The sequence below is a fragment of the Blautia difficilis genome, assembly GCF_014297245.1.
GTDB lineage: Bacteria > Bacillota > Clostridia > Lachnospirales > Lachnospiraceae > Blautia_A > Blautia_A difficilis.
In genome coordinates, this window is record NZ_JACOQG010000007.1 from 57,672 (window position 1) to 148,109 (window position 90,438).

At 41.7% G+C, this 90,438-nt stretch carries 79 protein-coding genes, 1 rRNA gene, 2 pseudogenes and 2 riboswitches (1 of these 84 cut by a window edge); of the genes and pseudogenes, 18 read left to right on the top strand and 64 right to left on the bottom strand.

Features of this window, described 5'->3' with window-relative positions; genetic code table 11:
• The 5 genes from yicI to H8Z82_RS06330 form a co-directional block, all read right to left on the bottom strand.
• Positions 1-1,701: the 5' portion of an alpha-xylosidase gene (yicI, locus tag H8Z82_RS06310; protein ID WP_186994605.1), read on the bottom strand. 654 nt of this gene lie to the left of the window's left edge; only the first 1,701 of its 2,355 coding nucleotides appear in the window; the start codon lies at positions 1,699-1,701; its stop codon lies beyond the left edge, outside the window.
• Between the two features lie 178 nt (positions 1,702-1,879).
• The gene (locus H8Z82_RS06315) at positions 1,880-3,142 is read right to left on the bottom strand and encodes an ABC transporter substrate-binding protein (RefSeq protein WP_186994606.1); all 1,263 of its coding nucleotides are present in this window, start codon (positions 3,140-3,142) and stop codon (positions 1,880-1,882) included.
• A 91-nt stretch (positions 3,143-3,233) separates the two neighbouring features.
• A complete protein-coding gene (locus H8Z82_RS06320; protein ID WP_019160520.1) occupies positions 3,234-4,073 on the bottom strand; it encodes a carbohydrate ABC transporter permease in 840 nt (279 codons plus the stop codon).
• Complete coding sequence (locus H8Z82_RS06325) at positions 4,073-4,951, bottom strand: carbohydrate ABC transporter permease (protein WP_019160519.1); 879 nt, start codon at positions 4,949-4,951, stop codon at positions 4,073-4,075. The genes H8Z82_RS06320 and H8Z82_RS06325 overlap by 1 nt, the downstream gene beginning before the upstream one ends.
• A 306-nt stretch (positions 4,952-5,257) precedes the next feature.
• Complete coding sequence (locus H8Z82_RS06330) at positions 5,258-6,274, bottom strand: LacI family DNA-binding transcriptional regulator (RefSeq protein ID WP_186994607.1); 1,017 nt, start codon at positions 6,272-6,274, stop codon at positions 5,258-5,260.
• 160 nt (positions 6,275-6,434) lie between these two features.
• On the opposite strand from H8Z82_RS06330, the gene H8Z82_RS06335 reads away from it, so the two are divergent.
• Positions 6,435-7,145, top strand: coding sequence for a glycosyltransferase family 2 protein (locus tag H8Z82_RS06335; protein WP_186994608.1), 711 nt, complete (start codon positions 6,435-6,437; stop codon positions 7,143-7,145).
• A gap of 248 nt (positions 7,146-7,393) precedes the next feature.
• Here the strand turns inward: H8Z82_RS06335 and atpC are convergent, their stop codons facing one another.
• The 8 genes from atpC to H8Z82_RS06375 form a co-directional block, all read right to left on the bottom strand.
• The gene (gene atpC / locus H8Z82_RS06340) at positions 7,394-7,807 is read right to left on the bottom strand and encodes an ATP synthase F1 subunit epsilon (RefSeq protein WP_055053358.1); all 414 of its coding nucleotides are present in this window, start codon (positions 7,805-7,807) and stop codon (positions 7,394-7,396) included.
• Between the two features lie 12 nt (positions 7,808-7,819).
• Positions 7,820-9,217: a F0F1 ATP synthase subunit beta gene (atpD, locus tag H8Z82_RS06345; RefSeq protein ID WP_008706999.1), complete on the bottom strand. Its 1,398-nt coding sequence runs from the start codon at positions 9,215-9,217 to the stop codon at positions 7,820-7,822.
• 5 nt (positions 9,218-9,222) lie between these two features.
• Entirely contained in the window at positions 9,223-10,113 is an 891-nt protein-coding gene (gene atpG / locus H8Z82_RS06350) for an ATP synthase F1 subunit gamma (protein WP_008707001.1), read from the bottom strand.
• An 8-nt stretch (positions 10,114-10,121) separates the two neighbouring features.
• Positions 10,122-11,621, bottom strand: a complete 1,500-nt coding sequence (gene atpA / locus H8Z82_RS06355) for a F0F1 ATP synthase subunit alpha (RefSeq protein WP_055053388.1) — start codon at positions 11,619-11,621, stop codon at positions 10,122-10,124.
• A 16-nt stretch (positions 11,622-11,637) separates the two neighbouring features.
• Positions 11,638-12,141: an ATP synthase F1 subunit delta gene (gene atpH / locus H8Z82_RS06360; RefSeq protein WP_186994609.1), complete on the bottom strand. Its 504-nt coding sequence runs from the start codon at positions 12,139-12,141 to the stop codon at positions 11,638-11,640.
• Positions 12,122-12,622 (bottom strand): F0F1 ATP synthase subunit B, encoded by a 501-nt coding sequence (atpF, locus tag H8Z82_RS06365; RefSeq protein ID WP_330607871.1) that lies wholly within the window; start codon positions 12,620-12,622, stop codon positions 12,122-12,124. Before atpF ends, atpH begins: the two co-directional genes overlap by 20 nt.
• 39 nt (positions 12,623-12,661) lie before the next feature.
• The gene (atpE, locus tag H8Z82_RS06370; RefSeq protein WP_019160512.1) at positions 12,662-12,880 is read right to left on the bottom strand and encodes an ATP synthase F0 subunit C; all 219 of its coding nucleotides are present in this window, start codon (positions 12,878-12,880) and stop codon (positions 12,662-12,664) included.
• Between the two features lie 220 nt (positions 12,881-13,100).
• The gene (locus H8Z82_RS06375) at positions 13,101-13,763 is read right to left on the bottom strand and encodes a F0F1 ATP synthase subunit A (RefSeq protein WP_186994611.1); all 663 of its coding nucleotides are present in this window, start codon (positions 13,761-13,763) and stop codon (positions 13,101-13,103) included.
• 368 nt (positions 13,764-14,131) lie between these two features.
• Between H8Z82_RS06375 and H8Z82_RS06380 the strand changes: the two genes are divergently transcribed.
• Positions 14,132-14,734: an SGNH/GDSL hydrolase family protein gene (locus tag H8Z82_RS06380; RefSeq protein WP_019160510.1), complete on the top strand. Its 603-nt coding sequence runs from the start codon at positions 14,132-14,134 to the stop codon at positions 14,732-14,734.
• A gap of 92 nt (positions 14,735-14,826) precedes the next feature.
• Positions 14,827-15,603, top strand: coding sequence for a GNAT family N-acetyltransferase (locus H8Z82_RS06385; protein WP_186994612.1), 777 nt, complete (start codon positions 14,827-14,829; stop codon positions 15,601-15,603).
• Between the two features lie 126 nt (positions 15,604-15,729).
• Here the strand turns inward: H8Z82_RS06385 and H8Z82_RS06390 are convergent, their stop codons facing one another.
• Positions 15,730-16,290 carry a folate family ECF transporter S component gene (locus H8Z82_RS06390; RefSeq protein ID WP_019160508.1) on the bottom strand — a complete coding sequence of 187 codons (561 nt, stop codon included), beginning with the start codon at positions 16,288-16,290 and terminating at the stop codon, positions 15,730-15,732.
• Positions 16,291-16,377: 87 nt separating this feature from the next.
• Positions 16,378-16,483: riboswitch (THF riboswitch) on the bottom strand.
• 200 nt (positions 16,484-16,683) lie between these two features.
• Between H8Z82_RS06390 and H8Z82_RS06395 the strand changes: the two genes are divergently transcribed.
• Positions 16,684-17,856: a hypothetical protein gene (locus H8Z82_RS06395; RefSeq protein ID WP_186994613.1), complete on the top strand. Its 1,173-nt coding sequence runs from the start codon at positions 16,684-16,686 to the stop codon at positions 17,854-17,856.
• Between the two features lie 166 nt (positions 17,857-18,022).
• On the opposite strand, the gene H8Z82_RS06400 is transcribed toward H8Z82_RS06395, so the two are convergent.
• Both H8Z82_RS06400 and H8Z82_RS06405 read right to left on the bottom strand, forming a co-directional pair.
• Complete coding sequence (locus H8Z82_RS06400) at positions 18,023-18,889, bottom strand: amidohydrolase family protein (protein ID WP_186994614.1); 867 nt, start codon at positions 18,887-18,889, stop codon at positions 18,023-18,025.
• Positions 18,890-19,028: 139 nt separating this feature from the next.
• Positions 19,029-20,180: an alanyl-tRNA editing protein gene (locus tag H8Z82_RS06405; protein WP_186994615.1), complete on the bottom strand. Its 1,152-nt coding sequence runs from the start codon at positions 20,178-20,180 to the stop codon at positions 19,029-19,031.
• A gap of 479 nt (positions 20,181-20,659) precedes the next feature.
• On the opposite strand from H8Z82_RS06405, the gene H8Z82_RS06410 reads away from it, so the two are divergent.
• The 3 genes from H8Z82_RS06410 to H8Z82_RS06420 are packed head-to-tail and all read left to right on the top strand — an operon-like array spanning position 20,660 to position 22,373.
• The gene (locus H8Z82_RS06410; RefSeq protein ID WP_019160504.1) at positions 20,660-21,166 is read left to right on the top strand and encodes an RNA polymerase sigma factor; all 507 of its coding nucleotides are present in this window, start codon (positions 20,660-20,662) and stop codon (positions 21,164-21,166) included.
• Entirely contained in the window at positions 21,167-21,661 is a 495-nt protein-coding gene (locus H8Z82_RS06415) for a hypothetical protein (protein WP_186994616.1), read from the top strand. It abuts the gene before it with no gap.
• 4 nt (positions 21,662-21,665) lie between these two features.
• Positions 21,666-22,373, top strand: coding sequence for a hypothetical protein (locus H8Z82_RS06420; protein ID WP_186994617.1), 708 nt, complete (start codon positions 21,666-21,668; stop codon positions 22,371-22,373).
• Positions 22,374-22,475: 102 nt separating this feature from the next.
• Here the strand turns inward: H8Z82_RS06420 and H8Z82_RS06425 are convergent, their stop codons facing one another.
• From H8Z82_RS06425 to H8Z82_RS06545, 25 genes and pseudogenes are all read right to left on the bottom strand, one after another.
• A complete protein-coding gene (locus H8Z82_RS06425) occupies positions 22,476-23,444 on the bottom strand; it encodes a biotin--[acetyl-CoA-carboxylase] ligase (protein ID WP_186994618.1) in 969 nt (322 codons plus the stop codon).
• Positions 23,445-23,520: 76 nt separating this feature from the next.
• Positions 23,521-23,742 carry a hypothetical protein gene (locus H8Z82_RS06430; protein ID WP_186994619.1) on the bottom strand — a complete coding sequence of 74 codons (222 nt, stop codon included), beginning with the start codon at positions 23,740-23,742 and terminating at the stop codon, positions 23,521-23,523.
• Between the two features lie 183 nt (positions 23,743-23,925).
• Positions 23,926-24,618 carry an LrgB family protein gene (locus tag H8Z82_RS06435; RefSeq protein ID WP_019160499.1) on the bottom strand — a complete coding sequence of 231 codons (693 nt, stop codon included), beginning with the start codon at positions 24,616-24,618 and terminating at the stop codon, positions 23,926-23,928.
• A complete protein-coding gene (locus tag H8Z82_RS06440) occupies positions 24,615-24,983 on the bottom strand; it encodes a CidA/LrgA family protein (protein ID WP_019160498.1) in 369 nt (122 codons plus the stop codon). Before H8Z82_RS06440 ends, H8Z82_RS06435 begins: the two co-directional genes overlap by 4 nt.
• A gap of 279 nt (positions 24,984-25,262) precedes the next feature.
• Complete coding sequence (locus H8Z82_RS06445) at positions 25,263-26,204, bottom strand: type I phosphomannose isomerase catalytic subunit (RefSeq protein ID WP_186994620.1); 942 nt, start codon at positions 26,202-26,204, stop codon at positions 25,263-25,265.
• Between the two features lie 119 nt (positions 26,205-26,323).
• Positions 26,324-28,036 (bottom strand): phospho-sugar mutase, encoded by a 1,713-nt coding sequence (locus H8Z82_RS17890; protein ID WP_186994652.1) that lies wholly within the window; start codon positions 28,034-28,036, stop codon positions 26,324-26,326.
• Positions 28,028-29,176 (bottom strand): annotated as a pseudogene (locus H8Z82_RS17895) (glycoside hydrolase family 130 protein); the annotation flags it as partial. The pseudogene H8Z82_RS17895 and the gene H8Z82_RS17890, both read right to left, overlap by 9 nt.
• A complete protein-coding gene (locus tag H8Z82_RS06460; RefSeq protein WP_186994621.1) occupies positions 29,166-30,344 on the bottom strand; it encodes an AGE family epimerase/isomerase in 1,179 nt (392 codons plus the stop codon). The gene H8Z82_RS06460 and the pseudogene H8Z82_RS17895, both read right to left, overlap by 11 nt.
• 329 nt (positions 30,345-30,673) lie before the next feature.
• The gene (locus H8Z82_RS06465) at positions 30,674-31,687 is read right to left on the bottom strand and encodes a LacI family DNA-binding transcriptional regulator (protein ID WP_186994622.1); all 1,014 of its coding nucleotides are present in this window, start codon (positions 31,685-31,687) and stop codon (positions 30,674-30,676) included.
• 27 nt (positions 31,688-31,714) lie between these two features.
• Positions 31,715-33,907 (bottom strand): alpha-galactosidase, encoded by a 2,193-nt coding sequence (locus H8Z82_RS06470; protein ID WP_186994623.1) that lies wholly within the window; start codon positions 33,905-33,907, stop codon positions 31,715-31,717.
• A 238-nt stretch (positions 33,908-34,145) separates the two neighbouring features.
• Entirely contained in the window at positions 34,146-34,604 is a 459-nt protein-coding gene (locus H8Z82_RS06475) for a metallophosphoesterase family protein (RefSeq protein ID WP_186994624.1), read from the bottom strand.
• 69 nt (positions 34,605-34,673) lie between these two features.
• A pseudogene (locus H8Z82_RS06480) lies at positions 34,674-35,900 on the bottom strand (endonuclease Q family protein); the annotation flags it as partial.
• A gap of 6 nt (positions 35,901-35,906) precedes the next feature.
• On the bottom strand, positions 35,907-36,494 hold the full coding sequence (locus tag H8Z82_RS06485) for a M48 family metallopeptidase (RefSeq protein WP_186994626.1): 588 nt from the start codon (positions 36,492-36,494) through the stop codon (positions 35,907-35,909).
• Positions 36,469-37,272, bottom strand: a complete 804-nt coding sequence (locus H8Z82_RS06490; protein ID WP_186994627.1) for an HD domain-containing protein — start codon at positions 37,270-37,272, stop codon at positions 36,469-36,471. Before H8Z82_RS06490 ends, H8Z82_RS06485 begins: the two co-directional genes overlap by 26 nt.
• Before the next feature lie 94 nt (positions 37,273-37,366).
• A complete protein-coding gene (locus H8Z82_RS06495; protein WP_186994628.1) occupies positions 37,367-38,338 on the bottom strand; it encodes a DUF3878 family protein in 972 nt (323 codons plus the stop codon).
• 240 nt (positions 38,339-38,578) lie between these two features.
• Positions 38,579-39,889 (bottom strand): alpha-L-fucosidase, encoded by a 1,311-nt coding sequence (locus H8Z82_RS06500; protein WP_186994629.1) that lies wholly within the window; start codon positions 39,887-39,889, stop codon positions 38,579-38,581.
• Between the two features lie 92 nt (positions 39,890-39,981).
• Complete coding sequence (locus H8Z82_RS06505; protein WP_186994630.1) at positions 39,982-42,483, bottom strand: transglutaminase domain-containing protein; 2,502 nt, start codon at positions 42,481-42,483, stop codon at positions 39,982-39,984.
• Positions 42,483-43,229, bottom strand: a complete 747-nt coding sequence (locus tag H8Z82_RS06510) for a copper homeostasis protein CutC (protein WP_186994631.1) — start codon at positions 43,227-43,229, stop codon at positions 42,483-42,485. The genes H8Z82_RS06505 and H8Z82_RS06510 overlap by 1 nt, the downstream gene beginning before the upstream one ends.
• 64 nt (positions 43,230-43,293) lie before the next feature.
• Positions 43,294-44,073, bottom strand: coding sequence for a DeoR/GlpR family DNA-binding transcription regulator (locus tag H8Z82_RS06515; RefSeq protein ID WP_330607874.1), 780 nt, complete (start codon positions 44,071-44,073; stop codon positions 43,294-43,296).
• A gap of 74 nt (positions 44,074-44,147) precedes the next feature.
• Positions 44,148-45,122 (bottom strand): ABC transporter ATP-binding protein, encoded by a 975-nt coding sequence (locus H8Z82_RS06520; protein ID WP_019160478.1) that lies wholly within the window; start codon positions 45,120-45,122, stop codon positions 44,148-44,150.
• A gap of 3 nt (positions 45,123-45,125) precedes the next feature.
• A complete protein-coding gene (locus tag H8Z82_RS06525) occupies positions 45,126-46,115 on the bottom strand; it encodes an ABC transporter ATP-binding protein (RefSeq protein ID WP_186994632.1) in 990 nt (329 codons plus the stop codon).
• Positions 46,116-46,127: 12 nt separating this feature from the next.
• Positions 46,128-47,027, bottom strand: a complete 900-nt coding sequence (locus tag H8Z82_RS06530) for an ABC transporter permease (protein WP_186994633.1) — start codon at positions 47,025-47,027, stop codon at positions 46,128-46,130.
• Between the two features lie 13 nt (positions 47,028-47,040).
• A complete protein-coding gene (locus H8Z82_RS06535; protein WP_186994634.1) occupies positions 47,041-47,961 on the bottom strand; it encodes an ABC transporter permease in 921 nt (306 codons plus the stop codon).
• Between the two features lie 165 nt (positions 47,962-48,126).
• Positions 48,127-49,737: a glutathione ABC transporter substrate-binding protein gene (locus H8Z82_RS06540; protein WP_019160474.1), complete on the bottom strand. Its 1,611-nt coding sequence runs from the start codon at positions 49,735-49,737 to the stop codon at positions 48,127-48,129.
• Between the two features lie 296 nt (positions 49,738-50,033).
• Positions 50,034-51,326: a M28 family metallopeptidase gene (locus H8Z82_RS06545; RefSeq protein WP_026076861.1), complete on the bottom strand. Its 1,293-nt coding sequence runs from the start codon at positions 51,324-51,326 to the stop codon at positions 50,034-50,036.
• 680 nt (positions 51,327-52,006) lie between these two features.
• Between H8Z82_RS06545 and H8Z82_RS06550 the strand changes: the two genes are divergently transcribed.
• The 3 genes from H8Z82_RS06550 to H8Z82_RS06560 all read left to right on the top strand — a co-directional run bounded on the left by H8Z82_RS06550 (position 52,007) and on the right by H8Z82_RS06560 (position 57,217).
• Complete coding sequence (locus H8Z82_RS06550) at positions 52,007-53,785, top strand: ATP-binding protein (protein ID WP_186994635.1); 1,779 nt, start codon at positions 52,007-52,009, stop codon at positions 53,783-53,785.
• A gap of 100 nt (positions 53,786-53,885) precedes the next feature.
• Positions 53,886-54,788 (top strand): AraC family transcriptional regulator, encoded by a 903-nt coding sequence (locus H8Z82_RS06555; RefSeq protein ID WP_243176409.1) that lies wholly within the window; start codon positions 53,886-53,888, stop codon positions 54,786-54,788.
• A gap of 161 nt (positions 54,789-54,949) precedes the next feature.
• On the top strand, positions 54,950-57,217 hold the full coding sequence (locus tag H8Z82_RS06560) for a glycogen/starch/alpha-glucan phosphorylase (protein ID WP_019160462.1): 2,268 nt from the start codon (positions 54,950-54,952) through the stop codon (positions 57,215-57,217).
• Between the two features lie 89 nt (positions 57,218-57,306).
• On the opposite strand, the gene H8Z82_RS06565 is transcribed toward H8Z82_RS06560, so the two are convergent.
• The gene (locus H8Z82_RS06565; protein WP_186994655.1) at positions 57,307-58,449 is read right to left on the bottom strand and encodes an MBL fold metallo-hydrolase; all 1,143 of its coding nucleotides are present in this window, start codon (positions 58,447-58,449) and stop codon (positions 57,307-57,309) included.
• A gap of 199 nt (positions 58,450-58,648) precedes the next feature.
• Here H8Z82_RS06565 and H8Z82_RS06570 point away from each other — a divergent pair, with 199 nt between their 5' ends.
• Entirely contained in the window at positions 58,649-59,284 is a 636-nt protein-coding gene (locus H8Z82_RS06570) for an endonuclease III domain-containing protein (RefSeq protein ID WP_019160460.1), read from the top strand.
• Positions 59,285-59,519: 235 nt separating this feature from the next.
• On the opposite strand, the gene H8Z82_RS06575 is transcribed toward H8Z82_RS06570, so the two are convergent.
• Both H8Z82_RS06575 and H8Z82_RS06580 read right to left on the bottom strand, forming a co-directional pair.
• Positions 59,520-59,810: a hypothetical protein gene (locus H8Z82_RS06575; RefSeq protein WP_019160459.1), complete on the bottom strand. Its 291-nt coding sequence runs from the start codon at positions 59,808-59,810 to the stop codon at positions 59,520-59,522.
• Between the two features lie 41 nt (positions 59,811-59,851).
• Entirely contained in the window at positions 59,852-60,661 is an 810-nt protein-coding gene (locus H8Z82_RS06580) for a DNA-3-methyladenine glycosylase family protein (RefSeq protein ID WP_186994636.1), read from the bottom strand.
• 185 nt (positions 60,662-60,846) lie between these two features.
• Between H8Z82_RS06580 and H8Z82_RS06585 the strand changes: the two genes are divergently transcribed.
• The 3 genes from H8Z82_RS06585 to thiC all read left to right on the top strand — a co-directional run bounded on the left by H8Z82_RS06585 (position 60,847) and on the right by thiC (position 64,045).
• The gene (locus H8Z82_RS06585; protein WP_019160457.1) at positions 60,847-61,125 is read left to right on the top strand and encodes a type II toxin-antitoxin system HicB family antitoxin; all 279 of its coding nucleotides are present in this window, start codon (positions 60,847-60,849) and stop codon (positions 61,123-61,125) included.
• A 189-nt stretch (positions 61,126-61,314) separates the two neighbouring features.
• Positions 61,315-62,316, top strand: coding sequence for a fibronectin type III domain-containing protein (locus H8Z82_RS06590; RefSeq protein ID WP_186994637.1), 1,002 nt, complete (start codon positions 61,315-61,317; stop codon positions 62,314-62,316).
• Positions 62,317-62,368: 52 nt separating this feature from the next.
• Positions 62,369-62,477, top strand: a riboswitch (TPP riboswitch).
• Between the two features lie 257 nt (positions 62,478-62,734).
• The gene (thiC, locus tag H8Z82_RS06595) at positions 62,735-64,045 is read left to right on the top strand and encodes a phosphomethylpyrimidine synthase ThiC (RefSeq protein ID WP_186994638.1); all 1,311 of its coding nucleotides are present in this window, start codon (positions 62,735-62,737) and stop codon (positions 64,043-64,045) included.
• A gap of 129 nt (positions 64,046-64,174) precedes the next feature.
• Here thiC and H8Z82_RS06600 read toward each other — a convergent pair whose 3' ends face one another.
• From H8Z82_RS06600 to H8Z82_RS06690, 19 genes are all read right to left on the bottom strand, one after another.
• On the bottom strand, positions 64,175-64,753 hold the full coding sequence (locus H8Z82_RS06600) for a thiamine phosphate synthase (RefSeq protein ID WP_186994639.1): 579 nt from the start codon (positions 64,751-64,753) through the stop codon (positions 64,175-64,177).
• Between the two features lie 36 nt (positions 64,754-64,789).
• Complete coding sequence (locus H8Z82_RS06605) at positions 64,790-66,610, bottom strand: DUF6320 domain-containing protein (protein WP_186994640.1); 1,821 nt, start codon at positions 66,608-66,610, stop codon at positions 64,790-64,792.
• Positions 66,611-66,626: 16 nt separating this feature from the next.
• A complete protein-coding gene (locus tag H8Z82_RS06610; protein WP_186994656.1) occupies positions 66,627-67,592 on the bottom strand; it encodes an alpha/beta hydrolase in 966 nt (321 codons plus the stop codon).
• 47 nt (positions 67,593-67,639) lie between these two features.
• Positions 67,640-68,371 carry a histidine phosphatase family protein gene (locus H8Z82_RS06615; protein WP_019160451.1) on the bottom strand — a complete coding sequence of 244 codons (732 nt, stop codon included), beginning with the start codon at positions 68,369-68,371 and terminating at the stop codon, positions 67,640-67,642.
• A gap of 197 nt (positions 68,372-68,568) precedes the next feature.
• On the bottom strand, positions 68,569-69,672 hold the full coding sequence (gene nagA / locus H8Z82_RS06620; protein ID WP_186994641.1) for an N-acetylglucosamine-6-phosphate deacetylase: 1,104 nt from the start codon (positions 69,670-69,672) through the stop codon (positions 68,569-68,571).
• Positions 69,673-69,697: 25 nt separating this feature from the next.
• Positions 69,698-70,441 (bottom strand): glucosamine-6-phosphate deaminase, encoded by a 744-nt coding sequence (nagB, locus tag H8Z82_RS06625; protein WP_186994642.1) that lies wholly within the window; start codon positions 70,439-70,441, stop codon positions 69,698-69,700.
• A 91-nt stretch (positions 70,442-70,532) separates the two neighbouring features.
• Positions 70,533-71,381, bottom strand: coding sequence for a MurR/RpiR family transcriptional regulator (locus tag H8Z82_RS06630; RefSeq protein ID WP_186994643.1), 849 nt, complete (start codon positions 71,379-71,381; stop codon positions 70,533-70,535).
• 11 nt (positions 71,382-71,392) lie between these two features.
• Positions 71,393-72,280: an ROK family protein gene (locus H8Z82_RS06635; RefSeq protein WP_186994644.1), complete on the bottom strand. Its 888-nt coding sequence runs from the start codon at positions 72,278-72,280 to the stop codon at positions 71,393-71,395.
• 90 nt (positions 72,281-72,370) lie between these two features.
• Complete coding sequence (locus tag H8Z82_RS06640; protein ID WP_173742707.1) at positions 72,371-73,285, bottom strand: dihydrodipicolinate synthase family protein; 915 nt, start codon at positions 73,283-73,285, stop codon at positions 72,371-72,373.
• An 18-nt stretch (positions 73,286-73,303) separates the two neighbouring features.
• Positions 73,304-74,278: a D-isomer specific 2-hydroxyacid dehydrogenase family protein gene (locus H8Z82_RS06645; RefSeq protein ID WP_186994645.1), complete on the bottom strand. Its 975-nt coding sequence runs from the start codon at positions 74,276-74,278 to the stop codon at positions 73,304-73,306.
• Positions 74,279-74,280: 2 nt separating this feature from the next.
• Positions 74,281-75,660, bottom strand: a complete 1,380-nt coding sequence (locus H8Z82_RS06650) for an ABC transporter substrate-binding protein (RefSeq protein ID WP_243176410.1) — start codon at positions 75,658-75,660, stop codon at positions 74,281-74,283.
• A 62-nt stretch (positions 75,661-75,722) separates the two neighbouring features.
• Positions 75,723-76,553 (bottom strand): carbohydrate ABC transporter permease, encoded by an 831-nt coding sequence (locus H8Z82_RS06655; protein WP_173742709.1) that lies wholly within the window; start codon positions 76,551-76,553, stop codon positions 75,723-75,725.
• Between the two features lie 42 nt (positions 76,554-76,595).
• Positions 76,596-77,477 carry a carbohydrate ABC transporter permease gene (locus H8Z82_RS06660; protein ID WP_173742710.1) on the bottom strand — a complete coding sequence of 294 codons (882 nt, stop codon included), beginning with the start codon at positions 77,475-77,477 and terminating at the stop codon, positions 76,596-76,598.
• Between the two features lie 53 nt (positions 77,478-77,530).
• Positions 77,531-78,220 (bottom strand): N-acetylmannosamine-6-phosphate 2-epimerase, encoded by a 690-nt coding sequence (locus tag H8Z82_RS06665; RefSeq protein ID WP_186994646.1) that lies wholly within the window; start codon positions 78,218-78,220, stop codon positions 77,531-77,533.
• Between the two features lie 582 nt (positions 78,221-78,802).
• A complete protein-coding gene (locus H8Z82_RS06670) occupies positions 78,803-79,639 on the bottom strand; it encodes an alpha/beta hydrolase (protein ID WP_019160448.1) in 837 nt (278 codons plus the stop codon).
• Positions 79,640-79,690: 51 nt separating this feature from the next.
• Positions 79,691-80,959 carry an amidohydrolase family protein gene (locus H8Z82_RS06675; protein ID WP_186994647.1) on the bottom strand — a complete coding sequence of 423 codons (1,269 nt, stop codon included), beginning with the start codon at positions 80,957-80,959 and terminating at the stop codon, positions 79,691-79,693.
• Positions 80,960-81,033: 74 nt separating this feature from the next.
• Positions 81,034-81,288 carry a sporulation transcriptional regulator SpoIIID gene (spoIIID, locus tag H8Z82_RS06680; RefSeq protein ID WP_019160446.1) on the bottom strand — a complete coding sequence of 85 codons (255 nt, stop codon included), beginning with the start codon at positions 81,286-81,288 and terminating at the stop codon, positions 81,034-81,036.
• 61 nt (positions 81,289-81,349) lie between these two features.
• Positions 81,350-83,308 carry an EAL domain-containing protein gene (locus H8Z82_RS06685; protein ID WP_243176411.1) on the bottom strand — a complete coding sequence of 653 codons (1,959 nt, stop codon included), beginning with the start codon at positions 83,306-83,308 and terminating at the stop codon, positions 81,350-81,352.
• A complete protein-coding gene (locus H8Z82_RS06690) occupies positions 83,244-84,917 on the bottom strand; it encodes a GGDEF domain-containing protein (RefSeq protein ID WP_186994649.1) in 1,674 nt (557 codons plus the stop codon). Before H8Z82_RS06690 ends, H8Z82_RS06685 begins: the two co-directional genes overlap by 65 nt.
• Positions 84,918-85,211: 294 nt before the next feature.
• Here H8Z82_RS06690 and H8Z82_RS06695 point away from each other — a divergent pair, with 294 nt between their 5' ends.
• From H8Z82_RS06695 to pepT, 4 genes are all read left to right on the top strand, one after another.
• Positions 85,212-87,209 carry a M28 family peptidase gene (locus H8Z82_RS06695; protein ID WP_456298239.1) on the top strand — a complete coding sequence of 666 codons (1,998 nt, stop codon included), beginning with the start codon at positions 85,212-85,214 and terminating at the stop codon, positions 87,207-87,209.
• A 19-nt stretch (positions 87,210-87,228) separates the two neighbouring features.
• Positions 87,229-87,894 carry a GNAT family N-acetyltransferase gene (locus H8Z82_RS06700; RefSeq protein WP_019160442.1) on the top strand — a complete coding sequence of 222 codons (666 nt, stop codon included), beginning with the start codon at positions 87,229-87,231 and terminating at the stop codon, positions 87,892-87,894.
• 141 nt (positions 87,895-88,035) lie between these two features.
• A complete protein-coding gene (locus H8Z82_RS06705) occupies positions 88,036-88,410 on the top strand; it encodes a BlaI/MecI/CopY family transcriptional regulator (protein ID WP_019160441.1) in 375 nt (124 codons plus the stop codon).
• 150 nt (positions 88,411-88,560) lie between these two features.
• Positions 88,561-89,778 (top strand): peptidase T, encoded by a 1,218-nt coding sequence (pepT, locus tag H8Z82_RS06710; RefSeq protein WP_186994650.1) that lies wholly within the window; start codon positions 88,561-88,563, stop codon positions 89,776-89,778.
• Positions 89,779-90,215: 437 nt separating this feature from the next.
• Here the strand turns inward: pepT and H8Z82_RS06715 are convergent.
• Positions 90,216-90,438: ribosomal RNA gene (locus H8Z82_RS06715) — 23S ribosomal RNA — on the bottom strand; the annotation flags it as partial.

The following is a 90,438-nucleotide window of genomic DNA, read 5'->3' on the forward strand; positions in this document are numbered from 1 at the left end:
TTCCTCATCAAACAGCCACGGAACACGATAGCTCTTGGATCCGTGGAGACGGCTGTGTGTGGAAAGGAGACCAAACTGCAGCCAGCGTTTGTACACATCCGGGGCCGCTGTCATTTCAAATCCGCCCATATCATGACTCCAGAAAGAAAATCCTGATAAGGTAAAGGACAAACCGCCTCTTAAGCTCTCAGCCATGGAAGCATAGGTTGCAGAGCAGTCACCGCCCCAGTGAACCGGGAACTGCTGTCCGCCTGCTGTTGCACTTCTTGCAAAAAGAATAGCTTCTCCTTCTCCTTTTACTTCTTTCAGAAGGCTGAATACAGTTTTATTATAAAGGTATGTATAATAGTTATGCATGGAAACAGGGTCAGATCCATCATAATATTTCACATCTACAGGGATTCTCTCACCAAAGTCTGTCTTGAAGCAGTCAACACCCATATCAAGCAGACCTTTCAGCTTATTCTGATACCATTTTACTGCGCCCGGATTTGTAAAATCTACAAGTCCCATTCCCGGCTGCCAGTTATCAATCTGTTTTACGCCCATTCCGTCTGCACGCTGTAACAGATATCCTTTTTCCATTCCCTCTTTGAAGAATGCCGTTCCCTGTGCAATATATGGATTGATCCATACGCATACCTTCAGACCTTTTTCTTTATAACGCTTCAGCATTGCAGGTACATCCGGGAAAATTCTGGAATCCCATTCAAAATCGCACCAGTGGAATTCTTTCATCCAGAAGCAGTCGAAATGAAATACACTCAACGGAATATCTCTGTCTGCCATTCCCTGAATAAAGGAATTGGTAGTCTCTTCATCATAGTTGGTTGTGAAGGATGTGGACAGCCATAATCCAAAGGACCATGAAGGCGGCAGTGCAGGTTTACCTGTCAGATCTGTATATGTTTCCATTACACCTTTGATGTCATCACCATAGATCACATGATAACGGATTTCTTCCCCTTTTACAGAAAATCCTACATTCTCAACTTTCTCGCTGGCAACTTCAAAGGATACATTATCACTGTGGTCAACGAATACACCGTAATGTTTACTGGTTACATAGAAAGGAATATTTTTATAGGAAATCTGGGAAGCTGTACCGCCATCCTCATTCCATATATCCACTACCTGTCCATTCTTTACGAATGCTGTAAATCTCTCACCAAGCCCATATACGCATTCACCTGGGTCAAGAGAAAGTTCTGTTACCATATATGGCTGATACTGAGCTGCCATATAGTTTGGTTCCGGGAACTTGGTCAGTACCGCTCTGTCATACTGCATATATCCCAGGTTACGGAATCCGATATTTGTAAGAACTTTTCCGTCTGCTTCATATGTGATCTTGAAGTCTTTTAAATCTACTCTTACTGTCATTCTTCCGGCTCTCATCACAGCTTCCTCTTCTGTGATCTCAACCTTTGTTTCCTGTGGATCCTCATTCAGCTCATATCTGGGCTCACCCTTTACATAGCCTTCATAATGATAGCTTCTTACACTGATAATGTCTTTACGTGCAGAAGTAAATTCTGTAGTGATAGTTCCTACATCCAGAGCACCGCCTCTGTCTGTGATCTGCCGGAATGGAGAAACAATTCTCATTCCTCCCGGAATTGCTTCAGCTGTAAATGCCTGAGATGCATAGGACGCATTGGCTCTTTCATTTTTTTCCCAATATCCTTCTGTAAATTTCATCTGATTTCTGATCTCCTTTTCTATAAAACAATTCTTTTTTATTCTCTGTTATGCAAGTCACGGTACAACAAAGAATCCTGCTTGCAGGATTCTCCGCCTGCGACGGGTCGCTTCAGTGACATAAAATAAGGGGAAGAAGCATAGCTTCTTCCCCAGTTATCATCTTTGTCTGCTAGTCTTAGTTTGAAGCCCCGTCAATTTCCTGATATTTCTGTTCAATTGTGCTAATTGTATCTTCTTTGGAAGCGCTGCCTTCTACATATGCCTGCATAGCTTCACCAAATGCCTGATGGAAGCTGTCTGTAGAGTAAATTATTTCGAGAGGAGCCGCACCTTTTTCTTCAACGGAAGCAGAACCCTGTTTGATTACTTCATACTCTGTATCAAAGTCACCCTTAATTGGCGGAACTACACCTGCAACATCTGTGAACCATGCTTTACCATAGTCAGAGGTATACCACCAGTTCAGGAAGTTCAGAACGATCTCCTGATTTTCGGAATCTTTGCTTACACGAAGTGCCTGATCTGATCCTGTGATAACCTGGCAATGAGAAGCATCTTCATCTACCGGATATCCTGCAAATGCAATCTTAAGGTCTGGATTAATCTTCATCAGATCACTTTCAACCCATGCGCCCTGTCCAATCATAATAGCTGCTTTTCCAGCTGCAAGTGCTGCTTCTTCACCACTTAAATCTGTTTCCAGAGGTTTCTGATCTCCGTTATCCTTTACCAGATCAATAAATTCAAAGAAGTTATCTGTAAGGATTGGATAATTTTCCAGAGAATCTGATCCATCTTCAAATCCTGCTACCATTTTTTGCACATCATCAGATGCTGCATCTGCAAAGTGCTGGAATACATGTTTAAATACCCACCATTCAGCATATCCACTTGTAAATGGTGTAATATCTGCTGCTTTTAATTTCTCTACACAATCTTTTAACTCTGTCATAGTTTCCGGAACTTTTTCAACGCCTGCCTTATCCAGAAGATCCTGGTTGTAGATCAGTCCGAAATAGTTTCCTTTGATTGCCATACCATAACAGCCTTCTCCATTGGCATCTTTCATAGCTGCTGCTACATTGTCGTCCATAGCATCAACCAATGGCTGTCCTGTAAGATCAAGAGAATATTCTTTATATGTTTCGATTTCTTTTCCTGATGTGGAGGAGAAGATATCCGGGCACTCACCTGAGTTAAGTTTTGCTTTTAAAAGTGTAGGATAGTCGTTCTGTGTTGTCTCGTAGTTGATAGTAACACCTGGCTCTACATTTTTGTACTCATCAATAAGAGTTGTGATGGCATCTGCATACTCCGGCTGGGAGATAAACATATAGATTTCGCCTTCGTCATCACCTTCTGCATGAACTGCTACGCTTGAGAACATAGTAGTTGCCATTGCTGCACAAAGCATTACACTGATCAGTTTTTTCTTCATCTTAAAATCCTCCTTTTGATTTTGATTTCATTGCTTTATTCTGTCCGGCATGAAACCAACCGGTCATTTACATATTATAAATTTCAGATCATCAACCTTTTACTGCACCTGCAACAACACCCTCTACAATATACTTCTGCAGGAAAATAAAGATAATGATGGATGGAAGTACTGCCAGCACCATAGCTGCCATTGCGTAATGCCACTGTGTATTGAACTGACCTACGAATGTATAAGCGGAAAGCACCAGCGTCTTGGTCTCATTTGAACTGTTGACCATAAGCAGTGGAAGAAGGAAGTCATTCCAGATCCACATTACATCGATTACGATGACTGTAAAGGTTACAGATTTCAGGAGCGGGAAAATAATAGAACGATAGGTACGGAAGGTTCCTGCACCATCGATAAATGCACTTTCATCCAACTCCTTGGGAATTGTTGACATAAAATTCCCATAAATAAATGCTGCCATGGGAATACCGAATCCCCAGTACTGTATTCCAAGTCCTACCTTGCTTCCGGAAAGATTTACTACGTTCATAACTTTCAGAAGTGTGATCATAATCGTTTGGAACGGGATCAGCATAGGCGTTGTGATCATAAACTGTGCAAATCTGGTATATTTGTTTTTCTTTCTGCTGATGATATAAGCAGACATAGAAGAAAATATGATGATTCCCACAATACCGATCACGGTAATGATCACGTTGTTAAGGAACAGCTTGCCATACTTCATTTTGTCCATTACATAGGTGTAATTGCTCCATTCAATCTTACTGGGAAGTGCGATTACATCCATAATAACTTCGCCAAAGGGCTTCACTGAGTTAATCACCATCAGAAATACAGGGTAAATATAAATCAACGCCAGGATAAGCATTATAATTGTCAGTACTATCTTTTTCGTTTTCTTTCTCTGGGCCATTGTCATTATAAATCTACCTCCCTGCTATGCATAGCTTTTAATACCAGCTGTGTGATAACCAGGATGATCACAAAGAATACCAGTGCCTTGGCAGATCCCAGACCATAATTATTATTCTGGAAAGCTTCTCTGTAAATATCAAGTGTTACACTGTATGTAGATCCTCCCGGTCCACCTTTGGTAAGTGCCAGGATAATATCAAATACCTTAACGGCATTTGTCAGGGACATAAATACACAGGTTGTAATGGACGGTCCCAGAAGAGGAAGTGTAACTTTGAAAAATTTCTTCCAGGAAGTAGCCCCATCTACTTCTGCTGCCTCAAGCACATCTGTAGGAACTGCCTGAAGTCCTGCAATATATAAAACAATATAGAAGCCAAGTGCCTGCCAGATACCTACAAAGGCCACTGCATAGAATGCGAGATGACTGTCACCCAGCCAGCTGAGATTTAAGAATCCCAGGTGTGTTTTTTCAAAAAGTGCTGCAAATCCCTGTGAAAAAATGAATTTCCAGATGAAACCTACGATTGTCATACTCATGATATACGGAATGAAGAACATACTCCTCATTACATTCGCAGCCGGAATCTTCTGTACAAGAGCTACTGCGATTGCCAGTGCAAGGATATTTACCAAGATCATGAAAACAATGGTATACTTGCCGGTAAAGATCAGGCTCTGCAGGAAATCTGAAGAACCACTGAACAATTTCTTAAAGTTCTCCAGTCCGATAAATTTCGGTGATTTGGAAATTCCGTTCCACTCTGTAAGTGAGTAGTAAAGGCTCATTACAAAGGGAATGTAAAATACCAACATTACAAGAAACAATGACGGAACTGTAAAAGCCGCACATTCCAGATATTCTTTTTTCTTTCTCTTCATATCTGTCTGTCCTCCTCTATTCAGTGATTGCAACTTTTGCTGCTGTTTTGCCTCAAACAGCAACGTTCGTTTGTCTTATGCATTTAATATACTTCGCTTTATGTGAATTGTCAACATATTTTCGTCTTCTATTGTGTATATTTTTATAGGTTTTCTACATAACCTATAAAAAGTCAAATTAACCTGTTTTTGTGAATCTTATCTAAATTTTCTCGTAATCTTTACTTATTTCTCCACTTTAGCTTGTTAAAAATATACAATTTTTGCTTTCGTCACTTTGCCAATCCCAGTACTCCGGAGCCTCTTTTATGGCTTAATTTTTACACTTTCCCTTTCCACCAGCTGTACTCCAGTCATATATACATTCTTTTCACACTTTTCCCCGTGTATAAGTTTCATCAGCACATCCACTGCTGTCTCCGCTTTTTCTCCTACATCTACACGGATCGTAGTCAGGCGAGGATAAACAATAGTGGCAAATACATCATCGTCCATCCCTGCTACAGAGATTTCCTCCGGAATCTTCGCCTTATTCCTGTGAAGAAAAGAGATCATCTCTGCCGCATTAATATCTGCAGAAAAGAACAGAGCCGTCTCTGTTCCCACATATTTCAAAAAATCCTGATAACATTTCTCTCGTTCTACATCATTTCCGGGCAGACGTTTCTCTTCCAGAAGAACATCTCTATCTGCATCACGTACTGCCTCCATTACCCCCAGAAAACGCAGATGATCCGCACCATGATTTTCATTTGCCAGATACACAATTCTTTTCATACCCTGTCTGATCAAATATTCTGCCATCTCTCTGCCGCCCTTTTTATCTTCAGACGTAACCTGATAATACTCCTCATTCCCTTCCGGCATTTCATCCATATCAATGGACACTATGGGTATTTCAGATAATCCGGCTATTTTTTTCAGATGTCTGTAGGGCATAGAAATCGTAATGATTCCATCTACATTCCAGCCAACTGTCATCTTCTCAATTTCCTCTACATTCTTATCCGAGAAAATCATAATATAATATCCCTTTTCTCTCAGAAGCCTCTCCAGGTGTCCCAGTATATTCCCATAAAATGGTGTCTCATAAGCAGAGCCTCTGGCAAACTTCGGCGTTGTAATAAGAATACAGATAATTCTGGAACTCCGGTTGGTCAATGCATTCAGCCCCAGTCTTGGGATATAATTATTTTCTGCCAGCAGCCTTTCCACCTTCTCTATAGTTTCAGCTGAAACCCTGGCATTTTTCTTGTGCAGAACATTGGAAACTGTAGTCGTGCTTACCCCTGCCTGTCTGGCAATCTCTTTTATCGTAACCATAAAAAACCTCCCATCCTTTGGGTTAAGTATAATACACTGTGCCATAGAATAGCTAGAGTAAATTTATATATCGGTTGCCAGCAAAGAACTATCAAGGTATAATAAAAGAAATGCAACAATCACTCAGATACATGGAAACAGAAACAAGGAGAAATCATACATGTCTTCATTATTTATCGTAATTCCCGCATACAACGAGGCAGAAAACATAGAACGCACAGTCAGTGAATGGTATCCCATCGTAGAGTCCCACAACAAAGAGGGACAATCCCGTCTGGTTATCATTAACGATGGAAGCAAAGATCATACATATGAGCTGATCTGCAAACTGGCACAGACCCGCCCTCTCCTGATCCCTCTGACCAAGCCAAACGGCGGCCACGGTTCCACCGTTCTCTACGGTTACCGCTACGCCATTGAACACAAGGCTGACTATATCTTCCAGACCGACTCCGACGGCCAGACCAACCCCGATGAATTTGAAGCCTTCTGGAGAAAAAGAAACACCTACAATGCCATCATCGGAAACCGCAAAGTCCGCGGTGACGGAAAATCCAGAAAATTCGTAGAAAACACAGTCTGCCTTCTCCTTCGCCTGATCTTCGGAGTAAAAATCCCGGATGCCAACGCCCCCTTCCGCCTGATGCACACAGACCTGGTAAACAAATACATCCACCGCCTCCCCAAAAACTACAACCTCCCCAACATCATGCTCACCACCTACTTCGTATACTACAAAGAAAAAATAACCTTCCTCCCCATCACCTTCAAACCCCGCCAAGCCGGAACCAACTCCCTCAACCTAAAAAAAATCACCAAAATCGGCTACCAGGCAATCAAAGACTTCCACACCCTAAAAAAATCTATGTAGATAGACAAATATCGAAAGCTGATCCATCTGTATTTCAAAGCGTATCCCCATCCCCCAAACTCCCCACTACCGAAAAAAAGCCACCGCCAAAACGCGGTGACTTTTTTGACCCAACCCAGCAAATCAGTCAAGTTAACAACTTTCCCCATAAAAAAACCTTGCGCTCCCAAAAAAAGCGCAAGGGGTGTCCAGAGGGGACGCTGCTCAAGCGTCCCCTTTGGGATTTTCCTACATTTATCCAAATGTACTCATATCTCTTTATGACTCGTAACCCTAAGTCGTGCCATAGCTCTGGACAGAGCCAGCTGATTCATATGATACTCCTGAATACTCTGCTTCTGTCTCATCTGCTCTTCTGCTCTTTCCTTCGCTTCCTGTGCCCTGCGGATATCAATCTCCTCAGGACTCTCTGCTGTCAGGCAGAACAACTTCACACGGTTATTGATCATCTCCACAAACCCACTGCTCACAGCCAGAATATGCTTTGTACCATCTGCTTCCTCGAAACGCATTTCGCCCGGAATGATAGCCGCAACAATATTCTCGTGCTGTGCCAAGAAAGCCTGCTCACCGTCAACAGCCGGAATTGTCAGGGTTTTGGCACGTCCTGCAAACGCCAGCTTATTACTGGCATAAATCTCAAGACCAAATGTATCTGCCATAAAATCCGCTCCTTATTCCTGACCCATCTCAGTCTTTGCTTTCTCGATGACATCCTCAATTGTACCAACATTGAAGAAAGCATTTTCCGGATACTGATCCATCTCACCATCAACGATTGCCTTGAATCCACGGATGGTTTCTTTCAGAGGAACATATTTACCCTTGATACCTGTGAAGTTCTCAGCTACATGGAATGGCTGGGAAAGGAACTTCTGGATCTTTCTTGCACGGAATACAGTGCTCTTATCTTCTTCAGAAAGCTCTTCCATACCAAGAATAGCGATGATGTCCTGAAGTTCTTTATATTTCTGAAGAATTTCCTGTACTTTACGTGCTACTTCATAATGTTCTTCACCTACAACATCCGGCTCCAGGATACGGGAAGTAGATTCCAGCGGATCAACAGCCGGATAAATACCCTGCTCTACGATCTTTCTGGAAAGAACGGTTGTTGCATCCAGATGAGCGAATGTAGTTGCAGGAGCCGGGTCAGTCAGGTCATCGGCAGGTACATAGACAGCCTGTACAGATGTTACAGAACCATCCTTAGTAGAAGCGATACGTTCCTGAAGTTCACCCATCTCAGTAGCCAGTGTTGGCTGATAACCTACGGCTGAAGGCATACGTCCAAGAAGGGCGGAAACCTCGGAACCAGCCTGTACGAAACGGAAGATATTATCAATGAAAAGAAGCACATCTCTGTGTTCCTCATCTCTGAAGTACTCAGCCATTGTCAGTCCGGTTTCAGCAACACGCATACGGGATCCCGGCGGCTCGTTCATCTGTCCGAACACTAAGGCTGTTTTTTCAAGAACGCCGGACTCTTTCATTTCTGACCATAAGTCGTTACCTTCACGGGAACGCTCTCCAACACCTGTGAAAATGGAGTATCCGCCATGCTCTGTGGCAATGTTCTGGATCAGCTCCTGAATCAGGACTGTCTTACCAACACCGGCACCACCGAACAGACCGATCTTACCACCTTTTGCATATGGTGCAAGAAGGTCGATAACCTTAATACCTGTTTCCAGGATTTCTACAGCCGGTTTCTGATGTTCGAAATCCGGCGGATCTCTGTGAATGACCCATTTCTGTTCTCCCTCAAGGGAAGGACCATCATCTACTGTATCACCAAGTACGTTAAATAAACGTCCCAGTGTCTTATCACCTACAGGAACCTTAATGCCGCTTCCTGTGGCGATGACTTCTCTGTCTCGCTGTAAGCCTTCGCTTGCGCTCAGCATAATGCAGCGTACCATATTGTTTCCCAGATGATGGGAAACTTCCATTACACATCTTTTACCGTTGTTCTCTACCTCAAGGGCATCCTTAATCTCAGGAAGATTTCCATCTTCAAAAACAACGTCTACAACAGGTCCCATAACCTGTACAATTTTACCTTTGTTCATCGTCGTCACTTCCTTTTTTGTGCTTTTGCACCGCTGACAATCTCAGTGATTTCCTGTGTGATGGCAGCCTGACGCGCACGGTTGTACTCAATGGATAATTCCCTGAGCATCTTCTTTGCACTGTCCGTAGAGGACTGCATTGCCATCATTCTGGCATTATTTTCACTGGCATACGCTTCTACAAGACATCCATAGATCAGACCGGTCAGGTAATTGGGGATCATGGTATTCAGAAGTACATCGGCTGATGGTGACAGCACAATTTCCTCCTGCGGCATGTCCGCAAGCATTGCCTGATTTGGCAGGAACTCTGCCTTCTTCAATGGAAGAAGCTGCATATTCACCGGCTCCATTGCAACTGCACTCTGCATCTCCGTATAGAAAATACGGACTTCGTCCAGTTCTCTGTCCAGGAACGCTCTGACAATCTCCTCTGAGATCAGACGCGCTCTGTGCATGGTCGGTTTCTGTACTGTATATGGAAAGTTCTCTGCGATATCCATATGTTTCTTCGTGAAATACTGACGGCCTACCATACCCAGCACATAAAGCTTGCAGTGCTCATGCTCTGCCATAAACTGTTCTGTCATTTTCTGGATATTATGGTTATAGGCACCTGCCATACCTTTATCACCGGTAACTACGATACAGCCGATCTTACGGTCTTCCTCTGCGATCTTATGACGGATACTGAAAAAAGGATGCTCTGTATCCGGCATATGACGCAGGATTCGGGAAATTGCTGCCTGCATATTATAGTAATACGGCTCTGTATCGGACAGGATTCTTTTGGCCTTCTGCATCTTGGATGAAGAAATCATATACATGGCATTGGTGATCTTCATGGTGTCCTGAATGCTTTTCATTCGAGTCTGAATCTCTTTCGTACTGCCCATATCAACACCTACCTGCTCTTATCTGCAAATTCTTCTGCCACTTTCACGATCTTTTCTGCCAGTTCATCCGGAAGCTGTCTCTTCTCCTCGATCTCTCTTCCGATTTCCGGATAAGCACTGTCAAAGTAGTCCAGCATATCTCTCTGATACTTCTTCATCTTCTTAGTTTCCACGTGCATCATTGCCTTGTGTGTTGCCGCACAAAGAGTGATGACCTGCTCATGAAGACTTAACGGACTTGAAAGCGGCTGTTTCAGAAGTTCCATAAGTCCGCTTCCGTATTTCAGCTGCTGAGTTGTAGCCTCGTCCAGATCAGAACTGAACTGTGTAAAGATTTCCATCTCACGATACTGAGCCAGATCGATACGGACACTTCCTGCTGCTTTCTTCATGGCTTTTGCCTGTGCAGCACCACCAACTCGGGATACGGAAAGACCTACGTTAACCGCCGGACGCATACCGGAGTTAAACAGGTCACTCTCCAGGAAGATCTGACCATCTGTGATGGAAATAACGTTTGTAGGAATATATGCGGAAAGGTCACCTGCCTGTGTCTCAATGATAGGAAGTGCGGTGATAGAACCACCGCCGGCCTTTTCATTCAGACGGCTGGAACGCTCCAGTAATCTGGAATGGAGATAGAATACATCTCCAGGATAAGCCTCACGTCCCGGTGAACGTTCCAGAAGCAATGACAGTGCACGATATGCAACTGCATGCTTGGATAAATCATCATAAACCATCAATACATCTTTTCCCTTGTACATGAAGTACTCAGCAAGTGCAGTACCTGCATAAGGAACAATGTACTGAAGTGGTGCACAGTCACTGGCTGTAGAGGAGAATACTGTTGTATAGTCCATAGCACCATGTTTCTCCAGAGTAGATACGATCTTAGCTACTGTAGAAGCTTTCTGTCCGATCGCAACATAGATACAGATTACATCTTTGCCTTTCTGGTTAAGAATGGTATCCAGTGCAACGGAAGTCTTACCTGTCTGTCTGTCACCGATGATCAGCTCACGCTGGCCACGGCCGATCGGGAACATGGAGTCAATGGAAAGAATACCTGTTTCCAGCGGAACTGTTACAGATTTTCTCTCAATGATCCCAGGTGCCGGATTCTCTACCGGACGATACCCGTCTGCCTTAATCTCGCCTTTACCATCGATCGGTGCTCCCAGAGCATTTACAATCCTTCCGATAAAAGCGTCACCTACAGGCACACCTGCCTGTTTCTGGGTTCTTGCCACCTTTGTTCCTTCTTTGATTCCTGTATCTTTACCGAACAGGATACATCCGATGCTGTTTGCACGGATATCCTGAACCATACCTTTCAGACCATTCTCAAAGGTTACAACCTCGCCATACATAGCATGATCGATACCATGTACCGTGGCGATACCATCTCCGACGGAGATGACTGTTCCTACTTCCTGGTCCTTGCTGATTTCGTCATAATTCTTAATTTCTTCTTTCAGAATCGAAATGATTTCATCTGGATTCATTGCAGCCAACTTTTATTCACCTCCGTGTCAATTTCTGTCTTAAATTGTTGTAACGTCCGCGGAGACTCCAGTCGAACTCTTTGTCTCCGGCAGAAAGAATGAAGCCTCCGATCAAAGATTTGTCTTCTCTGAGAGTAAGGATTACTTCCTTTGCTCCGAATTCCCTGCGAAGGAAATCTTCCATCTTCTCTTTCTGGGCTTCTTCCGGTTTTGTTACATATGTGAGAACAGCTTTCAGGATTCCTTTCTGTTTACGGCTGTAATTGCCGTATGCTTCCAGGATATCATAAATGCTGCTGATTTTCTGATATTTACAGGTTACCTTCAGGAAATTTTTCATCTCCTGTGGAAATACCCTGTCAATTACATGTTCTTTTTCTTTTAAAGAAACCAGCGGATTCTCAAGAGCACCCTTTAACTGCGGGGTACTCCTGAAAATCTTTTCTGTCTCTGAAACAGCTTCTTCCGGGACAGAAAGCTCATATAATGCTTTTGCATAATTAATGCATGTTTCCGTCATTGGAATCACCTGCCTCTTTTATAAACTGGTCATAAAGGGACAAATCCTGCTGACTGCTGTTTTTCTCTCCCATGATCTTAGAGGCTGCATCCAGCGCGATCTCTGCCACTCTGCTTTCCATAGCCTTCATAGCATTTTCCTGCTCTGTCCTGATATCTGCCTTTGCTTTATCAAGCATTGCGCCGGCCTGTGTATTTGCATCTTTTACAATACGCTCAGCCTGTACTTTTGCCTCATCCTTTGCCGCATTTACAATACGCATGGATTCGTCTTTCGCAGATTTCAGTGCATCTTCATATTTACCTTTCAGTTCATATGCCTGTTCTTCTGTATCTTTGGCACTTGCGAACTGCTGGTCGATCATGTTTTTTCTCTGCTCCATCACATTGAGGATCGGACCAAATAAGAACTTTTTCATTAAAAGATAAAGAACAATCAGGTTGATAATCGTAAAGACCACGTTGATATTAATTTCAATCACCGGTCCCACCTGCCTTTCTACTTATTCTTTATCCATCAATTAGCCAAGCATGATAACGATCAGAAGACCGATAACGAAACCGTAAATAGCTGTTGCTTCGGCAAGGGCGCATCCTAAAAGAAGTGCTTTACTGATCTTGCTTTCTGCTTCTGGCTGTCTTGCGATTGCTTCTACTGCTTTGGATGTTGCCATACCAATACCAATACCTGCTCCGATACCTGTCATAACTGCGATTGCTGCTCCAATAGCTACTAACATAACTTTTTTCCTCCTGTTGTTTCAATAAATTGAATGAATGATGTCAGGGACAAAATATTGCCCGTAACCTGATATTACAGATCTTTCTTCGTAATGTGCTATCCTGCCGATATCCGGACAGCTTTTTTGGGGGTACTGCTCATAACTGCTGTCTCATACTTTATGTCTCGTATCTTATGTCCCGTATGTGATGTCATAATCCTGTATGAACAGTAAGCTTTTATTCAATAGCTTCTTTGATAAATAAAGAAGTTAAGAATACAAATACATAGGCCTGAATGAATCCGTCAAAGAAATCAAAATACAGGCTGAATGGAATAGGAAGAATTGCCGGGCATATAAACTCAAGAAGTTTCATAACCACATAGCTTCCTAATACATTACCAAAAAGTCGCATACAAAGTGATGTAGGACGAATGGCGATCTCCAGAATATTGATCGGCAGCATAACCGGTGAAGGCTCTGCAAAGCTTTTAATAAATCCTTTCAGACCTTTCTTATGAAATCCTGCATACTCGATCAGAAAAATACTTGTAAGCGCAAGACCAATCGTACAGTTTAAATCCTTTGTAGGCGGTACAAATCCAAACACACCGAAAATGTTTGCAATTCCAATGTAAATGACAACTGTCATCAGATAGGGAATATATATTTTTCCCTCTTCTCCAAGAATATCCTTAAAGAAGTTATGGAGAAAACCAACTCCCGCTTCTAATAAAAGCTGTTTCTTACCAGGGTTTTCCACACTTAGATTTCGCACAAGCACCAATGACAAAATTAAAAGCACTGCCATGATGATCCATGTCACTGCTACTGATTCTGCAATTGGTATTCCACCAAACACCGGTATGGTAAAAACTGTCTTACATTGAAGTTCTTCCATTAACGTGCTTGCTAAATTACCCGTCTCTTTTCCCTCCTTTTTTTACCGGATCTCCGGAAAGCTATCTCCCTGAGATTCAGGATTTTGAGTTTATTATATTCAAAATCGTTAAAAAGTCAACAACTATTCCGACTATTATCAACAAAATAATTATTTTTTTTTATATATTTTGCACAATGAATTTTTATTACTTCGTCAAAATCATACTTTTTATCATGCACTTTAACAAAAATCGGTGCATTTTTATTGACCCAACTGTCACCCGGTGATATTATTTTATATATTTTTTATATAAAATTTATATCGCAAAACATACCAATTTTCAAACAGGTCATACCAATTTCTTTATACTCGGAAAGGATTATTTTATGCATATTCTATGTCTGGGCGACAGCATTACCGACTGCAATCATTTATTTGAAGATTTTCCCCTTGGAAACGGTTATGTACAGCTTCTCGCAGAAAAGCTCCCATACAACGTACAGATCAAAAATCACGGAATAGACGGATTCACAGTATCACGTATTCTCGAAAACATTCAAACTCACCGTATTTCCCTTCATCGCAATCCGATTATCACTCTGCTGGTCGGTATCAACGATATCGGATTAATCATGAACACACACCGCACAGAGGAACAAAAACAACAAATGCTGAAGGAATTTACTGTTCATTATAAAGAATTACTGAAACTGCTCACTGCAGATGCACAACAGGTGATTCTCATGGAACCGTTTATCTTCCCTTGTCCGGCTGAATATCAAAACTGGATTCCCTATGTCCATGCCATGTCTCAAAAGATCCGCAGTCTTTCCTTCCAGTTTTCACTTCCTTTCCTGCCTTTACAGGATTATCTGAATCAAGAAGCTTCTGTAAAAGGTTTTCCTGCTGTTACCACAGACGGCATCCATCTCACTGCCCTGGGTCACAGCCTGTTAGCTAAACGTCTGTATCCTTTGCTGAACGTTTAAGGGCAGAAGAAACCATAATGTTTTCTTGCATATCACTGTCCACTTCTGTATAATCTGGATATAAATTAATCCGAAAGGAGTTTTCCTTACCTATGGAAACCACTATTAAACAAATTGAAGATATGTCTCTGAACGCCTGGCCATCCCACAAAATGGAGCTGTATGACGGCTGGATTCTGAGATTTTCTTATTTTTATACACACAGAACCAACAGCGTAGAACAGTTTGGTAATTCCACTCTCACATGGAGAGAAAAAATCCCCTTTTGCGAAAGTGAGTATAAACGCCTTGGAAGTCCGGCTGTCTTCAAGATCAGTCCCCTGGTCTCTCCTGACTTTGATTATGTCCTGGAAAACCGTGGATATGCCATACAGCACACTACCAATGTTATGGCAATGAGCCTGAAAACTGCCCGGATAGATTGCCCTTACCCTAATGTCTCTTTCTGTGAAAATATCCCTCTTGAATGGATTGAAAGTCTGTTCCGTCTGAAAAATACCACCAATCCGATTCACCGGAAAGTAGTTCCATCCATGTATCAGTCAATCCTCAAGGAAACCATCTGTGCCTCTGTCAGTATAGACGGTCAGATTATTGCAACCGGTCTGGGAATATTGGACAGAGATTACATCGGTCTCTATGCCATCCATGTAAAAAAAGAATACCGCAGACAGGGATATGCCCGTCAGATTTGTACCGGACTTCTGAAAGAAGGCATAAAAAAGGGTGCCCAAAATGCTTACCTGCAGGTTGTAGAGGGAAATAAAAATGCCCGGGCACTGTACAGATCCCTTGGATTCCAGCAGCTCTATACCTATTGGTTTCGGGTACAGCCGGACGAAAATGGTAATTTTCCACCTGAAAAATAATTTACCGATTATCTATAAAAAAAGAAGTGCGTTCTGTAATTTTTTTCCTCTTACAGAACACACTTCTTTTCAGTTTACTTTTTCTTTTTGGGGAATCAATGAATGTATATTTTCATAATCGTTTTGTTACACTGTTTTCTTATTCAGTACTGCCGGTGTCACATTACCTGCAACCATAGCAGTCAGAGGACTGAAATACAGCAGACAGGTAAGCACACAGTAAATAGGGATCATAATTACAAACTGCACCAGTCTTCCAGGCATGATTGCATAAAAATTATATCCAAGCATAATTACCAGTCCTGCTGTTGTTAATACCAGAGAACTGAGAATTGCAGTTATCACAATAGAAATACAGATAACAACTGTTTTTCCTGTTTTCTTTTTGTTTGCGAACAGTGGTCTTGCCAGTGCCGGAAGAACTCCCCAGAGAATGGCTGCAACTGTAATAAATGGGTTTACAGCATATCCTTTCATAAAGCATCCGATAATATCTGCACATAATCCACAGACTCCGCCCGCTATAGGTCCCAGCCAAAGACCGGCCAGAATTGTAGTTACACTTCCTACAGAAATACGATATGCCCCAAGGTCAATGACCAGAACTCGTGTCAGTACCAGATGCATAGCGATCAGAAGTGCCATAAATACCAATGTTTTTACGTTCCATGTTTGTTTTTTCTGCATAATAAAAACACCTCCATAATGTGTTTATAAAATAGAGTAGTTACCATAAATAATAATCCCTCCACATTATGAGATGTCCTCATATGTAGCAACGGGTGCGGAAATCATATCGTAAGCAGCTTGTCACTCTGCTTTTCGTTTCACGGCGACTCCCCAGCCTATGAACACTTAACGCATAAAATCCTACTTCGCTATTATTTACTTGAGAAAAGTATATCATAAACTATCAAAAATGCAATATCTAATTGTTATTATTTTATCAAATTTTTTCAACCCCCCTATGGAAATATCAAAGGAAAAAATGAGTAAAAAAAGAAAAATAAATCTCAAAACCCTTACAATATATGTTATGATAATTGCATAAATGACTTTTCTGGAGGATCTGCAATTATCATGAAAAAACTGCTCTCTGTCTGTGCCTGCACCGTTCTTAGTTTATCTCTGAGCGGATGCTCTCTTGGAACTGTATTGGAACAAATCACATCAACCGGGGATGTTTCCGTGGAAGATCCATCCTCTCCGGAATCTGCCACAACTGAACCCAAAAGCAGAGTCTATATGGATGAAATATCAGGTACTCTTCAGGATTTTTCCGGAAGCCAGCTGATTCTGAATAAAGGAGAAGCTTCCTATGTATTCAATCTTTCTGGTGCCACTTTGGAATGTAAAGATGGTATGATCACAGGCGATGAGATCAGCGTAATCTATGAAGGACAGCTTTCCGGTACGGATACCAGTACCGTACAGACTCTGAAAGTAGTAGATGAATTTCATCGTAAAAGCAAATTGAAAAAGCGCACGGCCCATGGGCAGGTCCTTTCCCTCACTGCCAATACCATAACTCTGAAATCCAAAAAAGGAAAAACTGCTACCTATCCGATCACCGGCACAGAACAATATTATCAGAACGGAATCAAAGAGGGGGACTGGGTATATCTGCGTTTTAAAGGAAAATTCCCCGATACCTCCCAGGACTCTTCCGCTTCTCTCAATGCCAGCCACTTAAAGGTATTGAGTATTTCTGATCTGGAAACAATCGTTATCCCGGATCCAACTCCCACACCACCGCCGAATCCGGAGGAAACTCCCGAGGAGGCTGCCGGTAAAGAACAGCAGTTTCTGGCAACTATACAGGGGGTTAACCTGAACACCCTGCAGATTCTCCCTGCCGGAAGCAGCACAGTCCAAAATCTGGATATGTCCTCCATTCCCGTTTATTTCAAGGGCGGTATTGCTCCCGGCTCCCATGTAAATGTCACCTATAAGGGTGTCCTGCAGCCGGATACCCTGGAAGGGATCCAGATCCTGGCAGTTACAGGAGAAGATCCTGACACCATTGATGACAAACATATTTCTTTTACAGTTACAGGCGTCATTACCGGCAGTACTGCCAATACCATTACTGTACAGACAGATGATGGTGCTGTAGATACTTTCCGCACAGAAGAACTTCGGAACAGCTCTGAAGCCAGTCTGGAATACGGAGATTATGTCCAGGTAACCTTTCATCCCTCCAAATCTAAAGCTTCCAATATCTATACTGCTGTACAGATACAGAACACGTAAAATATCTTATATATAATATATAACTAAAAATACAGCAGGTATTTTTCATCTATTTCCAGACAGAACTTCCTGTCACCCGGATATTAACCGAATCAAGCAGGTAGCGAAGCGGATTGCGAATATCCGCTTGACTAATCCGTATTCGATGAAAATACCTGCTGTATTTTCAACTGTGAAATTTCTTTTTTATGTTCTCTTCTCCTTCCTTCAGCCAGGCATACACTTTATCACTGCATCCCAAAATCTCTTCGAAGGCATGGATCTCATCCTGTATTCCCTGCCCATGGTACACTCTATATGCCCCCGCATCACTTCCGGCTGCCACATGAATTCCCATTTGAAAGGCTTTACGGACATTTTCACTGGCACTCTGGATAATAGGAAATAAAGCAGCATCCTCATATCGTTCTGAACCCAGCAAATTTATCACTGTCACAAGGGTAGGCACCCAAACAGTACTGCTTTCCGCCAGCATTTCCAGCGTTTCCCCGTCCATATAGTTACCATGCTCCAGACTGTCTACCCCGGCTTTCAAAGCAGCCCTGACTCCATATACCCCATTGGTATGAGACATCACTCTCATTCCCTCTTCATGGGCAATATGAACCATCTCCCTCACTTCATCTGCTTCCAAAGACATTCCGGTAATTGCTCCATGATTATTAAAATCCAGGATTCCGGTAGTCATGATTTTGATAAAATCAGCTCCCTGTGCTTTTGCCTCCAGAACTCTCCGATGGAATTTTCCCATAGTATCAAAACTCTTTCCCACAATAGCGCCATAATATCCTTCCTTATGTATGGCAAATACAGGTGTCCTGTAATCAATTCCATACTCCGGTGCCAGCTCCTTTGCCCGCCTGGAAACTCCCAGTCCATCCCCTCCGTCACGCACAAAAGTAATACCACGCTTTTGATAAGCTTCCAGATGTTCTCTTATGATCTTATCGTCCGGTCCATTTTTTTGCATATCAACTGCATGGCGGTAATTCACGCCATCCATAATGATATGCGCATGACATTCTCCAAACATTTCCCGTTTCTCTTCCTCTTCCCTGCTACTTTCTTAACTCGAACCATAGAGTCAGACGGATAAACTCATCCGCTTCGCTATGCAACTCTATGCTCAATAACCGCTCCGCAGTTTTACTTAATCTTTTATCTACAATTTTTTATTTTTCAAAAAAATTTCGGATTTCGTCTTCTGTTGCCTGCACAGACCCCTGGACAAAGAATGGTTTTCCACCACCTCTTCCATTTAATGCAGCATTCATTTCCTTTGTATACTGGCGTAAATCCCCGTCAATCTCTCCCATAGCATACTTATAGCTTCCATCTTCATTTCTGGAAAATACTGCACAGCAACCCTCACAGGTATTCATCACTACATCCGCAAGTTTACGTACAGAATCTGCTTCCAGACCCTCTTTAAAGATCAGTACGCTTCCGGCACCTTCCCACTTCTTTGCCTCTGCCCGGAACATCTCTTCCTCCATACGTGCAACCAGGCCCTTCATACGGAAATTCTCGTCCTGCAGACGCTGTACTGCCTCCGCTGTTCTGTCCATCTTTGCAGAAAGCTTCATGGAAATCTGATGATTCTGCTCATTCACCATATTCAGATAATCCAGCACACGTTTACCGCAGATCATCTCCATACGGATGCCATCGTGAAATTTCACTACAGAGAGAAGCTTCACCATTCCGATCTCGCCTGTATGAGTTACGTGAGTACCACAGCAGGCACATACGTCTACTCCCGGGAATGTCACAATACGAACCTGTCCTGTCAGTTCCTTCTTACTTCTGTAATCCAAAACCTCTAATTCATCTGCTGTGGGATAAGTAATCAGTACTTCCTTATCCTCCCAAACTCTCTCATTCACTTCCCGCTCAATTTCTGCAAGCTGCGCATCATCCAGCATACCATTCAAATCTACAGTGATCACATCGCTTCCCATATGGAAACCTACATTATCATAACCATACTTCTCATGAATAATACCACTGACCATATGCTCACCGGAATGCTGCTGCATCAAATCAAAACGACGCGCCCAGTCAATCTTTCCTTCAACCCTGGTTCCCACTTCCAGTGCTTTATCTATATAATGAAGCAGCTCTCCATCTTTCTCATGAACCTCCGTCACCTGTGCATCACCCAAAATTCCCACATCACTCGGCTGACCACCACCCTCCGGATAAAAAGCACTCTCATCCAGAATTACAGCGAAACCTTTCTTACGCTCCCTGCACTCCAGAACTGTCGCGGTAAATTCTTTTTTATACACATCTTCATAATATAAACGTCTTGTTTCTGTCATAATCTGTCTCTCCTTGTTAATCTGTCATGTTATCTGTCATATTCCCCCGCATTATCTTCCATATAAACATAAATGCTGTATTTCATTCCAATCAAGTATAGACCAAATCAAAAGGGTTCGCAAGACTGTCCCCTAGAGATATTTTTATAAAAATCCGTTAATCCAAGCAGCCAATAACCAGCGCAGAAAAATAGTTTGTTTTGTGTGCATTTGCAGGATACTTAGATATTCTTAGCTGGCCAAAATCTGCGTTATGAGAAAAATGACACACTGTCTGAGCCGCTATGCGGCGAGTTTGTGGCATTTTTCTCATGCCTTTAGCAGATTTTTGCCAGCTTAGAATATCTTAGTGTCCGAAACCGCACACAAAACAAACTATTTTTCTGCGCGTCCCCTTTTTCTCAAAATTCCTCCAATATCTGAATCCATTCCCCCACCTCCTGCGTTATAATTAAATGAACAGGGAAAAGGAGACAGCAATGATCACAGAAAAACAATATCTGGAATATCTGATTAAGCAATACCAGAACTTAATATATTCGATCTGCCTGAAATCCGTCGGCAATCCATTTGATGCCGAAGATCTTACTCAGGAAGTATTTCTGTCTGCCTATAAAAACCTGTCCCGTTTTGACGGCACTTATGAAAAAGCCTGGCTAAGCAAGATTGCTGTCCGAAAATGCCTGGACTATCTGAAAGCAGCCGGGCGGCGAAGTATTCCAACAGAAGACACCTACTTTTCCCAGATTCCGGACCGACAATCCTCTCCCGAGGATGAATACATGAAAGCTGCATCCAATACTCACGTAGAAGCATTGTGTATGCAATTGAAAAGTCCCTACAAAGAAGTCGCTTACGCACATTTCTGCAGGGAACTGTCCGTACCTGAGATTGCACAACAGACAGGAAAAAATCCGAAAACAATTCAGACACAGCTCTATCGCGCAAGGGCAATGCTGAAAAAGATGCTTGAAAGGGGTGATTAGATGCATATTGATAAGAAGGATTTAATAGAATTTGACAACGGAAATATGAACACACAGGAAGTCATTGAATTTCTATCACATCTTGATCACTGCGATTTCTGTCTGGACCAGATGATGGAACAGGAAGACAGCAGTACGGATACTGCTCCTTCCTATCTGATGGAACAGATTCTGACCAAAGCAGACTCCGGTGAAGTACAGCTTGCCCGGGCAGCAAATAAAGCATCCCGCAAAATGCAGCTGCTCCATTACAGTCTTCAGACTGCTGCCGGTGTGATAGTTGCCCTGCTGCTTTTATTCAGTATCCCCAACCTGGATTTCACTTCCTTACATCAGGATACTTCCTCTCAGATAGACAGAACATTGCCAGAACATGAAAACGGCAGGCTCTACCAGTTCACCAGAGAACTTGGCCAGAACATTGGTGATGGCACCAGTTCTTTTATAAAATATATCAGTGATTTTTCCAGCAAATTAATGAATGGAGGCAAATAAAAGTATGCAAAAACAAAAACGTGGATTCTGGCTTTTTATCTTTTCCCTGATTCCAGGCGCAGGAGAAATGTACATGGGATTCAAAAAACAAGGAATCAGTATTATGTTCTTATTCTGGGGTGTCTTTGCCATCGGAGCATGTACCGGAATGGACTGGCTTGTGTTTCTGATTCCGATCATCTGGTTCTACAGTTTCTTTAATGTGCACAATCTGAAATCTCTTTCTGAGGAAGAGTTTTATTCCATAGAAGATTCCTATGTTCTTCATATGGATGAACTGACAGGAGATATCAGTTCCCTGCTTAAACATCACAGAAATTTAACTGCAGTTCTGCTGATTTTTCTTGGTGCTTCTATTCTGTGGAACAACCTGATGGATTTCCTCTATATGATCTTACCCGGCTATCTGGCTGATGTTATCGGTAGATTCACATATCATCTGCCACAGCTCGTAATTGCAGCTGCTATCATTTTTGCAGGAATTTATATTCTCACCCGCAAGAAGGATGCATTGGATGAAGAACACCATGACAGTTCCGATGAAGAAGAACACTACTGGACACCATATCGTCCATACCAGCAGGACATGAGAAATGCAGAAAATGTTGAAACTTCTGCAAATACTACTGATATAACAGACACCAACAGCCATCCTGTATTAAAAAAAGAAATTTCCGAAGAGCTCAAAGATACTGATAGCAGTACCAATTAGCCCTGAACCCAAAATGAGATTCAGATTTGCGATTGTACATTACCCGCAAATCTGAATCTCATTTTTATAGCAGTTGGGAAAACAATGCAATTTTCCATATAGCTATATAGTCACCGAAACTTCCCCAAAGGACAATACTGTCTCCTGCCCATCCTCTTCCCGTACTTTCAGCCTTCCGTCCCTGCATATCTCCAATGCAAATGCCTGCCTGGAAGAGGTTCCGTCTGTAATTGTGATCTGATGTCCCGGGATCATGTTATGTGTCACATAATCCGGAGATAGTTTCAGATCTGCTGTCTCTTTTCGCAGCTCGTTCACAATCATTGCTGTCAATTGATTACGGTCTGTCCGTTCTGCATCTTCTTTTGTCTCATAAAGAGCTCCAGCTATACTTCTTAATTTCTGCGGCAGTTTCTCCTGATCCAGGTAGAGATTCAATCCTATACCAACTACCACAAACTCAATATTTCCACTTTCAAAATCTGTGACAGCCTCTGTGAGGATTCCACAGACTTTCTTTCCTTTATAAAACAGATCATTAACCCATTTAATATCAAGCTGGATTCCACAGATCTGCGCAACGGCTCTGTAGACTGCCACTGCTGCCGCTGTTGTGATCAGTAAGCTGTCCTGTAGGGTTCCCTGGGGTTTCAGGATCACACTTATATAAAGCCCGGCATCTGCAGGGGAATAAAATTCCCGCCCTCTGCGTCCTCTTCCCGCAGTCTGACTTCTGGCAATGACAAAGGCTCCATGTCCTGCTTTTCCTATCATCGCTTCTTTCTTGGCAGTCTGGTTTGTAGATTCCAGCTCATCGTAAATATCTACTTTAACCTCCGGATCATCCAGAAACAGACGGATTCCCTCCTGGGACAACCGATTTGTATCCTTTGCCAGCATATAACCCTTATTAGGTCCTGCCTCTATGATATATCCGTCCTCCCTGAGTGATTTCACTGCTTTCCATACTGCTGCCCTGGTACAGCCCAGCTCACCTGCAATCCGCTCTCCGGAAATCACTTCTCCCTTATACTTTTCCAACATTTCCAGCAATCTTGATTTTACCGTCATATTTTCCCCTTTACCATTATTTCATGAGTGAATGTTATATATGACATGTTACATCATAATATGCCGGACAGCAACCTTAATTATCAGTCAGTACTGCAACAACTCCCGAATATAAAACCAAAAATCCCAGGATCACCGCAATCGTATCAGCAGAGTGAAAATCAATATTAAAGATCATCCCACCGACAATCATTACCTCCAGTGTTACGATCAGTCCCAGAATTACTGCCATTGTTCTGGAAAGCTTGCGGCTTTCTTTTTTTCCTGTTCTATGTGTGGTGCTTGCTGTATTTGTCATCTCATTGTCCTCCTCAGTCTTGTACCGAACATATTTTCCGAACATATATTCGCTTTCAAGTATCATACCACACCTTATCCTAAAATGGAAGTACTTTTCGAACATTTGTTTGTAAAAAATAACTGTCATGTTAACTCCTTAAGCTCTACTTAAGTTCCTTAACATGACAGTCCCCTATATTACTTACATAAACTGGGCAAACACAGATGCTCCTATAACGGTCAGCAGACCGGCTACTGCAATTGCAAGACTGCTCATGGCGCCTTCTATTTCACCCAACTCCATCGCCTTGGCAGTACCAATGGCATGGGCAGAAGTTCCAAGTGCCAGTCCCTTAGCGATGGGTTCTTCTATATGTGCCAGTTTGATCACAGTCTCTGCGATCATATTTCCCAGAACACCGGTAATGATAATAACTGCAACTGTAATCGTTACTATACCACCCAATTCCTCGGAAACGCCCATTCCGATGGCAGTAGTAATGGACTTCGGAAGAAGTGTTACATACTGCTCATGGCTCAGACTGAACAGCTTTGCAAGAATCAGCACACTGACCAGACTGGCAAGTACACCGGAAACAATTCCAATGATTACGGCTTTCAGATTCTTTTTCAGAAGTTCCATCTGCTGATACAACGGAACTGCCAGACAGACCGTTGCAGGCGTGAGCAGGTAGCTGATATACTGACCGCTCTGATTATAGGTGTCATAATCAATATGCAGTAAACAAAGCACCGCTATTACTGCAATAATCGCAATCAGAAGCGGATTAAAAATTGCCATCTTAAATTTTCTTTTCAAAAGAAGTCCTGCCTCATATGCGATCAGGCTGATCGCTGCGCCAAAAAACAGGGAATTACTCATAAATTGTGTCATGATCTTTTCTGTCCTTTCTTTCTGTCCCTACGAATAACTGCCTGTGTGACACGACCTGTCACAACCATTACCACAACTGTAGTGATCACTGTGATCAGAATGATCGGCACACATACCGGTTTCAGTATGCCCCAGGCTGTCAGTAATCCAACACCTGCCGGAATAAACATAACCGGCATAATCTCTATGAGAAATTCAGATGCTTCTTTAACCTGTTCCAGCTTGATAATGTGTGTTCCCAGTGCGATCAGCATGATCACCAGTCCGTACACACTTGCAGGTACAGGAAGCGGAATCAGGACATGTAATGCCTCTCCCATTGCAGATAACAGTAAAATAACCCAAAATTGTCTTACGTATTTCATTTCCAGTCTCCTCTAATTGTCGTTTCCCTAGGATTCAGAAACATTTATCCGTTATTGGTCTAACCAATCTCGGTTCGTTACGTTTTTTTATTATAACGTATTCAAAATAAATTGCAAGGCTGTTTCTGCTGAAATCCCGGAATTTCACATTCTCTAAGTAGTATGTTTTCCAAAAAATACAAAAAAGCTTCTGCAAATCCTATTGTTTTGCAAAAGCTTTTTTCATCATCTTATGACATTTAAAAAAAATGATACAGAAAATGCATTTTTATCACCTGATCATACAGTGGTAAGCAGTGCCTCCATATCACCTTCCAGCTCATACTCGCCGGAACCTGCTGTGATAAAGATACTGTCACCCTTCTTCACTTCCATAGTCTGGCCGCTTGCAGTGATCTTACCTGAACCACTCATAACCAGTACACTTACGAAAGAAGTGCCGTCAGCTTCTCCTGTCAGTTTCTTTCTTCTCAGTCCGTCCAGGATCACTTTGTCTACTGTGAAATATTCGCAGGATGCAACGTGTGGTCCGAAATCCCTGTCAGTAGCTGCAGGCTCACGTTTTGTCACCTGGAGAGCCTTGTCTACATGAAGTTCTCGCTCTTTTCCGTCCGGTCCTTTACGTCCATAGTCATAAACACGGTATGTAACATTGGAATTTTGCTGGATTTCAGCGATCAGGCTTCCTGCTCCGATGGCATGGATGGTGCCCGGATCAATAAAAAGTACGTCACCCTTATGGATTATTACTTTATTCAGAACATCTGTGAGAGTATGATTGCGGATACGTTCCTCGAATTCTTCTTCAGAGACTTCTTTTGCAAATCCGTAGAAAAGGCTTGCCCCTTCTGCCGCATCCATCACATACCACATCTCGGTTTTTCCATACTGCCTTTCATTTTTCAGTGCGTAAGCATTGTCCGGATGTACCTGAATGGAAAGATCTTTTTTCGCATCAATAAATTTGATCAGAACCGGAAACTGCTCGAAGGACTGGCAGTCAGTTCCCAGAATCTCTTTCCCGTTTTCATCAATATACTGCTGCAGAGTTTTCCCTGCATATTCTCCGTTTACAATATAACTTGGTCCGTCCGGATGACAGGAAAGCTCCCAGGACTCTGCCAGAGGATCCCTGTCATATTCAATCCCAAACTCTGTTCTTAATCTTGTGCCGCCCCAGAGATAATCTTTACAGCTTGGTTTTAATTTAAAAATTGCCATTTGTAAATTTCCTCCATTTACTTCAGGCACGCCTGAGAGATTCTCCTGCGTGCCCTTTTTCTTTTCTATCTGTCTACTATTTTACTTAGCCAGACAGATATTTCAAGTTTTTTATGTAATTAAAGTTCCACAACAGCCTTGGATAATGCTTCCAGTTTTTCTTCAGCATCCTGTGCGTCTGCGCCTTTCACGCCTGCATAGTATTTAATCTTCGGCTCTGTTCCGGATGGTCTTACACAGAACCATGCACCATCCTCCAACTCAAAGTACAGTACATTGGATTCCGGAAGTGTCAGTGCAGAAATTTCGTCTGTTACGATATCTGTGCGTACGCTCTTCTTATAATCCTCAAGCGCAGTTACCTTGAACGGACCAACCTGTTTCGGAGGCTGATTTCTCAGCGCATCCATCAGACCATCAATTTTTGCTTTTCCTTCTGCTCCAGGGAAGGTCTGGAAGAAAAGGCTTTCTTTATAGAATCCGTATTTCTGATACAGCTTCTCCATCTGCTCGCAGAGAGTGATTCCTTTTGATTTATAGTAAGCTGCTGCCTCGCAGAGAGCCATAACAGCTACAACTGCATCTTTGTCTCTTGCATGGGTACCTTCCAGACAGCCGTAGCTTTCTTCGTATCCGAAGAGGAATTCATGGTCGTGATTCTGCTCGAAGAATTTGATCTGCTCACCAATGTATTTGAATCCTGTCAGTGTCTCGATCAGTGCCACATTGTATTCTTTCGCAATAGCTCTTGCCATTTTTCCGGAAACAATCGTAGTTACAACAGCACCATTCTCAGGAAGCATACCCAGTTCTTTTCTCTGGGAAAGGAGATATTCCAGGATCAGCATTCCGGACATATTTCCTGTAAAACTTTCATACTCGCCGGTTTTCTCATTCTTTGCATAAATTCCAAGTCTGTCTGCATCCGGGTCAGTAGCCAGAACAATGTCTGCATCCACTTCTGCCGCAAGCTTCAGAGCCAGTGTAAATGCGTTCTTATCCTCCGGGTTCGGATAGCTTACTGTCGGGAAATCTCCGTCAGGAAGTTCCTGCTCTTTTACTACATAAACATTGTTAAATCCAAGTTCTTTCAGTACACGTCTTACCGGAATGTTTCCTGTTCCGTGAAGAGGTGTATAAACGATCTTCAGCTTGTCTGCCTGCTCTTTGATGGCTTCCGGGCGGAGAACCAGTTTCTTAAGAGCTTCCATATATTTATCATCAATTTCTTCACCGATCACTTCATAAAGACCGGCTGCCTTTGCATCTTCTTCAGACATAGTCTTCACCTGAGCAAAGTCTGTGATTGCCTGAACTTCTGTAATAATCTGTTTATCCTTAGGAGCTGTGATCTGTGCGCCGTCCTCCCAGTAAACTTTGTATCCATTGTACTGTGGCGGATTGTGGCTTGCAGTTACAACCACACCTGCTGTGCAGCCTAACTCACGAAGTGCGAAGGAAAGCATTGGTGTGGGACGAAGGGACGGGAAAATATATGCCTTAATTCCGTTTGCTGCCATGCACAGAGCTGTCTCTTTTGCAAATTCCGGTGACATATGTCTGGAATCAAAAGCGATGGCAACACCCTTAGCCTGAGCATTCTCTTTGATGATAAAGTTTGCCAGACCCTGAGTTGCTTTTCTTACTGTATAAATGTTCATACGGCTAGTGCCGGCACCCAGGATTCCTCTCAGTCCGCCTGTACCAAATTCAAGATCTTTGTAAAATCTCTCTTTGATCTCCTGAGGATCATCTGCGATGGCTTTTAACTCGGCTCTTGTATCTGCGTCAAAATACTCATCCTCACACCAGCGCTGATAGGTATTGTTCATGATCAGTTCGCAGCGCTGTTTTACACAGTCAGGGGAACGATGAGGATCTCTTGGTGTGTTGAACAGATAATCTTCCAGTTTGTCAATCGTAGTAGTTGCAACATGCATTCTGGTATCGCAGGAAGCATAATAGATGTAAACATCTCCGTTCGCCTTTGCAATAGCGCCGTTTGTAAATACTACATTGGAAACATCTCCGACTCTCTCTTTTCCAAGTGGTACAAGAAATACACCGGATGGTTCAGCGATCACTTTGGAAGGATCATTCAAATCTGTTCCGAATACATAGAGGACATAACGAAGTCCTGCCGCTGTATTTCTTACACCGTGAGCAATATTGATCCAGCATTTCTTACCTCTGATCGGCACTGCACCTGCACCGTTCTTGGACTCTGTCAGAGTATGATAAATTCTCTTGCTGATAATCTTCTCTTCATCGATCACTGCATGTTCGATATCATCACAGAGACCAAATCCGATTCCTCCGCCGCTTCCTGTTTCAATAAAACCGTCCATAGGCCGTGTGTAGAATGCATATTTTCCGTCTACAAATTCCGGATGAAGAACTACATTTCTCTGCTGCGGGGAATGAAGTGTTTTCAGATTATCAAGGCGCTCCCATGTCTTAAGGTCTTTTGTTCTTACGATACCTGCTTCTGCAACTGCTGCGGAAAGATCCGGATTTGTTTTATCCTTGCTCTCAGAACAGAATACACCGTAAATCCAACCATCTTCATGTTTGGTCAGACGCATGTCATATACGTTTGTTTCTTCCGGGCAGGTATCCGGAAGCTGTACCGGATAATCCCAGAAATGGAATCCGTCGATTCCTGTATCGCTCTCTGCTACTGCAAAGAAAGATTTACGGTCATTTCCCTCTACGCGGACAACCAGATAATATTTTCCGTTCAGCTCAATAGCACCGGAATTCATCACTGCATTGATTCCGAGACGTTCCTGAAAATTGGGGTTTGTCTTCGGATTCAGGTCATATCTCCATTCAACCGGCGCAAATTCTCTTGTCAGTACCGGATACTCATAACGATCATAAATTCCATTATAAAAATCTGTTTTCTGATTTTTTCTTGCGATCAGTTTTTCTACTTTCGCTTTTTCAACGTAATACTGTTTATTCAGCATTTTTCATCCTCCTTATTACTTCCATACACATACGCCCGTTGTGATACGGGCATTTCCATGGTTCTACAATAGGTCCGTCTCCAGGTGTGTGGTCTTCCTTTACATACCAGAACCACTCAGAACCTTCTCTTGGATCCAACATATAAGTTTTAATATAATTCCATTCATCCTCTGCTGCCTGTAAATATTCCTTTTTCTCCGGATCCTTCTGATATCTGTTCAGGAAGCCGATCACTGTCTCTGCCTGCACCCACCAGATTCTCCTCGTATCATTGACCCCGTTTTCACATTCATTCATCAGAGAATGATCCACAAAAGCTCTGTGATAAATATTTTCTGCAATCTCTGTTGTGATCGGTGTGATCTTCGCGGTATATTTTTCATCATCCAGTACTTCCAGACCTCTGTCCATCAGCCAGGAAGTCTCTATGTCATGTCCATAGGAATACAGATCAATCAGACTGTTCCAGGTTCTGTCAAAAAATACTTCCTGTCTGCCAAGTTCTTTGTTATATACCTTATCTGCAAAAAGATCCATCATAAAACGAATCCTGTCTCCTGTAAACGGATCCTTTGTCACACGGTACAATTCTGTATAAGCCTCAAAAACATGAAGCAGGGTATTCATCGTTTTCTCTGCAATAATACCATTCTCAGAAAGCTTGTCATTTTCTTCCGGCTCAAATTTGCGGTTAAAAGCTTCCAGATATCCATACTCATCCGTACATCTGTCCTCGATCACCTTCTGAAGACCTCTGGCAATCTCCAGTGCTTCCTTGTTTCCTGTTGCATCATAATAGGAAGAGAGAGCATAAATTGCGAATGCCTGATTATAGGTATGCTTCGTTGTATCTGACGGTTTCCCGTCATAAGTGACTGACCAGAACATGCCGCCATATTCTCTGTCCAGACATTTCTCCTTCAGAAATGCATATGCATGATCTGCATCCTCTTTCAGTTTTTCTTCTCCAAGTGTCATATAGGCATTGGCAAAAAACCACAGGATTCTGCTGTTTAAGATACATCCCTTTTCATAATCCTTTTGCACCTTAAGGTCATAACCCATGTAACCATAAAAACCGCCGTATTCTTCATCCCTCAGGTTTTCCCAGAAAGGAATCAGCTTCTGTGTTAATTCCTCTTCGATTTCCTTCACAAATGTACCCATTTTTCTCCTCCTGTCATTCTGTTCCGTGATACAGTCCTTACATTTATTTCTGCCTTCATTTTACTAGCTCATAGAAATCTTTGTTTCTGTTTTACTAATTTGATTTTACCATCATTAACTTAATTATCAATCTTTAATTGCTTAAAAACAAAGGTTTGTAAAAAGTACAAATATTTAAGTTTTATTTTTGTATATTTATCACAATAAAAAAGCTCACAGGCAAACCACTTTTCTTGATTTTCCTGCAAGCTTCAATTATTAATATTTAATTTTTAACAGCTTGTTTTTATGTTCTATATTTAATTTTATATTTAGTTTTCAAATTTCCGCTAAATCTTTTTCCGTACACTTTCCTTCTCTACAATCTTTCCGGAAACAACGCTCAGACCTCGTCCCGAAGCAGGGTTCTTAATCTGTTTTAATGCCTTTTCCAGTGCAACCTTCACCATTACCTGGGTATTTACCTCATAACTGGTAATTTTTTTATCAGGAAATCCCGGATACAGATAATTGTCAAATCCAACTACTGAAATATCTTCCGGTACACGATATCCCTGTTTTTCCAGTTCCACGATCAAATTTCCGGCTGTAAGGTCACAGTTGCATACAAAGGCTTCCGGCATATGTTCCGGCAGCTTAATATTTATAGAAACACCTTTCTCATCACGATCTTCGATCAGCCATTCTTCCGGCAGAACCTGTCCATGTTCTAACTGTGCTTTATAAAAACCACAGTAACGGTCCATGATACTGCTGGTCACATGAATAGAACCAACATACGCCATCTTTGTAAATCCCTGTTCAAACAGATATCCTGTCATCAGGTACATTCCATAGAAATTATCTGCAATAACTGCATCTTTAGCCAGCTCTTTGTCATAGAAATCCAGAAATATTACCGGCACATCAGTATGTTTCTTCATAAAATGAATATATTCCCTGCTGATTTCCCCCATTACGATCAGAGCATCCACGGTATGTTCTTCCTGAATTCTCGGAAGGATAAAATTCTCCTCCATATCCTGCTTCAGTATTTCCACTGCAGCCATGCAATTCTTATCAGTAGCAACCAAAGCAAGCTCCTGATACATTTTCCAGTAAAAAGTAGTATATGTAGCCAAATATCTCTCAGAAATAATAACACCGATATTGCGCAGGCCACCTTTATTTCTTTCACGTTTGGCTGCTGCCGTCATCTGATGATAACCCAGCTCATCTGCCACCTTTTGGATTTTCTCCCGCATCTCATCACTAACGCCCTTATTGCCGGCCAGAGCATTATGAACAGTTACTGTACTGACTCCTACCTTTGCGGCAATATCAGCCATTCTTACTTTTCCCATTACATTATATGTCCTTTCTTATCCCCTTTACTCAGTCACTTTCACAAAATGATACAGTTTACTTTTAAAGTCTCCCCAGAATCCTTTCACAAGGAAACCACACTTCATCAACATCTCGCCTGTATATTTCTCTTCGGTTCCCTCAAGTGCATAGACAGCTTCCGTATCAAATCCCTGCAGGAAGATTCTTCTACTATGGGCATTGGGCGTGCTGAGTACATGCACATAAGTTACCAGAACTTCGCTCTTATCTTTTGCAGCTACTGCCCAGCAGTCATACAGATGATTCTCTCTGTAGGAAGCGATTCTGTAGTAGTCACCCTCACGTACCAGTTCATGATATTTGTGGTACATCTTTGTCTGCTCTGGGATCATCTTTCTGTCTTCTTCCGGAATCTTTGTCACATCCAGTTCGTATCCAAAGGTACCTGCCAGTGCCACATGTCCTCTTGTCTCGAAGGGCGTCTCCCTGCCAACTGTATGGTTCGGGCAGTCGCTGACATGAGCGCCCATGGTAGATAACGGATAGATCAGAGAAGTTCCTTCCTGGATCATCAGACGCTCGATGGCATCTGTGTCATCAGAACACCAGATCTGTGGACTATAGTATAACATACCCGGATCGAAACGTGCACCGCCTCCGGAGCAGTTTTCCAGAAGGAGATCAGGAAATTCTGTAACCAGTCTCTCCTGCAGTGCATAAACCCCCAGAACATAACGATGGAAAAGTTCCTGCTGCTCTTCCGCTCCCAGATAAGTGCTTCCCAGGTCACTTAACTGACGGTTCATATCCCATTTCACATAAACAATATTTGCACTCCTTAAGATAGAAGCCACGCTTTCATATACATAATCCAACACTTCCGGCCTGGAAAGATCAAGGACGTACTGCTGCCTACTCTGTGTTGCTTCTCTTCCAGGAATCTGGATTGCCCATTCCGGATGCGCCCTATAAAGATCAGAGTTAGGAGAAATCATCTCCGGCTCAAACCAGATACCAAACTCAAGGCCGATCTTGTTTACTTCATCTACCAGATATTTCAGTCCGCCTGTGATCTTGTCTGTGTTAACTTTCCAGTCACCAAGAGAACAGTTATCGCTGTTTCTCACGCCAAACCAGCCGTCATCCATAACCAGCATCTCAATACCGCAGGACTTCGCTTCTCTTGCGATATCTAACAGTTTATCAGTATTAAAATCAAAGTAGGTGGCTTCCCAGTTGTTGATCAGAATTGGTCTCTTCTTATGAAGATATTTGCTTCTGATCATGTGGCTTCTGTAGAAATCATGATAACTTCTGGTCATTTCTCCCAGGCCTTCATGAGAATAAGTCATAACAACTTCCGGTGCCTGGAATTCCTCTCCAGTTCTCAGAATCCAACCAAATTCCTCTTTATTAATACCCATTACAGCACGCACAGAATCAAACTGGTTTAACTCTGCCTGTCCGATAAAGTTTCCGGAATATACGAAATGCATTCCGTAAACTTTACCCTGCTGCTGAGTTGTTCCCGGTGTCACCAGTGCCAGGAACGGATGCTCCTGATGGCTGGACTCTCCTTTTGTGGAAGATACCATCTGTTTTCCGTAGCGGAGTGGTCCTTGCTGGATATGACGTTCTCTCGCCCAAGAACCATGGAGTGTCAACATCTCGAAATTCTCATTGTCCATGTCCAGACATGCACTGTAGATTTTCTCAATTTTAAGCTTCTGAGCTCCCTTATTAATTAAACGTACACTTCGGGTAATTACATTTTCCTTCTCAAATACAGAATAGCTCAATACCACCTGCAGTCCCAGAACCTCATCCTCACAAAGAATATCCAGTGTCTGTACCTCATCCTCTGTGCCAAAAGATGCCGGAAGTCCTTTGAGAGCTTTTTTACCATTATAAATTTCATGGGAAACATAGTGTATCTCGCATCCCATCTGTCCTGCTTCCTTACGCACATTCAGGCAGCTTTCACGGTAATCTCCGATTCCTCCTGTGGGATATTCCATTGGAAAGCTGTCCAAGAAGGAAGATTTCTCTCTCTTGTTTACAAATGGTGTGTACGGAGGCTCCTCCATACGCAGCATGTAATTCTCTGCAGCTCTATATAACCGATCTCCGTAATAAATATGTCCCAGATATCCTTCCGGAGTTAATCCCATTAAGTAAGTACTTGTTTCCGTATCCAGACGGAAGATTTTCTTGTCTTCATTAAACTGAACAGCCATTTCTGCTCCTTTCTGTCATGCACCCACTGTGCTCATCGCTTCCGCAATACTTTGATTTGCAGGTTCCTGTCTTTGATTTTAGTATACTTAATAATTAATTTTCAGTCAACTTAATGATTTAAGTTCTACAAACTTACCAAAAACAAAGTGGAAAAACTGACAGATAGAACAAAATAAAAACTTCTTTTCGAAAACTCATGATTGATTTTCAAAAAGAAGTTTTGCTCTGATATTTATACTACTTTTTCGGAATCATGGCAACCTTTTTCCACTGATAGGTTCCATTATCGACTGTCATTACTGCCATGGTAATCTCCTGGTCGAAGCGTCTGGGGCCGCAGCTTCCCGGGTTTAGCCATAGACGGTTGTCTATCATTTTTTCAAAGTATTTATGGGTGTGTCCGAAGATGACTACCTGTGTGTCTTTTAAGTCCCAGTCCACATCTTTTTTATTGTGGGTCATGAAAAATTTTACCCCTTCTATGGTGAAGTGTAAGGTTTTCGCCATTCCTTCTGCCCAGTCCTTGTCGTTATTTCCGCGGACTGCATAGATGGAGCCCATCATACGAAGTGTATCCAGGATTTCCGGTTTGTTTACGTCACCTGCGTGGATAATGCAGTCACAGTCTTTTAAGATTTCCAGTATTTCCGGTCTGAGCAGACCATGGGTATCTGAGATAATTCCTATTTTCTTCATATATTATTTCCTCACCGATTATTCTCTTATAGGCAGTTTTCTAATTTCATCATTCCATGTTTAATTTTCATCAAACAGTTGTATTTTTCCATATTCACCATCATAACCCGGAATTCTGTTCACATTTCCGGTTCTTACATTCTCAATTCCTTCTGCAATCCGTTCTCCTGCACAGGATTTAATATCTTCTGACGGTACGTTTCGCAGAATGTCGAATTCTGTTCCCAGTGTCTGAATCATCTGTTCAAAACACCCCTGCACTTTCTTACTTGCAGTGGAATATCCCATACATGCAGAGATTACTTCCGGCAGAGGTACAAGGCTTTCATATTTCTTACCATCTTCTTTCACAAATCCTTCCGCTCTGTCTGCAAGCTGCTCTACTCTGTGATCTACACCCATGGTCAGCTTCTTTCCACAGACAGGACAGATTCCACCAAGACGTTCTGCTTCCACAGGACTTAATGATATACCACACTTTCGGTGGCCATCGAAATGATATTTCCCCTCTTCAGGAAAAAATTCTACTGTTCCTTCCAGTCCTTGGCCAGTCTGAATTGCCTGATAAAGTCCCTCATAGGAACAGTCAATATCCAACAGATTCGCCTCACGTCCCAGCTTAGACGGAGAATGTGCATCTGAATTGGATACAAGTTGATAGCGGTCCAGTTTGGAAATTCTCCAGTTCATAGCCGGGTCAGAGGAAAGTCCGGTTTCCAATGCATGCACATACGGTGTCAGTTCCTCGAAACATTCCTCTACAGAATCAAATCCTGATTTCGCACCTAATACAGAGAAATGGGGTGTCCAGATATGAGCCGGGATCAGAATTCCTTCCGGGCATACATCCAGCATCATTTCCAGGAGATCATGACTGTCCAGACCCAGAATCGGGCGGCCGTCAGAGTGAATATTTCCGATTTTCTCCAGACGCTGTGCCATAGCATCTGCTGCCTCCAGACTTGGAAGCAAAATCACATTGTGTACTTTTCTGGTCTTTCCGTTTTTCTTATAAATAGAACTGATTTCCCCGGAAACAACAAAGCGTGTTCCTTCTCCCGGAAATTTCCGGCTATCTTCTTTTACATATTCATCTCTGAGACGATACAGGCCGTTTCCCTCTGAAACAAGTCTCTCCTTCAGTTCTTCTCTCCATACCGGATGCGTGAAATCACCTGTTCCAATCAGAGAAATTCCTTTCTTTCTCGCCCAGAAATCCAGATTCTCAGGCGTACCTTCTTTACTTGTCGCCATGGAAAATCTGGAATGAATGTGCAGATCAGCTATTGTTTTCATTATTCATTATAACCTCCATCCATTCTCTTTCAGCCATAACTTGTACGTTTCATACTCCGGCATTACTTTTTCGACCTCGTCCCAGAATGCCTTCGAATGATTCATCTCTTTCAGATGGCAGAGTTCATGTATCACTACATAATCCAGCACTTCCGGCGGTGCAAGTATCAGTTTCCAGTTAAAATTCAGATTCTTCTCACTGCTGCAGCTTCCCCATCTCGTTTTTTGCTCTCTGATGGTGATATTGCGGTAAGAAACGCCCATGAGTCTGGCAAAATAAGAAGCCCTTCTGGTAATTGTTTCTTTCGCTTTTCGTATATAGACATTCCGTTTTGCCTCGCTCAGATCTGCACTCAATGGCTTCTCTTCCCTGTATTCTTTTGTCCGTTCCAGACATCCCAGAACCCACTCCTGCTTCTGGTTTACAAATCTTTTGATCCGCGGCAGACCTGTACGGAGCGGTGCACGGACAATCACATTTCCGTCCCTGCGTACCTCCAGAGTCATGGTTTTTCTGGCACTTCTTATGACCTGATATTCAAATTCTCCGCAGGTGAATTTCTCCTGATTATTTTTTGTTTCGAATTCTCTCATCCATATATTTCTCCATCTCTGTTGCCAGAATGTCCATCTTTTCCTGTGTTTCCGGTAATGCATAGGGAACTCTGTCCTTAATCCGTTTCACATAATCATGTTCACGCATAATCTCATAGGTTTCTGGGAAATTGATATCATAATACTGTGCAATATAGGAAATCCAGTAGTCCACTTTCGAAACCCTGTCTGAAGATAATACAGATTCCCTTGCCATACAGGACTCCCACACCTTTGGTGCGATCACTCCTTCACCGACACCCTTCGCATCCACTCCCAGAAGTGTTTCCATGGACTCTTCCAGCTTTACTCTGCAATTATCCAGCTTGTCTGCATCCCGAATTAATTTTGCATGAAGCAGAGTTCTCTCATCCGTAATTCCTTCCAGTTTGAAGTCACTGTGCTTCTCAATCGCAGTGCAGATCAGACTGTCAAACCTGTCATCCTTCACAAATCTGCGGATCATTTTCTCCGGTCCGAACAGAAGCTGTGCTCCATATGCTGCATGCTCCATAGTTCCCGGTTCAAAGCTGTCAAATCTCCTGATCTGTTCAAATCTGCCAATATCATGGAGCAATCCGATTACCTTTGCCAGTTGTACATCTTCCTCTGTTAATCCCATACGGCGGGCAATGTCTTCTGCAGCATCAACCACTCCATAAGTATGTACGATTTTCAGATGAATCTTATCATCCGCTCTGTCATATTCATCCAGATATGCTTCAAAAGCAGCTTTCGCTGCATCAAAATCTCTTGTTAAGTCTAATAATTTATCCATTATTATAATCCCTTCTTTATTCCTATTTAGACTACTTTACACAAAAACAACTAATATATACTTTGCATAAATTATAAGGGCTTTATCCAAAGAATTACATTTTCTCAACCATTATTTTCTGCTTCCATATACCTTTTCTCACAATCATAAGATATACCTGAAACGATATGGAATCACAGTCATAAATGAAAGGTTCTTCTCTGTAGATCAGAGTCTGAACATTCTCTGCTTCCAATTCTTCTTTTCTTCGTTCCGCTTTTTTCATCAATTCATGCAGATACTTATTCTGTTTCCTGCCAAAATCTCTATCCGGATAGACCGAAGCTGCTTCCCTGATTTTTTCTCCCAACAGAGTAACCACCGGTAAATGACTTCTCTTACAAAGCATTCCTGCAATTTTTCTGGCATTTGACATATCCGGATTTATTTCATATCGTCTGAGCATTTTTCCCATTTTTTCATCTCCCGCTTCCGTTGCCAGTTCCTGCATAACTGCCAGTGCTTCCGCCGTTACCTCCCATGGGTTGTCCACCGGAACAATATACTTCTCCGGTACTGCCGGATAAAAAAGATAATTTAACGGTGGGAAATCACGCAGCATTGCCAGCTTTCGTTCCTGTTCAGTGCAATATTCTTCTCCCAGATACTCATATTTATCACGCAATATAGCGATCTGATACTCCATTACCCTGAGATTTTCATATCCCTTCACCCAGAAATGTCCCAGCTCTCCATAATTATACAAATGTGTTTCCAGCAAAATATCTTCAAAAAATACAGTAAACACATTCCGCCCCTGATGAACCACCAGAATATACTCTGCCTCACATAAATCCCTGTCTGCCTTCTCTAAAGAGCCTTCAAATTCCCCTTCATAATCCCTGACATAATTTCCTGTCATCCTGGCATTTTTCAAAACCAGAAAGCTCTCCACCGCATCATTCATCAGGTAGATCAGACGTAGCTCTCCACTCTCTGTCTGTCCGGTAAAACCGTCCGGAATATCCACAAACTCACACAGTTCCTGCTCCAGAAGCAGATTTAATTTTTCAAAATTGTCTTCCATTGTTACTCCCCTGTAGGATCATTTTGTTCTTCAGAAGCTCCTACTTTATTTCCAGGTAACTTTTCCACCTTTTATATTCATAGTAAACACTTTATCACAACGGAGTCTGATGTCTATACAAAAATTTAGCTGATTATTGTATGGCTGTCAATCCCCTGGACTTTTTTTAATTACTGGCAGCAAACAAGGGGCTGTTTTTCAGGACAGCCCCTTGTTCTTCATTTCCATATCCGTTTTAGTTTATTCTTCCATTTCCACTTCCAGTACATAGTCTACCGAATCCGGTAATACAGGGTCCGGTCCCAGGTCTACAAATGCAATGTCAGGGTAATCACTGTGTACCCATGCTGTAGACAGAGGAACTTCATGTCCGTCAGCCAGTGAACGTACTTTCACGATCTTATTCTTGTCAAATCCGATCAATGGCAGAGGACCTAATGTGTTCTCATAAATATGTACATAATATTTATTACCCTTTCTGGTGACACGTCCATAATCCGGTTTCGGGATATCATTTGCAGGAACACATCCATAAATACTGTCATGATTATATTTCATCCAGCGTCCGATCTCAGCCAGGATATCAGAAGATTCCTTCGGGAATTTACCCTTTGCATCAGGACCTACGTTCAGGATCATATTTCCGCCCTTGGAAACACATTCTACCAGCTTTTTGATCAGCATGGAAGCCGGTTTGTAATAATGATCATTTGCACAGTATCCCCAGTTATTGTTCATTGTAAAGCATGCTTCCCATACCATAGGATCGCCGTTTTTATCACAGATACCTTCCGGCGGAATAATCTGTTCAGGGCTTACAAAATCACCATGATATGGCTTCGGATCACATTCATACAGAGAGCCCCTTCCCTCGCCGCTTACTTCCAGACGGTTATCAATGATAACTCCCGGCTGTAATCTGCGGACCATATCGATCAGTCTTGTTGCACCCCATTTCTCACCTCTCATATCATCATAGGAGAAGTCAAACCAGATAATATCGATCTTTCCATAATTTGTACAGATCTCCTCTACCTGATTGTAGAGATATTCTGTGTAACGTGAAAAATCTCTGTTCTCATTACTGCATTCAGGATGATTTCTCATAGGATGGATCCTGTCTCCGTACTGTGGATAGTCCGGATGATGCCAGTCAAGTAATGTGAAATAGATTCCCACTTTCAGTCCTTCTTCTCTGAGTGCTTCCACATATTCACTGATCAGATCTCTTCCTGCAGGTGTATTTGTTGCCTTATAATCTGTATATTTACTGTCAAATAAGCAGAATCCATCGTGATGCTTTGCTGTCAGGACCACATATTTCATTCCTGCTTCTTTTGCTTCTTTTGCCCACTGCTTCGGGTTATAATCCCTTGCATCAAACTCTTTCATAAAAGGAAGATATTCTTCCTCCGGAATTTCCTCTGTACTGCGTACCCACTCTCCTCTTGCAGGGATAGAATATAATCCCCAGTGGATAAACATTCCAAAACGTGCTTCCTGATACCATTTCATACGTGCTTCATATTCTTCTCTGTTAAACTGATACATAATCTATATCTCCTGTATTCATATGATTATTTAACCTTCTGCTCCGGATCTGTATCTGCCGGACAGCCTTGCTGCTCACCCGATTTTTGTCATCACATCAGTCTGAGCAGCATATCTCCGGTTCCCACATTATAACCGCTGGTCGCATAGATTCCATTGAGACTTCCATTGGTCACAATGATCAACGGAAGTTTATCCGGATCTACATACATACGTCTTCCAAGGGTATTGATGATCTCTGAAAAATCATCATAATAAATCTGAACGTTCTTCAGTTTTTTCAGGGCCTTTGACAGTGTAGGAGTTTCCAGAGCATCCTTGCTTCTCACTACAAAAATAATCTTCTCTGCATATCCTGCAAAAGCTTCTTCCTGCTCCATCATTTCATTCAGGATATGTTCTGTAGGTTCTTTCTCTTCTTCCAGGAATGCAAGGATATGCTTTCCATCGGCAGTAAGCTCTGAAGCTTTTACTGTACTTCCATCTTCTCTTCTCAGAGTAAATTCCGGCATGGAAATATTCTCCAACATATCTTCCAGATCTGCCTCTCTTAAAACCAGATCTATCTCTTTTGTCTCTCCAGGCTGGATCTCAAAATGATATTCATTTGCAAACATATTTCCATTTGGAAGTCTGTTTGAAGTAAGGATTCTGTACTTTCCGGATTCCAGTGGCAGATTCATATGCTGGTTTTCAAATGCCTCTGTACCCAGTTTCAGAGACACATATCTGCCATTTTCCAGTTTTGCAATACTCCAATTCTGGAAATATTTCCATTGTGTATCTTCTCCCGATTTCAGGATCAGAGTACTGTTCTTCTCTGTCTTTGCAAGTACGGGAACAAACTTTTCGTTTTCCATATATTCCATGGAACGGTCATGAGGGTTCAGACGTGCCGGAACTCCCAACGTTCTTGCCATTGCAACAAAAAGGATTTTCTTTGACAGGAAGCTTCCTGTACAGGTATTAAGACATCCTGCAGGTGTTGTGATCACACTTGAACGTTCTTTCTCAGGTCTGGAAACAACAGCTTTCTCCACCAGCTTCCAGATTTGGGATGGATCATTTCTCAGCTCCTGCTTCTCATCTCTGGAAAATTTGTTCTTTATCTCTCTTCTGTATTTCTGAAGGACCTCATCATCCACTCTTGGATTCAACACATAAGATACAAATGTATCCCTGTTCATCATACCATGATACGAAATCGCAAGATCCAAGTGCTCTTCAAGAACATCACTGAGACAGTCTGTTCTGTCTTTCTCTGTCAGAACGTTAAGAAGATCCTCTCTGTACGAAGCAGCAACAGCTTTCTCTATTCTGTTTACCTCTTTCTGAAGGAAACGCTCACACTCCGGATTTCTCCAGTTTCTTACCTTCTGCTCTCTGTGTGCATTGGCAGCTGCCAGACGTTTATTTCCTCTTTCCTTCTGTTCAGAATCAGGCATATCTGTATTTACCGGTGCATCATGAGGAGCAAACATATCTGCTGCTGTCCACTTCTCATATCCTGCATTTTCTCCTGCAGTCTGATGCCTCAGACAGATTTCACAGCTGTCCTCTGTCTCTGTGTTCATTGCTTTCTCAGCATGAAGCCATTCTTCGTTACAGCATGCTCTTACAGAAATATGCAGACTTCCAAGACCTGTTGTCAGTACAGCCCTGCCATTCTCGTCTGTTTCTTTCTCTGCAATCGGTGCATACTCAGAATAATTGAGTACCTCAAAGGAAACCTCAGCTCCCTCCACTGGAAGTCCCTGATCATCTTTTACAGATACAGTAATCTCCTTTGTAACTGCATATCTTTTCAGTTCATTCAGCATGGTTACCATGCCATCTCTGCCTATTACTTCACCTTCCGGGATCTTTGTATCAAATATACGGGAATGGATCATCATTGCCCTTGAGGATGCGTTAGTAAACCAGCCTTTATTCAGGATTTCTTCCGGTTCACAGGCTCCCAGGAAATACCATTTACCGTCACACCAGATTTCCACCCACGCATGATTATCATCACAGTGAGACCATTTCGGTGCATATACCTGACGTGCAGGCACACCTACACTTCGCAGTGCATTAACTGTAAAAACAGACTCTTCCCCACATCTTCCATTGCCTCTGCGATATACAGAGAGTGCAGATAAAGTACGGTCATCCGTACAATGATAGGTTGCCTCCTCTGCACACCAGTAGTTCACTTCCAGAGCTGCTTCTCTGAAATTCATTCCCTGTATTCTTGTTCCGATCTCTGTTCGGAAAAAGGTTCTGCAGGGTGCGATCTCTTCTTCATTTACTCTGTGAAACAGTACATAATTCAGAAAAATATCCTCAGGCATATCTGCTATCTGTGGATTCTCTTTCCACAGCTGTACACCGTTTTCAGCATAATCCAGAAATACTTCAAACGGATAGTTTCCAATATCACTGTACGGCATAAATGCATATAAATACTTGCATGCAAGCGCCACCTCTTCTGTACATTTCTGTATTTTTTCATCTATAGACGCAAAAAACCGGGGCAGACTCTTTGTCTGCTCCAGGTAATTCTTTTCAATTCGCTCCCTGTTCTCCTTCAAAAAAATCTTCGGTTCTGCCATCATAATTCCTCCAGAACTTTCTTTGCAGCACGGATACTGTCAACGTCCGTACGCCATATCTCATATTCACTGATCATTGGAAGTCCCATATTAACTCCCTCTTTCCGAAACTGCATCTCACTGTCGATCACATGCTTTCCTGTCATATGGTAAGCCCTTATCCCCGTAAGCGGATAGAGTTGTCGGATCACCTCTGCACCAACACCACTTCCTGCCTGGATCGTAATACGTCCTCTGCTCTTCTCCTGCAGTTCTTTCAGAAGATCTGCTCCCTGCAGACATACATTGCGCTGTCCTGAAGTAAGGATCGTATCAATTCCCAGTGAAATTGCCTGTTCCATAGTTTCCAGCGGATCAACGCACACATCAAAAGCTCTGTGGAGTGTTACTGACATATCCCCTGCAGCCTCCATAAGCTCCTTCATCTGTTCCATGTTTAATGTGCCATCCGGTTTCAGCACCCCAAATACTACACCTTCAGCACCCATTTTTCTGAAATCTTCTACTGCACTCTTTATTATGGAAAACTCCGCATCTGTATAACAGAAATCTCCAAAACGCGGACGGATCAGGGCATGGATCCTGATATCCGAACGCTTTCTTACCTCTTCAAAAAGCCACGGTCCCGGAGTGGTTCCGCCTATTATCAGATTACTGCAAAGCTCCAGTCTGTCTGCACCTCCTGAAGCCGCTGCCATGGCAGATTCCACGGAATCCACACAGGCTTCCAATATGTATTCTTTCACGTACTTTCCTCCATCTTCTTCATCAGGATCAATTAAATAAAATTATCCTGTTTATCAAATTCACTTAAAACAATTTCACCCCAGCTCTTTCCAGTGTACTCACGATCGTGTCATCCGGAAATTCATCTGTAACGATTCCGCTGATATCATCAAAATACGCAAACTTATAAGAATCATTAAAATAAAACTTTTCTCTCTCCATAACGACATATTTATGTCTGCTGCTGTGCATAGCCGCCTTCTTTGTCAATCCGTCCTCTACCCCCAATGTAGTAATTGCACAATCGGTCATGTCCACACCGCAGCTTCCTATAAATGCACGGTCAAAACTATATTGCTTCATCACTTCTATGGCCGCAGCCCCCATAAAACCATTCACTGTCCGGTACATTGTCCCCCCGGTACCAATAGCAGTGATCGATGGATTTGTAGCAAGGATCTGCAGAATATCGATCATATTGCTGACAACTACCACTCTCATATTTGACGCAGCAAGAAGCTTTGCCAATTCTATATTTGTGGTAGAAATATCCAGGAAAATCGTCTCATTATTCTTGATCAGCTTAAATGCTTTCGCCGCAATTGCTTTCTTTTTGTCAAGGTTATAATGGCGTCTGTCTACTACATCTCTTTCCAGCGGATAATCCTGTGAAAGAATCGCTCCACCGTAGGTTCTCTTTAACTTTCCGGCGTTTTCGAGAATTTTGAGGTCTTTACGGATACAGTCCTCTGTAACCTGAAACTTCTCACTTAATTCCTTAACCTTGACCTTTCCGTTTTCACGAAGACATTTCTCTATTGCGCTTTGTCTTTCCTCAGTAAACATAGCCCCTTCTTTCCTCATCTCTTTATGATGATCCTTTATATTTTGTCCTGACCAGATATCTGTAAATCACATCTCTGATTCAATACTACTGTTTATTCCGTAAGTTCAGGATAATGACATTTTACAATATGTCCGGGTGCAATTTCAACAGGTGTGGGCACTTGTGTCTTACATTTTTCTGTACAATGCGGGCATCGTGTATGGAACAGACATCCACTTGGCGGATTGCTTGGACTTGGAAGATCACCTTTTAATGTGATACGTTCCTTTGTCAGATCCGGATCCGGGATCGGCACTGCAGAGAGGAGTGCTCTGGTATATGGATGTCTTGGATTTGCATAAAGCTCTTTCTTTGGTGCTGTCTCTACGATCGTACCAAGGTACATAACACCAATTCTGTCTGAGATCATCTCAACAACACTCAGGTCATGAGAAATGAACAGGTAGGTAAGATTAAAATCTTTCTGCAGCTGCTGCAGAAGGTTCAGTACCTGTGCCTGAATGGAAACATCAAGTGCTGATACAGGCTCATCTGCAATGATCAGCTTTGGCTGTACAGTCAGTGCTCTGGCGATTCCGATACGCTGACGCTGGCCGCCTGAGAATTCATGAGGATAACGTTCTCCGTGAGATGGGCTTAAACCTACGGTTCCCAGAAGTTCATGAACCTTCTTAAGTCTCTCACCTGCACTCATATTTGTATGGATCAGAAGCGGCTCACCGATAAGATCCTGAACCTTCATTCTTGGATTCAGGGAACCATATGGATCCTGGAATACCATCTGGATGTCAGAACGTAAAGAACGCATTTCCTTCTCAGTAAGTTTGGAAATCTCTTTTCCCTCAAACCAGATCTCGCCGGAATCCGGTATGATCAGATGATCGATCAGTTTACCTGTGGTAGACTTTCCACAACCAGACTCTCCTACCAGAGAGAAGGTTTCGCCCGGATAAATATCAAAAGATACATCATTTACAGCATGGACAAGTTTCTTCTTGCTGAACATTCCTCCGTTCGCCTGGAATGTTTTTTTCATATTTTTTACTGATAATAAGGGCTCGCTCACTGGTTATGCCTCCTTTCCACTCTTGTTCAGCAGATGACATCTGCATTTTCTTGTGCCTGCCTCATTGATGCTTACAAGCTCCGGCTCCTGCAGATGGCAGATATCCGTCGCATATTTACATCTCGGTGCAAATTTACATCCCTTGGGCATCACAGACAGATCCGGTACACTTCCCGGGATAGACGGCAGGGATTCCACACCGCTTCCAAGCTTTGGCACAGAACCGATCAGACCCTGTGTATATGGATGCTTAGGATCTGCAAACAGGTCATGTACAGGTGCCTCTTCCACAATACGTCCCGCATACATAACAACAACTCTGGAACACATTTCTGCCACAACACCAAGGTCGTGTGTGATCATCAGGATACCTGTATTTTTCTTGGCTCTGATCTCCTCCATCAGCTCCAGGATCTGTGCCTGAATCGTAACGTCAAGAGCTGTTGTAGGCTCATCTGCGATCAGAAGCTCCGGCTCACAGGACATTGCCATAGCGATCATAACACGCTGGCACATACCGCCTGAAAGCTGATGCGGGTAACTCTTCAGTGTCATATCCGGCTCAGGGATACCTACAGATTTCAGTACCTCAAATGCTCTGTTGTGTGCTTCTTCTTTTGAGAAATTATTGTGAAGAAGGATTGCTTCTGTCAGCTGTTTCTCAATTCTCATACATGGATTCAGAGAGTTCATAGGCTCCTGGAAGATCATGGCAACTTCACGTCCTCTGATCTTTCTCATACCTTTTTTATCTTCCTTGAGAAGATCCTTCCCATTGAGCAGGATCTCTCCGTTGGAAATCTTACTGTTTCGTGCCAGAAGTCCCATAACTGAAAGGGATGTTACAGATTTACCGCATCCTGACTCTCCTACCAGACCAAGGATCTCACCTGGCTGGATAGAAAAACTTACGTTATTGACTGCTGTCACCCATGTCTTATCTCTTTTAAACTCCGTGCGGAGATTCTTTACTTCTAATAATTTTTCTGCCATGGCTTCTTCCTCCTAGTTCATCTTTGGATCCAGGGTATCTCTGAGACCGTCGCCCAGCAGGTTAAATGCCAGAACTGTAAGGAAGATCAGAATACCAGGGAACAGTACCATATGAGGAGCTGTGTTCAGATAGTTACGTCCTGTGGAAAGCATGGAACCCCAGTCAGGCTCTGTAACATTCGCACCAAATCCCAGGAAACTTAAGGATGAAGCTGCAAGAATCGCAGTACCTACACGCATTGTAAAGTTAACGATCATGGACTGGATAGTTCCGGGGAAAATGTGTACAAACAGAATTCTCATATTTGAACATCCCAGAGAACGGGCTACTTCCACATAAGGAGCCTGTTTTACGGAAATCGTAGCACTTCGTATGATTCGCGCAAATGACGGCACTGTAAATACCGCAACAGCGATCATAACGTTCACCATACCCTGTCCGATGATAGCAACAACTGCGATTGCAAGAAGGATATCAGGGAAAGCAAAAAGTACATCACAGCATCTCATGATCAGAGAATCTATAATTCCTCCATAGAAGCCTGCGATCAGTCCAAGGACAACACCAAGGGCTGTACCGATAATGGTAGCTGTCAGCGCACATGTCAGGGAAAGTCTGGTACCGACCATCAGACGTGAAAATACGTCCTGTCCGTATTCATTGGTTCCCCAGATATGAGCTGCGCTGGGTCCCTGCATCATAGCTGTGTAATCAGGTGCCTGAGGATCATACGGAACTACATACGGTCCTATGATCGCCATCAAAATAATAAAAACAATAAATGCCAGAGAAATCACTGCTGTTTTTCTCTTCATGAATTTCTTTACAAATTCTTTGAACTTGCTCTGTGCCTTAGGGAGTTCTTCGGCAGCAGCAAGGTTAATAGTTGATGTTGTATTCTTATCTGCCATCTTCTCTCCTCCTCTATTCATAACGTACTCTTGGGTTAATTACGCCATAAAGAACATCTACGACCAGGTTGATCAGGATATATTCTGTAGCAAAGAACAGAAGCAGTGCCTGAACTACCTTGTAATCTCTAAGCTGGATGGAGTCAACAAGAAGACGTCCAAGACCAGGGATAGAGAATACAGTCTCAGCCATAACAGATCCGGAAAGAAGACCACCGATCTGAAGTCCAGCTACTGTTACGATCTCGATCAGAGAGTTCTTAAATGCATGACGCATAACTACCAGTGATTCAGAGAGACCTTTTGCACGTGCTGTACGCACATAATCCTCACGCATTGTCTCAAGCATGGAGGATCTGGAGAATCTGGCAAGTACAGCCATGATTCCTGCTCCCATTGTGAGTGATGGAAGAATATAGCTCTTCCAGGTCTCCAGTCCGCTAGTTGGAAGCCATCCCAGGCCTACTGAAAAAAGCTGGATCAATTCCAGACCTAACCAGAAACTTGGAACAGATATACCTGCAATTGCTATTACCATACCTACATAATCAAGGATCCTGCCATGAAAAACAGCTGCGATGATACCGATAGCAATACCGATGATTGCTGCCCAGATCATGGATGAAAAAGTCAGCATAATAGTTGGTTTCAGTCTTGGTGCGATTGTTTCTGCTACTGTTTTACCGTTTTTAATAGAATTTCCAAGATCTCCTGTAAAAAGACCTTTCATATACTGACCATACTGTACAAGTAACGGCTCATCAAGTCCCAGCTGTTCACGTACAACTGCTACGTCTTCCTTTGTTGCATCCTGGCCGGCTATCAGTCGTGCCGGATCACCAGGGATCATATGGATAAACATAAATACTACAAATGAGATAACCAGAAGCAGCGGGATCGTGCTTACCAAACGTTTACCTAAATAACGTCCCATAGTTTTCCTCCTTATCATTTATATTGATTCTTTTCCTGTATTTCAGTTTTTTATTACCGGAAATCCGGTTATTTTTACTTAAGAATGTGTTTGAAAAAGGTTTTAGAATCAGAGAACTGCCATAGTAAAGCTTATGGCAGTTCTCCTGATTGAACATCTTTGTTATTACTGTGCTAAAGTTGCATTTGCGAAGTTGAATGCTCCGTCCGGAGATACATATACACCAGACAGGTAAGATTTTGTAGAGTAGATAATCTGGTCGTTACCGAGGAACAGCCATGGGCAAGCTTCCCATGCGATTTTCTGAGCATCGCCATAATATTTAGCCTGTTCTTCTTCATTTGCAGTTGCAAGACCTTCATCCAGATCTTTGTCAAAGTCAGCATCGTTGAAGTATGCTGTATTTGCACTGGTTGGAGGACACATGGAGCTGTAGAGCAGAGAACGTAAGGAACCATCCATTGTGAAGTCAGATGCGGACCAGTTTACATACCACATATTGATCTCAGCTTCATCTTTGTCAACATAGATCTTATCACCTACTGTTGCAGGCTCCATCGGCTGAACCTCTACTTCAATACCGATCTGAGCAAGCTGCTGGGAAATAAATGTCATACCTTTGATTTCCTGAGTTGTGTTATCACCCCAGAGTGTAAGCTTGAAGCCATCTTCGTATCCTGCTTCTTTCATAAGCTCTTTTGCTTTTTCCACATCATATGTGTAAGCTTCCTGCTCTTCGTATCCACCGATGATAGACGGAACTACAGATGTAGCAGGTTTTCCGTATCCTGAATACATTAACTGGATATATGCATCTTTATCAATTGCATAGTTCATAGCCTGACGTACTTTTACATCAGAAAGCTGTTCCAGATCCATATTCAGAGTTACATATCTCATGATGTTTGAATCTGCTGTAAGAATGTTAACGTCATCTGTTCCTTTGATTGCTTCAATCTGATCAGATGGTGTAGGATAAATGAAGTCTGCCTCACCTGTCTGAAGCATAGCTGTACGTGCACCTGCTTCCGGAACTTCTCTGATTGTTACTGTATCAACGCCTGGTTTCTCTCCCCAGTACTCTTCGTTGCGTGCAAAGCTTGTGTGATCTCCTTCTTCCCATTCTGTACATACATATGGGCCTGTTCCGCATGGATGATTCATGATATCATTGCCATACTCTTCAAGAGCTGCCGGGCTGATCATACAGAACTGTGTCAGACGGTTGATAAATGGAGCCCATGCTTTTGCCAGTTTGATAACTACTGTGTAATCATCCGGTGTTTCAATACTCTCTACACGAGAAGTTTCAGAACCGTCTGCATTAGCAATGATAAAGGTTCTTCTCTGACGAAGGTTATTGTCCTTGTCAACTACACGGTCATAGTTTGCTTTGAATGCTGCTGCATTAAAGTCTGTTCCGTCCTGGAACTTAACACCCTGACGAAGCTTAAAAGTATAGGTAAGGGAATCATCGGAAATTTCCCAGGATTCAGCCAGTTTTCCTACCAGCTCCTGATTGTCATCGAAAGAAACTAATGTTTCATATACACCACGTGTAGCAGAAATTGCATTTGTGTCCGGAATGTTTGCCGGGTCCATGGAACTTACGCTTCCTTCAATAGCGATCACCAGATCATTGTCAGATGATTTGGAATCTTCATTTGTGGCTTTAACGATATAGCCATTCTCATCTGCTGCGAAAGCTGTTGCTGACATGGAAACTGCCATTGCGCCTGCAAGTGCTGCTGCCAAAACTTTTTTGTACATTTTCATAGTTTTTTCTCCTTTTCTCTCTGTACATTGTTGATTAGTTACAATCGTGCAGTTAATTTTAGGTACAAAAAAAGTGTTTCTATATTTTTGTCTTAACTTGAGTTCAAGTATAGCAGTATGCCATCGTATTGTCAATTATTTTATCGTATTTTATATCACTTTGTTGGTATTGTACCAATAAATATGGATATTTTTGGCATAAATCACCATAAATCAATCCGTAATCATTCTTGTTTATTATTATTTTGTCGATTTTATCTTCTTATTACAATTCACCGTCACTTCACCGAAAACACTTATGCAAAGTATTTTTCCAACTGACTGATAAAATTCTCAGGCACTTTTCGTTCAAAGGGGAAGTTTTCCCTGTTTCCCAACTCCTCTGCAATATATCCCAGAAGGATCGCACTTCTCTCCAATGACCAGTCTGACAGTAACGCAATGGTATCATGACGGGTATGCATACCAAAACCATCCCTGTTTAAAGTCATAGCCGGAATTCCCTTCCTCGCAAAGGTGTTGGAATCGCTTCCCCATATCTGATTCTTCACTGACATTCCAATCCCGATTTCCTGTGCCATATGAGTAATCAGCTCACAGACAGAAATATCTGCTGTTACTCCCACAACAGTTCCTCCTACGAGCTGTCCGGCCAGATCCACATTCATATTAAAGCGATGAGCTGCCAGTTCCTTCTCATGAACCCTGATATAATTCTGGCTTCCCAGAAGGCCCTTTTCCTCTGCCCCAAACCATACAAACTCAATCGTTCTGCGCGGTCTGTATGACTTAAAATATCTACAGAGTTCCATAATAATAGCTCCGCCTGCCATATTGTCATAAGCTCCCGGTCCCTCAGGCACAGAATCATAATGTGCAGTAAGAGTCAGGATTTCTTCCCCTTTATCAGTTCCTTCTATGCGCGCTACCACATTACGAGAAGTACGTGTGATGATTTCCTGCCGGACAGTCAGACATACCTGGGATGCACCTTTAGTAACCAGTTCTACTGCATCCTTATAGTGAATGCTGATTCCCGGCATTCTTTTACTGTATTTTTCGGCTTCTTTCTCTATGTCTTCAAGAACCTGCTGATCTTTTTCTCCTTGCAGATTTCTGGGCAGACTGTAGGCACGTGGAGTCAGATCAACTCCTTCATCCAGCGGTGTTCCCGCTATACTGATAAATCCAACTGCTCCGGCTTGCTGCAGCTTCTGATACATTTCTACTCTCACCACTTCATTGACCATTACAATTTTTCCCTTTGCATAGGAAAGATTGATATCATCTCCATTTTCCGCATACAAGAAAGCCGCCTCTGTCCCCTCTTCTGTGGTATTTCCGCATCTACCATATCCGGTCACTGTATATTCCTTTCTGTATGGCTTTGTAACGGTCAGTGTTGCCTTTTTTATCTGAAAAGCAGAAAAGGCAAATTCCTCCAGATGACTCTCCACCCCAAAACTTCCCAACTCTGCTCTGATCCGCTCTGCTGCTTTTGCCTCGCCTTCTGTTCCTGCCTCCCTGATATAATCAAAATCTGCCAGAAACTCCATCTGACGTTTTCCGCTGATTTCCTTTGTATTCATAATACTATACCCTCTCTGATCTCATACTTATTTTTTAACCGGTGTTATCTTTTACATTATAATCATATATAACGATGTTCTGCAATCCCAAAAAGCAAACAATCCCCGGAAACCATTTCCGGCCTCCGGGGATTGTTCACACATCATCATCGTCCAATATAAATATTTTTTGTATCTTTTTTCTCAATTACTTCGTAAACGCTGCTTATATATTGTTTTTATAAAACGATCTTTCTCATAATATTTTCTTTTCTTCTTCCATGGAAACCAGATGATTTCAATATATATGCAGCGTTAAAAGTTTTTCAGGATTTTTATTTTCTCCTTCGTTTCCATATACCGATTATATCACGAACCTTCCATCTATAACCTTTATCGACATAAATAGACATAGTTTGCTACATATTTAGCACCTTTTATTGTTACTGTTTCCAAAAACACAAGGAACAGTGACTATTGCACAATTCGACATTTAGCAGTATGATAATTCCATGTATTTCACCAAATATTTCCATATACAAAAGGAGTCCCAACCATGAATCTTGCTATCTGTGAAGACAATCCACAGCATTACAAAATCATCTGCTCCATTCTCAGGGATTTACCGGAAAACACTTTTATCAGTCTGTAAAAGATTCCCTTGCTTTTATGAAACTTGTACATCACAAAGAGGTAGAATCATGAGCGAAACTGTCATTAATCTTTTCCTGGATATTCTTGCAGCCGTTTATACCAATTTTGCAATCCTTTATTTTTCCAGACGGCTCCTTCCTGTGAGGAATAAAATCTCACTGTTTTTCCTGCTGTTCCTTTTCACTTTACCCATGAGCCTGTGCTTCTTGATGAAGAGAAGCGCCCTCAGCGGAGAATTTACACTCCTGATTCAAATTCTTATCCTGGGTTGTGTTTTTATTGGATTCCATGCCTCTTTTCTGCAAAAACTGGCTGTTTATTTTATTTTCGTACTATTAGAAACCTGTGCAGAGATCGTTGCTTCCAGCGTTTTTCTTCAGATCCATAATCTGCTGTTCCCCACTGTCATATATACTCCCTCCACTCTGAGATCCCAGTGCTCCCCTGTAGAATTCCTGATCATCCAATTCTTCAATATGGCTCTTGGATTATTCCTGATGAAAAAAGTGGCCCATATTTTGCAGCAGTGTTTCAGCTACCTCAAAGCCGTCACTTTCTTTGAACTACTTTCTCCTGTCATCCTTCCGGCACTGGCCAATAACCTGCTGGCACTTCCATGCTCCCTTTTTCTTAAAATCTTTTTCTGCATTTTGTATTGGATATTATGTATACTGGGATCTTTTCTGTTTTATGGGGCAATCTGCACCTTGCGCCTTCAACATGAAAAGCATATCTGCCATCAGCAGGAGGCTCTTCTTCTGAAGGAGCAGTTAAATACATCTAAAACCCTAAGTGCAGAATATGCCAGCCTGCGTAAATGGAATCACGATATAGAGAATCACCTGTTTTCTCTGTCATATCTGATAAATACCCAAAATTACATCGAAGCAGACAAATATCTGGGATCTGTGCTTTACCAGAAAGCAGCTCCCAGTCATACTTTTGAAAAAACAGATTCACCATCCGCAGACTTTACAGCAAATCCTTCCCAAAATCAGTTCCGGTCAACCCCTCTGCTTTTCATCAGCACTTTTCTGTTTCAGCTTACTTATTTCCTGGCCACACTTTACCCCCAGGAAACCAGCCTGGAATTTTTTATCCTGGGAGTTCTTCTGGTTTTTATCTGCATCATTTTCTACCAAACACTAAATGACCAGTTAAAAAAAATCCAGCTAGCTTCTCAGTTCTCCATGCTCCAAAAACAGCATCAGATGGAGCAGGAGCAGATGGAGCATCTTCATTTCCGCACAGAAGAAACTTATACACTGCAGACAAAAACGAAGTCTGCCCTAACACATATCCAGAACTTATTAAGCAATCACAAATATTCGGAAGCAGCCGCTGCCCTTGATCGTTTCAGCCATGCTTTTCAGAAGGAACGTTTTCATCCTTATTGTCAGGATAACCTGATACAGGCAATTCTGGAGGGAAAGAAACTTCGGGCAGAACAGTATCATATTCAGGTTTCTTATGAAATATTTCTGCCTGATAAACTTTCCATAGAGATCACAGATCTGTGCAGTGTATTTTTTAACCTGATGGACAATGCCATAGAAGCCTGTCTCCAGTCCGACAGCCAGAAACCTTTTATCCGTCTATCCACAGAATTTTCCGGAGAATGTCTGTCCATCTATCTTCATAATACCAAGAATCCGGAACTGATTTTTAACCATCAGACTACCAAAAAGGAATCTTACAATCCCTTACCCTCCCATGGATTTGGACTGTCTATCATAGAGGATATCTGCCGGAAATATGACGGAGCTTACCAGTGGCTTGACCGCACAGACCACTTTGACTCCATTGTACTGCTGAAACTTTTATGAGTGCTCAGGCATTTCCTGTCCATTTTTGTATTTGACATCCCAGTTTGATTCTCTCATAATAGAAATAACAAACCTGTCAACAAATATATCTTATTGAGAAATGGAGATTTTTTCCATGATGATCACTCCTCAAATTGAAGTCGATGATACCCTGAAAGAGTTAAGCTCTCACGGCTCCTTCGAACTTCCCATAGAAACCTATACAGACAACTGCCAGATCTTCCATTCTCTCTACAACCACTGGCATGACGAGATGGAACTGATCTATATTGAATCCGGCAGCGGACTGGTCCGTCTGAATAAAGAGATCCTCCGTGTCAAGGCCGGTGACCTGATCATTGTAAACCGTGGAGTTCTCCATGGCATAAAAACAGATCTGAAGAATATCCTTTATTTCAGGAGTATTGTTTTTGACCTGAATTTCCTGTCCGGTCCAGCAGGAGATTTATGTCAGGAACGTGTCATTTCCCTGCTGATGGAAAATCAGGCGGAATTTACCCATATTATTTCCAGATCTGATGACAATTACGGGAATATCTGCCTGCTTTTTGACAAGATCCATACCTGCCATAAAGAAAAAAAGCCATATTATTTCGTAAAATTAAAGGCTCTGTTCTTCAGCTTTTTCTACGAAATGCTCATGGGAAATTACATCACTCCCGCAGATAAGGAAGAGAACAAGAGTCTTGCTTCTATTAAGAAAATCCTGGACTACATCAACCTCAATTATTCACAGTCACTGACCGCTGCAGAGCTTACTGCACTCTCCAATTACAGTGAATACTACTTTATGAAACTGTTTAAGCAATATACCGGCAAGACCCTGATTGCCTACATTAACGACCTACGCATTGAGAAATCAAAACCTCTGCTTCTGCACTCTGATTCCTCTGTCACAGAGATTGCACTGGAAGTAGGCTTCAATAACACCAGCTACTTCATTAAGAAGTTCCAACAGGCAACCGGAATGTCCCCTCATAAGTTTCGCAGAAACCTGTCATAAAATCGCAATTTTGTTGTATTTTTTCAGATTGACTGCTGATATAGTTATAGATGTCAGCAGGAAAGCTTCTCCTGCCGGCAAAACCATACACAATTCAAAATATCAGAAATCTATAACAACTCATACAAAACACATATTCATTTTCAGAAAGGGAGATTACGATGGAAAATTTAGAAAAACTCATCTATGACCTGTATAAGAAAAACGCACGCCAGTGCACAAATGAAGAAATTTACAATGCATTATTAATTTATACCAAAAATCAGCTCTTCGAAAAAGGCTATCAGGACGGAAAGAAGAAAATTTATTATATTTCCGCAGAGTTCCTGATCGGTAAATTATTATCCAATAACCTGATCAACCTGGGAATCTATGATGATGTTGCTGCATTCTTAAAAGAGAATGGAAAAGCTATCGCTGACATCGAAGAAGTGGAACCGGAACCATCTCTTGGAAACGGTGGTCTTGGACGTCTGGCAGCATGCTTCCTGGATTCCATCGCAACTCTCGGTCTTCCGGGCGAAGGTATTGGTCTGAATTATCATCTGGGTCTTTTCAAACAGCTCTTTGAAAACAGACTTCAGAAGGAAACTCCGAACCCATGGATTGAAGAACACAGCTGGCTTACACCTGCAGGTGTTTCCTATACTGTACCGTTCCGAGGATTTTCACTGAAATCTTCCCTGTACGATATCGATGTTGCAGGCTACAATAACAAATCCATCCATCTGCACTTATTTGACATTGATCTGGCAGATGAATCCATGGTTCACGATGGAATTTCCTTTAACAAAAAGGACATCCTTCACAACCTGACACTGTTCCTGTATCCGGATGACAGTGATGATGACGGACGTAAGCTCCGTATCTTCCAGCAGTATTTCATGGTATCCAATGCCGCTCAGTTCATCCTGGACGAAGCAACAAAGAAAGGCTGCAACCTTCATGACCTTGCAGACTACGCAGTGATCCAGATCAACGATACTCACCCAAGTATGGTCATTCCGGAACTGATCCGTCTCCTGACAGAGCGCGGAATCGACTTCGACGAAGCTGCTGAGATTGTATCCAAAGTATGTGCTTACACAAACCATACCATCCTCGCAGAAGCTCTGGAAAAATGGCCGATGGACTACCTTCTTGATGTAGTTCCTCACCTTGTACCGATTATCGAAAAGCTGGATGAGAAAATCAAAGCAAAATATCCACAGGAAAATGTAGCCATCATTGACAAAAATAATCTGGTTCACATGGCACATATGGATATCCACTATGGATTCTCCATCAACGGTGTTGCTGCCCTGCATACAGAAATCCTGAAAACAAGCGAGCTGAAAGCTTTCTATGATATTTATCCGGAGAAATTCAATAACAAGACTAACGGTATCACATTCCGCCGCTGGTTAATGCACTGCAATCATCCGCTGACAGACTATATTACCTCTCTGATCGGTGATGAGTTTAAAACAAATGCAACTGCACTGGAAAATCTCCTGAAATATAAGGATGATGACGCAGTTCTGAACAAGCTTCTTGAGATCAAAACAGAAGCTAAGAAAACCTGTAAAGAATTTATCCTGTCCAACACAGGTGTTGAAATTGATGAGAACAGCATCTATGATATCCAGATCAAACGTCTCCATGAGTACAAACGCCAGCAGTTAAACGCTCTGTACATCATCAGCAAATATCTGGAAATCAAGGGTGGAAAGAAACCATCTCAGCCTGTAACCTTTATCTTCGGTGCAAAAGCAGCTCCTGCTTATGTAATCGCAAAGGATATCATTCATCTTCTGCTTACACTTCAGGATCTTATCAAAGATGATCCAGAAGTTGCACCATACATGAAGCTTGTTATGGTTCAGAACTACAATGTATCTGCAGCTGAGAAATTATTCCCTGCATGCGATATTTCTGAGCAGATCTCCCTGGCTTCCAAAGAAGCAAGCGGTACAGGTAACATGAAGTTCATGCTGAACGGTGCTGTTACTCTGGGAACTATGGACGGCGCTAATGTTGAGATCAGTGAACTGGTCGGTGAAGATAATATCTATATCTTCGGTGAATCCAGTGAGAAAGTTATCGAGCATTACGAGAAAGCAGACTACTGCTCCAGAGATATCTATGAAAATGACAAACGCATCAAAGAATGTGTTGACTTCATTGTAAGTGAAAAGATGCTGGCACTTGGCCACAAGGAAAATCTGGAAAGACTGCACCACGAACTGGTAAGCAAAGACTGGTTCATGACACTGCTTGACTTCAACGATTATGTTGAGAAAAAAGATCAAGCACTGGCTGATTATGTCGACAGAAAAGCATGGGCTAAGAAGATGCTGGTTAACATTGCAAAAGCCGGATTCTTCTCTTCTGACAGAACTATCGAACAGTACAACAACGATATCTGGCACCTGACACCGGCAAAATAATCCAATATATTTTGTGATTGTATAAAAATCCATAAAAATTCAACAGCAGGCATTGTATATTCGCGCTGGAATATACAATGCCTGCTGTTTTATATATCTTTATAATAGGATGGCGAGATCACATCTGCCTCTTTACAGGAACAACCGTTCTCATAACAGTCGCAGCAGTCACAGTTAGAACAATACATATGAGTGTCCGGTATATAGAAAAGGCCACCATAGAGAGGGGAAGTCCTCAGTTCCCTGGACTGGGTTTTGCTGTTTGCAAAATGGATTCCATTGGAAATCATCATATTTTCAGGCTCATATCCGGAGAAATTAAAATAATGATCCTGGGTTCCGTGGTGAGGAACCTTGATACACCAGTAATGTTCATATAACGGCCACTTCCCGTCATAATTATCTGCGATCATTTGCATATGCTCCGGCTGCACATCGCCGGTAAACAAAAGATTCAGCTCTCCATCCCTTGCATTCTGAAAAACAATGCTGATCTTATGCTTAAACTGACGCAAATTCACCTGATTCCTGTTTAGCCAGGTAAGCAGCTCCTTAAATTCAGGAAGAGCTTTGATCCTGCGAAATTCACGCTCATACACATATGCCCTGATATTTTTCTGATTATTCTCTAAAAGTACTTTTCCCTTATCTGTCATCGACCAGATAATCTGTCTCAGCTTTTCCGCAAAATCCAACAATACGTCCATAATCTCCGGAAATTTTTCTTTCAGCAGATCATAAACTTCATTCGTTTCCCGCTGTGTCACATAAGCGTCCGGCCATAAGGCCTGATATTTTTCCTCAAATATTTTCCCCCTGCCCAAAAGCTCCACAGTCTGGGTCTGTCTCTCAAGCAAGGCATCTATCAACGCAAATAAGCTGACCTGCCGGCTTGGAAGACAGGAATCCTTAACCAGATCTGCCAGCAAAAGCAGCACCAGCGTCCTGCTCATTTTTTCCTCAGAAAAGACATCCGGCAAATAAATTTTCCCAAAATCAAAGGAACTGTCCTTATTTTTCATCATATAGAGAAGCCCTGACAGGTGATCCATATGAAAATGCGTCAACAATAAATTTTTACATTCTATGGTAGATAAATCCGATATGATCAGATCAAAGATCTCACGTCTGGGTCTGCCTTCTATCCTGCTGTTATTCGTTCCGAAATCCACCAACAGGCTCTTTTTTCTGTCCCGGAGACAATAACAGTCTCCGAACCCTACATTATACATTCGTATTTTCATTGCTTTTCCTTTTGTAAGTATTGAATTAATTCTATAGTAATTGTAATATAGGAAATTTGAAAATGCAACCTCACAAATAACTATTGTCTGGCCTGAGATTAACTATTATAATAGCAATCAGTAAGTTGTATCCGAAAAAATAGAAATCTGTCCATTGGGACAAATAAGAAATGGAGCGATCATACATATGACAAAGCAGGATTTAGCCCTTGAGGTGATCAGACGATTAAAAAAAGAATATCCGGATGCAGATTGCACCCTGGATTATGATGATGCATGGAAACTGCTGGTAAGCGTACGGCTGGCTGCACAGTGTACAGATGCCCGGGTAAATGTAGTGGTACAGGATCTGTATGCCAGATATCCGGATGTAGCAGCCCTTGCAGAGGCAACCCCGGAGGAAATTGAAGAAATTGTACGCCCCTGCGGTCTGGGAAAAAGCAAGGCCAGGGATATTAATGCCTGTATGAAGATTCTCCATGAACAATACAATGACAAAGTACCGGAAGATTTTAATGCCCTGCTGAAGCTTCCGGGGGTAGGAAGAAAAAGTGCCAACCTGATCATGGGAGATGTATTCGGCAAACCGGCAATCGTGACCGACACTCACTGTATCCGTCTGTCCAATCGGATCGGGCTGGTCCATGATCTGAAGGATCCTAAAAAAGTGGAAATGGAGTTGTGGAAAATCATTCCTCCGGAAGAAGGCAATGATCTCTGCCACCGGCTGGTCAATCACGGCCGGGAAGTATGTACTGCCCGTACAGCTCCATACTGTGACAAATGCTGTCTCAATGATATCTGTGAAAAGAACGGGGTATAAATCAGAGAACTTCTATTATCCCATCCGCTTTCAGAAGCCTCTCCTGCGCATTCCACCGCTTAATTCGCGGACAGGCTTCTGCCAGATATAAGTGAGCGCCACAGCTCTTCACTGGCCGGAGCTATTTATGCTCCACACAATACACGCCTTTTCGCACCAGCCACAGGAAGCACCATAAGAAAAGAAATAAAATAAATAATCCGCTCTATTACGTTAAGTTGACTATAACATACTTTCAGTTTTTTTGCTCCAGACTTGCAAAAAATAATTCATAAAAATCATCTTCTCCCTCCAGCTTAGGCGAATTCTCTCCGCCGCCATTAGTACTTCGGCGCATGGTTGCATAAAATTCCTCCCCTGCTGTGATCAGATCCATTTCATAAATTTCATATCCCAATTCCCGACATTTACTGCAAAAAGCAGCCAGTGGATGTGTATCCTTCCTGGTATTCATCAGTTCCTGCCGAATTTTCTCATCCTTTAATGCCATTTCCCGTAATTCATCAAGCATTGCTCCAATTTCCATTTTGTCCTCCTCGTCAGATTTGCAGTTTGTTCAGGTAACCTTTATGAAACAGTTAACTCATAATAAAAAATATACTGCTGCATCACCCCTTTACAGTCACGATATCTCCTGTTTGGAAATCCTCTTTTGTAATGTTCCTCCAACACCTGCCGAATATGTGTATCTACAGGAAAAGCCTCCAGCTGATGCAGTCCAAACAGGCAGATACAGTCAGCTACCTTTTCTCCCACTCCATATAGCTGCAAAAGCTCTTTGCGGGCTCTTTGATATTTCATATCATATAGTTTGTCCGGATCAAAATCTCCAAATACCACCCTTCTGGCAGTATCCAGCACATATTTGGCACGATATCCCAGGTTACACTCCTGCAGCTGCTCCTCAGTAGCCTTTGCCAATGCCTGTGCTGTGGGAAAAGCATAATATTCCACACCTGTGCTGCTTATCTTTTTCTCTCCAAATTCCCGGCAGATATTTTCAATACATTTTTTGATCCTGGTAATATTATTCTGCTGGGAAATAAGGAAAGAAATGATCACTTCCCAAAGATCCTGCTGTAAAATCCGGATACCGCTTCCCATCTCACCGGCAGCTTTCAGATATTTATCCCTTGGATTGATCCTGTTTATGTATTTCCCATAATCACAGTCCAGATCGAAATAGCGAATCCAGAATACAACAAAGTCCAGTTCCGGACAGAAGAAATTAACGATCCCCTTCTCCTGTGTCAGCTCCAGATACATATCTCCGGCGATCACCCGATATCTGTTTTCCCCGATCTGCTCCATCCGGAAACACTGTCCTGACCTGCAGATCTGTCCCAGGTCAAAATTGTCCATTTCAATTGTCAGCATAGCTTGATCTCCCATCAGATTACCACTTGGCAATTCTTTTTATCACTTGATGAATGTATGAATGTATTATATACTATTTCCTGTGTAAACGTAAACCAAAACACATAAAAATATGATTCCTTTATATAATAAACACAGGAGAAAATCATAACATTACATTATAACTTTTGAGAGGAGCTAAGCTTATGAAATTTATATATCCTGCGGTTTTCCGCAAAAATGAATCCGGCAGATATCATGGATTCTTCCCTGATCTGGCATGCTGCGAGGCAGAGGGAGACTCTCTGGAGGATGCCATTGACAATGCCAATGATGCTGCTTACAACTGGATCTATGCAGAACTTATGGAAGACGAAATGGATCTTCCCCCTGTTTCTGATGAATCCGACCTGACACTTCAGGAAGGGGACGTTGTGCGTAACATCCAGGTTACCATCCGTATGTATGACGGGTGGGATGAATAACCTGCCGGTTATCCCTGAAAAACGGTCAGGCTTCCTGGATCCTGTCCCGAAATCTTAATATTAAAAATACAGATATAAACTCCCATATGTTATAATCAGATAAACATAACTCTTTACTCCGTAAAAAATACTGATTATCATCTGCGGAGTTTTATTTTTTCTCACAATTCTTCAAAAGGAGGAGATTTTATGAAGATGAAAGGTTTAAAAAAATTACTTGTGAGCCTGGGACTTTGCGCTGTTCTGACTGTTGGCATGTCCACAGCTGCCTTTGCCGATTCCACTGAAGCCATCCTGGCTCCCGCACCGGAGGAAAGCAGTATTCCGGAAGCACCTGTACTTTCCACTGAAGAGGTTGACAATGCCACCTATGTAGGCTCAACCTCCAATATTGTCCAGACTGCCGCTACCGAAACTTCTATTTCTCTTGCCTGGAACAAAGTAGAAGGGGCTACCAAATATACCATCCGGATCAAATCCAGCAATGGTGCAGACAGCTACAAGGTTCTCGGTACCACTTCCAAAACCAAATGCAAAATTAACAAGCTGAAACCCGGAAAGGCATACACAGTTGCCATCCTTGCAGGCAATGACTCTGAAGAATCCACCACTGTCACCACGATCATCTGTGCTACATTATACAAATCCGTTGGTATTAAAACCTCCTATTCTTCAGACAAGGGATACACCTTCAACATGAAAACCGTAACACCTTATAATGCAATCACAGGATACAAAGTAGCATATACCAGCTACAAGACCAAGAAAACAACAACCAAATTTTACAATAACCGCTACACCTTCACACTTCCGTTACAGAAGGATGCCTTCTATAAAGTAGAGATTTATCCATATCTTACTTTACAGGGCAAGAAATTTGTCAGCACTACCCCAACTACCAGATATGTAGCCAAGGGTATCGTACCTAAAAAAGCCGGCAACACACGAAACAGCATGACCATCAAATGGAACAAGGTGGCCGGTGCCCAGAGCTATACGGTTTATGTCAAATATCCCGGCAACAGCTCCTACAAAAAGGCTGCAACAACCAGTGCCAATTCCTTCCGCTTAAATAACATGACTCTTGGCACCCGCTATTACGTCAAGATCGCAGCAAACAAAAAAGTAGGAAAAAAGACCTGGCAGTCCGACAAAAATTCTGCATATTATCTTTATCTCCGCCGGGTATGATTCTTTTACAACCAAGGCTTGACAGATATAACAAACAAGAATATACTAAAAAAACAGATAAATGGGGAGCTTGTAACAGCAGGCTGAGAGGAAGTCTTCAACTTCGACCCTTATACCTGATTTGGATAATGCCAACGTAGGGAAATTAACCGTAGTTCTGTCCATAATAATGACAGCTGCGATTAAATTTAAGTTCTTCGGGACTGCTATACGCTTGTTGGCGCATTGCAGTCCCTATTTTTTTCGGCAGACCGGGGGCACCACTCTCTGCCAGGCTATTTGTAGCAGATTAATAACTATCATACGAATATGCGCAGGTGCAAGTCCCTATAAAATAGGGGGCGCAATTCATTTCAGCTTACTGCATACAACAGAAGAAGGCAGTAACAGGCCCGCAGTGCAGGGCAAGGAGGAAAAAATGACACAGTACACAACACAGATGGACGCAGCCCGTCGCGGAATCATCACACCACAGATGGAAATCGTGGCAGAAAAAGAACACTTTGACGTAGAAGAATTAAGAGAACTGATTGCAAAAGGACAGGTAATCATTCCCTGCAACAAAAATCACAAAAGTATCAGTCCAAGTGGTGTCGGTGCAAAACTGACTACCAAGATCAATGTAAATTTAGGTGTTTCCAGAGACTGGAAAGACGTTGATATGGAATATGAAAAAGTACATTCTGCAGTAGAAATGGGAGCAGAAGCCATCATGGACCTCAGTTCCTACGGAGATACCAGAAGCTTCCGCCGCAAGCTTACCTCTGAATGTCCGGCAATGATCGGTACTGTTCCGATCTATGATGCAGTTGTATATTATCACAAAGCACTTGGCAAGATCACTTCCGAAGAGTGGATTGATATTGTACGTATGCACGCAGAAGACGGTGTGGATTTCATGACGATCCACTGCGGTATGAACCGTGCCACTGCTGCTCGTTTCAAACAGAATAAACGTCTCATGAATATCGTTTCCAGAGGCGGTTCCATCATGTTTGCATGGATGGAAATGACAGGAAAAGAGAACCCGTTCTATGAGCATTTTGATGAGATCCTGGATATCTGCCAGGAATATGATATCACCTTAAGTCTGGGTGATGCATGTCGTCCGGGATGCCTTGCAGATGCAACAGATACTGCTCAGATTGAAGAGCTGATCACCCTTGGCGAGCTTACAAAACGCGCCTGGGAGAAGAATGTACAGGTTATGATCGAAGGACCCGGACATATGCCGATGAACCAGATCGCAGCCAATATGGAAATCCAGAAAACACTGTGCCACGGTGCTCCTTTCTATGTACTTGGACCTCTTGTAACAGATGTTGCTCCCGGATATGACCACATTACTTCTGCCATCGGCGGCGCTATCGCAGCCTATTCAGGAGCTTCCTTCCTCTGCTATGTAACACCGGCAGAACATCTTCGTCTGCCTAATGCAGCTGATGTAAAAGAAGGAATTATTGCAGCTAAAATCGCAGCTCACGCAGCAGATATTGCTAAGGGAGTTCCTGGCGCAGCTGACTGGGATTACAAGATGAGCGAAGCAAGAAAACGTCTTGACTGGGAAGAAATGTTCAGACTCAGCATGGATCCGGAAAAGGCAAGACGCTATCGTGCAGAAGCAAAACCGGAGAAAGAAGACACCTGCAGTATGTGCGGAAACTTCTGTGCTGTTAAAAATACCAACCGTATTCTGGACGGAGAGATTGTTACCATTTTTGATGAATAATCCTCCAAAAGATCCAAACAGAAAATCATAATCACATAAATATAAAAAGCCGCATTTTCACAGGCACCATATTTGGTTAATCCCTGTGAAATGTGGCTTTTCTATTATATCTTATATCTATTATATCTTTTATATCTTCATCATATCTGACATAATACAGCCACCTGCTGCACCATTCCTCATAACCTGAAACAGCTGATCTGTCCCCGGATGAATTCCTCCTATTGCATACACCGGAACTGTCACTGCCTTACAAACCTCTCCCAAAAACTCCAGTCCTCTTGGCGGAAGTCCTTTTTTACAATTTGTTGTATAAATATGTCCTGCTGTGACATAGGTAGCCCCTAACTGCTGTGCCTTCAGAGCATCTTCCACAGAGTGTACAGAACATCCTGTTTCCTGAAAATCACCCAGCTTTCCCTGATATTTTTCAAGGAGAAATAATGGCAGATGGATACAGGGATGTCCCAGTTTTCTGGCTGCCTCCACATAAGTATGAAGGATGCAGGAAACCTGATATTGTCTGCAGATTCCCAGCACATCTTTTGCCAAAAGGAAATATTCTTCCTCTGGCAGATCCTTTTCCCTCAGGATCAATGCTTTTGGATGACAGGCACAGACACGTTCTATCTGCTCCAAAAATGGACGTTCACACAGAGAACGGTTCGTCACTGCAACCACATTTTTATAAAATTCGAAATGATACATATCCTTTATATCTCCATTTTCTTCCCTGTATTTTTCTTACATCCTAAGCTTTTTATGAAATTCCCGTAAGGTATCCTTCTTGCAGAAAATAAACAATGCTGCCAATGTCAGAATGCTGATGCCTGCACAGATCACAGATGGGTATACAAACTTCACAACTCCCATCCATGCCAGAATCATGGGAATTAATCCGGCAATACATGCCTGCACAAGATAAAACAGATATTCTTCCCGTTTCAGACGGTTTACTCTTGCAATCACCGGAACAGAAAACTGAACCGACAGAACTCCAAAAGGAAGAATAAAATCCACAGACCAGCCTCTCCATCCGGTAAACCGGTCCCACAAAATGGCAATCACAGATATGAGCAGCAACTGCCAGATTTCATTTTTTAAAATATTTCTTCTCTTGGAATAAGCTACCATAACAACCAGCCAGGCGCAGGCACATCCTGCACCTGCAAACCAGGACCAGTTCAGTGTTCCCGCTGTCATAATATTGATCATACCGCAGATAACAGCAACTGCCAGACACAGAAAACTAAAGGTCTGCACAATCCTTTGATTTTCTTTTCTTTCCAGTCTCTGCTGTTCGCCGCAGCCGGGAAAATCCTTCTTTAACTCTCTGTGGGGAATTTCCTCCTCACTTAACATTCTCCGGAAGTTTCTCTGAATACTGTCATCCGGTATTTTGGAAGTAAATCCCAGCACCATCTCATCTCCATAAGAACAGGAACACATCTGCAGGGAATTAGTACTGGCAAAAATCCCAAAATGCCGAATATATTCTCTATACTCCTCAGGAAGACGTATAATACCAATATTAGAGTAAACAGCAGTAATACTTCTGCTTCCCAGATTCGCTCCGATCATCAGAAAATATTTCTTAATTTCCAGAGGAACGGCACGGACAAATATATTTTTCTCAATCCTTACATAGTCATTCATATGCATGGCTATTTTATCTTTTTCCAGTTCCTGTTCAAACTGCCGCTTTACATCCGTCAATACTTCTTCAAAGGTTGTTGTATCAGAAAAAGTATAACCAACCTCAATCCATCCAAAGAAATTTGTCATGGACTGGGACGGAAAATAATTTCTCAGGTTTACAGGTATCATCAGTGTCACCGGACGCTTCTGCTGGTTCTTTGGGATCTCCTCACGGATAGAACAGAGCATCACCGCTGTAAGCAGCACTGTTATGGACACACCGTAGGAACGAGCCTTCTGATGAACCTCTTTTACAGAAAGAACCACTTCCGAGATATGCATATCTGAATGGATCAGCTTCTCCCCCTTCAGCTTTACAGCTGCTTTTTTCTTCTCCCTGTTCTTTGGAATATCAGAGGAATAATACTGGGAAAAGCTATCTTCCTCTATGTTTCCGCGACCTGTTTTCTTATCCCTTCCTATCTCCGGAAAATTCTCCTTTGGATGGGCCAGAATAAGATAATTCTGTACAAGCTCCTGGAGAAAATGCATGGCCCCGGTGCCATCTGTCAACGCATGAAATACTTCAAAATTAATTCGTTCTTTATAATAGCTCACCTGAAACAGCAGGGATTTTTTGTCTGGAATATACAGACGACTGCAAGGCGGCTCTGTCTCCGGTTTTACCAATGCTCTGATATCGCAGTGCTCCAGATAAAACCAGAAAAGACCCTTTCGCAATACTGCCTGAAACAATGGATATTTCTCCATAGTTCTGTCCAAAGCCTGCTGAAGAATATCACTGTCTACTTCCTCCTTCAGCTGACAGTAAAAACGAAAAACTCTTGTATCATTTTCCCCTGTTACAAGTGGAAATGCCAGAGCTGCATTATCCAGTTTTCTCCAATTAGAATATTCTGTTCTCATATTTTTCGCCTTCCGGTCACTTTATCTTTTCATCATTGATACTCAGATGCAGAATTTTTTCATAGCTTGCGTTCAGAAATTGATTAATATATCCAAAGCTTTCCTGCACATGCAAAAACTTAAATCCCAACGCAAAAAATCCGTGAAATGCACCGCTTATTCTACGGATTTCCACCTGATTTCCTGCTTCCCGCAGTTTCTTTCCATATGCCTCTCCCTCATCGCGAAGAGGGTCATATTCAGCTGTAAGGATAAGGGTTTCCGGCAGATTTTTAAGATTTTCTTCAACAATTGGGGCAAAATATGGATTATTTCTATCTGACGGTGAACTTTGATACAAATTAAGATAATCCTCCATTTTTACAGCAGTCAAAAGATAATCACTGCCATTTTCCTGCACAGATCTAAAGGGAGATTTCTCTGTATAACAGTTTCCCAGTGCCGGATAAATCAGAATCTGGCGTCTGGGCATGAACTCTCCCCGGTCTCTTGCCATGAGACACACTGCAGCTGCCAGATTTCCCCCTGCACTATCACCTACAATTGTAATTTCCTCAGGATCTGTATTTATGATCAGCTGATTCGTATATAATGCCCTGGTTGCAGCATAACAATCCTCCAACGGTATCGGAAATCTGTGTTCAGGCGCCAGCCTGTATTCCACTGATACCACAATATGAGCAGTAGCCTGTGCCATTCTGGAACAGACGCGGTCATAATTTTCCACGCTTTCCGTCACCCAGCCGCCTCCATGAAAAAACAACAATACCGGAAAAGTACTGCCCTCCTCAATTCCTGCACTCATAGCATTCTCTGTTGGAAAATAGAGGCGTATGGGAACTACATGTTCTCCATTGTATACCTTTGTATCCATTTTTTTCAGAAAAATCCTTGTTGCATCCAGTTGCTTAAGATCTGCCAGTCTTCTGGACGTTTCCACCTCAATGTTCCCGACCGATAATGCATGGAGAATTGTTTTCATTGTCTTTGATATCAATGCTTTATCTTCCTTTCTGCTGTACAAATGAATCAGTCATGCCGCTCTGCTGTATTCCCATAGGTTTCACAGAATCTGGCTGCAAACGCAGGCACTTCATCATGTACATACAAATGTGAAATATCACCAAACGCACTCATTCGGAAAGCTGCAATTCCCTCTCTCCGCTCTTCTGTATTCAAGGTTGTTACAGAACTCGGGGCAGCACATACTCCATGCCACAATACCATCGGAGATATATTCAGCAAATGGCTGAGCAGCACACATTCCAGTCCAAAATGACAGAAAAATACAAGTGTATCTTCATTACTCTCTACTACTTTATAACAATGCCCATCCCTCACATATCCGTGCTTTGCAAGCAGTTCATCGAGCTTTCCTGTCACATAATCATAATGCCCCTTCAGATCCGATGCCAGCATTCTTTCATTTTCAAACCAGTGATCATACTGATAGAATCTCTCATCCCTTGTCCAGTCCTGCGGCAGCCAGTCCCAGGGAATAATCTTCTTATCCGTTACATCCGGCCGATCGATCAGTACGTCAAATTCTCGCAGCCAGTCACATTCTGTGGCTGTTCGGTTCATCTTTTTCAGGGTAGGAGAAGCAGTATCCTTTGCCCTTCCCAACGGTGAAACATAAAAGTCTCTGATCTCCAGTTTTGTTAATCTCTCTGAGAGAAACTCAGCCTCTCTCCATCCCTTCTCTGTAAGAGAATCTATGGTATAATCAGGGTCTCCGTGACGTACTATCAATAATTTCATTCTTCCTTTATCCTTTCATTTCACATTCTTTCTGTTTTCTAATTATATACTATAGACACTTGTTTTCCAATATGTAACTGCTGGGATATTCGCTGTAACAACCCATGGCGAGTTAGATAATAATTCGAATATTAATACAGGGGATACAGCAGATTATTTTTTCAAAATAATTCTGCCATATCCCCTGTCATTTATTTTTATAACACTTTTACAATATTTAGTTCTTCATCTGCCAGAACAATATCCGCACGTTTTCCAGGAGTAAGAGAACCTACTTCATCAAAAATTCCAATACTCTTTGCCGGATTTGCAGTTGCAGCAAGAATTGCTTCTCTCTCCGGAACTCCCATGGAGATAACGCTCTTCATACAGTCAAAGAGACAAGTTGCAGAACCTGCGATCGTACCGTCTGCCAAAGTAGCTTTTCTGTCTTTCATAGTTACTTCCTGGCCACCCAGTTCATATTTACCGTTCTCCATACCGGTTGCCATCATAGAGTCACTGATCAGAATCACTCTGCTGTCTCCAAAAAGGCGGAAAGTATTTCTTACAGTTGCCGGATGGATATGGATCCCGTCACCGATCAGTTCTACCATACAGTCTTCATTATCTGCTGCTGCACCGATCACTCCCGGTTCTCTGTGTCCCATAGGATTCATGGCATTATAAAGATGGGTTACATGAACTGCCCCCTGCTTCATAGCCTGTGCAGCACAGTCATAATCTGCCGCTGTATGTCCAATAGAAATAACTGTTTCATTATGCAGTTCCCTGATAAATTCTTCTGCACCTTCCATATTCGGAGCAAGAGTTACCAGTTTGATCAGTCCACCTGCCGCCTCATTACACTCTCTGAAAAATTCAATATCCGGTTTGCGGATATATCCTTCTACATGTGCACCTTTTTTTGCAGGATCAAGGAATGGTCCTTCCATATTGATACCAACAATACGGGCACAGGTCTCATCCTGATCTACATCCTTTGCCGTCTGAAAGATTTTCAGAAGTTCTTCTTTTGGAAGAGTCATGGATGTGGGACAATAAGAAGTTACCCCCTGTGATCTCTCATACTGAAGAATAACTTTCAGGCCATCCACATCTGCATCTGAGAAATCATGTCTCACTGCACCGTGGCTGTGAATATCAACCAGACCAGGAAGTACTTTCAGACCGGACGCATCCAGCTCTGTTTTATCTGTCACTTCTTCCTCAGAAGCTACAAGCCTGCCGTTTTCTATATATAAATCTGTTACTTTATAGTTTCCATCTTCCTGAAATACATTACCATTTTTAATGATCATTTTTCTACACCCTTTACTGTATATTTTACAGAAGTCCTTTTTCTTTAATAAGACTTAAAGCATCTTCATCTGCCACTACAGTTACATCCTGATGAAGCTGAAGGATAGATGCCGGTACATTTGGTGTAATCGGTCCGTACAGGGATTTGTACAAAGCATCTGCCTTGGCACTTCCTGTTGCTACAAGAAGAATTTTCTTTGCTGCCATAATGTTCTTGATTCCCATAGTGTATGCCTGTTTCGGAACTTCATCCATACTTTCGAAGAATCTTGCATTTGCCTTGATGGTGCTCTCTGTAAGGTCTACGCAGTGAGTTTCCTTCTCAAAAGCTTCTCCGGGTTCATTGAAACCAATATGTCCGTTTCCGCCAATTCCCAGAAGCTGCATGTCAATACCTCCCACATTGCGGATCACTTCATTATAATCTGCACATGCTTTGTCACTGTCCTCTTCCAGTCCGTTAGGTACATAAGTTCTTGTCTTATCAATATTTACATGGTCAAACAGATTCATATTCATAAAATAACGATAGCTCTGGTCATTATCCCCTGAAAGACCTTTGTACTCATCAAGATTCACTGAAGTAATCTGTGAGAAATCCAAGTCCCCTTTTTTGTACCATTCGATCAGCTGTTTATACATGCCAACCGGTGTAGAACCTGTTGCAAGTCCGAGAACTGCATTTGGTTTCATAATAATCTGGGCAGACATAATATTTGCCGCCTTTCTGCTTACGTCCTGATAATCCTTTCCTTCGTAAATAATCATACCGATTTTCCTCCTCTTTCAATATGTGTATTTTCATTATAATATATATATTTAATTATACAAGCTACAATATAGCAAAATAATTTTCCGATTATATTTTTCCCGTTCCGTTTAGCATATAATGCTCCTTCGACTTTAATGCTCGCAAAGTATCACTATGCATTGCCAACTTTTCTCTACGATTGAGATAAATATATTCATTATAAATAATATCAATCATAATTAAAATAGGAAATTGTGGTGATATCACATTTCCACTGTTTAGCATTTTTCTTGATGAAATCAATATTACTTCATCACAAAATTCTCTGAAAAACAAACTATCTCTTGAAGTAATTAGTACTGTTTTAGCTCCTCTCTGATGTGCCTCCTTTAACAAGTACAATACTGATTCATTTTCTCCACTTACACTAATTCCTATAATCAAACTTTCTTCATTGCAAAAAACCGCTTGCATGCGAATTCTATCTGCATCAGTAAGAGAATCTATATCAATTCCAATTCTCATAAACCGACTTTCCATCTCAGTAGCTGCCAGCCCAGAACTTCCTGCTCCACATACAATAACTCTGGGAGTTATTCCAAGCAAATTAATCACTCTGGTAATCTGAGCCTCATTCATCAGGCTGTATGTTTTTGTAATCAATTCCTGATATGTATCCAATACTGTTTTGGTGCTGTCAGCTACATCTTTTCTCACACTGTTTAAAGATTTTTCATACTGATAAATGAATTCTCTATAACCTCTAAACCCACATTTTTTTACAAACCTTGATATTGAGGCTTTCGACACAAATAATTTTTGTGATAATGTCTCGATTGAGTAATCTGCCTGATTTTTATTTTTCAAAAAGAAATCCGCAATATTTTTCTCTGATTGAGTAAAACTGTCATACTTAGCTTCTAATACCGGCACAACAGACTTTTCATCAAACTCCATACACTTCTCCTTTAAAATTCATGTGCTTTTCGGAAACAGTACCAAGCTCCTGTCATCCCTGCCGCATTATGATAATGTGCAAGTTCTAGGCGCATATGAGATGATATTGCCGGCAAAAGATTATTTTTCACAGACTTACGTATACCATCTGTCAGAATACTTTCCCTTTGCATAATTCCACCGCCAAGAACTACTATTTCCGGGTTTAAAACATAACAAATATTAGCAATACCAAGTCCAAGAATTTCTGCCATTTCATTTATTGCTTCTATACAAATTTTATCATTTTTCTCAGCAGATTCAAGAATTCTTTTCCCATTCCATTCAGATATCTTATCTTTCTTTCTCTCTGCTACTTTTTTTACCAATGCAGTAGTTGACGCCTGATTTTCAAATCGATTTCCATTAATATTCATATATCCTACTTCACATGCAGAATAAGATATTCCTCTGAGTAATTGTCCATTAACAATCGCGCAGCCGCCAATCCCAGTTCCAATGGTCATACATAATGCACTTTGACTTTTTTTGGCTGCTCCATTCCAATATTCTGCCAATCCTGCACAATTTACATCATTCTCCACCTCACAGGGAATTCCAAATGTTTTTTCTATTTCTTTTTTTAAATTTATTCCCATATATCCTGGCATATTTTCATTTGCGTATATAATACTCCCCTGAGCAGCATCAACCATACCCGTAGTAGAAATACAGATTCCTGTGATTTTTCTTAAAACAGCATATCGTTCTATAATCTTCTTTACTCTGGCAAGCACATAACTGCCTCCCTGCATTGCCTCCGTAGGAATATTCAGTTGCTCAATTATCCTTGCATTTTCATCTAACACACCAGCTTTAATAGCAGTTCCACCTATATCAATGCATACATACTCTTTCATAATTACTCCCTTTACTCGCATTTTTATATTAACGTCAAACGCGCACACTATGTTCTACCACAGTATGCGCGCCCTGTCCTTACCATATGCTTATTTTAGTGCTGCAATCGCATCACGAATCATCTCGGCTGCCTCTTTAACAATCATCATATCCTCAGGAATTAAATCAGGAAGAGGTTTCCGCACACTTCCAATATTAACCTTTTCATTTATTCTCAGGATTTCTTTCATTACTGCATAAAGGTTACCATGTGCTTCGCACATTTTATAAATAATCTGATCCGCTTTATTCTGAATAGCAAGAGCCTCTTCCATTTTTCCTTCTTTAAAAAGCTCATCTATTTTCAGGAATAATTCTGGCATAACAGCATAAGTACCACCAATTCCTCCATCAGCTCCTATTGCACGTCCACTAATAAACTGCTCATCCGGACCATTAAATACAATATGTCCTTCTCCAGCTTCAGCCTTAAACATCTGAATATCTTGAGTTGCCATAGAAGAATTTTTTACACCAAGTACATTTGGATTTTTCAACATAGTTTTAAAGAGTGACATGGTAAGCGTAGTACCTGCCAACTGTGGAATATTATAAATAATAAATGGAGTATTTGGTGCAGCAGCAGAAATATCATTCCAATACTCTGCTATAGCATATTCAGGAAGATGAAAATAAATCGGCGGAATCGCTGCAATTGCATCAACCCCCTGACTTTCTGCATGAGCAGCCAATTCACAACTGTCCTTTGTATTGTTACATGCTACATGAGCAATAACTGTCAGTTTTCCTTTTACCGCTTTCATTACATTTTCCAGAGTTTTCTTTCGATCTTCTACACTTTGATAAATACATTCTCCTGATGATCCGCCTACATACAGGCCTTTCACACCCTTTTTCAATAAATGTTCTGCCAGTGCCTGTGTACGTTCAGCACTAATTTCTCCTTCTTCATCATAGCATGCATAAAAAGCCGGAAACACTCCTTTAAATTTCTCTATATTCATTTTGATTTCTCCTTTTTATTATACCAAAAACTCTTTATTTCTAACACTTTCCGGAAGTTTTCCCTCCAAAAATTCTTTTATATTATCCGCAATAATCACCTGAGAACGATACTCACTTTCCAATGAAGCAGCTCCCATGTGAGACGTAACATATACGTTATCCATATGCATCAATGGCTGCTCCGGTTTTGGCGGCTCTTCTACAAGAACATCAAGACCTGCCCCTGCCAATTTTCCCGATTTCAGCGCATCAATTAAATCAACTTCATTTATTACACCACCTCTGCAAGTGTTTACTAAATAAGCATGTGGCTTCATGCGATCAAATAATGACTTATTAATAATTCCTGCTGTTGAGGGCATGAAGGGCATATGAAGGCTCACAATATCACTCTGCTCAAAAAGTTCTTCCAAAGTATCCACAAAAGTAACATTCTGTCCCGGTTCCGCTTCTTTCACAAATGGATCATATGCAATAATCTTAACAGAAAATCCAGATATCATCCGCGCAAGATTTTTTGCTACACGTCCATATCCTGCAAGTCCCACTGTTTTCCCATCTAATTCATTTCCTGTAACTGTTGAAGGCCAGATTCCTTTTCTACAGCCCTCTACACACGGAGTAAATCGTCTGCCTAAATTCAATATATGCATCATGGCAACCTCTGCCACCGCAGGTGCATTGGCTCCCGGAATATTAGCAACAGGAATCCCATTTTTTCCTGCAGCTTTTAAATCTACAGAGTCTACTCCTGTTCCATATTTTTGAATAAATTTTACTTTTCCCTTTACTGCACCAAGCGTTGTTTCATTCCATGGTTCCATAGTTGCAACCACAATATCAACATTCTGTGCTTTTTTCACTAGCAATTCCGGATCATTATCCGGAATTGCTTCAGCTTCAAAATCACACCCCATTTCTTCAAACTTTCTGTATAAATAATTTACATCCACTTTCTGCGGATCCAGATTTAACCATACTTTTGTCTTCATCCTTATTCACCTACCTGATCCTGAAAATCTTCAATTGCAGCAGTCATACTTTTTAAAGCTTCTGATGAATCAGCAGTGCCTGTTGCTACCTGGTTAACTGCTTTTACAAATGGGTATGTAAAATAATGTTTAGCTGCAACTGTACGTCCCTTAATTGTTTTTACAGGATATCCATAATAACCAGAAGCATTCTCTACATACTTCAATGCCTGAGCATTTACTTTATTGTCTTTCCATGTTGTATTTTCCTTTGCATCTTCAAATACAGGTGCAAATACAGGTGCTATTTCTTCCATATAGGAATCATACCAATCTTTATCCAGAAGATAAGAAATTACATCTGAAGCCAGGTCAGTATCTTTACAGGTATTCATAACTGCAAATCCACGGTTAAAATTCATATATACACTATTTTCGTTTCCTGCAGGAGGAGCCAAAACAACAGTATTATCTAAGAGTTCTTTATATTGTTCATCAGATACCAATGCATTATATAATGTAGGTGCATTAAAACAAATTGCTGTACGTCCTGCCAGATAAGAACCATTATTTCCACCTGCATCCCAGGTTGTTGCATCCTGCGGAATTACTTTGTCTTTATATAATTCTGCATATTTATCAAATACAGCTGTTACTTTATCATCGGCAACTATTTCCCCATCTTCATTAAACAGATATCCGCCCTCATTCCACATATATTGTCTAATAGTGTTTTCGTCATCATCATCATTTTCACCACAGCCCATTGCAAGTCCATAAAAATCATTATCTGGGTCGCTTACCTTTTTTGCATCCTCAAACACTTCATCCCAAGTTTCCGGCATTTTAGTAATACCAGCTTCTTCAAATTTATCTTTTCTGATAAACATTAACGTAGAAGAACTATAAAACGGTACATAATAATATTTATCATCGATCTTAGTTCCGTCATAACTTGCCTGCAAATATGGTCGTTCCTCATTTATTTTATTAACAAGATCTGTCACATCATTACACGGAATATTCGGATAATAATTTAATACCTTCGTTGTGTCTGCAGAAATAATATCCGGAACACTCTGGCCAGCTTCAATTGCAGCATTTAATTTTGTTACAAAATCTGTAGCAGCTACCATTTCACAATTTACTGTTACATCTTTTTCTTTTTCATATTCCTTCAGCCTTTCTTCCATTTTAGTATTCGCGTCATCACTGAAGATTTTTTCCACCCAGATAGTAATAGACTTTTTATCAGACGCTGTTTTACTATCTTCTGTTTGCGTTTCTGTCGTGCTGGCAGTATCCGTATTTTTTTCTGTATCAGTGGAACTACTTCCTCCGCATGCAGTAAATGAAAGAGCCAATGTTCCTGCCATCACCATTGATAATAATTTTTTTCTCATATAGAAGTTCCTCCTTTTAACTTTTCATTTTTATTATTTTCTATTATATTAGCTTTTTAATATTATCCTTTTACACCACCGTCAGTTGCTCCGCCAACTAATCCACTGGAAGCCAGCATATAAATCACTATAATAGGAATACCAGCAAGAACACCGCCCGCCATTAACTGATTCCAAGGTGGCATATCACCATAGATCAATCCTGAAATAACCAGTGGGAAAGTCTGCACTTGACTTGATGTCAGATTTACCAATGCATACATATATTCTCCCCAACACATTGCAAACGTAAAAATTGTAGTAGATATAATCCCTGGCAACGCCAGTGGAAATACAATTTTATACATGGTACCTATCCTGGAACATCCGTCTACCTTCGCAGCTTCCTCAAGTTCCTTCGGAACAGCTGCTATATGCGGAATAAGAATCCATGCAACATAGGGCAATGTAAATGTAGGATAAATTACAATCAACCCCCAAATCGTATTGGTAAGATGCATTTTAGATACCAACATGTATAATGGAATATACAGAACTGTAGTTGGTAATAAATACATAAATAATACTGATTTTGAAAATACTCGTCTTCCTTTAAATTTTACTCTTGATAAAGTGTACGCAACAGGATATGCTATTAAAATTGAAAATACCGAAACGGATATAGCAATAATCAAACTGTTCTTCATACTTGCAAGAAAATTTGTATTATTAATCAAGTAAGCATACGCGCCACCCGTGGGATGATGAGGAATCAGCGTCGGAATTTTTGCGTAAATTTCAGAATCACTTTTAAAGGAAGTATTGATCATCCAGTATATTGGAAATAATGCAACTATCAGACATATGATCAGATATATCCTTCCAAGTAATGCTGTTTTCTTTTTAGTTTTCATATAATTCTCCTTTCATTTTTCCGCACACGCAATACCTCACAATCATTCATTTTCCGGCAGCATACGGCGTGTCAGGATACTAATAAGAATCATAAGAATCGGCATTGCAAGTACTGCAACTGCAATACCTCGTCCAAGCATCATACTTCTCATAGCAGTCTTATAACTATATACATTCATAACTTCTGTTGTTCCGTTTGGACCGCCCCCGGTTAATAACCACACTGTCTCAAATTCATTAATGGTCCAAATAGTACTCATAAGTGCAGATAAAATAGTTACATCTTTTACTTCCGGTAATGTAATATATCTGAATTTCTTCCAAAGACCAGCCCCATCAATTTCCGCAGCTTCATAATAATCCTTTGGAATTGTCTGCAACTTAGCCAAAATAGAAACTCCAAAAAATGGTGTTCCTCTCCATACATTAGCTACAATGATTGTAGTCATTGCAAGTCCTGCTGATCCGAACCAGATAATATCTGAATTTGTAATATGCAGAGATTTTAATATATGATTGGCAATTCCACCTGTTGAATTAAAAATCCAACGCCAGTTATAAACTACAACAATGTTCGGCAACGTCCATGGAATCATCAGCAATGCCCTTGCTACATTTCTGCCTTTAAATTTCTGATTCAAAGATAATGCCATGAGCATTCCAAGAACTGTTTTTACAGCTATAGAAATAGCAGTAAAAAATACAGTATTTAAAATTGATCTCCTATATTCCGGATCTCCCAAAAGTCTGATATAGTTTTTCAATCCAACAAACGATGCAGGATTTCCAATTGTCTTGTTTGTAAAACTCATATACAATCCCCATATCATTGGAAATGCCAGAAAACAGGCCAGATAAATAATCATGGGCGCATTTACAATATAGGCAAATCTATTTTCACCGTTTTCCCGCTTCCTCTTCAAAATAATATCCTTCCTTTCCGCAATAATTTTCGTTTTACTGGAGCTCTTTATATTTATTTATGTAATGCATCTACAAATGCTCTGGTAATCAATTGTGGGCGAGTAATAACTGAACCAACTACAATACTGAAAACTCCCAGTTCTTTAACTCTCTTAGCTTTTTCAGGTGTATTAATATTTCCTTCCGCAATTACCGGATGTTTTACTGAATTTAAAATTTCTCTGATAATGCGAAAATCATCTTTTTCAATTTTGTCACCCACGCTTTGTTCTGTATACCCTACCATGGTTGTTCCTATAAAATCAAACCCTATCTGATCTGCATATTGTGCTTCCTTAACAGTTGAGCAATCTGCCATCAAAAGCTGATCCGGATATTTTTTTCTAATCTGTTCTATGAATTGTTTGAGTGTTATTCCCCCTGGGCGAAGTGCCCCAGTAGCATCCAAAGCTATAATCTCAGGCTTAACTTCCATCAACTCATCTACCTCCTTCATAGTAGGGGTAATATATACCTTACAATCAGGATAATCTCTTTTTACTATTCCAATAATCGGAAGATCTACTTGTTCTTGAATAGCCTTAATATCTTCTCTGGTATTAGCCCTTATTCCTTTAGCCCCGCCTTCCAATGCTGCTACTGCCATTCTGCTCATAATATATGAAGAATGAAGCGGCTCCTGTGAAAGAGCCTGACAAGATACAATTAGTTCCCCTTTTAATGCTTCTATTTTTTGATTCATTATCATTACCTCCTCCATTTGCTCAAATCATACTCTTTTTTAATATTTTTTTCAATATCGTTTGTGTTTATTGGAAATTTTTTCATATTGTTTGTGCATATTGTTGTTTTTTGTTTTGTTTTCCAACGTATTTATTGTATTTTTGTGTTTATCATATGATATATTTGATATTTTTTTCATTTCGCTTTTATGTTATCGTAATTAGTTTCACGTTTAGTATATTTAATTCATACAATTTTTTATGCGCCAAAACTCATAGTTCTCAAAAATACATAGCTATTTACAATTGAAATCTGCAAACCACTTTCTTTCATAAAAAAAGAAACATCTCCATGGAATACTCCCACACAGATGCTTCTTTTAATATAATGATGTTAGGGTCAAAAGGCATTTTGCCCCTAACTTGATATCTACGAATTGCTCCGCTGCAAAGCAGCTCCCGCAATTCTCAAACATTCGAAATCCGCTGATTTACTACGTAAATCGCTACTTTCTCATGTTTGGCGGGTCCCAAGTTCAAAAGTCTTATCGTGCAAGCACGAACGACTTTTTGACCTTTTGACCCTGATATCATATTATTATTTATAATCCTACATTACCACTGTTCATCCCTTCTTTGCTGTCTTTATCCAGTGGCAGCCAGTCCAGGACTTTCTTAATATAACGATTCCAGAAATCCCATTCATGGGCTCCCGGTCCTTCTTCATAAGTGACATTCACACCCAGTTCATTCATAGCGTCCCTGAATTTGCGGTTTGGAGGAAGTAACGGATCATCCAGCCCGCAGGCAAGATACATTTTCGGAAACTCAGCTTTTTCCTCTTTCAGTTTCTTTGCAATCCACTCCGGATTAATTTCACAGTCATGAATTTGGGACAGATCTCCAAAAACACTTTCCAGGAATGTTTTCTTCTCGAAAAACATAGGAGAACTGTCATCAGCTGTGTCCATTTTTTCCAGAATCATAGCAGAAGAAAGACCTGCGATATATCCGAATGTATCATGGTATTTCAGACCATTTCGGATCGCACCGTATCCTCCCATGGATAAACCAGCGATAAATGTATCTTCTTTTTTATGAGATAACGGGAACATCCTTCGTGTGATCTTTACAAGTTCTTTTCCTATAAATTCACTGTAATTTTCATTAACTTCAGGATGATCCATATAAAACATATTTGCACCGGAGGGCATCACTACTGCCAGATTCTTCTCCTCTGCCCAACGCTTAATACAGGTTCCTGTCACCCAGTCTGTATAATTTCCCATTACACCGTGCAGAAGATAAAGCGTTTTGAAAGGTTTTTCATCTTCTTCTGTCTCCTCTTCAAAAAAGACTTTATCTGCCGGAAGGATCACGTTCATCGTTACCGGCCGCATCAGTGCCTTGGAAAAAAAGTTCACCTCTAATAATGCCATATGTATTTCCTCCTTCTCTCTGAGGTTTCTCTATAATCGCAGTATAACAGGTTAGAACTCCTGCTTCAACAATTTTCCGTCTATATATCTCGCTTTGATATTTCTGTCATCTCCAATATAGCAAAATCTTTCCAGCTTCTCCTGGGCAGTCATCTTAGACCAGGGATCCTCCATATTGTCAATTACAAGAGCATTAAATGCATATCCCTTTTCAAAGGATCCAACCTTTCCAAACACACTTCCTGCTTCCTTGGTTGCATGATAGAAAGCCTGTGTGACTGTAATGGTCTTACTTTCAGCCGGCTCATAAAATTCTTTCAGCTTTGACAGCTGTACTGCCCTTGCCACCTGACGGTATATGGCAATTCCATGTCCTCCCGCAACATCAGATCCCATGGCAATCTTCAGACCTTCAGACGCCATCTGCTGCAGCGGCATAATACCTGCAACAATGTTTACTGTTGCATCCGGACAATGCACAGACAAACTTCCATGTTTTTTCATAATCCGTTTATCCTCTGCAGTTGGGAAAATTACATGGGCAAAGATGGATGGGCCATGATCCATCAAACCTGCACGTTCATAAATTTCCGCATCAGAGCCATATCCCGGAAACAGCTTTAATGCCTCCTGCGCTTCCCAGATAGACTCTACCAGGTGTGTGTGCACACCGCAATGATACTTTGCAGCCAGTTTTCCAAGCCCAAGAATCAGAGGTTCACTGCAGGTAGGAGCAAAACGTGGTGCCAGAATTGTTTTCACCTTTTTGCTGCCTTCATGGTCTGACAGATATTTCTCTGTTTCCAACAAGGAATCCTCTGTTTTCTCAATCAGAAACTCCGGTGAATTACAATCCATATTTACCTTTCCAACATATCCATACATTCCCTTCTCTTCCATTTTATCAAAGAGATAATCCGTAGCCTCATGATGAATCGTAGCAAAAACATTTGCATGAAAGGTACCGTGACGAAGCATGTCATCTACAAATGCATCATAGCTCTCTTTCGCATAATCCATATCCCTGAACTTTGATTCCTGCGGAAATGTATAGTGGTTCAACCAGTCAGAAAGCAGACAGTCCATTCCAATCCCACGCTGTACATACTGTGCCCCATGTACATGGAGGTCTGAAAAAGCAGGAATAATTAATTTATCACCGTAATCAACAACCTCTACTCCTTTATACTCCTCCGGAACCCTTTCACAGATTTGTGATACAATTCCATCCTCTACTATAATATAACTATTCTCATAAACTGACAGCTGATCTGCTGCCGGAGTAAATAAAATATCTCCATGGTAAATTTTTACTGCCATTCTCTTTTCCTCGCTTTCATAATCCTTATCATTTCGTATCCTTATTATATCCCGTTTTTTTATTTTTGCAGTATTTAATTCTGCTGGTGCAAATATTTCTCCCTGGTAGCCAGACCCCCACGAATATGCCTTTCCTGCTTGTTCACATCCAGCACCTGGCGAACTGCCGCTGCAAGGCCTGGATTGATCTGACTAAGACGTTCTGTACAGTCCTTGTGTGTTGTACTCTTACTGATTCCAAATTTCTTCGCTGCCTGACGTACCGTTGCATTTGTCTCAATGATATAACCGGCGATTTCCACTGCCCTTTCTTCGATATAATCTTTCAAAAGGAAACCCCTCAAAATACTTTTTTACAGTTTATGAAGTATTTTGAGGGGTTATGATATATCAGATAATCTTGAGAATATCTTTCTCAGGCAATGGTCTGGAGAAATAGAAGCCCTGGATCATATCCACGCCCCATTTGCCAAGAAGCTCAACCTCTTCCTCTGTCTCAGCACCCTCGGCCACAATCATATAGCCCATAGACTTCATGATCATTACAATGCTGCGGTAAAAATCTGCTGCCTGTACATCACTGCAAATTCCATTCAACAGCGAACGGTCTATTTTTACTACCGCAAAAGGTACTTTCAATACCGCATTCAGATTGGCATATCCGGATCCGAAATCATCCAGGCAAAGCTGAATCCCTGCCTTATTAAAATCTTCCACAGCACTACAGAAGCTTTCACTATATTCTGTAGCAACTGATTCTGTAATCTCAAACTGAAAATATTCCGATTTCAGGCCATACTCCCGGATAACATCGATCAGCTTCTGACTATATCCCGGCTTCATCAGCTCTGATGGAGAAAGATTAAATTTCACATTTTTAATCTTCTCCATGATCTGTTCGTTTTCTTTCACAAAACCACATACTCTGCGAAACTGCAAAAGAGCAATCTGTGAAATCTCTCCCTGACGTTCTGCAATATTGATAAATACATCCGGTGGGATCATCCCCATATCCGGGTGGCGAAGCCTGCTCAACGCCTCCAGAGTTATAAACCGTTTTTCTTTCAGGGAATAAACAGGCTGATAATAAACTTCAAAAAGATCCTGTTCCACCGCAGTTTTCAGAAAATGCTCTACTTCTTTTTCATACCGGAAGCCTTCCAGGATTCTGTTATCCGACTGGATCACTACAGTTTCATCTGTATTTCTCACCAGACCTGCCAGATACTCAATATATCCCACAAGCATATCTTCCTGTCCCATCTTCTGTCCATTGATAATCCCACATATCACAACCGGAAAATCAACCTTCTCTTCTCCTACCTCCAAAGGTTTCTGAAAATATGCCTGGATTCTCTCCCTGTCTCTTTCATAGGCAGTCAGAGAATCCTCAACTACCAGCAGGCAGTTTCCCGTCACTCGGAATATCTGGGATGAACCTGTGACAGTTCTGATTCCGTCAGCAATCTGGATCAGTAACTGATCTCCCACACTTGTTCCATAGATTTTATTAACCTGTTTCAGTCTGTAGGCTTCCATTGCAAGAATATGGAATTCCGTATTCCGCCTGATTTTCTCCTGAATCCAGTGATCAAAGTACTGCTTATCAAATATTCCGGTCATTCCATCCACGCAATCTCCGGAATTTGACAATGTCAGATACAGCAGGATAATCCCCAAAGCCATTCCAAATCCGGACAGAAGCTGACTTTCCGTATAAAACTGGATTCCCATGCAGAATCCCTCTACCAGCAGAAATTCCCAGAATACATACCGTTTCCACTGATTATATCCTCTGAGATTATTTGCTAAATGAGAAATCACCAAAACTACATAAACAATATCATAAATATATAGCCAGAAATGCCACGGCCCTATGACAAAATCATTCTGCCCGTCAAATTCGAAAAACCAGCCGGTCTGGATGTTTCCCCATACCAATATAAGCATAAATACAGGGATTACAGCAAGGAGAATTCTTCTGACACTGGAAAATCTGCCCTCCTGAGACTTAAGCATGTTTCTTATATATCCGTATAAAATACAGGGAAAAAGGACATCGAAAGTGTAAAAACAAGTCAGCAAAAGCTCTATCAGCTGTGCATTTTCCCTGGAATAAGCAAAAATCAGCAAAGTTCCCAGAAAATCCAGAACAATGTACAGACCGCCCAGAAGCAGGACTGCCAGAAATATTTTGGTACCTGTATCGTGAAGCTTCTTCTGCAGTATAAAATGCACTGTGACCAGCAGAACCAGCACAATAGCAGCAATCTGAAATGACATATTATAATGAACCACCGGTCCTGCCTCCCTTCCTCTTATTTTGATATAAGGCTTCATCAGCCTCATATTTCCACTCACTGATCGTTTTCAGGTTTCCATCCTCATCACGTATAAGACTATATCCCCTGGCAACTGTCAGCCTGTGTCTGCTATTCTTATTAAAACTATAAATTTCACGATCCATCTCAGCCAGAAAAAGCTCTGCATCCTTTTCAGGGTTGAATACGATCACAGCAAATTCATCTCCACCAATCCGATAGCATTTTCCCTGCGTTCCAAAAATCTCCATAATGCATCTGGCCATTGTAATGATCAGTTCATCTCCGGCTGCCCTGCCGGATTCCTCATTAACCCTGCGAAGATGATTAATATCCATAAAAATAAGGAGAATATCCTGATACCTGGATGCCTGATTCTGTATTTCTGTAAGCATATTTTCAAAGGGTGCCCGATTGGGCATTCCCGTCATCCAGTCTTCACTGGATAATCTTTCATACGTCTGCTGCTCCATAAGATATCTTACATTTCCTGCCATGTTGATCACAGTATCTGCTATAACAATAACCAGAAATACCAGAATTCCAATTTCAAAAATAACATCATAATAAGAAATCTCCAACATCCAGTATAAAAGCAATGCCAGAATTCCACTGGCAGAAACCACACCATAGGCTGTGGCAACCATCTTTAACTCTCTTCCCGGATTTTCCCTGTATTCCTTACAGAGAAGAAATGCAGAGACAAATACCCAGATGACTAACAGAATGTGGGTAAAGAACAGCATATCTACAAATTCAAAAATTCCAAAATAGTTCAGAATCCCCTGGATTCCCGCATTAAAATAAAAAAGATAAATTCCAAGCTCCAGAATACGGTATTTTTTCATATTTCCGATTCTCTGGGCAAAATGTAACATGGGCACAGCCAGCAGCATAAATGTATAAAAGGACACCACACTGATAATATCCGCATTGCTGCTATATGTCTGTATCAAAGAGGAATCTGTAACAAGCCAGATTCCACACATAAAGAGAAACAGTGCCACATCCAGGAAACGTGCATCCGGCATCTGTCTGCAACTGAGATACCCTGCAATCAACACTGCTATTATACCCAGCAAAATAAAGCACACCGCAACTATAAACGCCGGCATTGATTCCACTACATGATACATAGTTACTGCGCTTCCGGTTCCCATATAAATACCGGATATCTCAAAATATCCTCTGTCCGGACTGGAATACGTGAGAGTCAGAGTCCCTCCCCGGGTATTGGCCGGTATGACTCCGTCACAATTCAACTTTGCTTTCATCTGTGTATTCCTCCGGAACGAAGAATCATTATATTGGTAGATGATCTGATCATTCATACGGATCACCGGATTATACTGTGCGCCCTCTGTAGTGACAATACTCCCTGCATCCTCTGCTGTAATTCCATCGTTATATAAAACCAGATTCTCCCCCTCCCGGGCAATGATCTTTGCAGGAAAAGTCACCATATTTTTCTGTCCATTTTCCATATAATACCATCCGGAAGACATATGGCGAATCCCTTCCATAGCCTGTCTTTTACTGTCTGTACACATAATCACCAGGATTGCTGTACATACAAGCAGTACAATCGCCACCAGCGCCAGTTCTGTTCTCCGGTAAATTTTCTTTTTGTTTTCCACTACACCTCTCCCTGTACCTGTTATTTAAATATGTCTAACCAATTTCATCATATCATTCCCATCCAAAAATAACAACAGATTTTATTTGTGTTTTGCATCGTTAAAATGTATACTGATTACAGTATATGTTTTCATATGAAACAGGGGTATATTTTCACAGATACTATTTTACGAATAAACAAAGAACAGGTCCCCTGCGTTTTGCAGGGCAGAAAAGAGGCGATTCCATTGAATACAGAAGAAAACTGTATCTCCTTTCTTGATACAGACTGGTCCTATCATCTGGCCAGACGTATGGAGAAGGAAAAAACGAATTCCATCCTTGGTTACCGCACTGCAGGCTCTGCAGCGGAGACAGCCACCGGGCGCATGCTCTATGAGGAAATGTATGAGATCGGTCTGACTGATGTTTCCAGAGATACCTTTACCCTTGACGGATGGGAATTTGAAAAGGCAATTCTTAAATATGTTGATGAATCAGGCAGAGAACACCTTTTCCAGATGGGAGGCTATCAGACTAATTTTCAGACAGATGGTTTTCAGGATTACGAATTAATTTATCTTGGAAAAGGAACTGCAGCAGATTATGAGGGCATAAATGTACAGAATAAACTGGTACTTGTAGAGATCAACCAGAGAGATGAATGGTGGATCAGCTTTCCTGTCTATCAGGCATATTTACGGGGAGCTGCTGCATTGATCGCAGTACAGGCAAACGGATATGGAGAAATTGCAGATACCGCTCTGAATGCCCAGGACATTGCCGGACCTGAATTTGCCCCGGCATTTTCCCTGTCTCAGGCAGATGCACGGCTTCTGAAAGATGCACTGTTTTCTAAAATTCAGTCTCAGAATACCGCTGCCTCCGGAAATAATCCGGCCTCCCTGCAGGTTTCTCTGGATGCCAGTTCCAGGGTTATGCCTGATGTACAGGCCAGCAATATTGTGGGAAAAATCCAGGGCACCGAAACAGATCACATGATTGTTTTATCTGCTCATTACGATTCCTATTTTGATGGATTTCAGGATGACAATGCCGCTGTTGCCATGATGCTTGGTATTGCCAGGGCATTGATAAAGGGCGGATACAAACCTGCCCATACCCTTGTATTCTGTGCTATGGCAGCTGAGGAATGGGGCGTGATCGATTCCAAATATGACTGGTCTACAGGAGCCTACAATCAAGTATTCCGCGTACATCCGGACTGGCAGGGTAAGGTTATTGCCAACTTAAATTTTGAACTTCCTGCACATGCCCACAACACCCGGGATGCCATCCGCTGTACCTATGAATATGCAGATTTTATCAGGGAATTCACAGATTCCCTCACTGTGCCGCCCCAGGCTTATCCGGACGGGATCTCTGTTCTGTCTCCTATTGAAACCTGGTCCGATGATTTTTCCATGGCAATTGCAGGCATTCCTTCCACTGTAAATGATTTCAGCGCAGGACCCTTTATGCAGAATTATTATCATTCCCAATATGATAACCAGGATGTATACCAGGAACCTGTATACCGTTTTCATCATGAATGCTATCTGAAGCTGGTTCTGGCCTATGACAGGCTGATTCTTCCGCCTCTGAATTTCAGTAATACCATACAGGCAGCCGCTTCAAATGCAGAAGAAAAGGCTCTGGATTTCGCTGTCTCTGATCTGGAAGGACTGAGAGCTCTGTTCCGTACAGCAGCATCTCTCGGACAGGAAGTTTATCAGAAAATATGCCAGGTCAATAAGGAGTATTCTTCTCTGGCTTCCGAACAGGATCGGAAAATTTTCCGCCGCAAATGGGAAAACACTTCCCTTCAGCTTCTGAAGATTTTTCGCAAGGCTCAGGATTACCTGGTCCGCCTGAACTGGCAGGATGAAGTAATCTTTCCTCAGGATGCTGCCTTTCACAATATCAGGCAGCTGGAAAAGGCCAGGGATGCACTGACAGACAACAATATTACCGATGCATTGAAAGCCCTGTATCGTGTGGACAATAATATGTACGCATTCCTCTTTGATGAAGAAGTCTATTATCATTTTACAGAATATATTCTCCACCAGCCTAAAGACCGGCTGATGTGGGGTGCCGGACGGATTATGCATCATGAAAATCTATACGGAATTGTCCAACAGCTAAAAGATCGGATAAAGGAACCAGATCCGGTACTGGAAATAGAAATCCGCCGCCTGGATGCCGCGCTGCGCAGACAGAAAGCTTACTATAAAGACGATATCCGTTACCTTAAAAATTCAGTAACCAAGCTCTGCTCCATGCTGAATGATGTCTTAACAAATACATAAAGGAGTTTTTTATACTATTATGGAAAGCGAAAATTTGTACAGAGTACAGGAGGAAGATTTACCACGATTACAGAAGCTTTTGACTGTTTGTTTTGCACAGGATCCCCTGTATCATGCACTGATACCGGATGATAACACCAGAGAACGGCTTCTGCCTGAGCTTTTTTCCTGTGACCTGACAGAATTTTTTCAAACCTGTGAAATTTATTCAGACAGCAGCGAATTAAACAGTATACTGGTGGTTTCTGATGAAAGTGAACCTTATAACGTCCTGCAATACTGTCTCACGGAAGCCAAAGCTCTGCTCACCACGGATGGATGGCTCATCAAAGAAGACCCCAGCCTGAAAACTTTCTGGAACTTTGTCCAGGGAAAAGATTATCTGAACTCCAGCTGGACAGACCAGCTTCATCAGACTGAACGTCTCCATGTAATTTACCTGGCGGTAGATCCCGGACATCAGCATCATGGTCTGGCTGAATTACTGATGAACGAAGTGCTGGATTACGCACAGCAGCACAAAATGCTGGTTTCTCTGGAAACCCACAACCCTGATAATGTTCCAATATATGAACACTTTGGATTTAAAGTTTATGGAATTGTAGAAAAATCACATTTTAATCTGAAACAATATTGCATGATCAAAGAAGCATCTGCTTTTGTCCCTGAAAAACAGAAGCTGTGAAACCTTGCAGATTTTTTATAAGGTAAAAACAACCTATTTTCAGGTATGATTTTTGTATAATTATTGCCTAGAAAAATTCTTATATATATATTATACTAATATGCAATATGTACTTTTACTTTATATAAGGAGGACTAAATAATGGTACACAATGCAATGAGTGCAACTGAATTTTATATCTTGAAATATTTATGGTCCAGAGAAACACCTGCGACTTTTTCTGAAATTATGACTCACTTTAACGAAGAAGAAAAAAAGGAATGGAAAAAGCAAACTGTTAACACTTTCCTCACCCGTCTTGCTCAGAAAGGTTTTCTGAATATTGACAAAAGTGGAAAAAGGGCCATCTATATTCCTTCTGTATCTAAGAAAAAATACTATGAAGATTATGCACAGCAGATCATTGAGGATTCCTATGAAGGATCTCTGAAAAATTTCATCTGTGCCTTTACAGAAAACCATAAATTAACATCCAATGAAAAAGAGGAACTTTTAACTTATGTTCGTTCACTGTAAATGTTAAGGGGGATGCCAATGGCATCCCCCTTATTTTTTCTATAACTTAATTAGCAAGAAATATTTTTACGTAATCTCTATAGCATGTTATACTAAATATATAATGCTGAGGTAACAATATCTGCCTCAGCCAATACCAGGAGGTTTATCATGAAAGCATACGAACGCTTATTATCTTATGTAAGGGTTTTCACTCCAAGCAGCGAAGAAACCGGTACATCACCATCCACAGAGTACCAGTTTGACCTTGCCAGACAGCTTGTGCAGGAATTAAAGGAACTGGGAATAAAAGATGCCATTGTAGATGAGCATTGCTATGTCTACGGACATATTCCTGCTACTAAGGGATATGAATCCCGCAAAAAGCTGGGATTTATTGCTCACATGGATACTGTATCTGATTTCTGCGATCATCCGGTTAACCCAGTTGTTACCCCGGACTATGACGGCGGAGATCTGGCACTTGGAACCAGCGGCAGAATCCTTTCCCCCAAAATGTTCCCTCATCTGTCTGCCTTAAAGGGAAGAACCCTTATCACTTCTGACGGAACTACCATACTCGGCGCAGATGACAAAGCCGGCATTGCAGAGATCATGACAATGATCGAGCACCTGAATGATACAGATATTGCTCATGGCCCGATTTCTGTAGCCTTTACTCCGGACGAGGAGATCGGTATGGGTGCTGATCATTTTGATGTAAAGAAATTTGATGCCGATTATGCCTACACTCTTGATGGCGATACAGAAGGAGAAATCCAGTTTGAGAACTTTAATGCCGGTCGCGCAGTCGTTGAATTCACCGGCGTAAATGTACATCCCGGTTCTTCCAAAGATACAATGGTAAATGCAGCACTTGTTGCCATGGAATTTAATTCTATGCTTCCTGCCGCAGATACTCCACGAAATACAGAAGACTATGAAGGATTTTTCCATCTTGATGCTATAAGCGGCAATGTTTCCACAGCTATGCTGGATTACATTATCCGTGATCACGACGCAGCATCCTATGACTGCCGTGTGAAAATGATGGAACACATCGCCAAAATCCTCAATGAAAAATGGGGGGAAGGTACTGTAAAACTTACGATCACAGAACAGTACAGAAACATGAAAGAAATCATTGATACCTGTATGGAACTGATCGACTGTGCAACCGCCGCATGCAAAGAATGCAAAATTCCTGCACTGATCACTCCGATCCGAGGCGGTACAGATGGTGCGCGTTTAAGCTTCATGGGGCTTCCCTGTCCAAATCTCGGTACCGGCGGCCACGCATTCCACGGTCCTTATGAACATATCACTGTTGAAGGAATGGATATTGCTGTCGAAGTAGGATTAAAGATCATTGAATTATTTTATAAATAATTTCACGATTAACACAGTGCAAATCTTGCAGAACATTTTTTTATTATAAGAAACATTGTAAGTCCTCTGCTTCAATTACAAAAAGTAATAAGCAGGGGACTTACTTGATTCACTTAACTTCCTGCGTTGCCGATTGAGTATTATACTCTAGCAGGTCACCTCGCAACTCCGCATTTTTGTTTTTATGCACAAAAAAACCAGCTAATAATTAGCTGGTTTTTACTGTATCTTCAAAACTACATACATGCTGACATTTCCTTGAGAATTAACTTCCTGCGTTGCTAAGATTGATTAGTGTACTCCGCGGGGGTCACTTCGTGACTCCGTCACTCAGTGTCATTTGCTTCGCAAATGTTCAGTCTGTACCATGAATGTTCCTTCACAAGCAAGCTTGCTCCGTCTCATTCCTGTTACATCCTGCCCGCTCTCTCAGCGTTTTGGTCAAGCCCTCACCCGATTAGTAACAGTCAGCTCCATGTGTTGCCACACTTCCACCTCTGCCCTATCTACCTCGTCGTCTTCAAGGGGGTTTACTTCTTAACGAATGGGATATCTCATCTTAAGGGGGGCTTCACGCTTAGATGCCTTCAGCGTTTATCCCTTCCGGGCTTGGCTACTCGGCCGTAGACTTGGCAGTCTAACCGATGCACCAGCGGCCCG

What these genes read in the sequence shown, in the direction of transcription:
- H8Z82_RS06315 (WP_186994606.1), bottom strand. Translation starts at nt 3,142, where the DNA reads ATGAAGAAAAAACTGATCAGTGTAATGCTTTGTGCAGCAATGGCAACT.
- H8Z82_RS06320 (WP_019160520.1), bottom strand. Translation starts at nt 4,073, where the DNA reads ATGACAATGGCCCAGAGAAAGAAAACGAAAAAGATAGTACTGACAATT.
- H8Z82_RS06325 (WP_019160519.1), bottom strand. Translation starts at nt 4,951, where the DNA reads ATGAAGAGAAAGAAAAAAGAATATCTGGAATGTGCGGCTTTTACAGTT.
- H8Z82_RS06330 (WP_186994607.1), bottom strand. Translation starts at nt 6,274, where the DNA reads ATGGTTACGATAAAAGAGATTGCCAGACAGGCAGGGGTAAGCACGACT.
- H8Z82_RS06335 (WP_186994608.1), top strand. Translation starts at nt 6,435, where the DNA reads ATGTCTTCATTATTTATCGTAATTCCCGCATACAACGAGGCAGAAAAC.
- atpC (WP_055053358.1), bottom strand. Translation starts at nt 7,807, where the DNA reads ATGGCAGATACATTTGGTCTTGAGATTTATGCCAGTAATAAGCTGGCG.
- atpD (WP_008706999.1), bottom strand. Translation starts at nt 9,217, where the DNA reads ATGAACAAAGGTAAAATTGTACAGGTTATGGGACCTGTTGTAGACGTT.
- atpG (WP_008707001.1), bottom strand. Translation starts at nt 10,113, where the DNA reads ATGGGCAGTACGAAAGAGATTCAGACTCGAATGAAAAGCATTCAGGAC.
- atpA (WP_055053388.1), bottom strand. Translation starts at nt 11,621, where the DNA reads ATGAATCCAGATGAAATCATTTCGATTCTGAAAGAAGAAATTAAGAAT.
- atpH (WP_186994609.1), bottom strand. Translation starts at nt 12,141, where the DNA reads ATGACGGAAACATGCATTAATTATGCAAAAGCATTATATGAGCTTTCT.
- atpE (WP_019160512.1), bottom strand. Translation starts at nt 12,880, where the DNA reads ATGTTAGTAGCTATTGGAGCAGCAATCGCAGTTATGACAGGTATCGGA.
- H8Z82_RS06375 (WP_186994611.1), bottom strand. Translation starts at nt 13,763, where the DNA reads ATGGAAGAACTTCAATGTAAGACAGTTTTTACCATACCGGTGTTTGGT.
- H8Z82_RS06380 (WP_019160510.1), top strand. Translation starts at nt 14,132, where the DNA reads ATGCATATTCTATGTCTGGGCGACAGCATTACCGACTGCAATCATTTA.
- H8Z82_RS06385 (WP_186994612.1), top strand. Translation starts at nt 14,827, where the DNA reads ATGGAAACCACTATTAAACAAATTGAAGATATGTCTCTGAACGCCTGG.
- H8Z82_RS06390 (WP_019160508.1), bottom strand. Translation starts at nt 16,290, where the DNA reads ATGCAGAAAAAACAAACATGGAACGTAAAAACATTGGTATTTATGGCA.
- H8Z82_RS06395 (WP_186994613.1), top strand. Translation starts at nt 16,684, where the DNA reads ATGAAAAAACTGCTCTCTGTCTGTGCCTGCACCGTTCTTAGTTTATCT.
- H8Z82_RS06400 (WP_186994614.1), bottom strand. Translation starts at nt 18,889, where the DNA reads ATGTTTGGAGAATGTCATGCGCATATCATTATGGATGGCGTGAATTAC.
- H8Z82_RS06405 (WP_186994615.1), bottom strand. Translation starts at nt 20,180, where the DNA reads ATGACAGAAACAAGACGTTTATATTATGAAGATGTGTATAAAAAAGAA.
- H8Z82_RS06410 (WP_019160504.1), top strand. Translation starts at nt 20,660, where the DNA reads ATGATCACAGAAAAACAATATCTGGAATATCTGATTAAGCAATACCAG.
- H8Z82_RS06415 (WP_186994616.1), top strand. Translation starts at nt 21,167, where the DNA reads ATGCATATTGATAAGAAGGATTTAATAGAATTTGACAACGGAAATATG.
- H8Z82_RS06420 (WP_186994617.1), top strand. Translation starts at nt 21,666, where the DNA reads ATGCAAAAACAAAAACGTGGATTCTGGCTTTTTATCTTTTCCCTGATT.
- H8Z82_RS06425 (WP_186994618.1), bottom strand. Translation starts at nt 23,444, where the DNA reads ATGACGGTAAAATCAAGATTGCTGGAAATGTTGGAAAAGTATAAGGGA.
- H8Z82_RS06430 (WP_186994619.1), bottom strand. Translation starts at nt 23,742, where the DNA reads ATGACAAATACAGCAAGCACCACACATAGAACAGGAAAAAAAGAAAGC.
- H8Z82_RS06435 (WP_019160499.1), bottom strand. Translation starts at nt 24,618, where the DNA reads ATGACACAATTTATGAGTAATTCCCTGTTTTTTGGCGCAGCGATCAGC.
- H8Z82_RS06440 (WP_019160498.1), bottom strand. Translation starts at nt 24,983, where the DNA reads ATGAAATACGTAAGACAATTTTGGGTTATTTTACTGTTATCTGCAATG.
- H8Z82_RS06445 (WP_186994620.1), bottom strand. Translation starts at nt 26,204, where the DNA reads ATGGCAATTTTTAAATTAAAACCAAGCTGTAAAGATTATCTCTGGGGC.
- H8Z82_RS17890 (WP_186994652.1), bottom strand. Translation starts at nt 28,036, where the DNA reads ATGAACAATACCTATCAGCGCTGGTGTGAGGATGAGTATTTTGACGCA.
- H8Z82_RS06460 (WP_186994621.1), bottom strand. Translation starts at nt 30,344, where the DNA reads ATGGGTACATTTGTGAAGGAAATCGAAGAGGAATTAACACAGAAGCTG.
- H8Z82_RS06465 (WP_186994622.1), bottom strand. Translation starts at nt 31,687, where the DNA reads ATGGGAAAAGTAAGAATGGCTGATATTGCCGCAAAGGTAGGAGTCAGT.
- H8Z82_RS06470 (WP_186994623.1), bottom strand. Translation starts at nt 33,907, where the DNA reads ATGGCTGTTCAGTTTAATGAAGACAAGAAAATCTTCCGTCTGGATACG.
- H8Z82_RS06475 (WP_186994624.1), bottom strand. Translation starts at nt 34,604, where the DNA reads ATGAAGAAAATAGGAATTATCTCAGATACCCATGGTCTGCTCAGACCG.
- H8Z82_RS06485 (WP_186994626.1), bottom strand. Translation starts at nt 36,494, where the DNA reads ATGAGAGAATTCGAAACAAAAAATAATCAGGAGAAATTCACCTGCGGA.
- H8Z82_RS06490 (WP_186994627.1), bottom strand. Translation starts at nt 37,272, where the DNA reads ATGGATAAATTATTAGACTTAACAAGAGATTTTGATGCAGCGAAAGCT.
- H8Z82_RS06495 (WP_186994628.1), bottom strand. Translation starts at nt 38,338, where the DNA reads ATGGAAGACAATTTTGAAAAATTAAATCTGCTTCTGGAGCAGGAACTG.
- H8Z82_RS06500 (WP_186994629.1), bottom strand. Translation starts at nt 39,889, where the DNA reads ATGTATCAGTTTAACAGAGAAGAATATGAAGCACGTATGAAATGGTAT.
- H8Z82_RS06505 (WP_186994630.1), bottom strand. Translation starts at nt 42,483, where the DNA reads ATGGCAGAACCGAAGATTTTTTTGAAGGAGAACAGGGAGCGAATTGAA.
- H8Z82_RS06515 (WP_330607874.1), bottom strand. Translation starts at nt 44,073, where the DNA reads ATGAGGAAAGAAGGGGCTATGTTTACTGAGGAAAGACAAAGCGCAATA.
- H8Z82_RS06525 (WP_186994632.1), bottom strand. Translation starts at nt 46,115, where the DNA reads ATGGCAGAAAAATTATTAGAAGTAAAGAATCTCCGCACGGAGTTTAAA.
- H8Z82_RS06530 (WP_186994633.1), bottom strand. Translation starts at nt 47,027, where the DNA reads ATGGCAGATAAGAATACAACATCAACTATTAACCTTGCTGCTGCCGAA.
- H8Z82_RS06535 (WP_186994634.1), bottom strand. Translation starts at nt 47,961, where the DNA reads ATGGGACGTTATTTAGGTAAACGTTTGGTAAGCACGATCCCGCTGCTT.
- H8Z82_RS06540 (WP_019160474.1), bottom strand. Translation starts at nt 49,737, where the DNA reads ATGAAAATGTACAAAAAAGTTTTGGCAGCAGCACTTGCAGGCGCAATG.
- H8Z82_RS06545 (WP_026076861.1), bottom strand. Translation starts at nt 51,326, where the DNA reads ATGAATACAAAGGAAATCAGCGGAAAACGTCAGATGGAGTTTCTGGCA.
- H8Z82_RS06550 (WP_186994635.1), top strand. Translation starts at nt 52,007, where the DNA reads ATGAGCGAAACTGTCATTAATCTTTTCCTGGATATTCTTGCAGCCGTT.
- H8Z82_RS06555 (WP_243176409.1), top strand. Translation starts at nt 53,886, where the DNA reads ATGGAGATTTTTTCCATGATGATCACTCCTCAAATTGAAGTCGATGAT.
- H8Z82_RS06560 (WP_019160462.1), top strand. Translation starts at nt 54,950, where the DNA reads ATGGAAAATTTAGAAAAACTCATCTATGACCTGTATAAGAAAAACGCA.
- H8Z82_RS06565 (WP_186994655.1), bottom strand. Translation starts at nt 58,449, where the DNA reads ATGTATAATGTAGGGTTCGGAGACTGTTATTGTCTCCGGGACAGAAAA.
- H8Z82_RS06570 (WP_019160460.1), top strand. Translation starts at nt 58,649, where the DNA reads ATGACAAAGCAGGATTTAGCCCTTGAGGTGATCAGACGATTAAAAAAA.
- H8Z82_RS06575 (WP_019160459.1), bottom strand. Translation starts at nt 59,810, where the DNA reads ATGGAAATTGGAGCAATGCTTGATGAATTACGGGAAATGGCATTAAAG.
- H8Z82_RS06580 (WP_186994636.1), bottom strand. Translation starts at nt 60,661, where the DNA reads ATGCTGACAATTGAAATGGACAATTTTGACCTGGGACAGATCTGCAGG.
- H8Z82_RS06585 (WP_019160457.1), top strand. Translation starts at nt 60,847, where the DNA reads ATGAAATTTATATATCCTGCGGTTTTCCGCAAAAATGAATCCGGCAGA.
- H8Z82_RS06590 (WP_186994637.1), top strand. Translation starts at nt 61,315, where the DNA reads ATGAAGATGAAAGGTTTAAAAAAATTACTTGTGAGCCTGGGACTTTGC.
- thiC (WP_186994638.1), top strand. Translation starts at nt 62,735, where the DNA reads ATGACACAGTACACAACACAGATGGACGCAGCCCGTCGCGGAATCATC.
- H8Z82_RS06600 (WP_186994639.1), bottom strand. Translation starts at nt 64,753, where the DNA reads ATGTATCATTTCGAATTTTATAAAAATGTGGTTGCAGTGACGAACCGT.
- H8Z82_RS06605 (WP_186994640.1), bottom strand. Translation starts at nt 66,610, where the DNA reads ATGAGAACAGAATATTCTAATTGGAGAAAACTGGATAATGCAGCTCTG.
- H8Z82_RS06610 (WP_186994656.1), bottom strand. Translation starts at nt 67,592, where the DNA reads ATGAAAACAATTCTCCATGCATTATCGGTCGGGAACATTGAGGTGGAA.
- H8Z82_RS06615 (WP_019160451.1), bottom strand. Translation starts at nt 68,371, where the DNA reads ATGAAATTATTGATAGTACGTCACGGAGACCCTGATTATACCATAGAT.
- nagA (WP_186994641.1), bottom strand. Translation starts at nt 69,672, where the DNA reads ATGATCATTAAAAATGGTAATGTATTTCAGGAAGATGGAAACTATAAA.
- nagB (WP_186994642.1), bottom strand. Translation starts at nt 70,441, where the DNA reads ATGATTATTTACGAAGGAAAGGATTATCAGGACGTAAGCAGAAAGGCG.
- H8Z82_RS06630 (WP_186994643.1), bottom strand. Translation starts at nt 71,381, where the DNA reads ATGGAGTTTGATGAAAAGTCTGTTGTGCCGGTATTAGAAGCTAAGTAT.
- H8Z82_RS06635 (WP_186994644.1), bottom strand. Translation starts at nt 72,280, where the DNA reads ATGAAAGAGTATGTATGCATTGATATAGGTGGAACTGCTATTAAAGCT.
- H8Z82_RS06640 (WP_173742707.1), bottom strand. Translation starts at nt 73,285, where the DNA reads ATGAATATAGAGAAATTTAAAGGAGTGTTTCCGGCTTTTTATGCATGC.
- H8Z82_RS06645 (WP_186994645.1), bottom strand. Translation starts at nt 74,278, where the DNA reads ATGAAGACAAAAGTATGGTTAAATCTGGATCCGCAGAAAGTGGATGTA.
- H8Z82_RS06650 (WP_243176410.1), bottom strand. Translation starts at nt 75,660, where the DNA reads ATGAGAAAAAAATTATTATCAATGGTGATGGCAGGAACATTGGCTCTT.
- H8Z82_RS06655 (WP_173742709.1), bottom strand. Translation starts at nt 76,553, where the DNA reads ATGAAAACTAAAAAGAAAACAGCATTACTTGGAAGGATATATCTGATC.
- H8Z82_RS06665 (WP_186994646.1), bottom strand. Translation starts at nt 78,220, where the DNA reads ATGAATCAAAAAATAGAAGCATTAAAAGGGGAACTAATTGTATCTTGT.
- H8Z82_RS06670 (WP_019160448.1), bottom strand. Translation starts at nt 79,639, where the DNA reads ATGGCATTATTAGAGGTGAACTTTTTTTCCAAGGCACTGATGCGGCCG.
- H8Z82_RS06675 (WP_186994647.1), bottom strand. Translation starts at nt 80,959, where the DNA reads ATGGCAGTAAAAATTTACCATGGAGATATTTTATTTACTCCGGCAGCA.
- H8Z82_RS06685 (WP_243176411.1), bottom strand. Translation starts at nt 83,308, where the DNA reads ATGAGGCTGATGAAGCCTTATATCAAAATAAGAGGAAGGGAGGCAGGA.
- H8Z82_RS06695 (WP_456298239.1), top strand. Translation starts at nt 85,212, where the DNA reads ATGGAGAAGGAAAAAACGAATTCCATCCTTGGTTACCGCACTGCAGGC.
- H8Z82_RS06700 (WP_019160442.1), top strand. Translation starts at nt 87,229, where the DNA reads ATGGAAAGCGAAAATTTGTACAGAGTACAGGAGGAAGATTTACCACGA.
- H8Z82_RS06705 (WP_019160441.1), top strand. Translation starts at nt 88,036, where the DNA reads ATGGTACACAATGCAATGAGTGCAACTGAATTTTATATCTTGAAATAT.
- pepT (WP_186994650.1), top strand. Translation starts at nt 88,561, where the DNA reads ATGAAAGCATACGAACGCTTATTATCTTATGTAAGGGTTTTCACTCCA.